This is a genomic window from Peribacillus sp. SRI_006 (assembly GCF_057586375.1).
On the sequence record NZ_JBYCZT010000006.1, the window covers coordinates 1 to 115075 of the forward strand.

Here is a 115075-nt window from a genome sequence, read left to right on the forward strand (position 1 = left end):
TTCTCTCAGAAGCGACCTCTATAATGTAACACATTCTGTCACGTTTCGTCAACAACTTTTTTAAAATCTTTTTTAACAACTTGTTAGCTGTTTAAGTTGCTGTCTTAGCGACAAGAAATAATATACCATGTACTAAAAATGTTTGCAATACGTTTTTTAAAACTTTTTTCAAAAAAAACATTTTCACCTATTTCCTTCTATATATTCTTTACATCATCACACCCCTCCCCTACATCCGGGCCATGCCCATGTTTTATGAATAAACGAAGCATATTTCCAAAGAAACACAAATAGTCATATATAGATATCTTTTTCCATGAGGTGAAGCAATGAATCTCCCATTAATCGGATTACTCATTTCCTACAGTATGGCCCTTTACTTATTCAGTACCGCTTTTTATGAAGCCATCAAGTTCAGCAGAGAAAAAGGCAAGGTGAATGGTACGACGTTTTTATTCAGCTTTACTTTCGCTTTGATTTTCACACGGATCACCTATTTGTTTCACCCATATTAGATAAAAGCAGTAAGTCGGGAGACTTACTGCTTTTATACGGAGACTTGCGCCTCTTTATGTTCCTTGCTTTTCTTTTCATCCTTTAAGAACATCATCAAACCACCCAATATGATGGTACCTCCAAGGACCTGCGTCCAGAGTATCGGTTCATCTAATATGAAGTAAGCCAGAATTGTCGCTCCCACCGGCTCAAGCAATATTCCCATCGAAAGCGTCGATGTGCTTAACCATTTTAGTGACCAATTGAATAAAGAATGTCCTAATAAAGTCGGGAAAATGGCAAGCAAAACGAAATAGATCCAATCGGAAGCAGGATAAGGCGCCAATGTCTCTCCCTTGAAGATCACATAAAAAAACAAGGCGACGGCGCTGATTGCATACACGACAAATGTATATGTTATAGAAGAGATGCGTTTTCGGACATTTTGACCAAACAGTAAATATCCGGTTACGAGCGCACATGCGACAAGCGAAAGAATATCTCCCCAAAGCGCCATGCCGCTGATTCTCAAATCACCCCAGCTAATGACAAGGCTGCCTGCTATCGCAATGATGCCGCTCAATATTGCCTTCACTGAAAATCTTTCTTTAAAAAACAGGTAGGCTCCGGCAAAAGCGAATAAAGGCTGGAGGGTTACAAGGACGGTTGAACTTGCGACCGATGTGTAATTAAGCGATTCAAACCATAAGATAAAATGAAAAGCCAAAAACACTCCTGCCGCAATCGAATACAGCCAATCCTTTTTTTCAATGAATTTAAGTTCATGACGGTATTTCACCATGAAAACCGGCAGCATAAGAAGGACGGTAAATAATAAACGGTAAAAGGCGATAACACCCGATGGAGCGGTCGCCAATTTAACAAGGATGGCCGAAAACGATACGGATGCCACGCCGATTGCCAACGCTACATAGGGATTCACTTTTGGCATTTGCACTTAGATTCCTCCTTTCAACGGAATTACGTTACATAGAACTCTATTCTACTATGTTAAAATTATTAGGGTAGTTTTTTTTGAAAAACGGGTATATGGCAACAGACGATTTTATTCTTCGATAATAATTCGGAAGTGGTGAAACAAAATGGAATGGACATTCGACCCTCAATCGGAACTGCAAATCCTAATCAAATTGGGGATTTCAGCTCTACTTGGACTAATTATTGGCCTAGAGCGAGAAATGAAACGAAAACCCGTTGGATTAAAAACAAGCCTGGTCATTTCAATCGTCAGCTGTTTATTAACGATCGTTTCCATGGAATCCGCTTATAAATTCCCGGGTAGCGAAGACGTTAATATCACAATGGACCCCTTGCGTCTTGCGGCCCAGATCGTTTCCGGCGTCGGTTTTATAGGTGCTGGCGTCATTCTCCGGCGTGACAACAACAGCATATCCGGTTTAACGACAGCCGCCATCATCTGGGGAGCGGCGGGAATAGGGATTGCCGTTGGAGCTGGTTTTTTTCTCGAGGCCATAGCCGGCGTCATCTTATTGATCATTAGTGTGGAATTGGTGCCTGCAATCGTCACCTGGCTCGGACCGATGAAGTTACGGCAAAAAGAAATCTATCTGCAGCTGGTCGTACAAAATAAAGATGACATTGCAATCGTACTGAAAAAAATCAAAGACGAAAAAATATTCATCAAGAATCTCAGAATCAAAGATGTGGCAAATGACAACCACCTTTTGACCCTTAAAGTTCTGGTCGATCACAAAGTCAGAACATCGGAAGTGTATTACACCGTCTCCAATCTTAAGGAAATTGCACGGGTGGAAATCGAAAATGTATAAAATTAAAGGCCGTTTGACTGCACTCAAACAGTTCATAAAAGGGGTTGGGAATTAAACATTCCGAACCCCTTTTGAAATTCTTCTTAACTTTCCTCCATACCTATACGAGTCCACTCCGTTAAACATTTTTGCCCCCTTGGCAAGTCCAGATGGGCATCAATGAATGGCTAAGTCTTGCCTGCTTAAACCAATCGAAACTTCCACATCCTCAGTTTTTATCTCCAGTATCAGAATCTAACACCTATATATGGACATTTACTATCCATCCATCGGTCAGGGAGGAAGTCTAGTGTTACGTGACTTCACTGTGGCCAAATCCATTATTCATCTAAGGGTCCACTCTATACATTTATTATAATTACAAAATGACCAAACCGATATCCTGCTCTATTCGTTTATATATAGTGAAAGGACGAACTCCTGCTTGACTTAAATATTTTAAAGGAAGGTGGTCAGGACAACCAGCATGATATTGACAGGGATATTAACCATTATCAAGAAAATAATTTCCCGAGGTGAGTGATGTTTAAAAAAATGAAGGTAAAAAGTATATGGATATCCTTACTATTTGTGTTTTTCATACCAAAAGTATTAGGTGCTTCTTCTATTGAAAGTAAAAGCCCAGAGTTGGCGACAGACTTCGACACCCACATCACCAACAATTCCCTTGCCGTAAGCCCGGATGAACAAATAGCGATTGTCTCGGATAGCCGTGAACAATCCATCCTGGTCTATGATCTTACCAAAGGCAAGTTGCGTAAAAAGATCGACGGCTTCGGTTCACCGAGAAACATCGTGTTTATTGATGGCGGCTCAGAGTTTATCGTCTCTGATAGTACTCTCGGTACGATTCGTTTTTACAGCTTAAAAAAACTCACCTTGAAAGATGAAGTTGTCGTTGGTCCAGGTGCATTCGGGACCGCTGTCAGTCCGGATGGCAAGACATTGTATGTGAACAATCAAGCACACAATTCCGTCACGATTGTGGATCTGGAAAAACGAAAACCGATTGACGTCATTACCGGTTTCGCCCAACCAAGGCAAGGCATTAAAGTCTCTTCGGACGGAAAATATATCTTTGTCACGAACTTTCAAGGAGATAAAGTGTCTATCGTTGATGCCGCCACAAAAAAAATCATTCGTGAAATAACAGGGTTCTCCAGTATTCGCGGAATCTCGATTACCACTGATGGAGTAACATTATATGCAGCCAACAGCGGACGCAACAGCATTTCCGCAGTGGATACGCTAGATGGTAATATAAAGGGTGAAATCAAAGTGGGACGCGAGCCATATGGCGCCGCTCTATCTCCTGATGATAAACTCCTTTTCGCAAGCAACAAAGCTGATCATACGATTGACGTGATCAATGTCGCTGATCACCGCGTAGTTAAGACAATCGGGGGGTTCAAAGAACCTAGGCAAGCAATCGTCTTTAGCCAGGATGGGGATCAGGCTTATGTATTAAACCGGGATCTCTCCATTGCACGTGTTGATGTTAAAACATACACCATCACGGATATAATTCAGGATAAGTAAAAAAATATAAACTTAAAATACTAGAATCTGATGAAGCACGTGATAAATGAAAATGAACCCAGAGATGGATTAACATGAAATCTTTTGCGGTAGGTCTTTTACATCCAATCGTATAAACAAAAAATCTGTAGCTACGTGATTCATCGCGTCTCTAGTCTGATCCGTTTGACTGTCCTCAAACGGATTTTTTATCATTTTTGCAAAAATCTCATATTTTATATTGACTTTTCACCAAAATCCGATACAATAATTATTGTACCTCAATTCGGGGCATTAGCTCAGCTGGGAGAGCGCTACGCTGGCAGCGTAGAGGTCAGCGGTTCGATCCCGCTATGCTCCATTTCCGAAAACCCTTGATATATCAAGGGTTTTTTCTTTTTGTCAATTTGTCCACCACTGCCCCCTAATATTTCTTCAATCACTGCGATAAAATTTTCATACTTTTTTTAAACGTAATGTATGAGCCTTTTCCTCTCTCATGGTCGGTAACTCAGATATAAAGAAAAAACCTACCCCCTTTTAAGGAAGCAGGCGCACAAATACATCGAAATAACTAATAGATTAACAAATTAACAATCCTTCAGGACACTAGATGCGATAAGCTGCCCTAGTCTTCGTATTCCCTCGATCATTTCTTTCTCATCGGCATAACTGAACGAGAGTCGGAGAAACTCAGTTCCATCGTTTTGATCCAAGAAAAAGTATTTCCCTGGAACATATGAAACACCATTAGCCAGAGCCTGTGATAATAACAGCGATGTATCCGCTCCTGGAATTCTCACCCATACAAAGTAACCGCCATCTGGAACATACCAGGAAACGGATTCTGGAAGGAATTGTTCCATCGAATGGATTAACGCAGTGCATTTAGAACGATACGTATTTTTTAAAAGGTCGAGCCGTTTCTCAAAATCGGTATTTTCTAAGTATACAGCCATTGAACTTTGAGCAAACGGATGGTCTAAATCTTTTTTAAACCATTCAAAAGCCTTGATGAATTCACTTTCTCCCGCTATCCATCCAATCCGCATTCCTGGCGCAACAACCTTGGATAATGACCCGACTTGGAAGACTCGCCCGCATTTATCAATAGATTTTATTGGTACCGGATTTTCATCGAAGGATAATTCCCCGTATGCATCATCCTCCAGAATGAGGAAATCATACTCGATGGAAAGCTCCAATAAATGCTCCCGGCGCTCATTTGTCATAGTCGTTCCAGTTGGATTTTGAAAAGTTGGGATTGTATATAAAAAACGCGGGAGGGTTTGACCTGTGCGTTTCCTTTCATCCAGCATTTCCTTTAATCGGCATGTTTGGAGTCCCTGTTCATCTATGGGTATACTAATAATCCGTTTCGTATAGTTTTGAAAAATCTCCAAAGCCTCCATGTAGGTGGGAGACTCTACTGCTACAACCGCTTTATCATCAAGAAGAACGCGGGCAATAAGATCAATCCCCTGGCAAGCTCCTGATGTAATCAAAAGCTGTTCTTCCAAAACGCAAATTCCACGCTCTGCCAACCTTTTCTGGATTTGCTTCTTTAGTCTTGGAATTCGCGGACTTCCGAGATAATGGAGCGGCAAATCCTGCTCCTCATCAAGAAGTCTGGCTACAGCTTCCTTAAGCTCCTCAGCAGGAACGAGAGCAGGATCAGGATAGCCTGAACTCAAGCGAATACAACCATCTGGCAGATCTGGCATCCATGCACCGGGCGGATCATTCTTAAGTGCCGCTTTAATGTTCTCAGAAAAAAAAGATTCAACATTCACTTCAACCAAACACCTTTCCTTCAATCAAATCTTGATTGATTCTCGCAATCTTTAAAGTTAGCTGCTTATTATAAGATACAAATCATAACCTACTATTAATTTTAAACGTTCTTCTGATGAGGGACAACAATCCCTCTCTTTATATTTTCCAAATTCCGGAGTCCCTCTTACACGTAAAAAATAAAGAAAGGCAGATCGTCCGCCTTTCTTCACTTTGTATTCAACTCATTCCATTTCTTTACCATACGTTTCGGTGCCGCACGTAAATAACCTTCTTGAATTAGAGAGGTCAATTCATCCCAGTCTTCCCTATCCGGATTTTGAATGGAAACCCAACCGTGACGTCCTATATATGGGGTTTTGAAATATTTCTCTTTCTGTAGCAATAATTCTTGAGTTTCTCGATCTGACTTGAATGACAAGCTGAATCCTTTCTCGCTTTCACCAGAAATCACGAAGGATTTTCCATTGATTTTAAAAGTATTGTGACCGAAACCATCAATATGTTCAACAGCTTCCGGCAGTGCAAGACAGATATTGCGTACATGATCAAGCACGGCTTCCGTGTATCGTGATTCCATGTTTTAATTCACCTATTATCCACTCTATTTTGCATTCGCATCGGGTTGATGAATTCCAAAAGTATTGCCTTCGGGATCGATATAGTATCCTTGCCAAGCCATTCCGGGCAGGGCAAATTTGGGCATTGCGAGCTTGCCGCCATTCTCGATAATTTTAGCTTCCGTTAAATCGTAGTTTTCCACGCCAATGGTACACGCAAATGCATTTAACGCTTGGCCTGTTTCCGGCGGAGCACTTTGGCGCTGCATCAAAGCACCATCGATGCCATGTTCATTCTCATTGCCAGTCACTGCTCCAAAGTAAGGCATCCCTGCATAATCACTCCAGTCTTGAAATGACCATCCGAACACCTCTCCATAAAACGCCTTTGCCCGTTCCATGTCATTCACATGAATTTCGAAATGAACTATTCTTCCCATGATTTCCTCCTAAGGTACATATGAATTAGCCATTCATTTACATTATTCAGTCTGTGTTCGCTGCCTATTTATTATTATAATTTAAATGGAAATAAATTCAAAGAAATTGAAGCTTCATCATACAACCAACCCGGGAACCGCTTTTCAACTTTGTATCCCAAACATTTGCGAAACTATGTGTATATTTTTGTGAAAGCTGGACGAGACTGCTAGTAAATCATTCTAGGAGGTTATCAAATGTTTAGATTCGGGAAGAGAAAGCCGCGAAGCAAGGTCGGTAAATTAATCGATAAGCACGGATATACCCAAGAGGAGTTTGTAAGTGCGTCAGGAATTTCACGCAATACGATAAGCAGAGTTTGCAGCGATCCAAGGTATGTGCCGTCAGCCGGGGTTTTAAAGAAAATCATGAAGGCGGTTCGAAGTATAGATGCAGGCGCAAAGGCAGATGACTACTTTGATTTGTAAACAAAAAGGCCTGGCTTATGGGCGGGCCTAAATGTATTTTTCAATTCTTGTTCATACACTCCTATCCATGCTCCCAAAACCCAAGCTTTCCTTTCGGAAATAACCTTCATTCCAACGGCCCCGGCTTTTCAAAGTTCAGCTGAGATTCAACATCCCCTGAATTAAAATCCCCCACTTCCATTAGGAGCGGGGGATTTTCTTCATTCTCGGCTGATATGTATTGAGGTTCTTTTGTCCCTTTTAGACAAACCCTGCAGGGATTTCTTTAAACAAGGGCTAGTTATCGATTAGGGACAAAAGGTTATGTATTCCGCTTGAGCTATTTTCGGCCGACCATTTTCTTTATGAACTGAACCACAGGTGACACGATGGATTCATTTACATTCGTAAGGGCATAACCGATCAGACCCAAAATTACCAGGGCCATTATTAATCCTACTATCAATCCCGATGTTTCTCTAAGTTCTTCAAGTACAGCATCCATTCATTATCCTCCCCGACTTGCCGATGCACTTATTTTTACGGTTTTTCACCGATTTCACGTCTGAAAGCTTCATTTATCGTTTTTTCTTAGAACATTGACCGATTCTGTTAAATAAGGTTCATTATAACGCATTGGATGATTATGGTCGAGTTGCCACTTTTAAACGCGTTCATATTAGTCCTAATCACTAATAAAGGCTTTACCTCTAGCGTTTCTCTTTAAGTCAAAAGATAAACCTTCATTAGAACTGCAGAAATGTAAACCTTTTCATTTGTCCAAAACCGACAAAGAAATGACAGAATTATTGTTTTTTAAGAACATTGAGAATATTGTCGAAAAACCTTAAGCTTAATTTAAGAAATACATCTTCTTAGGGGGTGCGCTTTATATGGAAGCCATTACAAGGGACTTTTTCTTATTTTTATCTAAGAATAACCTGCTTAATAATATTGCTAAAAAAAGCGGAGGAAATTTTGCTGCTGGAAAGATCATTGGGGGAACTGATTTCCAAAGTTCCATTAAATTCATTAAACAACTTAATAATAGCGGCTTGTCGGTTACAGTCGACCATCTTGGGGAATTCGTTGATTCCAAGGAAGTGACTCTGGAACGGACGGCAGAATGCATCGAAACCATCGAAATGATCAGCAGGGAAAAACTTGATTCACAGGTTTCTCTGAAAATGACTTCTTTGGGACTTGATATCGATCATAAACTAGTGATTGAAAATATGACGAAAATTCTTGATACAGCCGAAAAACATAAAGTCATGGTCACGATCGATATGGAAGATGAAGTTCGCTGTCAGGCAACAATCGATATCTTTAGACAGTTCAAAGAAAAATACAGCTGCATAAGTACTGTTCTACAAGCATATTTATTCCGCACAGAGAAGGATTTGGAGGACCTTGGCCAATATAAGCCATTCCTGCGTCTCGTAAAGGGTGCCTATAAGGAATCTCCAGAGGTGGCTTTTCCCGAGAAGAATGATGTCGACGAAAACTATAAAAAGTTGATTAAGCAAAGTCTTCTTAACGGAAATTATACGGCCATTGCCTCACATGATGACAAAATCATCGAATATACAAAAGAGCTGGCCAAGAAATATGACATCCCAAATACACAATTCGAATTCCAAATGCTTTATGGCATGAGGAACAAGACTCAATACGAACTGGTCAAGCAAGGTTACAAAATGCGCGTCTATGTACCATACGGTATGGATTGGTATGGATACTTCATGAGAAGGCTTGCAGAAAGGCCATCCAATATTGCCTTTGCCTTCAAAGGGATGGTCAGAAGCTAAATATACCTTCAACATTATTAATTGCTACAAAAAATCTATTAAAAGGTGTGATTATCAATGATTTCATATAAACACGAACCATTTGTTGATTTTACAAACGAGGAAAACAAAAAAGCATATCAGGAAGCACTTCAAACTGTTGAGGGCTACTTAGGGCAAGACTACCCTCTTTATATCGGAGCAGAGCAAGTGACGACTGATGAGAAAATCGTTTCATACAACCCTGCAGATAAGCAAGAGGTCATCGGCCGCGTATCGAAAGCGAATAGGGACCTTGCTGAAAAAGCCATGCAAGAAGCTGTTACCGCTTTTGAAAGCTGGAAAAAAGTGAAGCCGGAAATCCGCGCTGACGTTTTGTTCAAAGCAGCTGCCATCATTCGCAGACGCAAGCATGAATTCTCTGCGTTATTGACGAAAGAAGCGGGAAAACCTTGGAATGAGGCTGATGCTGATACAGCGGAAGCAATCGATTTCCTTGAATTCTATGCTCGTCAAATGCTGACTCTTAAAGATGGTGTGCCTGTTCAAAGCCGTCCGGGAGAATTCAACCGCTATGATTACATTCCATTAGGAGTAGGCATCATCATTTCTCCTTGGAACTTCCCATTTGCGATCATGGCAGGTACAGCTGTTGCCGCTATCGTTACCGGGAACACGATACTGTTGAAACCAGCTTCCACTACTCCTATCGTTGCTGCGAAATTCGTTGAAGTGATGCTTGAAGCAGGCCTTCCAGCAGGTGTGTTGAATTTCGTTCCAGGAAGCGGAGCAGAGGTCGGCGACTACCTTGTCGATCATCCTAAAACACGTTTCATTTCCTTCACAGGTTCACGTGATGTAGGTCTGCGCATTTACAAACGTGCTTCAGAAGTGAACGAAGGCCAAATTTGGCTGAAGCGTGTCATCGCTGAAATGGGTGGAAAAGATACAATCGTCGTCGACAAAGAGGCAGATCTTGAATTGGCTGCTCAATCGATCGTGAAATCTGCATTTGGCTTCTCTGGACAAAAATGTTCTGCTTGTTCCCGTGCTGTCATCGTTGAAGATGTATATGATCAAGTTTTGGCTCGCGCTGTTGAATTAACAAAACAGCTTACAGTTGGTAATCCTGTAGAAAATCATTTCATGGGACCGGTTATCGATCAAGCTGCTTTTGACAAAATCATGAGCTATATTGAAATCGGGAACGAAGAAGGACGCATTCTGACTGGAGGAGAAGGAGATAGCTCTACAGGCTACTTCGTTCAACCGACAATCGTTGCTGATGTCGATCCGCAAGGCCGCTTGATGCAAGAAGAAATCTTCGGGCCAGTCGTTGCCTTCACAAAAGCGAAGGACTTTAACGAGGCTCTTGAGATTGCCAATAACACTGAATATGGTTTGACTGGGGCTGTCATTACGACAAATCGCCTTAACATGGAAAAGGCACGCGAAGAATTCCATGTCGGGAACTTGTATTTCAACCGCGGCTGTACTGGTGCAATCGTAGGTTATCAGCCATTCGGCGGGTTCAACATGTCAGGAACTGATTCCAAGGCAGGCGGACCGGACTACTTGCAGCTTCATATGCAAGCCAAAACAACATCCGAAACATTCTGATAATGTTCCATAGAGCTATTTTGAAGATGATTTGAAATCCCTATGGTTTCCGTATCCTCCATTCTGGATATGGAAACCAAAATGAAGTTAAATGGAGGAAGTGACAAATAGGTTGCTTCCTCTTTTAAAACAAAAAATTATATATTTCATCACGAAGGGAGTCTTTTATGGATTACGCATTAATAATTTCGATCAGCATTTACATGGCTGGCATGCTTCTCATCGGTTACTTCGCATACAAGAGAACTTCCAATTTAAATGATTATATGCTGGGCGACCGGGGTCTTGGACCTGCTGTCACTGCATTAAGCGCCGGTGCCGCGGATATGAGCGGTTGGCTTTTAATGGGTATGCCTGGTGCCATGTTCGCAACAGGACTAAGTTCAATCTGGATTGTAATCGGTCTCACATTAGGAGCCTATATGAACTGGCTGTATGTTGCACCTAGATTGAGAACCTATACGGAAGTCGCCAATAACTCGATTACGATCCCCGCTTTCCTGGAAAATCGTTTTGGCGAGGGCTCACGGATCTTAAGACTCATTTCCGCTTTGGTTATCCTGATATTCTTTACCTTTTACGTTTCTTCCGGAATGGTATCAGGCGGAGTGTTATTCCAAAGTACATTTGGCCTTGATTACCATACAGGTTTATGGATCTTGACAGGCGTTGTTGTCGCCTATACTTTATTCGGCGGATTCCTGGCAGTAAGCTGGACGGACTTCGTACAAGGAATCATCATGGTCGTTGCCCTGGTTCTTGTACCGATAGTCACCCTTATCCATGTGGGCGGTTTCGGTCCTTCGATTGACACGCCACGTTCCATTGATCCAGCTCTATTGAACATTTTCACAGGTACAAGCTTTTTAGGCATCATCTCATTGTTTGCCTGGGGACTTGGCTACTTCGGACAGCCTCATATCATTGTCCGCTTTATGGCGATCAGTTCTGTTAAGGAAATAAAGAAAGCCCGTAATATCGGGATGAGCTGGATGATTTTCTCCAGTGTCGGTGCGATGTTGACTGGATTCATCGGAATCACGTATTATTCCCAGAACAACCTGAAGTTAGCTGATCCTGAAACGATTTTCATAGAGTTAGGGGAAATACTATTTCACCCATTCATTACTGGTTTCTTGATTTCAGCAATACTGGCAGCCGTCATGAGCACGATTTCTTCGCAGCTTCTGGTAACGGCAAGTTCTTTAACGGAGGATATTTACAAAACCTTCTTCCGTCGTTCCGCTTCAGATAAAGAACTTGTTTTCCTCGGTAGACTTTCCGTACTGATCATTTCAATCATCGCGCTTATTCTCTCTTGGGAGAAAAATGACACGATCCTTGGACTTGTCGGGTACGCGTGGGCTGGATTCGGATCTTCATTCGGTCCATTGGTCATACTGAGCCTCTGCTGGAAACGAATGACAAGATGGGGCGCTTTAGCCGGGATGATCGTTGGTGCCGCTACTGTAATTTTCTGGTCGATGGCAGGATTATCCGATACGCTTTATGAAATGATTCCTGGTTTTGGCGCAAGCTTGATTGCCATCATCCTGGTCAGTCTTCTAACAGCAAAACCATCAAAAGAAGTAGAAGCGAAATTCGAAGAATTCGAAAAAACTTTAAAACAAAAATAAAACCCCTAAAAGGAACGGTATTTTTTCATATACCGTTCCTTCTTTGTTCTTGCCCCTATACACATCATTAGTTTAAACGTATTATTAAACTAAGTTGTCATATACTTCAAAAAATTACAGGGGGCCATATATGTCATTAGAAAAAATTCTGACTCTCACAAACATCAACGATATAACGGATATGGTCAGCACTTATTTAAAAAAACCAGTCGTCATCGAAAATGACCAATTTTTATTGCTGGCATATAGTTCATATTATATCGAGCACTTCGACCAAGCCAATCGGCAAACCATCTTCACAAAGCATTGGCCGATTCCAATCCTGGAAAAATTCATGGATGAGGGCATTGTCGAACAGCTTAAAACAGTGGAGCATCCTTTTAGGGTGAAACAAATCGAGGAAATCGGGTTAAATCAAAGGGTCGTTGTGAGCGCCGTCCATAAAGGACAGGTCTTCGGGTTCATTTGGGTCCAAGAAACGGAAATGATGACTGATTCCGATTTGGAATTTTTACACGAGGTTTCCCATCATATCGGCAAGCTTCTTTATCAGAAAAAACAGATAAACATGAAAAAAGATGAAGAAAAAAATGAGTTTTATCAAAAGGTCATTGACGAAGTCTATCAAACGGAAAACCAAATAAAATGGGAAGCCGCCAATATGAGTCTTCTCATTCCGGAAACTTTCCTTATCAATGTCTTTACCATCGCTCAATCAGATGCGGAACATTTCGATGAATTAGCGGATACAGTCAGTCTGTTCGCCAATGCGCTGAATCATTTTACCCATGTATTCACAAACCAATTGAAGATCATCGTCCTGATTGGCAGCAACGGAAAAGGGAAAGACCTGCTTACCGATAGCGCCAATGATTTAACGAATACCGTTCTTTCCCAATTTACTGACAAAAAGGTATTCCCGGGAATCGGAAATGAGTACTCTTCGATTCTTCAATTAAGAAAATCCTATCTCGAAGCCCTGGAAGTGATCAACGCAGCCAAATTCATCGGTGAACCCGAACAGCTTCCCTTCCAATATAGAAAGCTTGGGATTTTCCGTTACCTCGAAATGATCTCCAACCATCATACTAAAACGAATTATATCAATACGGATTTAGAAATTCTTCAAAAGAAGGACCTGGAAAGCCAAACCAAACTCCTTCAAACACTGGAAATATATCTCTTGAACAATTGCCGGATCAAACCGACATCGGAACAGCTATACATTCATACCAACACATTGAAATATAGATTGAATCAAATAACCGATCTCACCTCAATCGATTTTGATGACTTTCATTCGAGAATGCAACTATACATCGATTTACAGCTTATAAAGCAGAGATCTTAAAGAGCGTCCCGTTTTTTAGTTCGGGCGATTCAATAAGCGAAGGAGAGAAGAAACGCGGCGAGGACTGCCAGTTTCTTCTCTCCTTATTCATGCTTTACCTATTTACTGGACTCACCTTATACGGAAACTTTAGGCGTTCCTGTAAGAATGAAATCCATGATTTCCTCTTTCGATAGTTGCCAAGACCAGAGTTTCAATGGTCCTACCACTTTGCGGAGTGCCCCCAACAAGAATTTCCCGGCTTATCGCTTGAACCAAGAACCATTCCGTCTTTATCCGTGATAAGTACATCATGAACGATACCTTCACTTGTTATGTTCACAATTTCTTGAGCTAATTTGGCTAACATATTATCCCCCCTGGTTATCGCAAAACCATGAAAAACCAGCTCGTAAATAACTTGAGCTGGTTTTTCATGTATCTTCTTCTATTAAATGAATTCAAGAGAGAGCATTTTCCCTCAAGAAACATTTTCCTTGTCGCCGGTGTACTCACGCTCCCAAAAATCGGCGTTTTTTATGCCTAAAGCTTTTGGATTGAAAACCGGATCGATTCCTGCTTTCTTTTGCTTTTCGTAATCCTTTAACGTAATGAGCGCCGGTTTAGCAAGGATTAAAATGGCAATGACATTGAGCCATACCATAATGCCTAAACCCGCATCCCCTAATGCCCAAGCCAGCTCTGCCGTACGCACGGATCCGTAAAAACTGGCCGCCAGGATGATGAGCTTCAGGGCGAACATAGCCGATTTACCATTCCGGTTGCGCATTAAATAGGCGATATTGGTTTCAGCGATATAATAGTAGGCCATGATCGTCGTAAAAGCGAAAAAGAAAAGGGCGATTGCAACAAAGCCAGCACCAAAACCTGGGATCACGCTATCAATTGCCGCTTGTGTATACCCTGGACCAGGTGTTACATCTCCCAAATTATTGACGATAAATGAACCATTTTCCGCTTGTGTATTATACATGCCTGTAAATAAAATCATGAAGGCCGTAGCGGAACAAACGAACAATGTGTCGATATAAACCGAGAATGCTTGAACAAGCCCCTGCTTTGCCGGATGTGATACTTCCGCCGCAGCCGCAGGATGAGCTCCTGTCCCTTGGCCGGCCTCATTCGAATAAACGCCGCGTTTCACTCCCCAAGCTATCGCCATGCCAATGATCCCCCCAAATGCGGAATCCAACCCGAAGGCACTTCTGAATATCAAAGAGATGACTCCTGGTAATTCTGTGATATTCATTAGAACGATGACAACAGATAGCAATATATAACCAAGGGCCATAAAAGGGACGATTAAGGTTGCAGCATTAGCTATCCGTTTTACACCGCCGAATATAATGAAGCCAAGTAAAAGGACAATGGCCAAACCAGTGAACACCGGTTTGATGCCGAATGCATTTTCCACCCCGGCAGCAATCGAATTGGATTGAACACCTGGCATAAGGATGGCCATGGCTATAAGGGCCGCAAATGCAAAAAGAACAGCAAACCACTTCACGCCCATTCCTTTTTCAATATAATAGGCTGGTCCCCCTCGATATTGACCGTCTTGTTTGACTTTATAAATTTGAGCTAAAGTGGATTCCACAAATGCACTGGCCGCTCCTATGAAGGCTATGGCCCACATCCAGAAAACGGCTCCGGGACCGCCAAAGGCGATAGCCGTGGCCACCCCTGCAATGTTACCTGTACCGACCCGACCTGAAAGGGCTATGGATAAGGCCTGGAATGAGGAAACCCCCGCTTCCGAACTTTTTCCTTGGAACATCAAAAGGACCATTTCCTTAATATGCCTCACTTGCAGGAAACGGGTCAAAATCGAGAATAATAAACCTACTCCCAATAAAATATAAATGACTGGCGAACTCCATAAAACTCCATTTAAAGACGTAATAAATTCAGACAATCAAGCTCCCCCTTTATAGTTTGAAAATTCTAACTTATCTTTTAATGATTATATTTCATCTTGATGGATTAAACAATAGTTTCCACGTAAGGAAACCTCACATAAACATTTTTATTTTTCCACTTGCAAATACCCCGATAATCACATTCCGAATACAAAAAAAACGCCAGCGATTCCACCGGCGTCATGTTTTTTGCATATGAATCAAGATACTTTAATCGCACCCAATATTTCCTGTTCCAATTGATTGGTTCTCTCCATTTTTGTTGATTCCGTCCATCCAAAATATCCAGCCATATAATCGATCACTGCATGTTTATGCGTTTGGACTAAATCGATATCGAATAACAGTGTCCCCGTCCTGCGGAAAAAGAAATCCACTGGGGTTGCGGCCATTTCATGATCAACTGCGTATTTCAGCTGTACGAACAATTTCTTTGGAAGACCGCTGTTCGCTCCTCCGTCTCCTTCGTTTTTGGCGATATCGAATAGTACAGGTGCGTTGGACCCGTACATGGCCAATATCTCTTTGGCGTCCTTTGCAGCGAGCCCTGAGTCAACTCCCATTTGAACATGTTGCTTGATATAATCGGAGAAGTTTCCTGATCCCCCGACATCCCCTCCGGAAATCGGCATGCCTTTCGTGCTGCTGGCTGGATAAGTTTTATTGGATTGCTGGGCTAGCTTCCCTGACAAAAGGTCGACCGTCGTTTTGGCCATTTTGCGATAACCGGTCAATTTCCCACCAGCAATCGTGATAAGGCCAGAATCGGACTCCCAGATTTCATCTTTCCTAGATATCTCAGAAGGATCTTTCCCTTCTTCAAGAATCAACGGCCTTACCCCAGCCCAGCTGGATTCGATATCATCATCCGTAATGTTCACTTCTGGAAACATATAATGTATGGACTTTAATAGATAGGCACGGTCTTCGGAAGTAACGGTCGGCACTGCAGGATCACCATCATAAAAAGTATCCGTAGTCCCTACATAAGCTTTACCTGCTCTCGGGATGGCAAAAATCATCCGGCCATCAGGCGTATCAAAATAAAGCGCCTGCTTCAACGGGAATCTCGATTGGTCGATGACCACGTGCACACCCTTGGATAACTTCAGCGTTTTCCCATTTTTCGATTGGTCCTTCTCACGAATGGAATCCACCCACGGACCTGCTGCATTAATAACTTTGTCTGCGTATATTTCATAAGCATCATCTGAAAGCAAATCGGCCACTTGGACTCCGTTCACCTTACCGTTTTCATATAACAATTTATCTACTTTTGTATAATTTATCGGTGTTGCACCTTTATCGACAGCCGCCTTCATGACTTCAATCGTAAGACGTGCATCATCTGTCCGATATTCAACATAGTAGCCTCCGCCCTTCAGTCCCTCTTTCTTAACGAGAGGCTCCCGTTTTAGTGTTTCATCCGCCGAAAGCATTTTCCTGCTTTCAGATTTTTTAACCCCTGCAAGGAAATCATAGACCCGAAGCCCAATCGAAGTACTGAATTTCCCGAAGGTGCCTCCTTTATGCATCGGTAACAGCATCCATTCCGGCGTGGTCACATGCGGTCCATTCTCATATACGATTTCTCGCTCTTTACCAACCTCGGCAACCATTTTTATTTCAAATTGCTTCAAATACCGCAATCCGCCATGAACAAGTTTTGTCGAGCGGCTTGAAGTACCAGCAGCAAAATCCTGCATTTCAACCAAAGCCACTTTCATCCCACGGGTCGTTGCATCCAGAGCGATCCCTGCACCGGTAATTCCCCCGCCAATGACAACCACATCAAATTTCTCTTTTTTCAGAGTTTCGACCGTTTCTTCCCGATATATATTTGAAAACCTCATGCCTGACTCCTCCTTTAAGTATTGCATTCTATTGTTTTTTGTATGAATTGGCGCTGTCCACTCGTGAATTCTGCACTTTTACTCATGAATTCGCGCGGTTTACTCGTGAATTCTCCACTTTTAATCGTGAATTCTACGTTTACTCGTGAATTCACACGATTTACTCGTGAATTCGCTCCATTTACTCGTGAATTTACACGGTTTACTCGTGAATTCTGCGTTTACTCGTGAATTCGGTCATTATATTCAATTGGTTCATTTGTACGCATAAGTTATATAGATATTAATAACCCTAATCTGCCGTTAAAAACAAAAAAAGAGACCATAAATGCACATTATCGAATTAACGATAACGCATTCATGGTCTCTCCTGTTCTCCGGCCGAGTTATTAACTTGATTTCATTATAGCATACTCCAGCTCATTTGAGAAAGAATTCATGTTGTTTTTTATTTAAATGCCATAGCGGCATGTACGGCTTTCTTCCAGCCTTCATATAATTTTTCACTTTCTTGCTCTTCCATGGATGGTTCAAAGGTTTTGTCCACCGCCCATTGCCGGGAGATTTCTTCTTGATCCTTCCAATACCCGACAGCAAGGCCGGCTAGGTATGCAGCACCTAATGCTGTAGTTTCGTTTATGGTCGGCCTCTCGACGGGCACACGTAATAAGTCGCCCTGGAATTGCATCAAGAAGTCATTCTTGACTGCCCCGCCATCCACTCTTAATGTTTGCAGCTCGATTCCTGAATCCGCCTCCATTGCATCAAGGACATCCTTCGTTTGATACGCAAGTGATTCAAGTGTGGCACGAATGAAATGTTCTTTTGATGTGCCGCGCGTCAAACCAAAAACGGCTCCCCGCACTTCGCTGTCCCAATATGGAGTTCCAAGTCCTACGAAAGCTGGTACCACATATACTCCATCCGTACTTTCCACCCGTTTTGCATAGTCCTCACTGTCCTTGGCATCATGCAGCATCCGCAGGCCATCGCGCAGCCATTGGATGGCGGAGCCAGCTACGAATATACTGCCTTCCAGTGCATATTCGACCTTCCCGTTCAAGCCCCAAGCAAGGGTCGTCAATAGTCCGTGTTCGGAGCTGACAGCCTTGGTTCCTGTATTCATGAGCATGAAACAGCCTGTTCCATACGTATTTTTAGCCATTCCTTCCTTAAAGCAGGCTTGGCCGAATAATGCTGCCTGCTGATCACCGGCTGCCCCGGCGATCGGAACCGATTGGCCGAAGAAATGATATTCGATCGTACGTGCATATTCCTCAGAGGAAGGCCTCACTTCCGGCAGCATCGACTTTGGTACAGTCAATATCTCAAGCAGTTCTTCATCCCATTTCAGTTCATGGATATTGTACATCAATGTCCGGGATGCATTGGAATAGTCCGTTACATGAGCCTTGCCTCCTGATAGCTTCCAGATCAGCCAAGTATCGATGGTACCGAATAACAGCTTGCCTTCATCCGCCTTTTGCCGTGCCCCTTCCACATTATCGAGGATCCACTTCACTTTCGTTCCGGAAAAATAGGCATCTATCAACAATCCCGTTTTATCCCGGAATAAATCATTAAGTCCCTTTTCCTTCAACTCATCACAGATTCCACTTGTTTGCCTGGACTGCCATACAATCGCATTATAGACAGGCGTACCTGTTTCCTTATCCCAAACGACTGCCGTTTCACGCTGGTTGGTGATCCCGATACCGGCAATTTGCTCTGGCTTTACACTGGATTCAGATAGTACACCGGCGATCACCGCCAGGATCGACCCCCAAATCTCATTGGCGTTATGCTCGACCCAGCCTGGTTTAGGGAAATGCTGTGTGAATTCCTTTTGGGAGGAATGGACGATTTCCCCCTTTTCATTAAATAAAATCGCCCTCGAACTTGTTGTTCCTTGATCTAATGATAAAATGTATTTTTCCATTGTGTATGCCCCTCCTTTTAATTAACTAGCGATATTTCTGCTATCCAATTCATGTGACTGTTTTTTACCAAAAGCATAGGCTACTATCAATAGTACCAGGCTTGCACCCATAACAGACCAAAATCCTGCCGTTATTTCCCCCATGAAGAATGCTTTATAACAAACGGCACCAAGTGAACCCCCTACAATCGGTCCAATGACCGGAATCCATGAATAGCCCCAGTTGGAATTTCCTTTACCAGGTATCGGCAGCAAAAAGTGAGCGATGCGCGGCCCCAGGTCGCGGGCCGGGTTAATGGCGTATCCTGTTGTTCCCCCAAGCGACATCCCGATCACGACAATCAATAACCCGACTGCGAATGGGTTTAGACCCTCTGTAAAATTATTGGCCCCTATAAATAATAGACCAAGAATAAGGATGAAAGTTCCAATCATCTCACTTAATAGATTTGAAAATGTGTGCGGGATTGCAGGTGAAGTCGCGAATACACCAAGCTTCGCCCCTGGATCATCCGTAGCTTTCCAGTGTGGCAAATAGTGCAGGAATACTAGAGTTGCGCCGAGTATCGCGCCAATCATCTGGGCAACGATGTAACCGGGCACATCACTCCATGGAAATTCTCCAATAATGGCAAAACCTACTGTGACCGCCGGGTTTAAATGCGCCCCGCTTATGGAACCCACTGCAAAAACACCCATGGTAACCGCCAATCCCCACGCAATCGTGATAACGATCCAGCCGGCATCTTTTGCATAAGAACCCTTTAAGGATGAACCTGCCCCAATACCTGCTCCGAATAAAACTAAAATCATCGTGCCTAACACTTCTCCCCAAAATGGAGTCATGATAAAACCCCTCCCCTGATAATTTTTTAAACCTTGCCAACAAATAAAAGGAGATCCACAGCAGAACCATCTTCATAAAAAAAATTATGAATAGATCTGTTGTGAATCTCCTAGTCTCCGTCACATATATTAACTTGTACTGTAAAATATACTAGGTTATGAAAACGCTGTCAATATTTTGTGAAAAATTAATCTATTATTCTGTAATTTTTTTCAATTTTTCCCTATTAGACGATATCCCATAATTCAGTTTTTGAAGTGGTGATTGACGAGGCTCCGGCATCAAGGGCATTCAGGACTTCATCCGAAGTACGTATGAGGCCGCCTGCAAAAATCGGTGTCTGCAATCGTTCCTTCACTTCTTTTATCATCCATGGCATGGCGCCCGGCAATACTTCGATATAATCCGGCTTGGTTTTCTGCACCAGCTTATAACTTTTCTCAAGCGCATGTGAGTCTATTAAAAAGATTCGCTGGATGGCAATGACCCCCTTTTGCTTCGCCTTCAATATAACGCTTGATTTAGTCGAAATCAGCCCATAGGGGTTATATTCCTGACAAATGAATTCTGTCGCGTACTCATCACTTCTTATGCCATGGATCAAATCGACATGATAAATCATTTTCTTATTATGCTGCTTTGCCATCATACTTACATTTTTCAATTGTGAGATATGCAAATCAAGAAACACACCTATTTCATAGGAACTTTCTAGAAATCTTTCAAAATCCTTCATGCTTGCTGAAGCAGGCAAAATCTTCTGATCCATCATCATCCTCCTCATTCCCAGAAAAACTCAAAACTTCAAGTCATTTAGTATATTTTAAAGAACTTGATTTATCAAACACATTTTTTCATGAACCATGTAACCTTAACACTATCATACCTTTCACACCCTTTATAGATTGCGGCAAAGGATATATGTAAAATATCCCCTTGAATCATAAAGAGAGTTTCATTTTCAATGCACCTTCGACGAGTTCATACGATTTAATTGTGCCAATTGGAATTTTTCTCACGATGCTCCAAGCATTAACATTCATTTTGATCGTTCTTTTTTCATATTCAAAAAATGGCGGTCTGTTAAATATCCTTTTGTTGATGAAATCCCTGTCAATTGGTTCCATTTCGACTAATTCAAATGAAATCGTTCTTTTTTCCACATGAATCGGTTTTAATGTAATCCGGAAAGCCACGTTTTTCTTAAACATCATTTTTTTCACTTCCATCGTTCCGGAAAGCACAATATGCTTTGGCGTAATTTCGACTTTAATATCCTGATCAGATGATTTCATTTTTATGATTCTCTCTATCATGGCTTCAGTTACCGTAATCGGTATGCCATTTTTGAATGGACTCATCCTTGCATTCCCTCCCCACTCAAAGCATATGCCGGATTCCCTGATGCCGTTAACATTCCAGCCCGGATTAATAAACGGTATATTCGAAATATTCCAGCTCTACCCCTTGACCTTCGTAAAAACTACCTGTATAGTCAAAGTTAATTTAATAGACAACTCTTATCCAGAGAGGTGGAGGGACTGGCCCTTTGATGCCTCAGCAACAGACTGATCTTGTACTGTGCTAATTCCAGAAGTGTAAAAACTTGAAGATAAGAAGAGTATATAGCTTTGTTGCCAACACCTCTTCTTATTTTTAAGAAGAGGTTTTTTATTTTGGCTGTTTTCACATACTTTGTTGCTATTTACCAGGTAGTGGGTTGTGGTTGATTTCCCCTCAAGATGCTCGCTTTCCGCGGGGCGGGCGGTGAGCCTCCTCGGCGTAAACGCCTGTGGGGTCTCACCTGTCCCGCTGCTCCCGCAGGAGTCTCGCACTTCCGCTCCAATCAACCTTAAATCGTTTCGTTTAAAAACAACAATCTTTACGAAAAGAGCCTATATTTTTAAAAGGAAAGAAGGAATCAACATGTCAATCACATTAACGAAAGCACCATTCAGGGCGGACCACGTCGGAAGTTTATTAAGACCGGAACGTTTACATATTGCCAGGAAGGACTTTAAGGAAGGTACCATTTCAGCTGAGAGGCTTCGTGAAATTGAAACTGAAGAAATCAATCGGATCGTCGATAAACAAATCGAAGTTGGTTTAGAGGCCGTTACGGACGGTGAATTCAGACGAACATGGTGGCACTTTGACTTCCTCGAACATTTAAATGGCATCGAGGGATATGTAACTGAAAAAGGCCTCACATTCGATGGTGTCGAAACAGAGAGATATAATGTTCGCAATACCGGGAAGGTTTCATTCAACCCTGAACATCCCTTCATTCGTGATTTCATTGAATTGAACAAAATCGTGAACGGACGTGCCGTTGCCAAGCAAACAATCCCCAGTCCGAATCAATTATTTGCTGCAGGCATTCATAATGAAGACGTCTACCCTGATATCGAAGACTATGCAAATGATATCATCAACGCCTATCAGCATGCTTTGAAAGCCTTTTATGAAGCAGGTGTGCGTTATCTTCAATTGGATGATGTATATATTGCCAGACTTTCAGCTCCGGATTTCCAGTTCAAAGATGGAAAATATACGAGGGAACAATTAATTGATCTTGCACTTCGGGTCATTAACGGAGCATTGGAAGGCAAACCAGAAGACCTTATCGTCACTACCCATCTATGTCGCGGAAACTACCAGTCGACATGGGCGTTTGAAGGAAGCTATGCCCGTATCGCCCCAACTTTATTGGCAAAAGAAAAAGTGGATGGATTCTTCTTGGAATATGATGATCAACGCTCAGGGGATTTCAAACCATTGGAATACATTCCAAATGGCGGTGCACGGGTCGTACTGGGTGCCGTCACTTCAAAAAATGGAGAAATCGAGGACAAGGAAGCTGTTAAGGCACGCATTAAAGAAGCATCGCACTTCGTTCCGCTCGAACAATTATGCTTAAGCCCTCAATGCGGCTTCGCCTCCACCCATCACGGCAACAAGCTAACCGAAGCACAGCAATGGGAAAAACTGAAATTCGTCGTTGATGTAGCGAAAGAAGTATGGGAATGATTATTTTACGGAGACTTTAAAACTTATTTACAGGATTCGAACAACCTAATCGGCAGCACTTATTAGGGATCCGATTAGGTCCTTGCAATAATACATTTCCATTCCTTTAATGGCTCTTTTGAATAACGGTATCAAGTTTTGATTTATGAAATTAACGATGAATGTTAAAACCATTTGACATATCGATAATTCTCGATATAATGAAATGTATGAAAACAATCGAGATATTTAAAGCATTATCCAATGAATCCAGGTTGCAAATCTTACAATGGCTCAAGGCGCCTGAACTCCACTTCACCCCTCATGAGGGAATAGACATGAAGGAAACCGGCGTTTGCGTAAGTCAGATTACGGAAAAATTAAACATGACCCAGTCCACGGCCTCTCAATACCTCTCGATGCTTCTTAGAGCAGGATTGATTAAAACGGAGCGGATAGGAAAGTTTACGTATTACAAACGAGATGAAGATGCAATCTCAAAAATTACTGATTTCTTGAAAGAAGAAGTATGAAAATGAACCTGATCCGTACCTTAGAGGGTTGGGTTCATTTCCCCCCCCTAACAGTTCGACATTTCGCGATATGTTTATTTTTTATCCATACATATTAACATATTCCGATATGTCTTTATATAAAATTGATAATCATTAATGAGGAGTGAATCTATTTTGCTTAATACATGGAAAATTTATATGTTGGCGATAATCAGTTTTTTAGTAGGAACATCCGAATTCATCATATCCGGGATTTTGGATAAGATTGCGGATTCTCTTGGAGTTACCCTTGCTGCCGCAGGACAGCTCATTACAATTTTCTCCCTTGTCTATGCAATCGGTACACCCATTCTAATGGCTTTGACAGCAAGTTTAGACAGACGAAAATTAATGTTGTATTCCCTTGGACTATTCATAGTGTCCAACCTGCTTGCCTTTCTATTACCAGGCTTTGGACCGTTTCTATTTGCACGCATAATCATGGCACTTGGTGCAGGATTGGTTGTAGTCACCGCTCTGAATATTGCCGCTAAGCTTGCTCCGCCAGATAAACAAGCAAGTTCTATTGCGACAGTTGTCATGGGGTTTACAGCTTCCCTTATCATTGGCGTACCCCTCGGAAGAATCATGACGGATGCATTCGGCTGGAAATCCGTCTTTGGCGGAATCGCCCTATTCGGCCTGATTGCCATGGTCGTTTTATTCTTTACCATTCCTGCTACCAAAGGGGATAAACCAGTACCACTTCTCCAGCAGCTGGCCCTTCTTAAAAAAAGGAAAGTTGCCCTTGGATTATCGATAACCTTCTTCTGGCTTGGCGGATACTCGATAGCTTATACCTATCTATCCCCTTACCTGCTATCCGTATCAGGGATAAGTGACTCTCTACTTAGCACGGCCTTGCTTATATTCGGTATCGCAAGCTTGATCGGATCAAAGTTTGGCGGATATAGTACGGATCGATGGGGTGTATCATTTACACTAATTGGCGGTATGGCGCTGCATATTGTGATGATCATCATGTTATCCATCGTTACGAATTCATTGATGGCCGTTTTGATAATCCTCACATTATGGTCGTTCGCAGCATGGTCATCAGGGCCGACACAGCAATATCATTTAGCGACCCTAGAGCCTGAATCATCAGGCGTCATGCTCGGACTGAATCAGTCAATGATGCAATTGGCCATGGCCGCCGGTGCTGGAATTGGCGGTGTCGTTGTAGAACAAGCATCCCTTGCTTCCATAACCTGGATCGGTGCAACAGGGGTTGCCATTGCCATGGTCATTGTTCTGGTCCTTTCAAGTTCATCATCAAGCAGTAAAATAGTACAGTCCATAAATTCCTAGACCGTTAGATAAACATTCATCATAAGGCTAGATTCTAGCCTTATGATAAACCCTAAAACTGAAAGCAAACAAAAAAAAGAACGGCCATCTGGACGTTCCCTTTTTACTTGCAGCTATCATCATCCTCCATTTTCTTCACGAATATATCATCCGTCACCCTATCTTCCAGCTTGTTCCTCAAGGCCAATTCCGCAGCCTTCCCATCACTGGGCGATCCGTCCGAGAAATACATCGGAAACAAGGAGAAAAACATAACGTAGAAAGAAAAATAGATGAATTGATACCAGATCACCGAGCTGTCCAGGATATTCTGATACACTAAGCTATATATGATCAGCATGCTGACTAAATTAAAGATAGCCCCCCCTAAATATATCAGCGTATTCGTCAATCGATTATCATGTTTCAATCCCTTGAACTCGCAAGTCCCATTCCAAAAATAATATTTCCTCACCTCTATGTTCCGAAAGGCGAAAAGTTTATTGCCACAACCGATCAAGATTTTCTTTTCTGATCCCCCAAAGAGCGTAACAAAGAAAATATGCCCGCTCAAATGTATCAGCGTAACGATCGGCATGATCAAAAAAAAGGAAAATAGAAATTTAATGATATCAGAGAGACCAAACATATTTAACTAACCCCCTCCTTACCAGGATGCTACTCTGATACCCTGCCCACACTGGTTATAACTAGTAAATTTTCACAGTGGTAATATGTTGCTTTCCACAAATGATAAGAGGATAATTGTTCTCCTTCCGCTTCACTTCGACCTTCGAACTTCGAACGATCATATCGACCCTCCCCCTGCTTTTTCCGGCATTCAAAAAAAACAGGCTATCACATTCCAAAAAAACTGGAAAAGCGATAGCCTTTACATCTTTATTTAGCGATTGGGGGTTCGAAGGATTTCTGCGTTGTTTTGTCCTGGCTCCAAGCCTGCATGTTTATATCCAGGGGTGAAAACCGATGTTTTGATCGGGCAGGCGATTTGCCTCTGGACATTCCCTTTTCCGTCAGGAACCTCGACGATCATTCCCCTCTCCTTCAATTGGGGATGCTCGGCCGCTTCGGTGAAAGTCAGCACTGGTTCTGCGCAGGCCTCGAATTCAGCGAATATCTCCTGCCATTCATGAAAATCTCTTTCGAGGAAAGCCAGCCGGACGGCCGTTTTAAACCTGATTCCGCTTTCTTCATCGCTTTTCATGCTCAGCTCATATAATTCGGGTGCACCGATCGCTTCACATAATGCTTTTCGAAAAGGGGGCTCAAGGCTGCCTACCGAAAAATAGCGTCCATCCTTCGTTTCGTAAAAGTCATAAAAAGACCCTCCGTTCAGCATCAGTTTTTCTGGTTCAAGTTCAAGGCCACCTTGTAAACTCAGAGGTGCGGATATGGCATTCAAGGCAAAACTGCAGTCGGTCATGCTGATGTCGATGGCTTGGCCGAATCCTGTTCTTTCCCTGTGAATGACTGCAGATAATATTCCGATGACAGCATGCAATGAGCCTCCGGCAAGATCTGCTATTTGGGTTCCGTTTTTTGCCGGACCGTCCTTTTTCGTACCGGAATAGCCTGATAAGCCTGCTATCGAAATATAATTGATATCATGTCCCGGCCGGTCTTTATAGGGACCAGTCTGGCCGTAGCCCGTGATGGAACAGTAAATCAGCTTCGGGTTGATCGATTTTAATGCCCCATACCCCAGTCCCAGACGTTCCATGACACCTGGACGGAATTGTTCAATGACGATATCGTATTCCGTCACTAGGTTTCTTACGGATTCGATAGACTCGGATTGTTTTAAATCCAGTGTGATCGACTTCTTCGATCTGTTAAGATATTGATTCACACCCCATGAATCCTTTGTCCCCGGCCTCTCCACCTTCAAAACATCCGCTCCTAAATCCGCTAGCATCAAAGTGGCAAATGGGCCTGGCAGTAACGTTGAAAAGTCCAATACTTTTAAATGAGTCAATAAGGTCATCAGCTGTGCACCTTCCCTTTCCCTTGAAAATAGTAAAAGCCTTCCAGTCGTTCCGTACATGCAATTTAGCCGAGTTTACGATTATCATATAACACCTCCCATAACATTTGTATAAATTTCCATTTATTAAAAATAAAAAGCCAGGAATCAGCTTCCTGGCTTTTGATAATGAGTCTATAGAAAACAAGTAAAAGCCGGACAATATAAAACATATTGTCCGGCTTCTTTTACTTAAAGCTTGTTCAGTCATATTTTTTGTCAAAGTCAAATTCGACTTCATCAAGTTTAACGAATTTAGTTTTTCTTATAAATTTATAGCCAAGCCATAGACCAAGGAAAAGCGGAATCCCCAAGTATGCAGCTACAACACTGCCCCAATCGATATGGTCTGAGAAAAAGGCTTGGATATTTTGGGACAGGATGACGATCATGCCGATTAAAATGGCAAAAATCGGTCCGATTGGGAACCATAATGCCTTATATGGCAGCTTCTCCAATGAATGGCCTTGAGCGATGAACGCTTTCCGGAAACGGTAATGGCTGATGGAAATGCCGAGCCAAAAGATGAATCCTGTAATTCCGATGGCATTCATTAACCAAATATACACTTTACCATCGCCGAATATGGAGGCTAAAAAGGCCAGCATGCCGATGGAGCATGTCAAAATCATGCCGGCAACCGGTACGCCGCGTTTATTGAGTTTTGCAAAAATACGCGGTGCTTGCCCATCCTTTGCCATTGAATATAGCATACGCGTTGATGCATATAGACTAGAGTTACCTGCAGATAATACCGCTGTTAAAATGACGGCATTCATAAGCGAAGCGGCAAAGGCGACTCCAGCTTTTTCAAAAATGAGCGTGAATGGACTTACCATGACGTTATCACCCTGCAAACTTGAGCTCGTATAAGGGATAAGCAGTCCAATTACGAAGATTGCCAATACGTAAAAGAGCAAGATCCTCCAGAAGACACTTTTAATGGCCTTCGGTATATTCCGTGCAGGATCTTCACTTTCCCCTGCAGCCACACCGACAATTTCGGTACCTTGAAAAGAAAAGCCAGCCGCTATGAAAACGATGAAGACACCCATGAACCCGCCCGGGAAAGGAGCTTCATCGACGGTGAAGTTTTTAAAGCCTACCGCTTCGCCGCCCATAATGCCGACGATCATTAGCAGCCCGACGATAATGAAAATAACGATGGCGGTTACTTTTATGAAGGAAAACCAGTATTCCCCTTCACCATATCCTTTAACGGATAAATAGTTCAATAGGAAAATGAGCACCAAGAATGATGAACTCCATAACAATGATGGACTATTCGGAAACCAGAATTTCATGATCATTGTCGAGGCTGCCAACTCTGCGGCTATCGTCATCGACCAATTGAACCAATACGTCCATCCCAAAGCAAAACCAAATGCCGGATCGACGAATTTCGATCCATAGGTACTGAAAGAGCCGCTTGTCGGCATAAAGGCTGCCAATTCCCCTAAGCTCGTCATCACGAAGTACACCATTGCCCCAACTAAGGCATAAGCAAGTAATGCCCCGCCTGGCCCAGCTGTATGAATGGCTGCACCGCTGCTGAGGAACAGCCCGGTACCAATAGCCCCGCCAATGGAAATCATCGTTAAATGGCGGGATTTCAAACCGCGCTTTAACCCTTGTTCTTCTTGCTTTGGAGGATGCAAGATGTCATTTTCTTGTTTTGGTATCATAATTTTTCATCCCTTTCTATATAAGCGCTTTCATATATGGGGAAATCATTTAATAAATTTTCCTATTTCATAGACTTTCAAATAGACCTAATTTACAATTCGAATTCCTTTTCTGAATATATGCAATTTTCATGCCAAAATTACAAAGCGCAATATTCAACAGATTATCCAAAAAAATGCCTTCAATAGACAAATTTCTTTGCACTTTACGCCATGGTTTTTTGCACATTATGCCATGGTTTTTTGCACATTTATTCATTTGGTTTAATTTAAATACATTCCAAATATTACTAAAAGAATATATCCAAAGAATATTTCTATTAAAATCCATTTTTCTCCATTTTATTCCTTTAAATGTCATATTTTTCGCGAGTTTTCTTCATTTGATAATAATTATGAAACGATGTAAAAATGAGGTATTCTCATGAAGGAGTTGAGTGTTATGAAAGGTAAGGTATTTTTAGGAACTGCACTATCAATTGGTCTATTATTTTCTGCTATTCCCCATCAAGAAGCTTTAGCGGCAAAAAATGTGTTAAGTGTTGAAAAGTACAATAAGCATAGGGATTCGCTAGAATACAAGTCTGGGAAGCTTACGGACCCCTCAAAGCAAACGGCAGAAGATATCATTCTTACCTTTTTTGACGAGAACAAAAAGTCTTACAAGCTAGAAAAGCAAAAGGCGAAGGACTCCTTCACGATCGAGAAAGAAAGCAAGGATGAACTGGGCAATACCGTCCTTAAATTGCAACAAACCTATAAAGGCGTACCAGTATGGAACTCCACACAAGCCGTATTGATTGACGCTAAAGGTGTATTGACCGTCGTGTCCGGTACGGTTGAAGCCAATCTAAACACGAAATTAGGGAAAAAGGCTAAAAAAGGCATCAGTAAATCCGAAGCTATCAAAATAGCTGAAGCGGATCTGGGGTTCACACCTGCCTACGAGCAATCACCTGAATCTGACCTGTATGTATACGCAAATGAAGGCAAGGCCGATTATGTATATAAAGTCAATTTGAAATTCTTAAGTCCGGAACCAGGAAATCATCATTATTTCATTTCAGTCAAAACGGGTAAAATCCTGAATAAATATAATACATTGGATGAAGTGACGGGGACCAACTCCGTCGGAACGGGCACTGGCGTCTTAAACAATACGGTGTCGCTGAACACTACCTTATCCAACGGTCAATACTACTTACAAGACAATACACGCGGTAAAGGCATCTACACGTATAACGCCAATAACCGTTCAAGATTGCCTGGTACACTCTTTTCCAACACAACAAATGCTTTTACTGCTTCTGCCGATAAAGCTGCGGTGGATGCCCATTATTATGCGGGTAAAACCTATGATTATTACAAATCCACATTTGGCCGGAACTCCTATGATGGTAATGGAACCATCCTGAAATCAACCGTCCATTATGGCTCAAGATACAATAATGCTTTTTGGGATGGCACCCAAATGGTTTACGGTGATGGAGATGGCACGACGTTCATCCCATTGTCCGGCGGGCTCGATGTCGTTGCGCATGAATTGACGCATGCCGTCACTTCCTCGGAATCGAACCTTACCTATCAATATGAATCCGGTGCTTTGAATGAAGCGATATCTGATATTTTTGGCACTGTCGTAGAATTTAAGAATCAAAGTGCCAAAGCCGATTATTTGGTCGGGGAAGATATTTACACACCTAACATTTCCGGTGATGCACTCCGCTCGATGGCTAATCCAACATTGAATGGGGACCCTGACCATTATTCGAACCGTTATACAGGAACGGGTGATAATGGCGGAGTCCACACGAACAGCGGAATCATTAATAAGGCAGCTTATTTAATCTCTGCAGGCGGAACCCACCATGGCGTGAGTGTATCCGGAATCGGCATCGATAAACTAGGAACCATCTTTTATCGGACAAACACGACATATTTAACTTCGTCGTCTACTTTTTCACAAGCCAGAGCGGCCGTCATACAATCGGCCTCTGATTTATACGGTTCAAGCAGTGCAGAAGTCACGGCTGTCAAAAATGCCTTTACTGCTGTCGGTGTGAATTAACAGATTTACCTATAAATCAAACACCTCCCTAGCTTCCCTGCTAGCGGAGGTGTTTTTATCTTATGAATCGGTCTACCTTCCGAGGATCATTTTGGCCGTTCGTTCCCTTTTTTTTTCGTCCTTCATGTGAAGAATTCCGTCCTACGGTACAGGCGGGGCCTCAATAAAAACAAACTGATTCTTTTACTAAAAATGATTAATTCCGTAAAATAGTTGCTTTTCTTCTTATTAACTGTCAAGCTTAGATGATCTGGACTATATTGAATAGAACAAGTAGGTGACGAACATGATTGAAGTTAAAACTTCCACACTCAGTGATGGCGAGTTCAATAGAGGCGTATTCGCAACACGAGATATTAAAAAAGGTGAGCTTTTGCATGAGGCACCAGTCATTGCATATCCGAACGAGGAGCATGTTTTCATTGAGAAGACATTGCTGGCTGATTATGCGTTTGAATATGGAATTAACCATACTGCCATGCTTTTAGGCTATGGCATGCTGTTTAATCATTCTTATACACCCAACGCTACGTATGACATAAACTTCAAGAATCATACGTTTGATTTCTTTGCTTACACCGACATAAAAGCAGGAGAAGAAATCCTGATTAATTATAATGGTGAAGTCGATAATGAGGATCCGCTTTGGTTCAATAAAGAAAATGACGGCGAAGATGAAGCTGAATGATCATTGATCCCTCATGAAAGCACTTGTACTTTTGAATGCCTGTCCATGGTCTTCGAAAGAAACGAGTGCTTTTCCTTTTACCGACATGATGAATTCACTAAACCATAAAAAAAGCCCCATTAAGATTAACTTAATGGAGATAGTTTTTTGAAGACGATTGAATAAAAATAAATTTGCTACACTCTTGCCGAATGACTGGTTAGCCGAAACCGCTTGCTTTGATTAGGCTTGGCAGACAATCGGGCGGAAGCAGCAGATTTGAGGGTTAGTAATATGATTTCCACTCCAGGCACTCGCTTTCCGCGGGCGGTCCGGGAACCTCCTCGGCGCCTTTGCGCCTGTGGGTCTCCCCTGGACTCGCTTTTCCCGCAGGAGTCTCGTACCTTCCGTTCCATTCAACTTTTCATTTAAAACTATTTTGTCTACAGTTTGACCCCATTAAGAATTACTAATGGGGTCAATTCACCTTAACGTACGGATGGGTTACTTGATTTTGTTTTGGTTATTGATTGGAATTGGCTCTTCACCTTATCAATGGTTTCTGGTGTGGCTAGGGATCTTATTTGACTCATGGTTTTTTCACGGGTTTTCTTATTGCGCATTAAAAATGCGGCTGCTCCTATCAGGACGGTTCCAAGCATTTTGTTTGATGGCATGTTCGTTTCCTCCTTCAAGTTAGTCCTATATAGTATTCCCTCTATCAGCTGATTTAAACAAAAGCACCTTTTTGAGAGAGCGGTTTCGCTTATTCATCCTCGCTCAGGCTTTCGATGAACTTTATGCTTTCGGGATTTTTCACGACTTTTTCAGCTTGATCAGGGTCAGCTTTCGTTTGCTTCATGTTGTTAAGTTTATATGTCAGCACTCTTTTTACTGACTCGTTAATTCTATCCATTGGAACTTCCCCTGCTTTTACTGATCGCAGTAAACCGTTATATACCTCAAGCTCATGGGAATATTCATGACAGACGAGTAATAAGTCAGCTCCTGCAAGGATTGCCTGCTTCCCCATCTCATCATAGGAGAAGTACTTGTTCACGGCTCCCATTTCCAAATCGTCGGTAACGACAAGTCCTTCATATTTGAGTTTCCCCCGAAGCAGGTCTTCTATGATGATTTTAGAAAGGCTTGCTGGTTTTTCTTTATCATAGGCTGGATATTTAATGTGGGTCACCATCACGAAAAACTTTTGGTTATCCATTTCACTTATGATTTGCTTGAAGGGATAGATATCCGAATTTTCCAGATCCAGTTGGTTGGCCTCCACGGATGAAGTTTCGACATGCGGATCGATTTCGCTGCGTCCGTTGCCGGGAAAGTGCTTCAATGCACCCGTTATCGATACATCATTCAAGCCTTGAATGGCTTTCTTCCCGTATTGATAGACCTTTTCCGGATCTTGCCCCAATGAACGTTTATCCGTTTTTGATAGATCAAGTACAGGGGCAAAATTAATGTTAATCCCCATGGAGCCCAGTTCTGTCCCATTCAACCTGGCCACCTTGTACATGTCCTCAATAGAGGCATTTTTCCCAAGATCCTGTTGCGCAGGGAGGGGCGATACCCTTTCCTTCATCCTGATGATGTCCCCGCCTTCCTGATCGATAGCCACCATCAACGGAAGCGAATGTGCACTTTGATTGGCCGTTTGCTGAAGCGAGTTGGATAACCGGGCCACTTGTTTAGGTGATTTCATATTGCGGTCAAAATAGATGACACCTCCTATATGTTTTTGTTCGATGAGCTCCGTAATTTCATCGCTCTTTTCAGTCCCCCTGAAACCGACCATCATAAGCTGTCCGATTTTTTCTTCAAGCGTCATTTTATTCAGCAATTTCTCTATTCTTTCATGATTATCCGCATCGTCGTCCTCCCCTTTTTCCGCTCTGGAATTGACATCCATATTCTGAATGAACACGGCTGAAAAAGCGAGGATTGCGATGAAAAGCAGGCCCATAAATATTTTTTTATTCCTCATGCTTTGACCTTCTGTCCTTTCTTGATTGCCCTTTTATATTTGTTGCACACTTCTTAATCATGTTCATAAAGTGACGATTCTATATCATCATTGCCGATTTTTTGCATAAACCATTAGCCGCGTATAATACTACATACATAGCCTAATTCAAAGGAGATGCACCCATGAACGGAATCTTGAAGAACATTGCCGGCACTTTCAGTCATGCAGTCGATTATGCAAAAGAAAAAATAACAGCCATTACAGGAACAACTTCTGTTACGATAGCGGAATTGAGTGAGCACATCATCAATCAGCCCGAAACAAAACTAATCAGGAAAGACCTTTTAGGGATACCTTTTTCTTTTTATCATTTACAAATAGAAGACGTTACGTACTATTTGGAAATGAAAAGCTCACAGGTTCTCCAGTTGGACGTTCAAGCGCATAATCATACGATTGTGTCTTACAGGTCTTATCGAGATAAATCCAGCTTGCCCACAGCCATCAGATTTCCTAAAACCCTTTTAGCCGAATGAAAAATAAAGGCTGTTTTCGCATACTTTGTTGCTATTTAACAAGTAGTGCGGTGTGGTTGATTTCCCCTCCAGATGCACGCTTTCCTTGGTGCGGGCGGTGAGCCTCCTCGGCGTAAACGCCTGTGGGGTCTCACCTGTCCCGCTAATCCCGCAGGAGTCTCGCACTTCCGCTCCAATCAACCTTAAATAGTTTCGTTTTAAAAACAACAATCTTTTCGAAAAGAGCCAAAATAAAAAAGCTGATATCCCCTGCATATGGGGTTATCAGCTTTTTTTCAAATCTTATAGGGAGAAAAAACGGTCTCTTTCACTTGAAATCCATTTCTCGGCATCTTCTTCATCCTTTTTAACCAAGCGGTTAACGAGGATATCATGCCAAATGTAATTTTCGAGAAAATTGATATGGATGGGATCATCCGTGTAGAACGCCGTTTCTCTCGTTTCGGGCGAAGGGCCGTAAATCGTCTCCTTGCCATCAATGGATAAGATGAACCATTTGTTTTCCCCGATAGTTTCCACATAGCTTGTTTGGCGATGTATATCTATACCTGATAATGGGTTTTCAACCTGAAATGCAATCCCCTTGAGCGTGCAATGCGCAGCGGCCCCTATTAGCTCTTGTTCAAGTTTTCCATACATCTCGTCCCATAGGGAAACCACCACCCTTTTCTCGGCTTTTTGAATCAAGGTACGGCAGAAGGATAGGATGTGCCCTTCACCTTTAAGCGTCATTACACGATTGTCGGACATCGGTTCGTTTTTCTCGAATTGCTTTAATGTATGGCTGATGGATTGATAGGTATTTTTCCATTTTGATTGAACCGATTCCAAAAAAACATCGACTGGCAGCGGTGAGTATTTTATCGAGTCATTGATTTCCTCTTTTAAGACGATTCCTTCTTCTTGCAGTCCATTTAATATTTCATAGATGCGGGCCCTTGGAATTCCTGACTCCTTGCTTACTTGATAGGCACTGGTTGGGCCTTGGCGAACCAAAGAAACATAAGCCTTTGCTTCATATTGACTAAACCCGAGAGACTGTAGTTTTTGAATGATATCTTGCATAGTACCTCCTAGTGCTTTGGTAAGTTATATGCCTATCATACCAAATCTCTTATCGAAATCTATTCGATTTCAAACGGTATGGCTCTAATATTCTTATTTACAGAATGGTTCTTATTAGTTACTATCTAAATAGTGACTAATATGAACGCATGGATTATGGCTCCAGCAAAACAAGCATTTCAGCCATAATGCCATCGATACGGAGGCTTCTTGGATGGAAGATATACAAATTTCGACACTTTTGCTGCTGATTTTTTTCGGATTTTTGGCAGCATTCATTGATTCCGTGGTCGGCGGCGGCGGCCTGATTTCGATACCCGCTTTATTATTTTCAGGACTTTCCCCGTCAGCAGCGATCGCTACGAATAAGTTAGCAAGTTCCATGGGGTCTTTAACAAGCACCATTGCTTTCATTCGCTCAGGTAAGGTTGATTTCAAATTGGTTTCAAAACTTTTCCCATTGATTTTCATAGGTTCCCTGCTAGGAGCCTGGGTTGTCAATTTCGTCTCGCCTGAATTATTAAAGCCAATGATCTTGGTTCTATTAATAGCTATTGCCATTTATACCTTTTTTAAAAAGGACTGGGGCCAGAAATCGACTTACCATACACTCACATGGCAAAAGGCTGCACTATTTGCGTTCGCTATATTTGCCATTGGTTTTTATGATGGCTTTTTAGGCGCTGGAACGGGATCCTTCATTTTGTTTGCCTTTTTAATGATTGGCTTTGATTTTTTGCACTCTGCAGGAAATGCCAAATTTTTGAACTTCGGAAGTAATTTGGCGGCACTGATCATGTTCATATTCCTTGATACCGTCAACTTTTCCTACGGAATTCCAATGGGAATCTCCATGATAGCAGGAGCGTTGGCCGGTTCTAAATTTGCCATTAAGAAAGGGGTGGCATATGTAAGAGTATTATTTATCATCGTGACCGTCATTTTGATCGTGAAAAATATAATGGATTACTTAATGGGCGGCTAATCTTATTAAAAAATAGACGACAGCACACTGTTCCCCGCACAGAATGTGACATATAGGAATTATTTGGGTATATGATAAGTAAAGACTATGTGGAAAGGTGTGATTGGATGATTGAAAAGTGGAATGGCGAAGAAATGGCAGATGTATCGGGGCAAACCATTGTGATTACTGGTGCAAATAGCGGGCTTGGCTTCGAAACGGCTTTTGCATTGGCCGCTAAGGGGGCAGAGATCATCCTTGCGGTCCGGAATGCTTCAAAGGGTGAAAAGGCGGTCGATAGAATCTTATCGGTCCATCCAAAGGCAAATGTACGTGTGATGGAGCTAGATTTAAGTGATTTGAGCAGCATTCGGCATTTTGCCGCTTCCTTTCAGGAAAACTATGAATCTCTCTCCGTCCTCATCAATAACGCAGGTGTGATGATTCCGCCCTACAGTAGGACGAAGGATGGCTTCGAGCTGCAATTCGGCTGCAATCACCTCGGTCATTTTGCTTTGACAGGCCTCCTTCTTCCGTGTATCCTTTCTACGCCAAAATCGCGCGTGGTCACCTTGAGCAGCTTGGCCGCCATCAATGGATATATAGACTTCGAAAATCTAAATGGTGAAAACGGTTATAAACCAATGAAATACTATGGGCAAAGCAAACTGGCCAATCTACTATTCGCCCGCGAATTACAAAATAAATTCAACCAGCATGGCGCAACCCCGATCAGTGTTGCCTGTCATCCGGGCCTTTCCCATACTAATCTCATGTCCCGCGGTTCCGGCAAACCCATAAATAGATTCGTGCACTTTCTTTCCAAAACCATCACCCAGCCGGCAAGTATGGGAGCATTGCCTACCCTTTATGCCGCAACGGAACCTTCATTGACAGGCGGGGAGTATATCGGACCCGATGGAAAGAAGGGCAGAAAAGGCTTTCCCAGAAAAGACGAGGTCATCGATACCTTATATAATGAAGAAACTTCGAAAAGATTATGGGATATTTCCGAAACCTTGACAGAGGTCAAATATCGTTTCACTGAAAGCATGACGCCAAAATGACTTTATATTTCCCTGTCTTCGCTCATGAACAGAGCAAAAAGAAAGAGGGAGCATAATGCCCCCTCTTTTCGCTTCCATCATTCAGCGTCAAAAACTTCGACTTTTTCCATTTTGTCGCCATTTTTCATAGCTTTGGCTGTTTCAAGTCCAGAAGTCACTTTACCGAATACTGTGTGAACACCGTTAAGATGCGGTTGTGGTTCATGCACGATAAAGAATTGGCTTGAGCCTGTGTCTTTTCCAGCATGTGCCATAGATAGGCTTCCTGCCTCATGTTTATGAGGGTTTCCTTCTGTTTCACATTTGATTTGTGTGCCGCTTCCGCCTGCGCCTGTACCTGTTGGATCTCCGCCTTGGCTTACGAAACCAGGGATTACACGGTGAAAGACTACGCCATTATAAAATCCTGTGTTTGCCAAGTTTTCGAAGTTAGCCACTGTGTTAGGTGCTTCGTTCGGGAAAAGATCGAATTCGATTTTTTCTCCATTTTCCATAAGTATGTATCCTTTTTTAGCCATGTTAAACATCTCCTTTAATATGAACTGAATCAAATCTAATAGTACCATTTTTAGTAGCAGAAAGAAAAGGAAGCGCTACTTATTTCGAATTGTATCATTATACATTCCCCTATTTTTTCTTTTATAATGGGATAGATTCATTATTATAAGGGGGAACGAACCATGATACAGCAATTTGATGCATTAGTCGTGAATAAGCAAGATGATCAATTCACCGTTAACATTCAGGAGCTATCACTTGATGATCTACCTCAAGGCGAAGTGCTCATCCGTGTTCATTATTCCGGTGTGAACTATAAAGATAGCCTTGCAGCCATTCCAAATGGAAACATTGTCAGCAGCTATCCGATCGTTCCGGGAATTGATATGGCTGGTGTTGTCGTTTCATCCGAGGATTCCCGCTTTAAAGAAGGAGACGAAGTCATTGCGACCTCCTATGGAATTGGCGTTTCCCAATCAGGGGGCTATAGTCAATTTGCCCGTGTTCCTGCAGAGTGGGTCGTCCCGCTTCCTGATGGCCTAACAATGAAAGAGGCGATGATCATCGGAACGGCCGGTTTCACTGCAGCACTATCGGTTCTGCGGCTGGAAGAAAATAACCTCACACCTGAGCAAGGGAGCGTTCTTGTCACTGGTGCAACTGGCGGGGTCGGCAGTTTTGCCGTCTCGATCCTTTCCAAACTTGGCTATTCCGTTGAGGCTAGTACAGGAAAGGAATCGGAACATGGATATTTGAAGGCAATCGGTGCGTCGACCATTGTATCGCGTGAAGATGTATATGATGGCAAGCTTCGGGCTCTGGGCAAACAGAAGTGGAGCGGGGCGGTAGATCCCGTCGGCGGTGAACCGTTAGCTTCGGTCCTTAGCCAAATCAAGTATGGCGGAGCTGTGGCGGTCAGCGGATTGACAGCTGGGACAAGCCTTCCTGCCACCGTCTTCCCATTCATCCTAAGAGGTGTTAATCTACTTGGGATTGATTCGGTCAATTGCCCGATGGATACAAGATTGAAAGTTTGGCATCGCCTTGCCACGGACTTTAAATTAGAAGATTTGGAACAGCTCGTTCAACAGGAAATTACACTTAAAGAATTGCCTGACGTCCTTCCTACCCTATTAAAAGGGGAAGCAAGAGGCAGGACGATCGTTAAACTATGAACCAAAAAGTGACGAGAGCATGGCTTCTCGTCACTTTTCATTGTGAACTTTCATAGATAGGGAGACTGATATCCACAATCGTCCCTTCTCCCACTTCGCTAGTGAAATGAATTTCCCCATTATGTTCATGGATGATTTTGGTGCTGACCATGAGCCCAAACCCTGTTCCTTTTTCAGATGTACTATAAAAAGGCTGCCCTAGATGCTTCATGCGTTCATTTGAGATTCCGCAGCCTTGATCAATGAACCGGATCATCGCAGAGTCACCTTCATGGTTTAACTGTATATGAAGTTTACCGCCATTCGGCATGGCTTCTATCGCATTATTGGCGACATTCGTGAATACTTGTTTTAACTGATTCGGTTCGCCAAAGACTGATGCCGTATCCGTAGTATATTCCTTGATGATTTCGACATCATTCAATATCGCTTGAAATTCGGCTAACGTAATCACACTGTCCAATATCTCGTTAAGCTGAATGAGTTCACAAACCTTCGCTTCAGGCTCTGCTAAACTTAAAAACTCATTGGCCAGGATTTCGATTTTTTCAACTTCACTGACCGTCATTTCAAGATAGTCCTTTTGCTCAGGGTCTTCCCTTAATAATTGCAAAAACCCTTTGACCGTAGTTAATGGATTTCTTATTTCATGTGCGATGCCTGCAGCCATCTGTCCTACCGCCGATAACATATTGGATTTACAGATCAGCTCTTCGGTCTTTTTACGCTCCGTAATATCCCTACAGAATACCTGAATGGCTGGTTGCCCTTTATAAATAATCGGAAGACCGAGTGTTTCTCCATAAAATTCTTGTCCGTCAAGCCGAATGAACTTTTGTTCCAGTAAACCAACCGCCTGATGATCGTCCCTCATGATTTCGATTCTTTTTTGTACACTTTCCCGGGACTCCAGGTGGACGAACTGAAAAACCGATTTACCGATAATATCTTCCACACTATCCATCCCAAGCATTTTTGCCCCCATGGGATTCATATACTCGATGATCCCATTGCGATGTACAAAAATCGCTTCAGGTGACACCTCCACTAAACTGCGATACCTTTGTTCACTTTCCTTCAAGGCAGCTTCAGCAAGTTTTTGATTCGTAATATCCCGATAAACGAAAACCAATGCGCACGGCTCATTTTCATTATCGCGGATATTAAACAGGGAGATGCTTACATCGATTAACTGGCCATCCTTCCTTAACCTGACCGTTTCAAAGCCTTTCTTTTGTACCCCAGCCTTAATTTGGTCATGCAATTCATTGACTGACTCCTTCAAGAAATCAGGAATAATTGGAAACGGCATGCCAATGAGCTCCTCATTCGTCCATCCGAAAAACTCTTCAAAAGCTGCATTCACCTGAAGGGTCTTTCCTTCCAGATCAACAATGGAAATGGCGTCCGGGTTGTTCTCCATGAAAGACTTGAATTTCTCGGTACTATCCTCCGGCTGTTCTCCCATTTGCCCTTGTCCATAATCAATAAGCCTTTTACTCATCAATTTTTTATTCCTTTCTTATCCGGAAATTTACAGTGTCAATTTTACAGTATCAGTAAATCATTTGCCAGTTTTATCATATGTTTTTTCCAAGTTAAGGATTGATGCACATAGAGGCCAAACCCCCATAAAGTTCAGCCATTTCCTTAAAATGTATTATAAATATTGGGACATTCTGTACCTGTTGGTTCATAAAAGCAATGGAGCTTGAAACGCCCAACAAGGGGCTGATTATACCAGGTTGCCGGGCAATCTCCCGGTGGCCTGAAGAACCATAGGCTAAATTTCGCAGGCCATAGCCTTCCGCCCTAAGCAATCTTGCCAATAAGGCATTATCGGCATCAGTCCTATGTCTTCGATATGGAAAAATACTCCGTTTATTAACAAAATCTTCATATGTAGTACACGTCCTATCAATAATACAACCCTATACTTAAGTAAGGCTGGATAGCACGCGTGGCTATCATGGTATTTGGCGAAGGCGGGGCCGATACTTTCCTTATACATATAAAAAAGGCGGCACACATTGTGCCGTCTTTTATCTTGTCATTCTTTCGCTTCAAATGCCGCTTCAAACGCCAATGATACCTTTTCGAATTCTTCATCCGATTCGATATCGAGCAGTTCACCTTCGCCTTCGACCCTGAAAAAGAAAATATCGATATCTTCATCCGTATCCTCTTCAATATCTTCAAGCAAGCCTACTGCAACATATTCCGTTCCTTCTACATCCAATGAACCTAAAACCTCAACTTCATGGCCTTCATCACTGTCATCAGTAAGAGTGAAAACTTCACCTTCACGAATTTTTCCCATACTACCTCTCCTCTCCTATCCATTAATAATGGAGTTGTTTCCATAGTATATCGACTATTCCATTTAGAAACAAATTTTTGCCCTGGAAAATGATGAATACATTTATTTCCAATAAAAGAATCTATCAAGAGATACTATGGAAGAAAAGTATTATCCCATAAGCCATTTATCATTTTTTCATTATTTACCAATAATTCCCCTTTATTAACATCATTTTAAAAATTATCTAAAAACGGCTATAAAAAAGTAATTTAATTCCGAATAATCTTATATATACTACTATTAGCAAGTTGCATACGGATTTAATGAAGGAGGAAGATTTCTTGGCTGTAAAAAGGGTCGATCACATTGGCGTTGTTGTAAAAGATCTTGAAAAATCCATCGCCTTTTATCAAGATGTGCTGGATTTGAAATTAAAGGAACGCATGACTCATACTAATGGAGTGATCGAACTGGCATTCCTCGGTTACGAAGAGTCGGACGAAACAGAAATAGAATTGATTCAGGGATATAGCGACACACTTCCCTCCGAAGCAACGATCCACCATTTTGCCATTACCGTGGATGATATCGAAGAAGAATATGCCCGGATCAAAAGCTTGGATAACACCGAACTGATTGATGAAGAGATTGTCACCCTTCCGAATGGTTATCGCTATTTCTACGTATATGGACCGGAAAAAGAGTGGATTGAATTTTTCCAAAGGTAAAAAACACCCTAAAAAGGCAGAGTCTTATAGACTTCTGCTTTTTTTTTATGTTCACTCTATTCTTCAAACAAAATTTACAGATAAAAATCCTTTCTTTACTTACATGAAGTAATTTCTTAATATACTGCATTTATCCTAAATGTAATCATATTTTTGGAGGTATCCATTTTGGGGAAAATGAGCAAAAAGGTAGCAGGAATTACTTTAGCGGGCGCGGTGGCCATATCATCACTTGGTATTTCAACAATGAAGGAAGATGTTCAGGCTAAAGACAAGAAAAAGGAACCAACCAACGTCATCATGATGGTGATGGATGGAACAAGCACAGGAGCAACAACCCTTTCAAGGTGGTATAAAGGCGATAATCTAGCCATGGACGAAATGCTGTCTGGCGGCATGCGTACATACTCGGCTGAATCGGCGATTACCGACTCAGCTCCTGCAGCAACAGCGCTTGCGACAGGAAATAAATCAAATGATAAATTTGTCGGTGTCCTGCCAACCATCGTTAATTCTCCAGGGCTCGATTCGGTTAATCCGAAAAATGCCCATAAACCAGTCGCTAACGTTTTGGAGGGTGCGAAACAAGCCGGAAAGGCTACTGGCATCATTTCTACATCTGAAATCCAGCATGCTACACCCGCAGGCTTCTCCGCTCACGTGACACATCGAAGCAATTATGGTGATATTGCGGAACAGCAGGTTTATCAGGGGATTGACGTCGTTTTGGGAGGCGGCAAAGAATCCCTTTTACCAGGTAAAACAAAAAATGCAAGAATGGATGGAGAAAACCTTTTGGAAGTGCTTGATGAAGACAAATATGATTTTGTTGAAACCCGTGACGAGCTGTTAAAATCCAAATCGAATAAAATTTGGGGAAGCTTTGCACCAAGCGCCCTGGCATATGATTTAGATCGTAAAACAACAAAGCCAAGTGAACCCACTTTAGCTGAAATGACCAATAAAGCCCTTAAAACCTTGAAAAAAGATAAAGATGGCTTCTTCTTATTTGTTGAAGGAAGCAAGATTGACTGGGCTGCTCACGGAAACGACACGATCGGAATGATTAGTGATACTTTAGCTTTTGATGATGCCGTGAACGAAGCCCTTACGTTTGCAAAAAATGACGGAAACACGATGGTCATTGCTGTAACGGACCATGGGAACAGCGGAATTACAATGGGTAACGGAAACACGAACTCCTCCTACCCGGAAACACCCGTATCAGCTTATATCGATCCATTAAAGAAAGCGAAAATGACTGTTGAAGGGGCCTTAAGTAAGCTAAAACCAGATCATTCCAATCTGAAAGAAGTTGCAGCACTGTATGGACTGGATAATCTGACTTCTGAAGAAACAGCAAAACTTACCTCTTCTAAAAATGTAGGTGCAGAAATGACAAAGCTGCTTGCTAACCGTGCCAACATTGGCTTTACAACTGGCGGGCATACAGGGGAAGACGTATTCCTGTATTCTTATGGCCCTTCAAAACCGACTGGATTAGTGGAGAATACAGACCTCGCTAAAAAAATGGCCGATTTCATGGGCTTTGATTTACAAAAACTATCGAACACACTATACATGAATGCTAAAGATTCCTTTGAGAAAAAAGGATATTCAACCCGCATTGATGTTACAGACCCGAATAACCCGGTTTTCGTAGCGAAAAAGGGGCAGCAAAAAGTGGAGTTGCCTGCAAATAAGAATATCGTTATCAGCAAGACTCCTAAATCCACTAAAGAAAAAGAAATTAATGTGATCACCGTTTACAACGGAAAAGACTTTTATATATCCGAACAAGCATTAAAGGCAGTCAAGTAAGCAAACACTTTTGAATGGGAAGGAGCCCTTGTTTTTAACAAGGGCTCCTCAGACTGTAAACAAATCAATTAAAGTCCCAGTTGATTTCAGAAATCCGCTCCCTTTCCGCCGACTGTCTGCCAAGCCTCCTCGGCGCAAGCTCCTGTGGGGTCTCGGCTAGCCAGTTTTTCGGCAGGAGTGTTGCAAATATTCTTCAATCTAATGAGGTTCCGTCCGTATTAACAAGCACTACACTGCCCTTTATTCGGACTCCATCCCCCTTTTGTCGCCAAACTGAGGGGCCCTTTTCTTATGAATTTAGAACTCCCCGCTTCACCAGCTTGACTTTTTGACACCCGGCAGTTGCCCTTTATGAGCAAGTTCCCTAAAAACGATACGTGACATGTTGAATTTGCGCATATATCCACGGGGCCTCCCCGTTACTCCACAACGATTGTGAACCCTTGTCGGCGAGGAATCACGAGGGAGTTTGGCCAATGCGGCATAATCCCCTTTCTCCTTCAATTCCTTTCTAAGTTCTGTATACTTTTCGACCATTGCCACCTGTTTTTGCGCTTTTATCACCTTGGATTTTTTTGCCATTTATATTCTCCTTTTTTTTAATCTTGATTGTATGAAAAATCTATAAACTATTCACAATTCGTTCCGCTGCCTGTCTTGCTCCCGATATATTCCTGGATATCGGTCCCATTTCAAGTTCCGCCAACGCACCCGTGACATATAAATCAGGTCCCCACTGCAACGACTGCGATACAATTGGATAACCACATTCCGCGCAGCGTAAATCATGCGATCGGATGACTGGCGTCAGCCAATCCTTCCCTCCTATTACATCCATTCTCTTCGGTAAAACATAATCATTACGATTTAAACCTTAAAATTACTTCGTTTCACGGTGAAGCGTGTGTTTCTTCAATCGCGGGCAGTACTTTTTCAATTCGATCCTGTCCGGATTATTCCGCTTGTTTTTCGTTGTAATATAATTTCGGTCCCCTGATTCTGTGCATGCTAACGTAATGTTTACTCTCATTTCTATTTCCTCCTAAAGTTTTTTAATGAACGATTTCCGTAAATGCAGGCAATCGATCTTCATAAAGAGACCAATCCTGCTGCATCTCCATTTCCGTCAATAAGCATTGATCTAATTCATTTTCGATTTCCTGTTGATTCATTTGAATGCCAATCATCACAAGCTCCGTCATCCTGTCACCGTATACTGCATTCCACCGTTCCGATAATTCAGGTGCTTCCTTTAAAATTTGGCGCTGTTCTTCCTCAGGGTAAGCTGCAATCCATTTACCGGCTGCTTGTAAAGTCAATGACGGTCCTGCCTGCGAAAGCAAGCCTGCCGTATCATTTCTCGATGCCAGCCAAAGGAATCCCTTCGACCTCACCACTTGTACGGGCCAGTTTTCCAACCACTCCATCAGCCGTTCGGGATGAAAGGGTATTCCCCTCCTGTAAACGAAGGAAGAAATCCCATACTCCAAGGTCTCCGGGATATGCTCTTCATTCAATTCCTTTATCCAGCCGGCTCCTTGGCTTGCCTCTTCAAAATCAAATAAATGTGTATTCAATACATCCTTTAGCGGCACCTTGGAATGGTTTGTTTCGATAATTCTCGCATCGGCATTCATTTTATGAAGAACCGCCTTCAATTCCGCAACGGCATCAGCATCCATCAGATCGATCTTATTTAACAGGATGACATTGGCGAACTCTATCTGATCTATTAATAGATCGACCACTTCCCTGCCATCCGCAGCATCAGTTGCCTGCATCCTGTCAATAAGCGTTTCTCCGGAAGTGAAGTCTTGCCAAAAATTATACCCATCAACAACGGTAACCATCGTATCAAGCCGGCAAGATTTCGATAAATCAATTCCCATGCTTTCATCAACATAACAGAAGGTTTGGGCTACAGGGACCGGTTCGCTTATCCCAGTCGATTCAATCACGATGTAATCAATGTCCCCTTGTTTCGCCAATCTCTCCACTTCAATCATCAAATCCTCACGAAGCGTACAGCAAATGCAGCCATTCTGCATTTCCACCAGTTTTTCATCCGTCCGGGTAAACCCTCCCTGTTTGACCAGCGAAGCATCAATATTGATTTCACTCATATCATTAACGATGACGGCAACCTTCAGATCATCCCTATTCTCAAGAATATGATTCAAAAGCGTCGTCTTTCCTGCTCCAAGGTATCCACTCAATACCGTAACCGGAATTTTCTTCATCTCCAACCCTTACCACTCCTTTACCTAATATCTTTGCTTCAAGTAAATCAAAATCATTACGATTTAAATGCCGAAGCAATCACCATATAAAGACACTCTCTAATAATAAAACGTAATCATTACTATTTGCAAGTTTTTTTAAAATTGCCTCCGAATACTTCTCATGAACCCATGTAATCACGCTTGCTCCGACACACCACGGATAAATGAAAGGGTCTGACATTAAACAATAAAATTAAATGGAAGCCCAATCACACATTACATCATGTGTAAGGAACCTCCATTGCAGTTTAATCATTTTAATGTACCTCTATATTTACAAACAGCTGATCATTAACAACGTTTCATTATCCAATACATTTTTCTTTTTCTTTGTTGCAAATCGAGAAAAAATTATTGGCCATTGTGCTTATTCCGCCATTTCCCACCCTGAAGATGTTACTGTCTTTTGTTCAAAAGTTTCAATCTCTCTCTGTTTCGCCAGCTTAGAAGCTTGTGATATGGACCACGTTAAATTCCCAAAGGCAATCACTGTCCCGATCGAGATAACCAACACCTTTTTACAAAGTATTTTCTTCAATAGCTTCCTCCTGAGAATGTATTGGAATACTCTAAATATAAACCAACATTGTTAACCTAACATGTAGCTGCTGTAAATGTACGAAATTATTTGGTGTACATATCCCTAAACACAAAAAAAGCTGAGTGCATATGCAGTCAGCTTTTCATAGGTGTTTCTTATTTATAAAACACTTTATCGACGTTGTATTTAGCATGAAGCTTGTTGATCATGTACGTTTCATAGATTTCACGTTCCATAGCGTCTTCGACTAAAAGAATGTCAATTTTCTTGACTTCATTACGGTGCTCTTTAATCGGAGAAACATTATCCTCGAAATGCTTCTTGACCCTTGGTCTTAATTTACGGGCTTTACCGACAAAAATCAGTTCATCATTCTCATTGTAAAACAAGATGATTCCGCCTTTATCACGGGGAATCAAATGAAAATCGATAAACCCGTAAATTTCAGGAATGACAGCTTCGTCTCCTTCTATAACTTGCTTTCTTTGTTTGATGCTTATATCCGCTGCAGGGATTTCAATTTTAATCATTACAATTCACGTCCTCTATTTGTATAAGGTGAAACTTTCAATCGACTCCAGTTTCACGCCAAGCTCATCACTTTAATCTCAAAGGTAAATGGTATCATAATTATGAGTGAAAAGCCATGAATGCCTTGCTTGGATTAAGATGATTCTAAATATAAAGAAGAAGACTCGCTGGGAGCCTCCTTCTTTGTCGGAAATATCCGTTACCACCTGTGAGCCTTTGCATTGCTTCTTAGTATAATGTTTGTTTGTGATTCTTGCGTGTGGCCATTAACTTGAGATTTTGAACGCTTAGGTCTTGTCCAATTATGGTGAAACTTTTGAGAATGTGGATCTAATTGATCTTTATAACTCATTCTGTGTCACCTCATCATTAGGATTTGGATATTCCGTTCAGTGATAGTAATCCCCATCACTTGTTCTAGTATTTTATTTTTCCAAGCCATTTATACATATTCTTTAAAAAGCGAATTCAGCTGACTTGCCTTTTGCAAGGACTTTCCCTTCGTCATCCACCGCATCACTTGACATGACGGATATGCCTTTTATGTTTCCATCATTTAGAATGAAACCAATGTTTCCGCTTTTTGAACCGTTTCCATCTATTTCACCAGTAAGTTCTTCCAAATAGATCTCATCTTCCCATGTCAGATGTTCTCCTCTGTCCGTTTCAAGGAAAGCAACTGGCGAAAACTTAATTTTTTTATCCGAATTGTTTTTGATTTCCACGTTCACTTTTACGAAATCGAAATCTTCATCATGCGTATAGCCGTGGAAGAAATCGATCATGCTGTAATCCGGAGTGGCATGCATCACTTTCATTTCTTTGATGTTAACCTCGATCGGGCCAACATTCAACGTTTCATTCACTTTTTTATAGGCCTTCAAGGTTAATTCACCTTTGGCATCGGAAACGTTCTGTCCGATCTGGTTCAAGTTTCTATCATCAGGAAGCTGCGGATTCGGAACATAGACATCCTTTTTTTCCAGTGGTCGTGCAATTTCCTCTGTTTTTTCTTTAGCTGTCGTTTCTTCTTCGTAAGCTGGTTGGGTATTAAGAGCACCAAATGCCGTTAATAACAGGGCACCGATCATCAGTCTGTTCATTGAATCCCTCCCTGAAGTCATTATTTCTTTAATAGCTCAAAAATGATTTTGGCTTGATCCGTGTTATCGACCTGCCCGGCAAAACGATCTTTATATGGCCCGTATGCGTAGACTGGAACATCTTCACCCGTATGTCCCCCAGTAGTCCAGGCAGTATTGGTCCGGTTATCGAATATGGCTTCGATGGCATTATCGACATTCGTCACATTTTTTGATTTGGCAGCTTCAGTTACCGTTTTGATTTCACCGTCAGTTAACTTCACTACGTTTTGGTTAATATATTGCTTTAGCGTCTTTTCGACATCAGCGCCTTTGACGATGGCATCCGCCATGAAGTCAGGAGTGCGTTTGGCTGACTTGATTGGCTCACCGTACCAGTTATATATTCCTTTTGCTCCGATCGAGAATCCTCCTGTAGAGTGATCCGCCGTAGCCACCACTAAGGTATGTTTGTCTTTCTTCGCAAATTCCATGGCCGCTTTGTATGCTTTTTCAAAGTCTTCCATTTCACTCATTGCACCTACGATATCATTATCATGTCCTGCCCAATCGACCTGGCTTCCCTCGACCATAAGGAAGAATCCATCTTTATCTTTATTCAAGCGCTGGATCGCCGAACTTGTCATGTCTGCCAAAGAAGGCGTTTCACTTGGGCGGTCTATCATTTTCGGAAGTCCTTCAGAAGCGAATAAACCAAGAACCTGCTCATTTTTGTCCTTTAGCATTTGATTTTTATCCGTCACATAACTGTAACCGTCTTTTTCGAAGGCTTTCGCCAAATTGACATCAGGCCGGACAAAATTGGACTTCCCTCCGCCCAATAGGACGTCAATTTTATGTTTGCCTTTGATTAATTCGTTATAATAATCGTCTGCGATTGAATTCATGTTTTTCCGATTTTCATCATGGGCGCCAAAAGATGCAGGCGTAGCATGAGTGATTTCCGAAGTGGCAACCAATCCCGTCACTTTTCCTTTTTCCTTTGCTGCTTCCAATACGGTTTTGACTTCGGATTTATCATTATCCACTGCAATGGCAGCGTTATAAGTCTTCACTCCTGCAGACATTGCCGTAGCGGCTGAAGCTGAATCCGTTATATTTTGTGCAGAGTCTTCTGGGTAAGTCATCTGCTGGCCAACCAAGTATTTATCAAACTCTGTCCGTTCTGCCACCTTCGTACCAGGATTATCTTTTAAATACCGGTAAGCGGAGGTATAGGAAACACCCATGCCGTCACCGATAAGGAAAATAACGTTCTTGATTTCCGGTTCTTTATTTGGGTTCCCCTTTGCCGAAACACGATCCGCACCGGACCATGATAAACTTCCAAATGCCAATGCAGAAACGAGCGTGATGGGTAAAACCTTTTTACTCCAATTGCGATTCAAATGAATGACCTCCCGTTAATGTTTTCTATTTAATTTAACTATAGGTGAAGAAAATGAACTCAATGTCAAGGCTATGTAAAAAAGTGACAGGATAATTGTTAAGACAAAGTAAAGACAGCATGTGGAATTGGTTATTCAGGGAAGTCATCAGTAGCTAGGGTATATTTACAGGCCATTGAACATCTTCAAATCGGATGATTGTTAGGAGTTTAATGTGCTATTAATGGAGAAAAAAAATGGCTGTTTTCACATACTTTGTTGCTATTTACCAGGTAGTGAGTTGTGGTTGATTTCCCCTCCAGATGCTCGCTTTCCGCGGGCGGAAAGCGAGTACCTGGAGTGAAGATCATGTTCCATTTGATTTAAGAAATCTGCTCCCTCTTGTCGACAAGCTGAAGCGCTCCATTCAAAGAGCGCTTTTTTCACTATTCTTTCTCTACAACTAAACATTCCAAAGCACGGGCCGCATTCACTCTCGCCACCTCGATGGAATCGGCAGACGACAGGGCGACCGCAACCCTTCTACCTGCCTTTGTAACAGGTTTTCCGAAAAGACGCACTTGTGTATCAGGTAAAGCCAAAGCCTGTTCAACACCGACTATTGAATATTCCGATAACTCATCTTGCGCTTTTAATGGACGGCTGGCACCTGGACTGATCAGCTTGATTTCCGGGATGGGGAATCCTAGAATCGCCCGAATATGAAGGGCAAACTCGGACAAATTCTGAGTCACCAATGTCACTAGCCCCGTATCGTGCGGACGTGGGGAAACTTCACTGAAATAAACTTTATCCCCTGAGAGGAACAGCTCTACCCCGAATAATCCATACCCGCCAAGTTCATCCGTAATGGCATGGGCAATTCTTTTCGCTTCCATTATTTGTGCTTCTGTCATATTATGCGGCTGCCAGGATTCAATATAATCCCCGCCCTGCTGAATGTGACCGATTGGAGCACAAAACATGGTACCATTTACGGCCCGGACAGTAAGCAGCGTGATTTCCGAATCAAAACGGATAAATTCTTCAATGATCACCCGTCCATTTTGAACCCGGCCGCCTTCCATCGCGATTTTCCAGCAATCCTCCAGGTCACCTTCCGTGCGGCACACACTTTGCCCTTTACCTGAAGAACTCATCAGCGGTTTGACGACATTGGGAAACCCAACTTCCTTGGCAGCTTGGACAAATTCTTCATAAGTGTTTGCGAATTTGTAGGCTGCTGTCGGAATCTCCAGAGTTTCAGAAGCCAGCCTCCTGATCCCTTCACGATCCATCGTCAATTTAGCGGCTCTTGCTGTCGGAATGACTTGAAAGCCTTCCTCTTCCAACTTGACTAATTCGGATGTGGCGATGGCTTCTATTTCCGGTACAATCAAATCGGGTTGTTCTTTCTCTACAACTCCCCTTAGTTGTTCCGCATCCAGCATATCGATCACATAACTGCGATGAGCGACTTGCATGGCAGGGGCATGTTCATAGCGGTCTACAGCAACGGTCTCCACACCAAGTCGCTGAGCTTCAAGTATGACCTCTTTCCCCAATTCACCTGAGCCCAATAATAAAATCTTTTTCGATTTATACATTCAGTCTCTCCTCCTTAATTCCTCAAAAACATTATATACGAACTATAAACGAATAAACATAAATATTTATTCGTATTTTCATTTAAAATCACACTGAAAACAGGAAATGAATAGATTTATTTCCCGTTATCAAATACCAACTTGACAAATAGGATTAATACACTTTATACTGCTTTTATATAAGGAATATATATAAGCTGACTAGTCTACTGGAGGCTCTCTATTCAACAGGAATAGGGGGTTTTTTCGTTTTTACAATGAGGGAGGAGTTTACTATGCAAAAGGAATTGCTAAGGACCATTTCCCCTGTCATGAATGAGAAGAAAAATGGGGGCTTAGAAGATATGGAGTACCTTAATCTTCCTGACAGACTATTTTTCCACTGGTGCCAGCAGAAATATCGACTTAATAAAGGGGTTTACAACACGATCGATCATTGGTTCTATGAATACGGCATTGTCCATATTCTTCACCGCCGGATCAACCTTTTAGCCTTTTTGGATTTCGCTTCTACCTCGGAACAGGAAGCCGGAAAGACAAAGTTCATTAAATTCGGCAATGGTGGCCTAAGGCAAAAGCTACAGGAATTCATTGCAGATTAACCTGAATCTTATAGGGCCCTTATCAGTAATATGACCATTCTCCACCTACTGGTAAGGGACACTTATACGAATGTCGAAATTTGCAGTACGATTATTTTTGAAAATGTAAGCGCTTTCTATTATAATGAAATTAGGTTGGATGGCATGCGTGGCCGTCACAGTATATGGCGTAGGTGGGGCCAATACTAGCGCTAAGGAAGGTTAACTTCTTTACCGTAAAACTATTAGATTTCCTTTTGGTAGGGGCTGCAATATAACCGAGGCATGGAAAATGTCCGTTCATTTCAAGCTAAAAAGCAATTTAATCATGCAATCGATAAGTAAAGCATAACTTTACTTATTTTTTGCAGCAGCCCTCATCGTTTCAAGTCTAATAGTTTATAAGACTAAGAAGCTCTACCCCATGGAAACGGAGTTGAGCTTTTTCATTTGGTCAAATTTCACATATATAACCCTGCCAAGAAAATCCCAAGCGACTTCTGATAAATCTCATCGAACTGTGATATGGGAAGGGGATTCGTTCCTTTGCCCAGCTCCACGGTAAACCCGGGCCTGCGCCAATCCTGAATGTACCAATCCTTATACCCTGCGTAACTACCGGCGGATTTGACAGGCTCATATCCACTGACCCTCGCAAACTCATTGACTATCGTTTCCGACTCGGGTGGTTCCAAACCTTCAAACCCCCAATAAATGACCTCTCCTTGGGTGTGGAAAGCAAGGACTTTGCCAAAATCACGTTTTTTTGTCAACTCTGACATAGCAATGGCCTCTGGCTGTGTAAGCGGCCCTTCCCCTGGATAATTTGCCGGACCTGGCTCCGTTACATTATTGCGAGCTTGCTCCAGTTCCCATTTGGCGGGAAATTGATCATTCAGATCCACCCCGTTAATATTGGCTTTCCAGCCAGAGAAGTCTTCGCTGCCATTATTCCATTCGATGAGCCGTCCTCTCAAAGACTCATCTGCAGGCGGTCCTTTCAAAACCAACTCCACTCCGTCCGGATTCACCATTGGAACGATCGACAGCATCGTCTGTTGATAAAAGGGAAACATATCTAGACCGCGGATGTCAGCCTGATTCGTGATTGCAAGTAAATAATCATTTAAAAAGGTCATGATCACAGGCGTCGTTATCCACTCATTCGCATGAAAGGAACCATTATAGTGAACTCGTTTGTTGCCATTTCCAATCAGAACTTCGGGGATATCCCTTTCAAGCACGGAGTCCCCGATGGGGGAGGTTTTTATAAATGGATAGATTGTTTTCAAACGTCTAACATCGGTCATCATCGTCTCATAAGCATATTCCCGATTACCTTGAATGAGCCTCCACGTAATCCTTAATGGCACGGAAATTGTCTGACCGACCTGCAAGGCATTCGGGTTGAGATTGGGATTAACTAAAAATAGGGCATCCAATGAAAGATTGCGTGACCTGGCAATTGCCCATAACGAATCACCTTGCTTTATGGTATAGCCGGTCGTCGTAAAGCCAGGTATTTTGATTTGTTGGCCAATCATAAGTGCAAGTGGATCAATCCCACTATTGGAATCAATGATAAGTTGGTAATTCACCTTGAATAATTGGCTATAATACCACAAGGAATCATTTTGCCGCACAAAAACGTCCATACTGCACCTCCTCTTACCCAAATGTATGCAGATTCGATTCAATTATTGCCAAAGCAAAAGTCACTCCTCAAAACGAATCAAGTTGGGGTTTTCATCCAGAATGCTTTGATATTGCTCAGTACTTCCATACGTACCATCAGGGTCTAATTCCCGATATCTTTTGAATTTCGCCAACCGATCTTCTTTTTTGACCCAGCCCAGATGCTTCAATCGTATGTCGGATAACTTGTGAGGCAATTCAAAGACATTTTCGGCAAATCTACCGCAATGCTGCGGCCTATCGTTCCATTTGCATTCAAACCCCTCCCGATATCTGACCAGGAACGGCCGGTAATACTGGTGAGCGCACCAGTGTTCATCCTCCCTGTAATGGGTTTCATTCCAAAAGTCATATAACCGGAAGCAATATACATCCACTTCTTGATCGCTTATCAGCTGCCTGACTTCCTCTTTGAACCTATTTTCAAACACTTCATCGGCGTCAAGATTTAAAATCCAGTCGGGATTTGACTTCACTGTCTCTGTCCATTGCATTTTACGAAGTTCAATTTCATTGGAGAACTTGGAGATGTCATTCCTGATGATACGCACCGGTATCCCTTTCAATACCTCTAAACAAACCTCTGCGGAATTGTCCGTGCTGCCGTCATCAATAATCACGGCTTCATCAATATAATCACGAATTTCCTCTAAAACCTTCCTTAGATAGCGCTCGCTTTCATTTTTCATGACCATGCTCAGCGTTAATTTAGGATGTGATGCTACCTTTGAACCTTCCCCCATATCCGTTCGATCAAGAAATTCCATCGCACCTTCCAAATCCGAATCCCTGTATATATGATAAGCGGGTAAGTGGGTATCAACATACATCGAAATCCCTAAAGCTGCTGCACGGATGCAAAAATGCCGGTCTTCACCCCAAAATGTCAGATTCTCGATTCTATTAAAATTCACCCCAGCTTTCAAAGCTTTTTGGCTGATGAGTGTACAGGCACCCAGTCCCCCAACTTTATGAACACCAGGTGTTCGCATCTGTCGGATGAACGATTGATAACGTGTGTTGATCTCCGAGTCCGTCAACGCCTGACCGCGTGATATCTCCCATTGGGTATATTCATCATATAACCATACTTGAGGCCGCTCTTCGGCATCAGGCTGCCATTTTGTCCAGAAGATATTAGAGGTGATATCCTTATTTGCAGATATAAGCTGGTTGATGGTCTGAGGATATAGCAGGAGGTCTGAATCGATTAGAAATAAATAATCATATTGTTCTTTGATCGCATGTTCGATTATCATATTTTTGAAATCCGCGACCTTCCATACCAAATTTTCATTCCAGTAATGGGTAGTGCCATTACACACATAAACATCGCTTTGATTGGATGCCAGTAATTTGACATTGTTCTGCTCCTGACTGAAATCTTCGAGCATCTGGCTTGATCGCTCATCTTCATTGTCGTCAATGAAGAAATAGGCAAGTTCCTTCCCCTCCGCATCCAACCGTTTGAGTGAAAGCAGGAACTTTTGTAAAATATGTGGTTTTTGGTAAATTGGACTGCCCACTAACACCCGAACCTTTTTACTGGTCATTAATACCACCCTTTACTGTTGATCTTAACTGGCCCCCAATTAATCTGACTGCAAAAATTCCCCTGAAGACATTTATAACTATATATTCTTAACGAACTTGTCGGATGTCATTTAAAAACGGCGTCCTGCGTAAACAAAAAAGGCATCCATTCATGAATGGATGCCTTTTGCATTTACTAGATTGGGAGAACCATATATTACACTTCCTGCGGTACTGATAAACCTAAACCTTCGGCTATGCGCGTTCCGTATTCCGGATCGGCTTTATAAAAATGACCGATTTGACGAAGCTTGATTTCCTCTAATTCCACAGGTTTCATTGCACCCACGATCGTGTCAACAAGGCGCGTTTTCTCTTCGGCACTCAATAGACGGTATAAGTCACCTGCTTGAGTGTAGTGATCATCACTATTATGACCAACTTGTGCAGCTTTCCCGGTCACCTCGAAAGGAGTGACTTTATTTTCCGTTGATTCGGCAGGGCCGCCAAAACTATTCGGCTCATAATAAACAGATCCCTTGCCATTGTCATCTGCACGCATGAAGCCATCACGCTGATAGTTGTTCGCTTCCACTTTCGGACGGTTAACCGGAAGCTGGTTATGGTTCGAGCCCACACGGTAACGGTGTGCATCTCCGTATGCGAATAGACGCCCTTGAAGCATCTTGTCCGGGGAAGCCTCAATTCCCGGTACGAATGTTCCCGGTGAGAATGTGGCTTGCTCTACTTCAGCAAAGTAGTTTTCAGGATTTCTGTTCAATTCCATACGACCAAGCTCAATCAGCGGATAATCCTTTTGAGACCATACCTTCGTCACATCGAATGGATCGAAACGGTATGTATCCGCATCTTCCAGAGGCATGATTTGAACATATAATTTCCAGGCAGGGAAGTCCCCTTTTTCAATGGCATTGAAAAGATCTTCCGTATGGTAATCAGGGTTTTCCCCTGCTAGTTTTGCAGCAAGATCAACATCTAGGTTTTTGATGCCCTGTTCTGTTTTGAAGTGGTATTTCACCCAAACGCCTTTTCCTTCTGCATTCACCCATTTAAATGTGTGGCTACCGAAACCATGTGTATGGCGAAGTGTAGCAGGAATGCCCCGATCGGACATCAGGATCGTCACTTGGTGCAGAGATTCCGGTGAATGTGACCAGAAATCCCAAACAGCCGTAGGATTTTTCAAATGTGTTTTAGGATCTCTCTTTTGTGTATGAATGAAGTCGGGGAATTTAATCGCATCGCGAATAAAGAATACTGGCGTATTATTTCCGACAATATCGTAGTTTCCTTCTTCGGTGTAGAATTTAACGGCAAATCCACGCGGATCACGGACTGTATCTGCAGAACCCAATTCACCTGCAACTGTGGAGAAACGGATAAAAAGATCTGTCTTCTTGCCCACACCATTGAAAAGTTTAGCTTTCGTGTACTGAGAAAGGTCGTTCGTTACTTCGAAAGTGCCGTATGCACCGGCACCCTTCGCATGAACCACACGTTCAGGGACACGTTCACGGTTGAAGTGGGCTAGCTTTTCCAATAAGTGTACATCTTGAATGAGCACAGGGCCGCGTTCGCCGGCAGTGATAGAGTTTTGATTGTCTCCAACTGGTGCTCCCCAGCTTGTAGTAAGGTTTTTCTTATTCGACATAATTGAACCACCTTTTCATTATTATTTATGTATATAATGATAAAGCTTCTCAGAAAAAAATCAATACTTATTTATAATAATTTTAATATAATAATCAATTCATTATTCATTCGTTGATGATATAACACCAAAAACATCCATAATATGGATAGTACAAAAGGTATAAACGCTGGAGGAACAGCCTATTCACATAATTCCATTCCTAATAATGGTATACGACCCTTATAGGCGATTTTCCTTCATGACGAGTGATTTTATCATTTCTCCTACCAATGGGATAGCAATCGAGAATGGTTGACGAATAATCATAGATACTTTGAACTACTTTACCTCTTTCCTTCTATTCATCTTATAACAAACCGAATTGTTCTCCTGTGACTTTGTTCACTTCATCAGACTTTATTTACAGAATGACGAATAGCCGGATGCATAGAAACTGAATTTTTCATTGTTTTTGTGAATCCTATCTTTCAACAGAGCCCTTCCTGAATCAGCTGAAACAAAAGGCCGTCCCCCTTATTTTGCTAGGGAATTTATAAACATACTGGTTTGTGTTCATATAGAAAATAAGATACTATTACGTTAAAATGACCGTCCAATAAGAGTAAGGGTGATATATATGAATGAGCGCAAACAAATGGTAGTTAAATATGCGCACCAATTATTTATTGAAAAGGGTTACCAAGCAACTTCCATTCAGGATATTTTAGATTATAGCGGCATTTCAAAAGGAACATTTTACAACTATTTTTCTTCTAAAAGCGAATTGCTTAAGGCAGTCTTCCTAACTTCGCAAGAAAAATTCGAAAAAGAGCGGAATGAATTGCTGATTGGGCAAAACCTTGCAGATATTGAAATATTCATCAAACAATCAGAATTACAAATGCACTCAAACAAAAACAACAAAATCTTTTTCTTATATGAAGAAGTAATGATTTCAAATGATAACGAACTTAAGAACTTCATAACACATGCTAAATTCCAGCATATCCATTGGTTATCAAAACGGTTTCTGGATATTTTCGGTGCTGATAAAAAACCTTATATTTTGGACTGTGCCATTCTTTACTCGGGAATGATGCATCAAACGATTCATTTTAATGCCTTGGCTAAAGAGCCCGAGTTCAACCCTACTGAAATTATCCGTTATTGTGTCGATAGGATTAAATCGATTTTCGAAGATGTCAGCAAGTCAAATGCACAGCTTTTGGAACCCGATCTCATCAAGCAATGGCTGCCTGAGTGCTTCCATAACCAGCAGGATTTTCATACAGCACTCCTGCACTCTGCAAATGACCTAAAAAAGATGATCTTGAGGCTTTGCCAAGATGATGAAGCGGAACGGGTTAAAAACTTAAAATTGATTCACTTTATCCAAGAGGAATTATTACAAAACGTTGAACCGCGAACCTTTCTTATTGAAAGTGCCCTTCTTTCCTTAAACACCAATCCCAAATTAAAAAACACTTTGGAATTAAGTGAATTCGAAAAGATCATTGCCAACAACTAAAGAGAACCTAATGAATCCCATTTTGTAGACAAATGGGGTTCGGAATGGCCTTATCACCAACCATAATTTCACAAAAAACCAAGTTATGCTTCATGGTTTTTTACTGTTTTATAAAATCCGCAACGGATTGAAGAAAACTAGCTGAAACGTTTGTAAAAAGAAACGTTGATTTCCACTGCAGGCACTCGCTTTCCGCGGACGGTCCGGGAGCCTCCTCGGCGTCGCCTGCGGGGTCTCCCTTGGCCACGCTTTTCCCGCAGGAGTCTCGTACCTTCCGTTCCAATCAACTTTGTTTTATTTAGATAGAACCCTTATGATTCAAGCTAGATAATATTTGTTTGCCGGCAGTCTTTTTTTTGTGGGTTTGTAAATGGGAACGTTAGTTGATTTCCACTACAGGCACTCGCTTTCCGCGGGCGGGCGGGAGCCTCCTCGGCGTCGCCTGCGGGGTCTCCCCTTGGCCACGCTTTTCCCGCAGGAGTCTCGTACCTTCCGTTCCAATCAACCGAAATGTTTTTTAAAATAAAAACTGCAGGCAGATATCTATTCGGAACCAAGTTTAAAACTAGTTTATCCTTTAAGTTTTTTTCACCTATAATCCTCATTGGATGGAAGAAAATTGCGACACTCCTGCCGAATAACTGGCTAGCCGAGACCCCACAGGCGCTTAGCCGAGGAGGTTTGGCAGACAGTCCGCGGAAAGGGAGCGGATTTCTGAAATCGACGGACCTTTTTAATGAAAAGACTGTAGCCAAACCGTGTTTTTAAAACAAGGCTTGCTTACCTTTATGGTTTACTTTTATATTGATGAAATCCTAAATTGGATGGAAGAAAATTGCGACACTCCTGCCGAATAACTGGCTAGCCGAGACCCCACAGGCACTCGCGCCGAGGAAGTTTGGCAGACGGTCGGCGGAAAGGGAGCGGATTTCTGAAATCGACTGGACCTTTTAAATGAAAAGACTGTAGTCGAACCGTCTTTTTAAAACAAGACTTGCTTACCGTCATGGTTTACTTTTATATTGATAAAACCTATATTGGATGGAAGAAATTTGCGACACTCCTGCCGAATAACTGGCTAGCCGAGACCCCACAGGCGCTTGCGCCGAGGAGGCTTGGCAGACGGTCGGCGGAAAGGGAGCGGATTTCTGAAATCGACGGACATTTTAAATAAAAAGCGTCTATTCCATTCTGGGAATGCTTATCGTATCCTCTTTTTTTTGTGACAATTCTGCAAACATATAACTGAAATTCATTAAATTTTAGTATAATGACTTGTAGAAAGTGTCTTCAGGAGGAGTTTTTCATGAACATAATCATGCGTTTTCTTATCAACGGGCTGGTATTGCTCGTTATTGACTGGCTTCTCGACTCCATCACGATCAAATCTTACGGAACTGCCTTGCTGGCGGTTTTTATATTATCGATCATGAACTTGCTGGTTAGACCCATTCTCCAACTTATCACATTGCCGATCACCATCCTGACGTTCGGGTTGTTTTCTTTCATTATCAATGCCTTCACATTCCAAATCACTTCCTATATTGTCAGTGGCTTTGTAATAGATTCTTTTTGGGGGGCTTTAATCGGATCATTGTTATTGAGTTTCATTCAAAGTCTTCTATTAAAACAGAGTAAAAAAAACCGTCAGTAGCATGCTGACGGTTTTTCGTGTCATTTCCATGACAGCCTTCGATATTTCCCGGGCTATTTCACTAAATTCCGCTAAGCATCACTAGCTGTTTTCTCTCATTTTTGACAATCCAGAAGGAAAAATCGGCTAATATCCATAACTTTACATATACATGCCCATTTCTCTGGAAATGGGTATGTATAGAATTATAGAGGAATCACATGTTCACAAAACATGAATCAAGATTTGCCCAGTCCATATTACTCGCGCTCGCTTTCTTTATTCCCTCTCTTTTCATTACTCCATCACTAGCAACGGCTGGCAATGATGAAACTAAACCAAGCTGTTCCTTATCTTTGGGACAGCTTTTTCACTTTTAAATGTCTAAATTTTTTGAAAAATCACATAATTATATTTTGTTTATATAGCATTATAAATAGTTTCGAATAATTATTATACGAGAAAAAACATGGGGTCACTCCCGTGGTAAGCGTTTTCATTTTTTGCTTTACATTCATCCTATTAAAATATATTATTTAGTTGTAATATTATGTGAAAAATCAATAAATAATATGTATTCTCCTCTACTAGTGATAAAATGCTAGATAGAGAAAATTAAACTCCAACATAGAAAAGGGGAAAATTATGCAAAACTCCAAAGAATCTCAACTACATAGAGGTTTGGAAGAAAGACATATCGCATTAATGTCTCTTGGCGCAGCCATTGGAGTCGGTTTATTTCTCGGCTCGGCATCTGCGATTAAATTAGCCGGTCCAGCAATCATCATTTCTTATGCCATTGGCGGACTTATGATCTATCTTATCATGCGTGCACTAGGTGAAATGGCAATAAAAAATCCAGTCGCAGGCTCCTTCAGCCGCTACGCAAGCGAATTTGTCGGTCCTCTTGCCGGATATATTACCGGATGGAATTACTGGTTCGTTTGGATCGCCACCTGTATGGCTGAAATTACGGCAGTCGGAATCTACATGCAATTTTGGTTCCCTGATACTCCGCAATGGGCTTGGGCGTTAGCCGCACTTGCCATCATGACAACGATTAACTTTCTTGCTGTAAAAGCTTACGGTGAATTGGAGTTTTGGTTCGCCCTCATTAAAATCGTAACGATCATCCTGATGATTGTCCTTGGCTTCGGAATGATCATCTTTGGTTTGGGGAACGGCGGAATCGCGGTCGGTTTCGGCAACCTTGTTGAAAATGGCGGATTTTTCCCTAATGGGATTTCTGGAGTCATCCTCTCGTTCCAAATGGTCATGTTCGCCTATTTGGGAATTGAAATGCTCGGTGTAACCGCAGGTGAAGTTAAAAACCCTGAAAAATCTTTAAAAAGAGCCATCGATACCGTTTTTTATCGGATTTTACTTTTTTACGTTTTAGCTCTGACGGTCATTTTATCAATCACCCCATGGGATGAAATGAATGGAGAAAACAGTCCATTCGTTATGATGTTTGATAAAATCGGTATACCAGGCGCAGCAGGAATCATTCAGTTTGTCGTACTGACAGCAGCCCTTTCATCTTGTAACAGCGGGATCTTCAGTACAGGAAGAATGTTATTCAACCTGGCACAGCAAGGTGAATCACCAAAAAGTTTCGAACGTACAACAAAGTCAGGCGTTCCTGGCGTTGCCATTATCGTTTCGGCTATCGTACTTCTTTTCGGCGTTTACCTTAACTACATGGAAGCCGATAAAGTTTTCACTTACGTCACAAGTGTCGCTACATTCGGCGCCCTCTGGACATGGGGAACGATACTTGTCACACAGATTATGTCTAGACGAAAAATGAGTCAGGGAGAAAAGCAAGGCTTATCTTACAAGATGCCTCTTTTCCCATTGACTTCTTATTTCACTTTAGCCTTTTTAGTATTCGTAATGATCGTACTCGGTTTTTCAGCAGATACAAGAATCGCTCTAATCGTTGGTCCGATTTGGATCTTACTGTTGGTAGTCCTGTATTATGTGACCGGCTTGCATAAACGGAAAAGATAAATGCCAGAGGGTGCCCAATCTAATTGGCACCCTCTATTTCATTCCTTCACCTTTTACCCCTTCTTTTGATCACCCAATGGACCACCGCACCAGCTCCGCCTAAAATAATGAGGATCGGCAAGTTTCCGATTATAAAAACAATGATTCCTGAACCCGCTTTAAGTAATAGATTCGCACTCGTTGCAAGTTGTTTCTTTGTCCTCTCCCATGTATTCAATTCCTTATTATCAATGCCCGGCACAACTATCCTGTCCTGTGATAACGTGATGGCGACCGTCGAATATGAGGTCTGGTTTTCAAGATACTTCATTTGCCCGGTCAGCTGCTCTATTTCTTCTTGCACCACGGCAAGATCGGATGATATTTTCAGCAAATCTTCCGTCTTCTCAGCATCCTTCATGAATGCAAGTAACCTTTCCTCCACTGCCCTCTTTGACTTCAATCTTGCTTTTAAATCCACATATTGCTCCGTTACATCCTGTCCTGTCACATTCCTTCCGACCACTTCTGAAGCCTCGCCCTCGCTATCGGTTAGAAAATCCTGAAAATGGGCTTCAGGGACCCGAACCGTGATCGTTCCTTCCACCAGTTCTTCATCTTCCCTGTATACATTGGACTCAACAACATATCCGCCATATTCAGCCACCTTATTCTCAATCTTCATTTGTGCTTTTTCAAGGTTCTTCACCTTCAACTCAAGCTGAGCTTGATGGATGACCTTTCTTTCATCCGTCATCCCTTCCTTTTCCGCTGCCTCTTCCTGCACCTTATTCCCGGAAATTGAAGCGTCCATTTTGCTGTCCGCCGTTTCATCCTGTGCTTTAGATGCTGAATCATCTTTTTCATTACTGCTGCATCCAGCAAGTAAAAGAAACAAACAGAACATAAGCATCATTGTTTTACGGTTCATCGGTATTCCCCCCTTTTCTTAATAGTACCGACGTAAAGTTTGGAGGAAAGTTACACTTCTTGATTAAAGGGGATGTTTTATTTTCAGGTGCGAAAGTAGAGGTATAAGAAATGAAGAAAGAAGAGGTCTGCATTGAACTACGGAAAATTGGCTAAGTGTGTATTGGTACCTGTCGTCGGAAGTTCACTTGTAGGGATATTCGCCACAAGGAATTCAAAAGAAATTTATGACAAACTCAAGAAACCTGCTTTTGCTCCTCCTTCCTGGACTTTCCCCGTTGCTTGGACCAGCCTTTATACGATTATGGGACTGCTGACCTTGATAACATTGACGGCATTCGAGTTTTATAAAATAGACCGTATATCAGGTTTAGCAATGATTCCCTATATAGCATGGGTCACCTTGCTATTTAGATTGAACTTTTCCATTTTCAGTAACTATTAATCACAAAAAAAAGCGGCCCTTCTATTAAGGAGCGCTCCCTTTAGAGTTTCACGAGTAAAAGTTGAAAACTCACGAGTAATTGCTCAATTTTCACGAGTAAACCCGCTAAACTCACGAGTAAATGTGCTATTTTCACGAGTAAACCTCAACTAATTATTGATATTCGTAATTCTGCCTTCAATTCCTGCCGTGATCTTTCCGCCTTTAAAGGTCTCTTTCACATAGTTAACGAATGCTTCCAGGTCTGCATGTCCAAACACACGCTCTTTTCCTTTCAGGACGGTATAGTTATCACCGCCGCTTGCCATGAAATCATTGACGGCCACCGTGTATGTTTCGGTATCCTTGATCGGTGTTCCGTCCGCTTTCTTCAATAAGGTGACACGCTCCGTGACAGGTTTACTGAAATCGGCTGTATAGCTCAGTCCAGAAATTTGCAAAGTTTTCGGAGATCCTTCCACGACCCATTGCTGTTGAAGCAGCGTTTTCACTTCCGCTCCAGTCAGTTCCAGCTTAACCAATACGTTTCCGAACGGCTGGATTTTCGCTAAATCTGAAAAAGTGACTTCCCCCTTTGGAATATCTGCACGGATTCCGCCTGGATTCATGAAGGCAAAATCGGAGTTCAAATCGGCCTTCATTGAATCGGCAATTAAATTTCCAAGGCCCGTTTCCTGCGTATAGGCATTGGTTCTTAAAATTTTCTCGTCCGTTGTCCCAAGCGGAGCTTTCAGCTCGGGGAACATGTCCAGGTAGTCGTTGATGAATTTCGTCGTCCCGGCATCCGGTGTGATGCCATCTTGTGTTACCGTTACAATCTCAGCTGACTTTTTGACAATATCCTTTGTGCTTGGATCGATTTCCAAATCCACATCTTCAAAAGCCGTTCCATAAGAGTAAGCTTGTACGATCAATTTATTATCGACATAGTTATTGACCTTTGCATGATTATCTCCAGCTAAGATCACATCCACTTCATCATCCACGGCATTGGCAAGATCAGCCACTTCGCCTGTGATGCCCCCTTCCTTTTCCGTGCCTGGGTCATGTGAGATGATCACGATCGATTTGACGCCTTTACCTTTCAACTCACTAACCGCCTTATTTACGGCAGGTGCCTGTTCTATGAATTCCACATTCTTAATGCCATCCGGACTTACTTTTTGAGGTGTGGCATTCGTGACTACACCTATGAACCCAATGTCAACCCCGCCGACATTTTTTATGACGTAAGGGTCCAAAATCGGTTTTTTCGTGTCTTTATATACGACATTGGCCACTACATATGGAAAGTTCAATTTATCGAATACCACATCGGATGTTGGCGACTTTCCGCCATTGATCTGAGCCATCAAGGTTTCTACCCCTTTGTCGAACTCATGGTTCCCGACAGTTCCGACATCGAATTTCATATCATTCAAAAACTGAAGCGTCGGTTTATCCTGGATCAAAGAAGAAACGGGTGCACTTGCCCCAACGGCATCCCCTGCCGAAAGTAAAAGTGTATTTTCAGGGTTTTCGGCTTTACGCTGCTTCAAGTGCGCGGCTAAATAATCGGCACGCCCTTGTTTGATGCCGCCAAAATCGGAGGTCGTATCAAGCTGGCCGTGAAGATCATTGATCCCGAGCAGTTGCACCTTAACGTTTTCTTTCCCCAAATTGTATTTGTAAATGCCAAAGCCTTTATCATCCTTTTTGCCTGTATAGGAAATCAGGCTGTCTTCCTTTAAATATTCCGCACCTTTTGGCGATGAGGTGAAAGTAACGTTCACCTTGCCTGAAATCGGGGCTATCGACCAGTTATTATCAGCGGTTGGATTGATCTCACCCTCTTGTGTGATGTAATCCATCAAGATTTGGCGATTTTCATCCGCAGAGTCAACCACATATTCGCTGCCCTTGACTCCCGGGAAGTTCCCCCCGCCCGAAGCACGGTAATTATTCGTCACGACGATGAAATCTTGATTCGGGTCCACTGGTTCACCATTATATTTCAAATCTGCAATCCTGCTTGAATCCGACACTTTTATCCCTTTTTCATCATAGCGCGGAGCCTTGGTGACATCGATTTGGTACGTGACACCGTCAATTACATCAAAATTATAAACGGCGAACTTTCCATTAAGCAGCTCCTGTTCCTCAGACTTGGCAGGATCGATCGTATTATATTTCCCGGCAGACATCTCAAGCCACTCTTTAACCACTGACCCTTTGATCTTGATTGCCTTCAAGGTATTATCGTATAAATATAAATCACCGGCGCTGCGGATGGTCAGTCCGCCTTCCTTGATTTCCGTGAATTCCTCTACGCCATTGCGACCCGCTTTGAATGGTGCTCCTACAGAGAGGATGGGCAAGTCTTTGTATTCAGGGCGGTTGCTTTGAATGTATTTTTCTACATACCATTTCTGTGCGCTCGTCACGACCTGTACGGAAGGATCGTCTTGCACAAGGGCGAAATAACTATGAATTGGAGCTGTAGTCGTTCCGATTGGCGTGTTAACATACTTGATCGTTCCTTCGTGATCCTTCTTCACGGCTTTGACGACAGCTGCATCTTCAGCCGCTTTTTTTCCTGTTATTTTGTCGTTGATTGCCCGTGTTGATGAATCGGAATTGACGACTTTCCATTTTCCCTTGATATTTTGGATATCAAGATCGATGATCCCGAGATGACTGCCGCCATATCCTGCTTGAACGGCTGGTACACCATTGATGGTACCCTTTTTATTATCCACGCCTTCAAGAACCTTTCCTTGGCTATCTTTGAATAGGCTGTCTAAAGAAGCCTCATCTTGTGCCGGGAAGACTTTATGCGTGTGGGAGAACGTGATGGCATCGATGCCGGATACCTTGCTTAATGAATAGATGACATCCTCGGTATTCTTGGTATCGCCATTAAACCCGGAATGTGTGAGGGCCACGATGACATCCGCGCCTTTTTTCTTCATTTCAGGTACATATTTTTTTGCGGTGGTGACGATTTCCTTTGTCATGACCTTCCCGTCTAGATTCGCTTTATCCCACTCCATGATTTGCGGAGGGGCAAATCCAATGTATCCTATTTTTACTGTTTTTTCCTTTCCATTGATGTCCTTCACTTTCTTCGTGACGATTTTATAAGGAGCATATTTATTTTTATCATTCTTTGGATTGTTGTCTTTATCCTTTTTATAAACATTGGCATTGACGTAAGGGAAGTTCGCATCGTTGATGGCCTCGTCCAAATAAGATAAACCATAATTGAATTCATGATTGCCAAATGTGGCCACATCATAATCAAGCAAGTTCATCGCTTTATAAACGGGATGAACTTCACCCTTTTTCAGAGGCGCTATTTTCGCTTTGTACGTACCAAGGGGAGTCCCTTGAATAAGGTCGCCGTTATCCACTAAAACGCTATTTTTCACTTCTTTTCGAGCCTGTTTGATTAAAGATGCGGTGCGGGAAAAGCCGACGGAGTCCGATATGGCATCCTTATAATAATCATAGCTCACCAGATTGGTGTGTATATCAGTCGTTTCCATGACCCTTAGTTCAAATGGTGCATCCGAAACGGAGGCTGCCAGGCTTTTGCCGAAGTCACTCGTATGGCCGTTATAATTGGAGACAACCGATACGTTAACCCAATAACCCGATTTGTACGAGTTGAAGTACGCCGAGAACTTTTGGGCCGATTTAATATCCGCCTCAACGGCTGATTGTGAAATGACCTTCGTCCCATTCATTAATTGAAAGACAACGGTTTCATTTCCTTTGTTCCCCTTTTTCGGTGTGACCGTTACAGTCGCTTTGGTGCCTTTTGAGTAATGAACAGTAGGAGCTGAAATGATAAATGGTTCAGTCGTGGCCGGTTTCTTTTTAGACTCTTTGGCGGATGCCTCCCCCGGTACGGTAAATGGCGCTGTAATTAAACTCACAGCAAGAATCGGTGCGAGCATCTTCTTAACTTGCAACTTGTACGACATACTTCACAACCCTTCTAGTTTTGTAAAATGCTAGAATAATATATCATGATTTTGTCGAATTATCGCCAAAATTTACCGTAATATTACGAATTTTGAATAAACGGTACTTTTTATCCATTCCCATCCAGAGTTCCTAGTTCGATATATCTTCAATCATATATATAAATCATCATAGAATCCCTTTGTATCCTTATGGAGAATGTCCCCTGATAGAGAAAGCTGGCCCATGAAAATGAACCAGCCTGCTAACATCGTATGGATTTCAAAGATCGTTCCTTACGCTCTTTTTTTCAGGGAAACCCTTTGAAAACGGCGAACCTATAAATCCCGATCTATTAAACTGGCGGATACCGGTTCAATGCCCATCTCCCTCGACCAGATGGACAGCTGGCCTATATGGTGAATTTCGTGCGCTATGAGATGGCGCAGTATCCTGCCTTTTTCATATGTCCCCTTCATCCAGGATGGCTGAACCATTCCATTCTCTTCTTCAATTGCATCCGAGTTCAAATAGTCCATGATCTCTGAGTGATATTGGTTAGATAAATCTTCCACTTTTCCGATCGTATCATAAGCGTCCAAATCGATTGCGACATCAGGCCTCCCTTGTATGGCCCTGATCCAGCTGCATTCGACATCGATAATATGGGCAAGTGTCCGCAATATATTGCCCATCCCTCCCGTACGCTGCCGTTTCAGCTCCTCATTCGGTAAGGATTGGCACCACTTGAACCATTCCCTTCTCACCTGCCAGTTATAATGGAATAATGTCAACATCCATCCCATCCCCCTAACACTCTTTGTCGTCAAATTCCCTTCAGCCTTTGTATTGATAATAATCCTGTCTTTGAATCGTTTTGAAGCCACAAGATTCATAGAGTCTTAACGCATGCTCATTAGTCGCCTCGACCTCGAGAAAAATATCATATCCCAGCTGGCATTGTTCGGCTACAACCTTTTTCAATGCCTTTCTTCCAAGTCCTTTTCCCTGGTATTTTGGCAAAATGGAAAATCCATAAATCCACGCTTCCCCGCCTGAGTGATCAACACGGATCTTACCGACTGCGCGGCCGCCCTTTTCAATCATCATGGTTTTCAGAGTATCCTCATATAGGATGCGCTGATAATAATCCTTCGCCTCTCGTTTCGTAAATCGGAAACATTGAATATCCAGCTGAATTTCCGTTTCCTCATCATCTCTCCGTGAAGGGCGAACGACTGCATCATCATAATCATCAAGCTCCGTTTCGGACCACTTCATTTGAAACTCTGAAAAAGCAAACTCACATGGGAGCTGTTTCAAAAATTCTGTCCCTGAGTGGGATTGAGCAGGTGAGTTCAAGAGAATCACCTTATAGTTGCGCTCCACGGCACTCCTTATCGCCTCTTCCAGCAGCTTAGTAAAAATGCCTTGCCTCCGGTAGTCGGGGTGCACCATCCCGCACATCTCCGCTTTGTTTCCAAAATCGTAAAGACCAAGAAAACCAACAAGCTTCAATCCATCATAGTGGAGAAAATCATTCTTATGAACACCATTTCGACTGCGAAGCGTTTCCCAATTCAGTTTTAACGTAAAACCTTCCCGTTCACATTCTTGCTGCAGGATCCGAATATCTTCCAGCTGTTCATTTTTCAAATTTGCCACCCCTTTTCCATATTATCAGTTTATTACCAAAAAATAAGAAAAGCAGCACCCTTTTACTTGGGTGCCGCATACTATTCAGAAGTTTATTGATGAATGTTGTTTTTTTAAAAGTATTTTCACTTTAATCCATAAAACTAAAATCCTACGAGGGGAGGATTTCCTATCTAATTCCATTGACGGATGAATTATAGCAGTAAAATGATTCCAAATGACGATTATTTTTTACCTATTTTGTGCTATATTCCAAATAATGGTTTATCATTATTTTATTTTAGGTTAAGGGAGGGATTTAACAAAAGCTTGAATCAGTTAGTACCCATTTCTTTATACCCGAATTCCGGACCCTTTTTAGTATAGAATCCGAAATTCGGTGTTTATCACCTGGCACTTACGTCCTGAGGTTATCGTTTTTTCGTTTTATGAGCGGACTTTTTTAAGTTCTCTACGTCCGTTGTCAGTTCTTTTAATTGTTTACCGAAGCGGAAGAGCAAAAACATAGAAACGACGAATGGATAGCCAAATTCGCTAACTAATGAAACCCACACACTAGCATCCTCAATCATCATCCTCTTCACCCCTTTTCTTTGTATCTGATATCTAAAGTGAAACTTGTCAAAAAAAATCAATCTAGCACTATTGATTTATGGAAAAAGGAACGAATGTTCCTATATAATTGATTTATTCCCCTTGTCCATCACTTTATTAATAAAAGGAGGGATAACAATGAACCAATTTACTTCTCATTTTTTTTCTCATTCATTGGAGTTTCTGCAGCAACAGTACTCATCTTTCTTTGCACAACCGATCATTCAATTATTCTTACAGAACCCAGAGCATTTAAAGATTTTCACTGAAACTCTTGATTCCCCTTCTTCCCACAACATTGATCATCTCAACGAGACTTTCAAAATTTTCTATTACCGGGCTAAAGTATACAAATACATGTGCTCCTTAATTTACTTTTTCTCTGTTGATTTTGATAAAAGGGCACGGAAGCAGCGGGAACGCTATCGAATGGTACTTGATGCGACACCAAGGGATACTGGCGGATTGATCGATCTAATCGGCACCTTGGACGTTCAACTTGAAAAGATGGGGGAAACGAATGAACTCGCTTCACACATAAGTGATGAAGAGATGATAAAAGCCTTGAAGAAGTTAACAGCCAAACAAAGCCTGGTATTGACCATGATCTTTTCCTACGGCCTATCCAACAAGGAAATTGCTGCCTATTTCCAGGAGTCGCCACAGAATATCTCAAGCATCCGTAAACAAGCTCTAAAAAAACTTCGAAAGCACTATATGGATGAGGTATATGTTAGAAAGGAGAAAAGCCATTGTGGATAAAAAACTGTCAAAAGAAGAATTGTTGGATCTCATAGACTCTTTGAATCCTAAAATAAAAAAATCGTTAAGAAACACGAACTATCAAGACCGGAATGATTTGGAGCAAGAAATTAAACTCAAGATCATTGAATCATATGAAAAAATCGCAGCAATCGAGGCCCCTAATTTTGAGGAGTTCCTTGCAGAATTCTTTACTAAGCAAAAACAATGAAAAAGTACCAAGTCCAGAGCAAGGATGCTGGACTTGGTACTTTTTTTCTGGATATCAGTATGAAGGTTTCAATGTCAGCTTATCCCCTTTTGGATCGTCCATTGTGGTTTTGTGATAAGTACCTTCTGCCCAATCATCAAGCTGATCGTGGTACCACTCACTTTTCACGTTACCTGATTGACCCGGTCCAACAAGGTGATATCCTTGTTTCATGTCGGCTAGGTCGATGACGAATCTCCAGGAGCCACCGTGATTAACGGTTCCATCATCTAAAAATGCCGCCGCCTGTACGGTGACACTGCTGCCGCCTACCGGAATGCCGCCGCCGCCGTTAAATAAATAATGTAACGGGGCGACACTTGATAGCGGGTGGTTAAACCTGACTTGATGATAGTCTCCCCATTCCCAATCAGCTATATCGTCACCTTGTGATTCTGCCAGTTCCGTTAACGTCACCTGTAACGACTTGGCAAGCACCTGCTCAAGTCCGCCTGCATCTTCAATCCAAGGGCCCGGCTTACCGTCCAGTGCCCGCCTTAGCAGTTCATCAATGGCCGAACGCCTTCCATTAAAAAGGTTGAGGGTTTCCTCCGGTATTTCTTCTTTAAGCAGGACATCCCCTATATTTCGCATCCAGACATTAAAAATCATAGGTGCCGCTTCATCAGCGGAATCGATATGATTCCATTTCTTCAGAATCGTCAGTGCCTGGGCTTCCTGTTTCCCAGATGGACCCTTCAATACCTCCACGAATCGAGGAACAAACTCCTTAGCTTGCAAATTCACTTTATCCATCTGCAGGCTTTGCATATCCTCGGCCGTAAGCTTTTTATTCTCCTTTAAAAACTCCTGTATCCTCATCTGGCGGTATGGCTGTGCCCAGTTATTGCTGATATGGTAAGGGTAATCATCCGAGATGACTTTATTATTCGCTGTCGAAATGAATCCCTCTTTTGGATTCACCGTTTTTGGAAGTTGATCAAAGGGAATATAGCCTTTCCACTCAAATTCATCCGTCCAGCCAGGTACTGGCAGCATACTATCACCTTTTTTCCGGATTGGGATTTTCCCATTCGCCTTATAGGCAATGGTCCCATCGGCTGAGGCAAAGACGAAATTCTGTGCCGGCGTTTCGAATTTCAAGAGGGCCTTTTCGAATTCTTTCCAGCTTCCCGCCTTATTCATATTCAGTACCGCTTCAAGCTCGGCCGATGGATCAAGTGCCGTCCACCTTAAGGCAAGCACGGTATCTTTTCCGCTTTTCCCGGCAAACTCGGAGACAACGGGTCCATGGCGGGTAACCGTCACTTGATAGTCAAGTGTTTTCCCATCCTTCACCTTGATGGGTTCGTCCAGGATTTCAGCTTTTTCCCATTTACCTTTGTAGGAGAATTCTTTCTCATTTTCCGGGTTTCTCCTCTCAATATACAGATCCTGAACATCCGGACCGGTATTGGTCACACCCCAAGCGACCTTTTCGTTATGACCTAGTATGATTCCCGGAATCCCGGCAAAAATAACACCGCTCACATTGACTGACGGGGCCTCCAAATGCATTTGATACCAAACCGACGGTGTAGCCAAACCCAAATGGGGATCATCCGCCAATAACGGCTGACCGGATTGCGTTTTCTTGCCTGAAACGACCCAGTTATTGCTGCCGTTGAATTCATAAGGAATAACGGCCCCTGCAAAACTTTTTTCAATATCCAGTTCTTCCTTGCTGATGATATATGGGGCGTTCTTTGGATAATCGGGAAATAAATCATATGCCTTTTCCTTGGGGAACGTTTGCAGCAAATACTGCCTAAACGCCTGATCTTCCCAGTTCCCGCCTAAATCAAAGGCCATATATTTACCTATGGTCAGCGAATCGACCGGTGTCCAAGGCTCCGGTTCGTATCCAAGCAGAGTGAACTCCGCCGGCCATTTTCCATTCTCCTTCAATTCATCGATATAAAGATTTACCCCCTCGGCAAACATATCCAAGGCTTCTTTTCCGTCACTTGAATATGCAGCATAAGAAGCTTCGGCCGCCCGCCTCAAACCAAGTGTGCGGAAATACTTATCATTTTTGACGGTTTTCTCACCAATCACTTCACTTAATCTACCTGACGCCTGACGCCTGCTTAAATCCATTTGAAATAAACGGTCCTGTGCTTGGATATATCCTTGGGCTAAATACAAATCATGTTCACTCGCTGCGTTGATATGCGGGACCCCACTTGAATCCCTCACCACCGTAACCGGTTTCAAAAGACCTGGAAGCGATATTTCCCCCTTTGTTTCCGGCAAGGATCTTGAAAGAAATACATTTGCGGCAATCAAGACAGAAAGCAAAAGTATGATCAGGATTCCAAAACTCCATAGCGCCCGCTTTCTCCACTTCCGTTTTGGCTTTTGCTGAGGTACGGCAACTTCCATCGATTCATCTTCCTCTCCCCTTAAAACTCTCTTTCTTTCTATTTTAGATATTCCGCGTTTAACTCCATCTTTCCTACCACCATCCCCACATTCTCTCTTTTTATTTCAAGAAGGAAGAAAGGTGCAAGTACGGATCATCCAGTGCAACGTCGAATTATTACACACAAAGTCGAATCAACTCGCTCAAGGTCGAATTTCCACCGTGAAATTGCTCCGATAATCAGTAAATCAAATGCAAAAACACCGATACAATGTATCGATGTGGCAGGAATGCTAGCTATTTGCAATAATGTATTCAATCACTTTATCTGCATCGTCTGTATAAAAGAGGGCTTTATCAAAGTCATGGGCCGCCTTCGTCTCGGCTTCCATATATTCAATCGAGGAAAGGAGACCAAAGATCCTCTTCCATTTATGAGTCTTCTCCAGAAGTTTTCTTTCCTTTTTTATATCCTCTGGTATGAATTCATTAATGATAAACCATGGGTCGGAAAATGAGGGGTCCCCAAAACGTTCTTTCAAGGCTCGCAATTTGTCCCGATCCCATTCCACCCTTACCAAGTCCGATATGACCGAGACATTTTGGACTGAGTCGAGGATGCGTTTGGATAAAACATCATATTCTTCATCCTCCAGCCCATTATCCGTCATGATTCCTACACAATACCATTTTTCGTAATGTTCAGGTTCTTCATTTTTCTTGAAAAACACTATTCAACCACCTTCCTTACACGCTTTACATGTCCTATTTAATTTAAATTAAAAACAACATGTCCGTCCACGCCCTTCACTATAACATGGAGAAATATCGATGGGCGATTAAATATGGGAGCAGCAGGAATGTTAGCCTGACATAGAAAAAAAGATACCCTAAAAAAAGGATACCTCCATCATACTGGCTGAAGAGCCAGCCCTCTTTGATTAAACAGATATTCCAGGGCCTGCCTGAACGATAGAAAGGCTTTTACCTGATTTGCAAGATCAAGTTTGACGATCTCTTTTACGACATCAGGGGTAAAACCGACAAACATCGTTTCCGTTCCCATCAAGGCCAATGCCCCCACTAATTGATCCAGCAGGGAGAGCATATTGCTTTCCTTCGTAAAGGTAATTCCCGAGAAATCCATGATCAATACTTCCGCATGCAGATCTGCACATTTTTGCAGCACCGTCGATTGCATCGACTCCATTCTCCAATCGTCAATGCGTCCGATCAACGGTAAGAGCAGCACATCCTTTAATACGGTCTGAACAATCGGCGTGGACAATTCTTCCATGACTTCTTGGTTTTCCTTTATCTTCTGCAAAGAATCGTTTGCCATTTTCGCCATTTCTTTATAATGATTCACGTAACTGATACTCACACAGTGTATGAACTGGTCCAGGATTACATCAATTATCGAGCTTGCCTTTAACAGAATTTCAATGGAGTAATATCGGTTGCTCACCTCTTCTTCAATGAAACTCCAGAAAAGGTTACGTATCGCTTGAGCTTCCTCAATATTCTTATCTAAAGGAATGCCCATATCCACGATGCGCTTACCTATTTCCATACCCGTTATTTTCATGCTTTCCATCGCTTGTGCCTTTCCATGAATCAAGGCATCTGCATGAATTTGAATAAGTTTTGACCGAACCTCTTTACCGGTTTCTAAATCATAGAGCGGTTCATCTTCTTCAAACAACTCGATATGCTCCACTAGGATATATTTAAATTTTTCAATTTTTTCGCCAATCATTCTTAATTCTTCCATATGGACCTCCCATACAGGGCTTTTATCATATTTTAGCAATAATCGAGGGGTGAAGGATATAAAATCCTTCTATTACCAATATGCTAATAGACGTTTACCCTTTTCTTGATAAGGGTATTATGATGTATGACTTGGAGGGATGAACATGAAAAAAGATCAACAAGACTTCGAATCTGAAAACATGAGCGATTTAGTTGAACTCATAAACAGTAAAAATAACAGCCGCAGAATCTTGGATGTACTTCGGCGTAATAAAAAGGATAAAAGTAAAGGCAAAGATAAAAAATGAAAAAGCCCAGTCCAAATTGGCCTGGGTTTTTTGAATGGGATAAAAATAAAAGAGCTGAGTTGTTTATTAGGCAAGCCCAGCTCTTTCGTCATTAAAAATCGAAAAGCCACTACCTTTTTCTCCGGATCTCCTCCACATGGTTCCCTTCAGTAGTTATATAGACTGTTTCATCAATTTTGTATGTTAAATAACGGTCACAATCAATTTCAAACGTTTTCCCATTGTCGAATTTCATTGCGCAATTGGATCCCTCTTCGGTTTCCGTCACATCAATGACTTCGTTCGTCTTAAAACCGACTGCCTTGCCATCGGAGAAATGCGGATAGTATTTTTCAACAATCTGCACCTTATGCAATCTGCCCGGACTTGTTAAGTATACAACGAATAATATAATTAAAACGGCTATTAACCCAATGAGAATTACTGCTTTTCGTTTCACTCTATCTAATACCCTCTTCTCTTATCAATCTATTATTCAATATCCATTTTCACTAGATTATATTCAGGATTCCGGAAAAACATGATAGAAAAGATCATTTTATTTAACGATTTTCACTTTTTCCACCATCATCGCACAAGCGGCAGCAAGGAGGATCAGAATGGATACAGCCGAGATGACCCCTCCCCAGCCGAACTTCATCAGGAATAAACCGCCTGATGCCCCAACTATACTTGATCCTGCATAGTAAAACAGGAGATATAATGCGGATGCTTGTGCCTTTTCACTCTTATCTGCCAAACTGCCGACCCAGCTGCTCGCAATGGAATGAGCTCCAAAAAAGCCAAATGTAAACAGGGCAAGCCCCATTATTTTCAGCAAAAGCGGGTCCAATAAAGTTAACAGGGCGCCCATCAGCATGATTGCGATTCCGGTAAGAAGTACAACACTCCGACCATATTGATCGGCAAGCTTCCCCATCCATGTTGAACTAAACGTCCCCACAAGATAGATTATGAATATGAAGCCAATCAATGTCTGTGATAAATGATATGGCGGTCCCATTAAAGGTATACCCACAAAGTTATAAACGGTAACGAACGAGCCCATTAATAGGAAGGCCATGACGAATAAGAGTACTAGTCTGTTATTCCTTAAGTTATTGATAAGGGAGGTTTTGATTCTCGATAATGAGACCCGTACGCGGACAGCATGCTGCGAAGGCGGTAGCATCCACCAAAAAGCCAGACTGATGATCAAACTTAAAGCTCCAAGGCTTCCAATCGCTATGTTCCATGAGAAATGGTCGGTCAGCACCCCGACAATCAGCCTGCCAGCCAATCCGCCGATACTCGAGCCGCTCACATAGATCCCCATCACATAGCCAAGGCTTTTCGGATGAAATTCTTCATTGATATAGGCCATCGCAATGGCCGGGAAACCTGCAAGCACCGCTCCTTGAATCGCCCGAATTGCGATCAGGATGTATAGATCATCCTGGATGAAGCTGACACATATGGATAACAATGCAGACAGAGTGAGCGCCGTCCCCATTATTTTTTTCCTATCGATATTTTCTGAGAAAAAAGAAACAAGCAATAAACAGAGTGCAAGCGTTCCAGTCGCGAAAGATAATGTAAGGCTTGCCATTGCAGGAGAGACTCCAAATTGCTTTGCGAAAACCGGAATGACCGGTTGGGTACTATACAGATCCGCAAACGTTACAAAGCTACCGAGAAATAAAGCCAAGATCGTTTTCCTGAATGATTTACCAGCAGGCTCGATATAATTCACTTTTGTTCAGACCCTTCACTATTTAACTTTCCCCCTATGTTAATACGAACTTCCCGAGTTGTCTATTTCACCACTTCTATCCAACGGGAAAATTTCATTCCAGCAACTAAAAAAACCTTCACTGCATGCAGTGAAGGTTTTTTCATTAATTTGAACGTTTACCATCCCGCTCGCTTTTCTTAAGGAGCCAGTACACTGGCATACCGATAATGAGGATGATCACTGAGTACAGGGCATTTAAAGGTGTTTGGATTAACGTGCTTAAAACGATGTATATTGCACCAGCAATCGCCACGATGGGGATGAATGGGTAAAACGGCACTTTATACGTTTTTGCATCCGGATCTTTTCTGCGTAAGATGAAGACCGCAAAGAAGGCTAATCCATAAAAACAGAAGACAGAGAAAACAGCCATATTGGTAAGTTTGTCAGGGTCTGTTGCAACCATCATGATGATTGCAATGAACACTTGCAATACCGTGGCATTTATAGGCGTTTTGAACTTGGGCGATATTTTTCCGATTTGTTTATGGCCTGGCATCATTTTATCAGTCGCCATCGCCAAGGTAATGCGCGGAAAGGTCAAAAGCTTTCCGTTCAAGCAACCGAAGATTGAAATCGCAATTCCGATCGATATCAATTTCCCGCCCAATTCACCGAATAGAAGCGTTGCTGCAACATTCGCTGCATTCGTACCATGGGCTATGACTCCCTCCGCCCCCAATACATGAAGCATGGCAAGATTCACACCCAAGTAAGCGACCATGACCACGACCAATCCCGTTATGATTGCCCGCGGCAACGTTTTCTGCGGGTTTTTCATTTCCCCTGCCATGAAGCCGACATTCATCCAGCCATCATACGCCCAGAGCGTTGCCAAAATCGCACCGGCCATACTGATTTTCATTGAACTTTCGCTATCGATATTGAATACAGGCATATCACCTTGTGCGATACCGAATACCGCTATGAAAATGATCGGGATCAATTTAGCAACGGTCGATAAGGTTTGGATGATACCGCCGTATTTTGTCCCCAGCAAGTTCATGCCTGCTATGAATACAATCGTAAGAATCCCTATCGCCAAAGAGTAGCTTGAAGCGATCTTAAATATTCCTGCAACTAATAACCCGAAGTATAAACTGAGTGCGCCCATGACTGCAGGTCCGTATACCAATGTCTGAACCCAGCCGCATAGGAATCCCCATGCTTTACCGTACACTTCTTCCATATAGACATATAAGCCGCCCGTTTTAGGAATCCGTGTACTCACTTCCGCAATCGTCAACCCGCTTGCAAGGGTAATCAGACCGCCTATCAGCCAAGCTAACAAGGCCATGGTTGAATTACCGCTCAATTCAAGCACGTCACCAGGTCTCATGAAAATACCAGAACCGATAACTGTACCAACTACAATAGATGTTCCAACCCAAAAGCCAATCGTTTTCTTCAATTGGTCATTTCTCATGTTGTCCTCCCCAGGTGTACACATGTACTTTATTTATACTAAAATTATATCATATAAATTATATGGAAATAGTTTATGTAATCATTTGAATATTCCGCAAAATACTCAAACACGTTGGTATCATTACGCTCAGGCAGTTTTATTTTATTTATATTTTTTTTACTAATTATGACTGAAACTGCACTGAAAACCGAATATTTTTTTATTATAAAAAGATTTATTGAGTTTTTACTCATTAATAACGAATTAAAAACTAAAAAACCAAATTATCATTCGTTATTGATTTCATGGGAATCCTGCTCATTTTCGGACGCACAAAAAACCACCCCGAATCAACGGGGTGGTTCCTCTCCTCTTTCAAGCTTCATTTCGTATTACCAAATAATGAATAGAAGCACAACCGCCAAGACGATCCGGTAAATGGCAAAAGGAGTCAATTTAACTTTATTGATTAAAATCAAGAAAAAGCGGATACAGAATAATGCAAAGATAAATGCACTGATGAAACCTGCAATAAAGAATGGCAGGACTTCAGGCGTGAAGCTATCCCAGTATTTCACGATTTTCAAGAGACTGGCACCAGCCATGATCGGCACTGCCATGATGAACGTGAAATCGGAAGCAGCCCGATAGCTCATCCCTAATAGCACACCGCCTGATATCGTTGAACCTGAACGGGAAAATCCCGGCCATAGTGACAAACATTGAATCAATCCTACACCTAAGGCTTGTTTATAAGTGATTTGGTCAACCGTCTCTGCAGTCAGCTTTGGACGGAATTTATCCGCAGCAATCATCAAAAATGCGCCTAGGAACAATCCGACGATAACCGTCTTCATCGTAAATAAATGATCATCAATATAATCTTCGAATAATAGACCTAAAACGCCCGCCGGCAACAATCCGACAATGATCTGCAATAGGTTAAGCTTTTGGCCGTTCCCAGCGGATGTGCCTTTCAGCTTCCTTAAACCAAGCAAGTCCATGAATCGCCCCCAGAAGAGCACCACAACGGCGAGTATCGAACCAAGCTGGATGACCACCTTAAAGGCATTAGCCACTTCACTCCCGAAAAGCTCTTTCGAATTCAGCCATAAATCATCGACGATAATCATATGCCCTGTTGACGATACAGGAGCAAACTCAGTTAATCCTTCTACAAGACCAAGGATAACTGCAACAAAAATTTCCCACATATTCATTTTATTCACCTCATATTTCGAACACCTATTTATGGAAATACCATATGTATTTTACTCGTTGTTTAAAATATTGTCTATTAAACATTGCTGAAACAATTCAAGCGTACATGTATGATAGGGTTCAAGATAAAGTTTAAAGGGGAAGTGATGATTTTGCAAAACATACTGATTTTCGCCCATAGAGGGTCCAAGGGGACGCATCCTGAAAATACCATGGCAGCCTTTCAAAAGGCGGCAGAAATCGGGGCCGAGGGGATTGAGTTCGATGTCCACCTCAGTTCTGACGGGGAATTGGTCATCATCCATGACGAAACACTTGATCGAACGACCACCCTTACTGGTTATGTAAAAGATCATTCGGCACAAAAACTGAAAACGGCTGATGCCGGGAGTAAATTTTCCAATGAATTCCTTGGGGAGCGGATTCCTTTTTTAATGGACGTTTTCGACTGGGCTAAGGGAAATGCTTTATTGATGAATGTCGAAATCAAGACGGATAAACTCGCTTATGAAGGAATCGAACAGAAGATCATTGATTCAATTCGTCAATATGGAATGGAAAACCGGGTGATCCTCTCTTCCTTCAACCATCAATCCATTGAAAAAGTGAAGATGCTTGCCCCAGATCTTGAACGGGCATTATTGTTCGAGGGACTTCCTGAAAACTTCGAAGAAATCTTACGTGATAAAAAGGAATCGGGTTTTCATCCAGATAAAAACAGCCTGACTCCAGCGGTTAAAGAAAAAGCGAAAAAACTCGGATATAAAATCCGGCCTTGGGTCGCCAATGATGAAGCCGACATCGTCAGGCTGGCAGAGTTGGGAGTCGACGTCATCATGACCGATTTCCCTGAAAGGACAATCAAGATTTTAAAAGCTTGGCAGTCACATGGCTGAACCATGCGAAAGAGAAGGAGCGTTGCTCCTTCTCTTTCAAATCCATATTTATTCAATTAATTAACGAGAGAAGTTTGAACCGCCTAGTTGTTGTTCAGCCATTTGAACCAAACGTTTTGTGATTTCCCCACCAACAGATCCGTTAGCGCGAGAAGTAGTGTCAGCACCTAGGTTTACACCAAATTCACTAGCGATTTCATTCTTCATTTGTTGTAGGGCTTGTTCTGCACCAGATACTAAAAGTTGATTGCTGTTATTGTTGTTTGCCATGTGTTTTTCACCTCCTACTAATATTAATTAGCATTTTAAGCTTAAATTATTATTGCCAATTTATTGAATTTTTTCGTTTACGTTTCTCCCAATCCTGAGCTCTTTATCATGAATTTCTTTTTATGCTCATAAACTGTTAGGAAACTTTCAGTAGGAGGGAAAAGAATTGCAAATACATGTGGTTAGGCCAGGCCAGACGTTATATGGCATCGCCCAGACGTACAGCGTAACCGTTGACAGGCTCGTTGAATCAAATAAGATCCCTAACCCAAATAATCTTGTTTCGGGGCAGGCCCTTGTCATTCCAATCGTCGGCAGTTATTATTTCGTTCAACCGGGTGATAGTCTTTATTCCATATCCCAAAGGGTTGATGTCCCTGTTCAAGAATTGGCAAATATAAATGGCATTTCCGAAAATCAAATCCTATCCGTTGGATACCGGCTTTATATTCCGGCACGGAGGAAAAGGACCGCCGAATTCAACGGCTATGTCGAGCCGAGGGGTACGACGGTTGCACCGGCCCTTGTGACGGCCGCCAGGGAAGCTGCGCCCTATTTAACCTACTTAGCCCCTTTCAGCTTCCAGGCGCTGCGAGACGGCTCCTTAAAGGAGCCATTACTCGATGGTTTCCCTGCCATCGCCAGGGAAAATAAAAATGTCCTGATGATGGTGATCACAAATCAGGAGAATGACCAATTCAGCGATGAGCTCGGGCGGATCATCTTAACGAATACTTCCGTTCAGAATAAGTTCCTGAACAATATCGTTACAACGGCAAAGAAATATGGTTTCCGGGATATCCACTTTGACTTTGAGTATTTACGGCCGGCCGACAGAGAAGCCTATAATCAATTTCTCCGAAAAGCCAGGGATCGCTTCAAGAAGGAAGGATGGTTCATTTCCACGGCACTGGCCCCTAAAACAAGTGCTGAGCAAAAAGGCCGATGGTATGAGGCGCATGACTATAAAGCACATGGTGAAATCGTCGACTTCGTCATCATCATGACATATGAATGGGGGTATAGCGGCGGACCGCCAATGGCAGTGTCACCTATCGGACCTGTTCGGGATGTCCTCGAATATGCCGTCACCGATATTCCTTCCAACAAGATCCTGATGGGGCAAAACCTATATGGCTATGATTGGACCCTGCCTTTTGTACAGGGATCCATTGCCAAGGCCGTAAGTCCGCAGCAGGCCATCCAAATTGCGGCGGACAATGATGTTTCAATCGAGTATGATGAAACCGCACAGGCCCCTCACTTCAATTATACCGATATTGAGGATAGGCAGCATGAGGTGTGGTTTGAAGATGCCAGATCGATTCAGGCAAAATTCGATTTACTCAAAGAATTGAACTTAAGGGGAATGAGTTATTGGAAGCTCGGCTTAGCCTTCCCCCAAAACTGGCTGCTCATCAGTGATAACTTCAACGTACGGAGAAGGGTTTAACAAAAGATTTAGGAATACCGAAGCTGAAATGGGCATATAATCAACCATCGAGCATGAAGTCCATTCAGGATACGTGACTCAGCACTAAAAGCCTTCCGACATCTTCCGGAGGGCTTTTATCATTTACCGTAATTTGATCAGGCAATATGCCGATATTCATCATTCAAAGTTTGTCTGTCCGGACCCTTATGAGCCATGCCTTTTTTGACCATACTATAAGGATCAGCTCAAAGGGTGTGAAAATAATGATTCGAATCGGTCCATACATGAGTACCGTTCCCAGATTTCCGCGTTTCATCAGATTGCTTTCCATCATCGCATTATTTTTACTTTCATTCGGGGTCTTGATCCACATTGTGGAGCCGAAGAGATTCCCCACCTTACTTGATGGCATCTGGTGGGCAATCGTGACGATGTCAACGGTCGGCTATGGAGACTTCACTCCCGTGACCAATCTTGGCAAAATCATTGGGATGGTCCTCATTTTGTCAGGGGCCGGCCTGATTACTTCTTATTTTGCGTACATCGCTAAAATTTCCATATCCAATGAACAGCAATTTCTAACAGGAAAGAAAGTATTCGGCGGCGGCGGACATATTATCATTGTGGGCTGGAATGGCCGTTCCAAGAGAATCATCCAAAACATCCATGATCGCAAGCACCATCAATCCATTGTCCTTATCGATGATACACTGCAAAAGCACCCGCTTCCACGAACGAATATCCACTTTATCCAAGGAAAAGCTACATTGGATTCCGTTTTGCAGAAAGCCAATATTAAACAAGCCATTCGCGTCCTTATTACGGCTGACCTTAAGCAGGACGAGCTGCAAACGGATATGTTCTCGATTTTAACGTTACTGGCCGTCAAAGGGCTGAATCCGCATGTGTATTGTCTTGTGGAAATATTGACGCATGAACAAAAGGAAAATGCATTACGGGCTGGGGCGGACGGTATAGTCGAAACGAATAAATTCGCGAGTGAATATATGCAGGATTGCTTATCGAAGGGGATCATAACGGAAGCCAGAGAACAAAATGAGCTGGATGGATTGAGCCTCAAACAGCTGCCCATCCAGGATGACTGGGCGGAATTGACGTTCAAACAGCTGAACGTTAAGCTATTCGATCAAAACATTTTATTGGTCGGCATCATTTCAGGAGGCAAGACCTTAATCAAGCCCCCCGGAGATGTAATCATCCATCGTGATGACACTCTAATCATCATTGATGATTAATGTAATAAAAGCTTTTCCAGATTACGGACAAGCGCTTTTCCTAAAGAGATATAGTTTTCCGGAAATTCGGCATCCGGATTTTCAGGCTCGGCAAACTGATTGAAGGAGGCGGAAAGGTTTCCGATATTTCCTTCATCGTCATTCCCGTCCTCGTACTTATGAGATAACAAAAACGGTTGTAAGAGTTCGACCATTACCCCGTCCTGATCGAGTGAACCATCAACAGCCTTGAAAGGGACCCGCAAGAATTGGTAGCCATCACTGTCATCAATCTTATAATCAAAAGACCCGTGGTCATAATCCCATCCTCCGCCTATCGCATATCCTTCCGGTTTTAACTTTGTCTCCAAATCGAACAACCCGAAAGTTTTCCCTTCCAACTGAGAAGAAATTTTAATCATTGTATAAAACCTCTTTCGCTAATTTTCTATTAGCTTAACCAAAGCGCCTAAAAAAAAACCTGGAATGACTCTATTGTCCCCTTGATCAGGCATAAAGGAAGATTGGCTTCCTCACTGATTTCCAAGCTTTCCTTACGCTTTTATTTCAGCTTCGTCGCTCCCTCCTCCTCCATTCGTAATTACTGGATCTTCTGCTGGTAGCGTCAGAAAAAATGCGGTTTTACAACGTTAAGCACAATTTTCCTGACGCTACCCATATATTACTTTGGCTCTTTGGCTCATTAAGTTTAACTATAGCATTGAACGAGACTTTAAATTCCCCACTTTTAACCTCAGAAATATGAACTAGGAACAGCACATAGAATAGGTATAGAAATATTGCGGCTAATGCTGGACATGGAGGGGATGTATTTATATGAGTACCAGAATGATCCGGCAACTGATAAGGTCAAGGCAACAGGAATTAGTCGAACTTGCTGCTTCATTTATTCGAATTCCATCTGAAAATCCATCGCCCGAGTTTAAGAAGCGGTCAGCAGAAATGGGACGCCATATTAGCCGATACCTAGCAGCAAAAGGGTTCTTGATTACCGAGCACCGCCGTAGCGAAAATGCGCTGGTTACCGTGGTCTGTGATGCTCCCTTAACCAGGGTACCTGGTCCACGGCTCCTATTTTGTGGACATACAGATGTCGTACCTGCAGGCGATTGTTCACATTGGACCTTCGATCCTTTCTCAGGAGAAGTTAGAGCAGGTATGCTTTTGGGTAGGGGAGCCTCCGATATGAAAGGAGGCTTGGCAGCACTGATTTTTGTGGCTGGACTACTTCACGAGTTCGCCCCCACTCTTAATTTGAAAGGTAGCCTAGGAGTTATTGCCTCTCCGGATGAAGAGACTGGCGGCATTGAGGTGGCCTCGCTCCTGGATCAAGGATTGATTAAGGGTGATGCTTGTCTGATTGGTGAACCAACGGACCGCTACCATCCGAATGCCGGTGAAAAGGGCAAGGCATGGATGCAGGTGATCATACCAGGTCAGACAGATCATGGCAGCCTACAACCGCTTTATGGAATCTCCGCCGTACGAAGAGGGGCAGCCGCGGTCGAAGCACTAACCAAGCTATGGGAGCTCAAGACAACGCCTCCGCCAGAGCCTTGTCAACTTTTGTACAATACTGAGTGGCTCCTATCTCAGAGTCTAGGAAATCCCTTACTGTCACAGTTACTTTATCGTCCCTCTTACAATCCAGGTATAATCCAGGGCGGAACAAATGTGAACGTCGTCTCAGACAAGTGTATCATTAAAGTGGATACCCGGGTTCCATTCGGTATGAAGCCCGAGTTTGTACTTGATATCGCTAGGAATCTTGTTAGTGCTGTAGCGCCAGGTGCGGTTGTAGAGCCAATGGTACCTTGTACTAACCCGAACTGGACCTTAGAGGATCGTCCAATTGTGAGGGCCATAGAACTGGGAATCCAGCGTGTCCTTGGAATGGAGGAACCCGTCTTCAGCGTACTTTTGCTTGGTTCAAGTGATGCCAGTCACTTCCGGCGCCATGGCATTGAAACTGTCCTTTACGGTCCTGGGCTGGAACACACTATCCATGGGTACGATGAGCGGGTTTCAGTGGAGAACTTAGTAGAATCTGCCGAGATATATGCTGAGACTGCAGTCAAGTATCTTAGGTCATTTTAAATCTATTTTCACTAAACTTTATGCAGGTGCAGGGTATACTGCACGCGCTACTGCTAATGTTCTCTTTCAAGGTGTATATGGTCGTGGTCATTGGTGGGGATATTTGTATACTCGTTGGTATTAAATTCTTTAGTTCAATGCTAAACTAAATATATTTATTGCGTGTTTTGATCAAACTTTGTTTCAAATTTACATGAAGACCAAAAGCTAAAAAAAGAGCCTGAGCAGAAAAACCGCTTCAGGCTTTTTTCTTTTTGGGAAAAGTGGGAATTCCTTTTTTCTCTGAATGAACTAGGATTTTTTTAAATAATTCTTTGCCTTCTTGTCAGGTTCACTTTTTGTATTATTAACATCTGACCTGTAGACAAACCAAGGGTTACAACAGCCCCTAATATGGGTCCTATGCAAGGAGTCCAACCAGCAGCATATCCTATCCCAATTAAAATAGAACCCATCTAACGGATAGGCGATTTTTAAAAGTTATTTTCTTATCCATCATTGTATTCATAAAAGAGATCGTAAATAAAATTGGCCTGCTATTTAATTTGTTAACTGATAATCCTGTAATATAAGATAAAAAAGCAGGATATAAGTGGCAAACAGCAAGGAGGGATAAAGGATAAAACCCCAGCACCAAAAGATATAAAAATATTTAAGTCTCCCAATATGATTTCCTCCAGTTTTGATTTTCTCTTGTTTTAGCATCTTACATCTTCTTCTTTCCATCCGGCAGGCTTCTTGCGGACCGGGGAACCGTTCTCAGTTTCTCTAGCTCCTTGATACTAATTCCCCCCCACTCTCATTTTCGATACCAGTATCGAATATGTTTATTCTTACCCTTTGGCGTTCAACCAAAAAAGGCAACAAGCCGGATGTTATTCCGGCTTGTTGCCTTTTATATTATAAGCGCTGTTCAAGCTCCGCTTTTTTCTTTTCATAACCCGGCTTGCCTAAAAGAGCAAACATGTTCACCTTATAGGCTTCCACTCCAGGCTGATCAAATGGATTTACACCCAGTAAGTAACCGCTCATTGCACAAGCTTTCTCGAAGAAATATACAAGGTAGCCAAAAGTATAAGCATCGAGCTGAGGAACCATTACGATCAGGTTGGGAACGCCACCGTCCGTATGGGCTAACAGCGTACCCTCAAATGCTTTATTATTCACGAATTGCACCGTTTCACCTGCTAGGTAATTAAGGCCGTCCAAGTCATTGGCCGCTTCTTCAATCACGATTTCATGACGGGCCTTATCGACTTTGATGACCGTTTCAAAAAGATCACGCCGTCCTTCCTGGACATACTGCCCTAATGAATGCAGGTCGGTCGAGAAGTTAGCCGATGAAGGGAATATCCCTTTTTGATCCTTTCCTTCACTTTCTCCAAATAACTGTTTCCACCACTCAGAGAAGTATTGAAGTCCAGGCTCATAGTTTATCAGCATTTCAATCGTTTTCCCTTTATTGTAAAGGATATTCCGAACCGCCGCATATTGGTATGCCTGATTCTCCCCTAGCTCGGAAGAACTGAAGTCGGCCCTGGCATGCTCGGCTCCCTCCATGATTTGATCGATATCCGCCCCGCTGACAGCAATCGGAAGCAGCCCTACAGCCGTTAAGACCGAGTAACGTCCGCCAACATCATCAGGAATGACGAAAGTTTGGAAACCTTCCTCCGTTGCTACCGTTTTTAATGCGCCCTTCTCTTTATCAGTCGTAGCATAAATGCGGCTCTTAGCTTCTTCAACGCCGTATTTTTGTTCAAGCAGTTTCCTGAAAATCCTGAAGGCCAGTGCAGGCTCCGTGGTCGTACCGGATTTAGAGATGACGTTGATCGAGAAATCCCTATTTTCCAATAGGTCCATCACGTCCTGCATATATGTAGAGCTTATATTATTACCGACAAATAAAATTTGCGGTGCTTTCCTTTTATCCGAAGGTAAAATGTTATAAAAACTATGTTGAAGCATCTCAACTGCTGCCCGTGCTCCCAGATATGATCCACCGATTCCGATAACCAGCAGCACTTCTGAATCTTCTTTTATTTTCGCGGCCGCTTTTTTGATTCTTGAGAATTCTTCTTTATCATAATTGGCGGGTAAATCAAGCCAGCCAAGATATTCATTGCCTGCCCCTGTCTGCTCATGCAGGGAATGGTGCGCCACTTTTACAGCATCCTGTAGATAGGTAATTTCATGCTCCCCGAAAAACGGCAGGGCTTTTGAATAATCGAAACGAATATGGGCCATTCAAATTCCTCCTTGAATTCTTTAGTTTCCCTTTCACTTTATCTGATGTAATTCTCATAATCAAGAAATCGATCAAGTAAATAACGAATTATGCATATAAAGCAATCTCCCACCTGGCAAGGAGGGAGATCGGATCATATCACTTGTTTATAAGGAAGCCCGTAAAATGGCAAGGACATCTTCACGGTTCAGGACTTTGAATCGTCCAAATTCCCCTCTGCTCATCGCTTTATCAGCCATGACTTCCAATTGTGAGTCATCGATGCCATAATCCGAAAGATTGGTCGGCGCCCCTAAGCTGCTCCAAAATGACCTAAGTCTTTCAATGCCTTCAAGGGCCGCTTCCTCATCCGTTTTACCTTCCGGATCTACATGGAAAACACGGACTGCAACTTGTTTAAAGCGTGCGACATTTTCATGGAGCACATGCTTCATCCAATTCGGGAATAAGATGGCCAATCCTCCTGCATGCGGGATGTCATAAACAGCTGAAACGGCATGTTCAATGTTATGCGTTGCCCAATCACCGCTGTAACCAACCCCAAGCGACCCATTCAAGGCTAGGTTTCCGGCATACAGGATAGTGGCCCGATGCTCATAATCCTCCAGGTCTTCCAATAGTTTAGGTGCCGTTTCAATCACCGTCGTTAACAGCGATTCACAAAAACGATCTTGCAGCGGTGCATGCGTTTCCGGGTGGAAGTACGTTTCGAATACATGTGACATCATATCGACCATTCCGTATACCGTCTGGTCTTTTGGTACTGAAAAAGTATTTTCAGGATCCAAAATGGAGAATTGCGGAAATACCAATGGACTTCCCCATCCATATTTCTCTTTCGTTTCCCAGTTTGTTATGACAGATCCGGAATTCGCCTCAGAGCCTGTTGCAGCCAAAGTCAGCACCGTTCCGAATGGAAGGGCCTCTTCGACTGGTGCCTTCTTAATGACAAGATCCCATGGATCACCCTCATATTTAGCACCTGCAACGATGGCCTTTGTAGCGTCTATAACGCTTCCCCCTCCAACCGCAAGGACAAAGTCGATCCCATGTTCTTTACAAAGGTCAACACCCTTCCGGACTGTTGAGATGCGTGGATTCGGTTCAACTCCGGAAAGTTCGTGCACCTCTGCATCGATCTCTTTCAAGGCATTGATCACTTTTTCATATAAGCCATTTTTCTTTATGCTTCCCCCGCCATATACAAGTAAAACTCTATCGCCATAGGCGGGAATTTCAGTTTTTAAGCTTTCAAGCTGACCTTTTCCGAAAATTATTTTTGTAGGATTTTTATATGTGAAATTCTCCAATGGTATCTCTCCTTTTATGCCACATTGACTCCGTTTTCGAATGAACGACAGGGCCAAGTGCTAGTTTTTCTTTTATTCATTATGACCAATGTTCCATTTAAATACAAAACATCCGCCCGTAACTTTTGAGTGGATGTATATTTACATGCTGAAAATGCATGATAAGTAAAGAACTTATTTTTTCAAAAAAAGGAGGCTGTACAATGAGTGGAATACAAAGAATTGCACTTGTTCTTACTATAATCGGGGCAATCAACTGGGGATTAATAGGGTTTTTCCAATTTGACTTGGTCGCTTCGATTTTCGGGGGGCAAGATGCTGGAATGGCCCGTATCGTTTATGGATTGGTTGGAATTGCCGGTCTCATTAATCTTGGTCTTCTCTTTAAACCAAGTCCTGAAATTTCCAGGGAGCCTGAAACCAAACCGACTCGCTGAGATCTTGATCATCAACAATGTTATGTTCTATAAAATAAAGCCGGACCATGGATAAACACATGACCGGCTTTATTTCATTCATGGCACCAGGACAAAAAAAACCGGCTGATCGAGGATCTGCCGGTTCTAAAAAATTATTTTTTGATTAAGTCTTCGCGTTGAGATTGTTCAATCCACTCTTGAAGTTTGTCTTTCAATGTGTTGAAACCTTCAGTAGATTCGATGTGAGATGTCGCTTTAACAGATGCTTGGCGTTTTTTCGGAGCTTTTTTCGGAGCTTCAGTACGCTCAGGAGCTTCTTCTGTAGCGCGGATCGATAAGCCGATTTTTCCAGCAGCTGAATCGATGGAAAGAACTTTAACTTTCACTTCATCGCCCACTTTTAAATGTTCGTTAATATCTTTAACGAAGCCGTGAGTGATTTCAGAAATATGAACTAAACCTTGAGTTGATTCATCTAAAGCAACAAATGCACCGTATGGTTGAATACCAGTAACTTTACCAGCAACTACCGCACCAATTTCGAATTTTTCAGACATGGTAACACTCCTATTTTATATATATTTTTTCGTCTTTTCACGCAATAAAAAATTATATCACATAATTGGAAAATAATCAAAGTTAAGTATACCATACTTTTTGGGATTTTACTCATTAAAAATGTTTGTTTTTTGGAAATAATAAATATTATAAGACCTTTGTATATAACTTAACCTAAAAATTTGCAAATAACCCCTATTTCCATTAAGATATTTACTCATTTTTCTAAAGATTGTAATATTAAACCTATCCAATTGCCCCTAATCATAGTAAGATGAGAAAATGTTTTAAAAAAATAATATACAGCTAGATATTCTTTACATCTAAAGGAGTTTTTCCATCATGTCAAAACAAGATCAATGGACTTCAAAACTTGGGTTCATCCTGGCAGCCGCGGGATCCGCTATTGGATTGGGCGCCATCTGGAAGCTCCCGTATATGACTGGGGAAAATGGCGGTGGGGTCTTTTTCCTGCTCTTCATTATATTCACCCTGCTTATCGGGGCACCGATATTAATAGCGGAATTCACGATTGGCCGCAATGCACAGAAAGATGCCATTAGCGCATATAAACATATCGCCCCTGGAAAGCCTTGGGCATTGATTGGATATGGCGGTGTCGTCGCTTCAATCATCCTTCTTTCCTTCTTCAGTGTTGTTGGAGGCTGGATCATCTCCTATTTAGCAAGGAGCTTTACAGGTTCCCTCTCAAACTTGACGCAAGAGGAATATGGGAACTTCTTCAATACGATAATCAGTAATCCTTATGAAACGGTCATCGCTCAGTTATTATTCATGGTCTTTACCATTTGGGTCGTGCAAGGCGGCGTTTCCAAGGGAATTGAAAAGGCTAATAAATATATGATGCCTTCATTGTTCATTCTTTTCATCATCCTTCTTATCCGATCCTTAACTCTGGATGGGGCAATGGAAGGTGTTAAATTCTTCTTGAAACCGGACTTTTCCGCATTAACAGGGGAAACGATCCTATTGGCACTCGGCCAATCCTTCTTTGCACTAAGTGTCGGTGTTTCCGTGATGGTAACCTACGCATCCTATTTAAGTAAAAAAGAAGATATTACAAAATCGGCCTTTTCGGTAGTTGGACTGAATATCTTCATTTCCTTGCTGGCAGGTTTGGTCATCTTCCCGGCTGTTTTCGCACTGGGTTTCAGTCCTTCAAGCGGGCCTGGACTGGTATTTGTCGTGTTGCCTGCCGTCTTCAATGAAATGGCGCTTGGCGGGATCTTCATGTTCATTTTCTTCATATTATTATTATTTGCCACCCTTACGACGGCATTCTCCATTCTCGAAATCGTCGTTGCAGCCATGATCAAGGGGGATTCCGCAAAACGGAAGAAGGCCTCTTGGATAGCTGGTATCACCGTTTTCCTGATTGGGATTCCTAGCGCATTGTCCTTTGGGGTGCTTTCGGATGTGAAGATTTTCAATTTATCCATATTCGATTTAGCTGATTATCTGACAAGCAATATCGCGCTGCCAGTCGGCGCCTTGTTCATATCCCTTTTCATCGGTTATCAAATGAAAAGGATCCAGGTACAAAAGGAGTTCGAAACTGGCGCTGATCCCGGCCGATCACTTTTTAAACTTTGGTACTTCCTGATTCGCTACATCGTGCCGATCATGATCATACTCGTATTCCTTAAGTCAACTAATCTCATTTAACATTCAAGGTGCCGTTTCGATATTTCTCGATGCGGCATTTTTTTCACAAAACCTACATATTCCGTTCCTCCACTTAAGTAATAATATGGTAAAATAATTACATAATAAAAATATATTTCCTGAAAAAGGAGTGTCTGACCATGTCAAATATCGCGAAGAATATCCGTCAATACCGAGAAGATCACAACCTAACTCAACAGGAACTGGCTTTGAAATTACGAATCGGCACAAAGAAAATCGAAAAGTATGAATCGGGTGAATCCGTTCCTGATACGCAAACCATTTTACGTCTTTCCACCGTTCTTGACATTCCGGCTTCAGAATTCCTGAAGGATGCCCAGATCGGTAACGCTGCTGGTATCGACGAGGACTTAAAAAAATTGATTGAAGAAATCGGAACCAAAAAAGCTGAGCTCATTCTAAGGACAGCCAAGGACTTTAGCGAAGAAAAAATTCTGAAAGTTATGCATACTTTATATAAAACACAAGCTTAATTCAAAAAATGGGTCGTAGTATGTGTATTTTTTTTCTGGGTACTGGATATACTATGATTAACACTTTCTATGTTAATCCATTAGATTAACTCTTTTTTCTAATTCCCCCTATGGAAAGGGATCCGGCTGCTAATGGCCGGATCCCTATTTTTTTGCTTTTATTGGCAATGATTCTTCATGAAACGTTCCATTCTTCTGAGCGCCTCCTGAAGCTGATCCATGGAGGATGCATAAGAACAGCGGATATGACCTTCACCGCTTTCCCCGAACACATCTCCCGGTACAACGGCAACAAGTTCTTCCGTCAGAAGTTTTTCAGCAAATTCCATCGAAGTCATCCCCGTTCTCTCGATTGATGGAAAAGCATAAAAAGCCCCGCCGGGATTATGGCAATCCAGCCCCATATCGTTAAATGATTTCACGATATAATTTCGTCTTCTCCGATAACTCCGACGCATTTCTTCCACATCCTGCATACCGTTCTTTAAAGCTTCCAATGCAGCATGCTGCGCAACGGTCGGCGCGCACATCATCGCATATTGGTGAAGCTTAAGCATCGCTTCGGAAATTTCCTTAGGTGCACAAACGAACCCAAGACGCCACCCTGTCATCGCAAACCCTTTCGAAAACCCATTGATGACAATCGTCCGCTCAAGCATGCCGTCAACGGCAGCAAAAGAAGTGAATTCCTCATCATAAGCAAGTTCGGCATAGATTTCATCGGAAATCACCAGCAAGTCATGCTTTTTAACGATGTCAGCAAGCATCACTAATTCTTCCTGCCCAAGCTGGGTTCCCGTCGGGTTATTCGGTGAACAAATTAAAACGGCCTTCGTTTTAGGCGTGATCGCCGCTTCGAGTTGTTGGGGAGTCAACTTAAAGTCTTCTTCCTTGGATGTTTGGACCGTGACCGGTATTCCCCCTGCCATGGTCACAAGCGGTGCATAGGCGACGAAACAAGGTTCGACGACAATGACTTCTTCACCTGGATTCAAGATGGTCCTCAGGGTAATATCGAGGGCCTGGCTTGCTCCGACCGTGACAATGATTTGATCATCCGGTCTATACGAAACATGGAACTGCTTCTCCATATACCGGCTGATTTCCGACCTTAATTCAAATAATCCGGCATTGGCCGTATATGAGGTATATCCTTCCTCCAGGGAGTTGATCGCCGCTTCCCTTACCGCCCAAGATGTAACGAAATCCGGTTCACCTACACCAAGCGAGACGACCCCTTCCAAATTGGCTGCCAAGTCGAAAAAGCGGCGGATGCCCGATGGCTTAAGCTCTGCAATCGTTTTTGAAACATAACTCGTTTTAATCATGGTGACACCACTATCCGCTTATCTTCTTCAGTTTGATCAAAAATGGTGCCATCATGCTTGTATTTTTTCATAATGAAGTGAGTCGTCGTAGAAATGACGGAATCCAGTGTCGAAAGTTTTTCCGAAACGAAGCTTGCCACTTCGTTCATCGAACGCCCTTCGACAATGACTGAAAGATCATAAGCCCCTGACATTAAATAAACGGACTCGACTTCCTTGAATTTGTAAATCCTTTTTGCAACATCATCGAAACCGACGCCGCGTTTTGGAGTGACCTTTACATCGATCATCGCTGTGACACCATGGTATTCATCCACTTTAGCCCAGTTAATGACTGTTAAGTAACGTACAATGACCCGCATATCTTCCAATTTCTTCAATGTTATTTCAATGTCCGAATCTGATTGATCGGTCATTTTAGCCAAATCCTTCAGATCAATCCGGCTGTTATTTTCAATGATTCTCAAGACTTCCAATTCCTCTTCATTCAAGTGCATTGGAAAACCCCCCTTTTGGAATTCACTAATTTAGCTGTGATGGTTTGGCTGGCAGATAGTCTCACGAATTACCTTATTAGACTTTTAAAAAAACCTATATGACAATATAATTTAATAAGTCCTATGCTGTCAGGATAAACTTACACTATTATATCAAAATTGGCTGGTGACCTGTTATAGTAATTGTCTTTTTTCATCGTTATTATTACAATTACTGTTATGCAACAGTATTATAGGACCTTTTTTGGAATATTCAGGGTAACATAGGTTTTTATCATGGAACAATAACGGAGGAGGAGCTTATATGGAAAGTCATACAATCAAAGGTCTCGAACGGGTAGGGAATATCGAAATCTATTTTGAATATGACCGAATCGATGATTCTCTCCCCACCCTTGTCCTGCTTCACGGATTTTTGTCATCGAGCTTCAGTTTCCGTAAATTAGCCCCCCATTTAATCAAGGAATACAATGTGATCTCCATAGACCTCCCGCCATTCGGGCAAAGCGGAAAAGATTATCGATATACATATTCATTCCGAAACATCGCTAAATCCGTCGTTATGTTCCTGGAGGGAAAAGGAATCAGGAAATTCAGTATCATCGGCCATTCCATGGGCGGGCAGATTTCCCTGCAGCTCATCAAGTCATATCCTGACCTTGTCGACCATGCCATTCTACTTGCCGGCTCAGGCTATCAGCCCGGCTATTCGGAAAAAATGAAGATGGTCAGTTACCTGCCTTTCTTTTCTTACGGGATAAAACGGTATCTGCAAAAATCAGGTATCGAAAAGAACTTGAAAAATGTCGTCCATGACCCGGCGATGATTGACGATGAAATGCGGCAGGGATATCTAGGGCCATTCATAAAGAAGCATGATATTTTCCGGGCATTGGGAAGGATGCTTCGAGATAAGGAAATCGATTTGCTGAAGGAGGACCTTAGTGATATACATACACCATGCCTGCTTATTTGGGGAAGACATGATCGAGTGGTGCCATTGAGTATCGGCGAAAGGCTCCATGAAGACCTGCCTAATTCCGAGCTTGTTGTCATTGAGGATTCCGGTCACCTTCTTCCAGAGGAGAAACCTGAAGAAGTGTATCAACTAATTAAGGGGTTTATTGGAGTAGCCACCCCAACGTAAATTCACGAGTAAATGGGCGAAATTCACGAGTAAATGCGCGAAACTCACGAGTAAATGGCTGTAATTCACTAGTAAATAGCCAAAACTCACGAGTATACTGCACAAACTCACGATTAAAAGCACAATTCACCAATAAATCGCCGAAACTCACGGGTAAATCACTGAAATTCACGAGTATACTGCACAAACCATCAGTTAACTGAACAAACTATGGGTATAGAGCAAAAAAACAACGTAAAAAAGGTGCCCCTGATTTCCGGGTACACCTTTTTCACCTTTATATCGAACAGCTGGCATCATTTTTTATGATGAGCAGCTTTCGTGCAACGTCCAGGCACTTTTCCATCTGAATGGATTCATCGAATGCGAACTCGTAAATGGATTTTATTTTTTCCGCCAGTTCCTTCGGATCATCTATATCCCGGATCGCTACGACCGTATCTGCAATTTCCGGCTCATATAGATCCCAACCTATCTTGAAAGGGTCCCATTCTTGTAAAACGGCAACCAACGCTAAATTCATTTGCTGTGTATCCATCTAATTTATCACCTGCTCAATATTTTCAAAGAACATGATATCATAGTATCATAACAACAGGCTTTTCGCGAAGACGACAAATTTTTATTCGGTGGTGGATATTTTGAATAAATCAATATTTGAAGAACAAATCAACAGGGAAAATTCAGGGTCAGCAAAATGGGATAAAAACTCCCTCACATCCTTATATGGGCGCGAGGATGTTCTGCCAATGTGGGTTGCCGATATGGACTTCCCATCTCCTGAGGGCATTCAAAAGGCATTGATGGAACGCTTGAATCATCCAATTTTCGGCTATACCGTCCCTTCTGAAACGGTTTTCACTGAAATTCAAAGCTGGCTTAAAGACCGGCACTCCTGGCAAATCGATAAGAAGTGGATTTCATTCAGCTCCGGCGTCGTTTCCGCAATCGGTACAACAATCCAGGCATTCACGAACCCGGGCGATAAAATACTGTTACAATCTCCCGTCTATACCCCATTTTTTGATATGATCAAAAATAATGACCGGGAAGTGGTCAACAGTCCCCTTATCATAGAAAAGGACCGCTTCGAGATTGATTTCAACGATTTTGAGGACAAGCTGAAAAGCGGAGTGAAACTATTCCTTTTTTGCAGTCCCCATAACCCTGGCGGACGCGTTTGGACAAAGGATGAACTCCTGCGGATCGGGGAGCTATGTGTAAAATATGATGTAGTCATCGTCAGTGATGAGATACATGCTGACTTATTCCATACAACATCCAAGCATTATCCGATCGGCTCCCTTTCAGGAAAATTAGCGAATAGGACCGTTACATTGATGGCGCCAAGCAAAACATTCAATATTGCCGGCCTTCAGGCTTCTTTCCTGATCACCAGTAGTGAAAGATTGCAGAAGAAACTGCAAATGGCGCAAACGAAACTGGCCTTCCATGGCCTTAACATCTTTGCCTTAACAGCAATGGAAGCCGCGTATCGGGAGGGCTTGGAATGGCTTGAAGACATGATTGGCTACATTGAGGAGAATATAAAAGTGGCTGAGGAATTCATTGCAGCCGAAATCCCTTCACTGCATGTCATGCATCCGGAAGCATCTTATCTTTTATGGATTGACTGCCGTGACCTTGGATTGACCGACAAGGAAATAAAGGATCGACTGATCCATCAAGGGAAGCTTGCATTGGAGCCTGGTTCTAAATACGGACCTGGCGGAGAAGGTTTCGTCCGAATGAATCTCGGTTGTTCTCGCAGCGTCCTGATGGATGGGCTAAACCGGTTGAAATTGGCTTTTACTTAAAAAAAGAACCAGGCTTAGAAATCCTGGTTCTTCTTTTTCAATCTTTTTCTTCATCCACATATGGATCATGCTCATATCGGGGCAAATCCCCAAACGGGGTTTGAATATTTTCTTCAAAAAGTTCTTCCTTCAATTCTTCATATTGGGAGTTCGGATAAACCGTTACCTCTTTACCGTATATATCCACACCAACGAAATTTTCATAATTTTCGACATAGCCGACATTTTCTTCGGACTCGACATACATATCTTCGTAATCGTTTGGATTTACGAAATCGGAAGGCGATTCAGATGTTCCATAACTGGCAACATCCTGCCAAGAATCTTCCGCATCGTACGCAACCGATTCATGCCGGTCATCATAATCAAACCTCCCAAATGGGGGTCCGAGCACTTCCTCTTCCACTGGCCGATTGTGCGAAGTTTCCTGTGAGAGGGTATGCTCGACACAATAAGTCGTAGTAGGGATCGCTTTCAAACGTTCAAGAGGTATTTCCTTTGAACAAACCTCGCATTTTCCATACCCACCTGCCTCGATGGCAGAAAGCGCTCGTTCAATATCCCTTATTTCATCCCGATCATGCTCGGAAAGGGCTAAATCCTTTTCCCGTTCATATAACTCGGTTCCTTCATCTCCCGGATGATTATCGTAACTCGATAACTCACCAGTCGAATCCTCCATGCTCCTTCTTAAATCGTAGTTGCCTGAATCATTTAATCGCTCTTCCAACTCTTGCTTCGTTTGCTGCAATTGCTGTTGAAATTCTTTTAGCTGCTGATTGGATAGCATGTGCAACATCCTTTCAAAATCGTTCTTCCCTCTAGTATTTCTCTCTTCCCGCCATTCCATAAAGGTACTTTTTACCTTAGGAATAAATTAATTCAGATAACAGAAGCTAACTTAGAAATATTCATTTTAAGGAGGGCTTCCATTTGTATTTCTATAAGGAAGACTTAATCAATATGATCGTTCCCGATAAGCCTGATCCAAATGCTGCAAAAGTGCTCCAGGAAACGCTTGGAGGGCAATTCGGTGAAATGCGGACGATGATGCAATATTCTTTCCAAAGCGCCAACTTCCGCGGCAAGGCTAAACAATATCGTGATTTAATTCGCGGAGTTTTCTTGGAGGAACTGAGCCACGTTGAACTTGTCCAATCTACCATCAATCAGCTGCTGAATGATGCTGGCGGGGATATGCCTGGAGATTCCGGTACCGATGGCGCCCCATTGGATGAAGTCATCAAAGGCGGCGCAAACCCCCACCATTTCATCATCGGTGCGAAAGCATCCCTGCCCGTCGATGCTGGCGGCAACCCTTGGAACGGATCATGGGTTTATGATCATGGTAATCTTGTGGCGAACCTTTTGAATAATGTCATGCTTGAATCTACGGGAGTCCTGCAAAAGTCCAGGATTTATGAAATGAGTTCCAATAAAACAATGCGCGAAACACTGGCATTTTTAATGGTTCGCGACAATTCCCACCAAAATGCATTTGCCAAGGCATTGGAGACGCTTGGGGTCGACTGGGGAAAAATCTTCCCTGTGCCTAATTATGATTTGAACAAATATCCTGAATGCCGCAAATATGTGGATTTAGGCTACCATAATGCCCAATTCAATTTCAGGATGGATGAAACACGGATCAGCCAGATCTTCCAAGGGGAGACACCGAGCCGAAATGGCGGAAACCTTGCTGTTACCGAGCCGCCAAAAGGATTCCCGGTCCCTGAAATGCCGGATATGCCAAATGAGCATAGCCCGGGATTGAGTGATTTGAATAATTAAAAAAGAAGGCGGACACATCGTTCTGTGTTCGCCTTCTTTTTTAATTATTGATATATTTCTCAAAAACAAAGCCAAAATCTTTCACATGGTACTTTTTCCGGCTTTCCATCAACCATTCGAAAGCGGCCGAATTAATTTCCTTGAAACTTGCCGCCATTTGGCTTCCATCAGTTCGAACCTGGTTCAAAGTGGAAGAAGCAAGGTTTACGCTTTGCTGGGCATATTGAAGGGCAAACTCATTCTCATGGCTAATTTCCGATATTTTCACGAGTGATTTGAACAAGTCCTTTAATTCTTCAATGAATTTCTTATGGACATCAATGGAGAAAGTCTTTGCACCGATCGAAAATTTAATTTCCGCATCCAAATCCACTGTCCCTGCGGTTTCAAGCGTGGCGTTGGAAATCGTATACTGGCTGTAGCTATATCTCGTAAGTGTTCGCTTTTTGCTGATCGCACTTGTGCCGTCCAAATGTATGAACGCTTGATTCGTGAAACAGTACTCATCGGTTTTCGATTTAATCAGGAAATAAATTTTTTCCCCATCTTCATGCATGATATAATCATCTGCATCCACCTTGTCATAATCTGCAGGACTAATCACACTTCCAATATCACTAAGACCAAGGGCATCAGCCGCCATTTTCTTAAACATAACCATTCCCCCTATCAATATCCAGGTGAATTTCACCTTATTATAAGCATTTCTCCAGTATGATCTCGTCTCGGATCGGAATTCCATCAAAACTATAGAATGGTATTTCCGGCTTGATTTTCCGTGATTCTTCCACGGCGTTTTTAACGATTTCCGAAATGACATAACCACGCTTTTGAAAAAACTTCAACGCCTGTAAATTATCGTTCGTTGTAATCGCTTTAATAGTATGGCAATTTTTTTCCTTGGCGATATTTTCCATCACATAAAGCAATGATGAGCCCACACCTTGATTTTCATGCTCACTGTTCAAAGAGATGATCTGACATACATGGTCGGATAATTTGTATGTTCCCAACCCTGTGATTTTTCCATTCTCGTCCATCACCCCAACACCCTCAAGTTCCGCATAATGAAACAAGCCTCTTGAAAAAACGACTTGAGTCGTCTCCCAGTGCTGAATGAAAAAATCCTTGACCGTATCTGCCGCAATCATTCTTTTAGCTACGATTTGCATAACCAATTACGCCCCCAAAATTTCTATCTCTATGCTTATAGTATAAAATGCTTATGCTGAGAAAGGAACATTTAATTCTTTACGACCTTCTAACAAAACATAATACCATTCATATTCAGATAATCAATATCAAAAAAAGGGGCTCGCGATGCAGGCATCTTCCGGGATCAGGAAATGGTATCATCCTTTATACGCTGGTTCCTTCTGGTGACCTCATCTTCGAATTGCTTCGTTTTCAATTCTTCCTTCTTTGAATATCTTATAATTGCCCTCATCGTAAAAACGGCCGCCACTAAAAAAATGAAGCAAGTTATACCAGCCGAGATATATTCAGTCTTGTCTTCCGGAAAGTAAAGAAACAAACCTAGTAAAGCATGATTGAGAAAGTCCATCCGTTACATCCTTCCTGATAGGGAATTAAACTGCATTCTCTCATTATATCAATTACCAGAACAATCCACTAGTGGGCCTAATCCACTAAAACATAAAAAACGAGAGGCACTGAGCCCCTCGCTTATCTTCTATTTAGGCTCTTCGTAAAGATTGTTGTTTTTAAAACGAAACTATTTAAGGTTGATTGGAGCGGAAGTGCGAGACTCCTGCGGAAGCAGCGGGATAGGTGAGACCCCACAGGCGTTTACGCCGAGGAGGCTCACCGCCCGCACCAAGGAAAGCGAGCATCTGGAGGGGAAATCAACCACAACTCACTACCTGGTAAATAGCAACAAAGTATGTGAAAACAGCCTTTATTTATAGAATGGTGATCCCTTTAATGACAACGTCAACTGCTGGCTTGTCTCCCGCAACTGTCTCTACGTTAGCAATCGTATCAACAACGTCCATGCCTTCGACCACTTGTCCAAAAACAGAGTGTTTATGATCCAGCCAAGGTGTGCCTCCTTGTTCCATATAAGCACTGATGATTTCTTCCGGATAACCGGCTTGCTTCATTTGCTCACCCATCCTGCTGTCCACATGTTGGGCTTGTACGACGAAGAATTGGCTGCCGTTTGTTCCCGGGCCTGCATTAGCCATGGAAAGAGCTCCGCGCAAATTGAATAATTGCATGGAAAACTCGTCCTCAAATGGAGCTCCCCAAATACTTTCTCCACCCATTCCAGTCCCTGTCGGATCTCCGCCTTGAAGCATGAAATCCTTGATGACACGGTGGAAGATGATTCCTTCGTAATAACCGTTTTCAGCATGTGTCAAGAAATTCTCCACTGTCTTTGGAGCCAGTTCAGGGAATAGTTTAATTTTAATATCGCCCATCGTCGTTTGCATGATGACCGCTTTTTCATTTTCCAAAATTTCACTTGTTAATTGCGGAAAGTTTGTCATTGTACATAACCTCTTTCTTTTTAAAATAAAATGGCATGAAACACCATTTTTCATCTTCATTTGTACACTTTACACGATTTTCAAAAAAAAAGCATCTTTACGAAATTGAACAAATTCGCTGTGAAAAATCGTTGTTCTTATGTATCATGAAGGAAGTTAAAAGAAAGGTGGTAGGGAAATGTCAGAACAGGATTTTAAAATCGGCGATAAGGTTACCGCCATATATAAAACTGGAAAATACATCGGGGAAGTCACCGATATCAGACCTGCTGCATATCTTGTTAGAGTGTTGGCTGTTTTGAAGCATCCCATGCAGGGAGATCTTCATAACCCGAAGCAAACGGAAGTGTCCATGTTCCATCAGCGGCGTGCTCTTGCATTCCGGGAACAAACCAATGTACCAAAGAATATGGTAAGGACTTTCGATGAGGAGATTCCGGAGTATAAGGAATCCTTAAGAGAAGCTGTTGATAAAATGAAAGGCACTTTAAGCGAAGCCCAAACAGAGTGGAATGATAAAAGCTTACAGTTGCTTGAAGATCTAGCGGCGGATTATTTCAAATAAAGCTTAAAAGCCAAATCAGTAGTATATGATTTGGCTTTTATAACGCTAAATGATTCAATACCTTTGATAAATCAATGCGGTCGCCAATTGTCGTCGGTTCATGATTTTTCATATAACTTTTATCTTTCTCCACTAACTTAAAGATATTATATGTCGTAATCGCATCATCCAGCGCCCTATGATGCTTGCCTGTCCCTTCTTTGCCATAGGCCTGTACAGCTTTCCAAAGTCCGGTTTGATTTTGATCCCCGAAAAAGCGTTTATACTCCAGGCATAGATCATTTTCCTTCCCTGAAAAAGGGAAATCCAATCCTGCCTTCTGACAATTCTGGCGAAGCACCTTCATGTCCATATTTCCCCAAGTAACAATCGTCGTCGGGTGCTGTTCATCTATTTTCTTCAATAACGCAACCAGCTCTTCAAATGAAATCCCCCGGTCCACCTGATCCTGGGTAATGTTCAAGAACTTCTTGCATCTTCCCGTTAAAACTGGAAATTTCAATGGGTTAACAAAAGATGAGAATTGTTCCTCAATGGTCTCATTAATGACGGTGACTAAACCAACCTCAATGATTTCCGGATAAAACCCCGTTGGATTGGCCTTTCCTTCCGGCATCGTAAATTCAAAATCTATGAATACATATTGCTGTTGTTCCTCCATTTTTATGACCCCCTTCATATTCCTGACATCAACATATAAACAAACATGGTTTTTTCTCACGAGATTATTATAACAGAAGATTTAGAAAGTTATTTCTTTGCCATTCGGATACCGCGCTCGCCGTCATTACCTAATTTACCCAAAACCCTTTATTGTCTACCTTTTTTGGATCACGATGGATGAATGAACCAAAAGTACCGTTTTTTTATTCCTTCATTCCAAGGACATACTAAAAATATATTAGTTAGGAAGTTGAACTATGCGCGCGTATCTTGGCTATATCACGATTTCCCTCTTAGTTCCCGTATTGATCCTTTTCATTTTCCTTTCCCATCAGGAGTGGTCCTTAGCGCAATCTCCCTATCATGTACTCGACGAGCGGATTCCTGTTGATTCGATAGAACTGGCTCAGATAGTTACATGAAGGCCGCAAATGGAAAGGTCATCAGTGAAATTTCCACTGGTGAGAAACGGACTTACTTAAAACTTGAAGACATCCCCCTTTTCCTGGAAAGTCTGTTCATCTTTACAGAGGACCAGAAATTTTATGATCATGCAGGAGTCGACCTTTCCGGCATAAGCAGGGCACTTCTTATCAATTCACAAAATAAAACAATCGAACAAGGCGGCAGTACCATTACCCAGCAACTGGCCAGGAATGTTTATCTATCACATGATAGGACATATAACCGAAAACTCAGCGATCTCATTTATGCCTATCAGATAGAGCGAAAAAAAATCAAAACCGGAAATCATGGAGTTTATTTGAATGCCATCTATTTCAGTAATGGAGCTTATGGAATCGAAGCTGCTTCCCAATATTATTTCAGTAGACCGGCTGGAGAGTTAACCAAGGCGGAACTTGCCTTCCTTGCCGCAATCCCTAATAATCCGGAATACTATAATCCCCTTGAACATTACGATGCGACGAAAAAGCGTCAGGAGAGAATGCTGGAACAAATGGTTGCCAATGGTGCTTTAGAACAGGCCGAGTATGAAAGTCTTAATTAAAAGTACGATTAAATTAGACTTGTCCATCCCGGTCGACTTATATCTCGATTACGTGACATATGTTCATCAGGAATCGAAAAACCTGGTGGCATCCTCCGAGGGTCTCTACAAATCTCTGCAAAGCACTGATGTCACTATACGTAAGAACGCGGAAGCCGAGTTGGATAAAAAGATCAAAAAGCTTTTGAATTCCGGTAACCATCCATACCGCACTCGATACTAAACTGCAAACACAATCAAAGACTGCTGTACAATCAAAAATCGGTGTCAATGATATCGAGGGAGCTTTAGTGGTTATACAGCATCATACGCACGAGCTTGTCTCTTTGATTGGGGGAAAAGATTATAAAAAAAATTCTTTCAATCGGGCATACCAAAGTTATAGGCAGCCAGGGTCGGCGATTAAGCCGCTTCTTGATTATGCTCCCTATTTAGAAGAAACGGATGCTGACATCAATCAGCTCGTTAGCGGAGCAAGCTATTGCAGCAATTGCATTTCCCCATAAATGGCAAAGGAGAGGCTGAATAACAGGATTGCAATGATTGGTAAATGGCTAAATAAATAGTTATTTTTCATGATTTATCCATAAGTGTGTCTTTTATCCTATAATATGCAAGATAAGCCACGATTTCACAATGAATACTCTGCTCATTCACCGTTGAAAAACTTTTTTTAATATATTTTTCAGGACGGTTCCCCCTCCTTTTCTACCTATATATAAAACATCATTCTAGTTGACCTTCACCGTTTTTAAAGCCATGCAAACCCTCATAAATTGCGTTATACTTTTAAGCGAGGCAAGCATTCGATAAAAAAATACATATTCAACGAAGATTTCCTAACGTCTAGGATTGCGTGAAAAAAGCATAATAAGACGACTGACTTCGTTTTTAAAAAAAGGGGGGAGTTTATGTCTTTACTTCATTGGGCGGTATTATCACCGTTTCTATTAGCACTTATTGTACCAATATTGTACAAACTATTTCGACAAATACATACAGGTTGGTTTGTATTGATTTTACCGATTCTCCTTTTCACCTATTTTTCAAGGTTCATTTCCTTGACCAAACAAGGGGATATCGTTATGGAAAGCGCAACATGGATTCCTTCTCTCGGAATAGATGTTGATTTCTATGTCGATGGACTAGGGCTTTTGTTTGCCTTGCTCATTACAGGTATTGGTTCACTCGTCGTTCTTTATTCAATTTTCTATTTATCGAAGGAGAAAGAAAAGCTTAACCAATTTTACGTCTTCCTTTTGCTTTTCATGGGGGCGATGCTTGGTGTCGTCCTTTCCGATAATCTAATAGTCCTTTATTCGTTTTGGGAATTCACGAGTTTATCATCTTTTTTATTGATAGGATATTGGAATGAGAGGGAGCGTTCACGTTACGGGGCGCAGAAATCGCTGCTGATCACTGTACTTGGAGGCTTAAGCATGCTTGGAGGCATCATTCTCCTTTCCATTATGGGGCACACATTCAGCATACGTGAATTGATTGCCCAAAGCGGGGAACTTATGGACCACTCGCTCTTCGTTCCTGCACTTTTGCTTGTGCTGCTTGGCGCGTTCACTAAATCCGCACAGTTCCCGTTCCATATTTGGCTTCCTGACGCGATGGAAGCCCCTACTCCGGTCAGTGCTTACCTTCATTCCGCCACAATGGTCAAGGCTGGCATTTATTTGGTTGCCCGATTAAGCCCTGTTTTTGCAGAATCAGGATTATGGTTCTGGCTCGTTTCGATCGCCGGATTGATCACCCTGTTCTGGGGCTCATTCTTTGCAATCAAGCAGACTGATTTGAAGGGGATTCTCGCTTTTTCCACCATCAGTCAGCTCGGATTGATCATGTCGCTTTTGGGGCTTGGAGCTGCGGCACTCCACTATGAAACGTTGGGGGAAAATATATACTTGGCAGCCACGGTTGCAGCAGTATTCCACTTGATTAATCATGCGACCTTTAAAGGGAGCCTATTCATGGTTGCAGGCATCATTGATCATGAAACCGGTACGCGTGATATCAGAAAGCTTGGCGGATTGATGCAGTTGATGCCGATCACTTTCACTGTCGCTGTGATAGGTGCTTTTTCAATGGCTGGACTTCCGCCCTTCAATGGTTTTTTGAGCAAGGAAATGTTCCTGGCCAGCATGGTGAATGTATTGCAATTGGATATCTTCAATATGGAGACATGGGGGGCCCTGTTCCCTGTGGTTGCATGGGTAGCCAGTGTATTCACTTTTATTTATAGCATGATTGTCGTGCTCAAACCCTTTACTGGCAAACTTCAGTTACAACTTTTGGAAAGGAAGCCCCACGAGGCACCGGCCGGGATGCTAATATCCCCGATCATCCTTGCTTCGTTGGTCATCATTTTCGGTATTTTTCCAAACTTGCTGTCTTCATCCATCATTAAACCTGCTGTAGCCGGCATACAGCCGAGCTTGGCGGGACCGGATTTCAAAGTCCATATCGCCTTCTGGCATGGATTCGAACCTGAAGTATGGATGACCATCGGCATCATAGCATTTGGAATTCTATTATACAAAACGCTTTCGAAGTGGCAGAAAGTCACTCAGTGGATTCCTGAACGCATCTCCCTGAATGCTTTGTATGATAACGTGGTAAGAGGGCTCGAACGTTCAGCTTCCTTCGTCATGAAAGTATTAATGACAGGTTCGATTCGGACGTATCTGCTTTCAATCTTCCTTTTCTTCATATTTTCCTTGGGCTTTACGCTCTATTGGAAGGATGCATTTAAATTGGATACAGGGAATTTTGCCCCGATCGGCATATATGAATTGGTATTAGCTGGAATCATCGTGATTGGCTCGGTCGCCATTCTATTTGCAAGATCCCGTTTAACTTCCATTATCATCTTAGGAGCCGTCGGTTATACGATTTCCCTATTTTTCGTTTTGCTGCGGGCACCGGATTTAGCCTTGACTCAACTAGTCATCGAAACGATTTCGGTATCGCTGTTTTTGCTCTGTTTCTTCCACCTCCCGTTAATGGCAAGCAGAAAGGAAGAACGGATGACGTTCAAGTTGAATAATGCCATGATATCCATTGGTATAGGAGTCATCGTCACATTGATCGCCTTATCGGCACATAGCAATAAACTGTTTGATTCCATATCCAGTTACTATCTTGAAAATGCTTATAAGGAGGCAGGCGGGAAAAACGTCGTAAATGTCATTCTCGTTGACTTCCGCGGACTTGATACGATGTTTGAAATCACTGTCCTTTCCATCGCTGCGCTCGGAATATTCGCGATGATCAAATTGCGTTTGACAGGGGGGAAAGATAAATCATGAAGCAAAATGACCTGATTCTCCAAACGGTTACGAAAGTCGCCGCCTTTGTTATCTTGCTGTTTGCGGTAGCCATCTTTTTAGGCGGGCATTATTCGCCAGGCGGCGGGTTTGTCGGCGGTTTAATGACTTCAGCCGCCATAGTCCTGCTGTTGCTCGCTTTCGACATTAAAACCGTCACCGGCATTTTGCCGATTGACTATAAGTTAATGATCGGTTCAGGCCTGTTCATATCAAGCCTGACCGTGGCCGGCGGGCTGGTGTTCGGGGTGCCCCTCATGACACATGTATATCAATATGTTGATTTACCGCTTCTTGGGCACATCTCGCTTCATACTGCGGTACTTTTTGATCTGGGTGTTTATCTTGTGGTTGTTGGTGTAACGATGACCATTATTCAAACGATAGGGGAGAGTGAATAATGGAACTTTTAATGGCCATTGTCATTGGAATACTATTTATGTGTGCGACCTATTTAATGCTTTCCAAAAGCATTTTAAGAATCATAATCGGTACCGGGCTGCTCAGTCACGGCGCCCACCTTTTGATTTTGACGATGGGCGGTTTGAAAGGCGGTTCCGTTCCATTGCTAAGTGATGAAGCTGCATCCTATGTCGATCCGCTTCCGCAAGCGCTTATCTTAACGGCGATCGTCATCAGTTTCGGAGTCACATCATTTCTGCTGGTACTTGCTTATCGGACCTACCAGGAACTCGGTACGGATGACATGGAAGAAATGAGAGGTACGGAAACGAATGAATAATCTTACTTTCATGCCTGTTTTATGGCCGCTTTTCACAGGCATCCTGCTCATATTCTTTGCAAAAAAAATCAAGCTGCAAAGAGGGATATCGCTTTTTTCCTCTCTTATCGGAATTGTAATTTCCTTTTACCTAGTGATTACGGTCCATAATCAAGGCATCTTGACTTTAGGCGTCGGCAGCTGGGATGCTCCATTCGGGATCGTGATCGTCGCAGATATGCTATCTTCGCTGCTCGTACTGACCACGAATATCATTGGATTTGCCATACTGCTTTATTCGTTTTACTCCATAGGGGAAGAACGGGAAAGTCATTATTACTATCCTGTATTCCAATTTTTGCTGATCGGGGTAAACGGTGCCTTCCTTACGGGGGATCTTTTCAATCTATTCGTATTCTTTGAAGTCATGCTGATGGCTTCCTACGTGCTGCTTGTACTCGGAGGTACGAAAATCCAGCTGAGGGAATCATTGAAGTATATCATCGTCAATGTACTATCCTCTTCCTTTTTCGTCATCATGGTGGCTTATCTTTATTCAGTTCTAGGAACATTGAACATGGCGGACATCAGTCAAAGGATAACGGAAGTCAACCAGCCTGGAATCATCTCGGTGATAGCGATTGGCTTTCTGATCGTCTTCGGTTTGAAGGGAGCCATTTTCCCGCTTTTCCAATGGCTGCCTGGTTCTTATTATGCTCCGCCCATTCCAGTGATGGCTCTATTCGGGGCATTGCTGACAAAGGTCGGGATTTATTCCATTTTCCGGACCTATACACTGATGTTTTATCATGACCAGGATTTCACCCATACATTCCTGGCGATACTGGCAATCTTGACCATCATCATCGGTGTCATTGGTGCGATAGCTTATTGGGATGTAAAAAAAATCATCATTTACAATATCATCATCGCCGTCGGGGTTATTCTATTCGGCATCTCCGTCATGAACGAACAGGCCTTATCAGGTTCCATTCTATATATCATTCATGACATGCTGATTAAGGCTGCACTCTTCCTGCTGGTAGGCATCATGATCAAAATCAGCGGATCGGATGATTTACGGGACATGGGCGGCTTGATCAAGCAATACCCGACCGTTGCATGGACCTTCTTCATAGCGGCCATATCATTGGCGGGAATCCCGCCGTTCAGCGGTTTTGCCGGCAAGCTCCTTATTCTTCAGGGAGCTGCAGAAAAAGGAGCCTACTTGGGAATGGCCGTTGTCTTAATTTCAAGCTTGATGGTCCTCTATTCCGTCATGAAAATATTCATGAATGGCTTTTGGGGAACTCCGAAAGCTGATTATGCTTTAGCTAATGGAAAGGTCAATAAAATGCTGGTTCCTGCAGTCCTCCTCGTCATCATTTCCGTTTTATTCGGAATAGGGACAGAATCGGTTTACCCATACATTACACAAGCTGTAGATTCATTAATGAATCCCGAAATCTATAACAAAGCGGTTTTAAAGGAGTAGTGCCTGATGTCATTCCAAATTTTACTGAATGTGTTCCTTGCGTTTATCTGGATGTTTTTGAAAAATGAGTTTAACGGGAGCACTTTTATCATCGGATATATATTGGGGCTCGGCATCATGTTCGTCTTCCGTCATTTTTTCAATGATCGCTTTTATTTGAAACGGGTGAATGCCGTCGTTCTATTGCTGCTCATATTCGCAAGGGAACTCATACTTTCCAACATAAGCGTCCTTAAGGCCGTGCTTAAACCAAGTCTGGATATGAAACCTGGCATATTCGCATTTGAAACCGTGCTGACCAAGGATTGGGAAATTACGATACTATCGAATTTAATTACACTTACACCAGGAACACTTGTCGTTGAAGTTTCGGAAGATAATCGGATTCTTTATATCCACGCGATGGATATTGCCGACAAGGAAGAGGCTGTGGACAGCATTAAAAATACATTTGAAAAAGCGATTATGGAGGTAGGCAAATAATGTTCGATCTAATGCTTAAAATCGCGTTGCTCGGTGTTTCGCTTTCCATGATTGGATTCTTATACCGTTTAATCAAAGGGCCTTCCGTGCCGGATCGGGTCATCGCACTCGATGCAATGGGAATCAATCTTATCGCAATCGTTGCACTTGCCTCCATTGTCATGGATACAAGCGCATATCTGGAAGCCATTCTTCTGCTCGGAATCCTATCTTTCATCGGAACGGTCGCTTTCGCCAAATTCCTTGAGAAAGGGGAGATAATCGAAGATGACCGCAATCGTTGAAATCCTATCGGCCCTATTTCTATTAATGGGAGTCTTTCTCTTTTTAGTCTCGGCTTTCGGCATCATCCGGCTGCCCGACGTCTATACAAGAAATCACGCTGCCTCAAAAAGCTCGACACTTGGAATCATGTTCATCCTGATCGGCACCTTGTTATATTTTTATTATAAACATAGCCATTTCGATTTCCGGGTTGTGCTCGCGATCATCTTCATCTTCATGACCAGTCCTGTTGCCGGACATTTAATCATGCGCTCGGCTTATCATACTGGCGTAAAAATGTGGGATCGGAGTGTCCAGGATGATTTAAAGAAACCCCGGTGATCCCTGCCATTGAAAAAGAGCTGCCCTGATTACAGGGGCAGCTCTTTTCTGTTTCAATCTATTAAAAATACCTCATCGCCCACTCTGATTTCACCTGTTTGCATGACCGAGGCATATACGCCAAAATGATTTTCCCTTTCCTTGACGACAGTTTTCAGCAGTGATGGATCTCTATGTGAATCGCTCGGATCGACAGTTATGATCATACAACGCTCACAATGCCTTTTGATCTCCAATTCCACTTCATTTCCAATTAGAATCCTTTTTCCGAACCATTGCTCTTCTAAAAAAGGCGTTTTGTTTACTAGAGATAGCACTAAATTTTGCCTGAATCTCCTGCCATCCAGTTCTTTTCCCCAAAGCTTTGTCAATTCGCCAATCGAGGCATCACTGACAAGCAGGATGTTTTCTTCTTCAATCGCACCTAACGGAATATGTGCAGGATGATAAACAGCTAGTTCTGCCTCCTGTTTCAACAACCGTTCCATTTCCTCCTGAAAGGCTTGCTCTCCCCATGTCAAAACGTTTCCTGATGGGGTCTTCACTTGGATTTCCGGATATTGGTCAAGTGCTTCCTCACCAGAAAAAGCAGCTTGATAACGGACCATTTCCGGGACTTGGGTTATCGTCAGGAACTTCCCATTTTTGCCTTTAAAGGCATGGCTGCGATCTCCATATAGTCCATAGTCCATCACCTTCGTTTTCTGTACCTGTTCACCAGTGAATGATTTTACAGGATGACGGGTGATTTCTTGTATATGACCCACCAGCATAGAAAAACCTCTTTTCATACAATAGTCTACTGCCATCTTATACGTAAACCGGATAGAATCATTGCGCCAAATTGCGATTGTTCTTTTGATTTACTTTGACTTCGGTAAGTCGATAACGGCCAATGTACAGCGTGAAATGCAGATAAGATGATCCTCTTCATCACGGATCTTCACGTCCCACACCATCGTCGTCTTCCCGCGATGGATGATGTTCCCCTCTGCGGTAACAACACCTGAACGGACGCCCCTAACATGATTGGCATTGATTTCAAGGCCGACGACAGCTTGTTTTGTACTATCCACCAGCATCATCCCTCCAAAGCTTGCAACGGATTCCGCAAGCGCAACGGACGCTCCCCCATGCAATAAACCATACGGCTGCCTAGTGCGTTCATCCACAGGCATCGTCGCAATGACTTTCCCCTCGCCCACTTCTTTCATTTCAATCCCAAGCGTGCCTATCAATGAATTTTCAATATTTCTCTCCATCCCATTACCCCCGACTCTCTTGTTTTTTTAGCAAAAAAATGAACCGTTATTCATATTAGTATACAAAAAAAGGATGACTCAAGTCTATCAAGTCATCCGTCAATAATGTAAATGTATTATTTGGAGAGGATTTCTTTTAATTCAAACCAGCTTGTCAGTCTTGGAATATCCAATTCCCTGTTATAGGAGTTATCCATTGCATACACTTTCGTTGGAATATCCAATAACGTTTCCAGCACTGCCGGTTTATCATCAAAATAATAATCCAATTCCAATTTGCGGATCGTATCAATTTTTTCATGATCCTTCATCCCGCAGTAAAAATGGTCATCCTTAACCGGAAAGCCGTTTTCGATCAGCCATTTTTTCGTCCGTTCACCATGCTCCGCTTTTCTGGCGGTGATGTAATAGATTTCGTGGCCATCGCGTTCAAGCTCCTGCAGCGTTTCCACTGCGCCCTCGAAGGCTGGACAGGATGAATAATACACTTCATCGGCCAGGCTGTTCCACATCTTGCCCCCAGCCTCTTTATCAAGCCCGAAAGCTTCATGGATCTCCAACGTCTTTAAAGCCCTGAATTTCGTTAACTCTATGTTCGTATTAAGCTTTTCATTATAAAGATGGAACGCGAACTCCCTCAAGTTAATAAGGGTATCGTCAATATCAAAACCGAATTTCATATCCTTCACTCCTATTCAAACATAAGCGGCAGCAAACTGTGATGCGAAGGACATCTCCTTGTCCACCTGAATGGCCTGTAATCTTTCAATCTCGGCTTTTCTTTTTGGCTCAGCCATTTTAAGTCCAAGGAAGCCAGTATCCCCCTGCAGGATGCATCCAGAAATAAGCTCGGCCAATATATCGGCATCCTTCATGGCACAATTGAGTCCGAACGCACCCGTAGGCGTCATCGTATGGGCTGCATCACCTAATAAAGCTACGCCATCCTTTGTCCACGTCTCACAATAGCTGCTGTAAACATCCAATAAAATGAAGTCCTGCCAAGAGCGGATATTTTCACATACAACCTTTTTTAATTCAGGAAAGGCAAGAAGCAAATCTTCAATGAATGGTTCAAAATGCTGTTTTCGCAAATGGGGAAAGGAACCATGCTCTATATTCCATCCAATTTGGATGAAACCTCCGGCCTGGGTGAAGAGGGCAACCTGGGAGCCATTGACCAATGCCATCTTGATCGAAGGCTTCCACCCCTCCGGAGCAGGAATTTTTGCCCACAGTAAATCATAGCCATGACCTTTAATCTCGACTGGTATTCCCGCTTTTTTTCGAACGATGGAAAACCTGCCGTCCGCTCCGATTATCAATGGACTTTGCACTTCTAGGTCATTTCCGTCATTAAGGGCCTTGACACCCGTAAAACGGCCCATTTCATTCTGCATCAAGCCGGTAACCCTCGTATTCATCATCAATTGAAAGGAGTCCAGCTTTTCGGCTTCATTCAATATGGCTTTAAGCAGGTGGTTTTGAGGGACATGGATCCCAACATGATCGACAGGCCATTCCGGGATAATGCTTTTGTATATTTGGCCGTCATGCCAATACTCAATTTGTTCCATCCTAAGCAAGCCAAGTTTTTCCACACCATTGAATAAACCGTGCTTTTTAAGAATGCCCTCTCCTTCATCATTCAAGAACTCGCCCCTGAATTCCCTTGAAACTTCAGAATGCCTTTCAAGCAAGACGACTGAAATGTCCTGCTTGGCCAATAGGTAAGCCAGCAGGGCACCTCCAGGACCTGAACCGACTATGCATACATCTGATTTAACCATCATGCCTCTTCACCTGTTGTCTATTTTTATTTAGGATAAGCCGTGATGCGTATATCCTCACCAAACGTTTTCACGCCAGAAAAGGAAACATCCATCGCTTCATCCATCGTATCCACATTCATGCCAGTATACGGTGTCAGTGAGTTTCTGCCGCCCAATAGTTTAGGGGCTATATAAATCAAGTATTTATCGATGAGCCCTTCCCTAAGGAATGAGGCATTCACTTCGCTTCCGCCTTCCAGCAAGACATCCGTAATCCCCTTTTTATACAGTTCTTCCATTAATGCCGTTAGATTCAGTCCCGTCTCATTTTTGGGGACGAAAATGAATTCGATCCCTTTTTCACGTAAAAGGTCCATTTTATCCGCAGGTGCATTTTCCTGCGTTACGATCAAGGTCTTCGCATCTGATACTTCTACAACTTTGGCATCCAATGGAACCCGTAATTCACTGTCTAAAATGATCCGGATCGGATTTTTCCCTCCGCCCTCCGGAAGTCTGGTCGTCAGTGATGGATCATCGGCCAACACAGTCCCGATACCAACTAGGATGGCATCCACCTCATCACGGAGCAAATGAACGGAATGACGTGACTCTTCCCCTGTTATCCACTTTGAATGGCCTGTGTGGGTTGCAAGTTTTCCATCGAGCGTCATCGCATACTTCGATATGACAAATGGACGATCCGTCAGCATATTGTGAATAAAACGCTCATTCAGCCTTTGAGCTTCCTTTTCCAGGACTCCGACTTCAACTTCAATGCCTGCATCCTTTATGATCGATATTCCTCTGCCGGCCACTTCCGGATTCGGATCTTGAGTCGCAACCACCACTCGCCGGACACCTGATTCCTTCACCAAATTTGCACAAGGAGGTGTCTTTCCATAATGGGAACAAGGCTCAAGAGTCACATAAAGCGTTGCACCTTCTGCATACTCACCCGCCATTTTAAAAGCATGTACTTCCGCATGCGGTTCACCCGCTTTACGGTGGATCCCTGTCCCGGCTATCACACCGTCTTTCACTATGACTGCCCCGACCACTGGATTTGGATTCGTCTTTCCTTTAGCACTGGCTGCCAAATCCAGTGCCAGCTTCATGTAATATTGATCATCATTCATTCTATAGCTCTCCTTTAAACAATCAAAGTTGGCTTCTTTGTGGGTATATGTCCAGACTTCTTGACCTTTGTATCAAGATAGAAACTATTATCTTCCGTCAAACCGCCCCATAACGGAATATGGTCCTTTGCCGCAAGTCCATGCTTCATGAGGGCATCCAGCTTTTTGGGGTTGTTCGTGATTAAAGTAACCGGATCCTTACGAAGTTCCCTCAACACGCGAATGGCTCCCTCGTAAGATCGCGTATCGTCTTCGAATCCTAAAGCCTCATTCGCCTCGACCGTGTCATAACCTTCCTGCTGTAGCAAATAGGCAAGAGATTTGGAAAACAGGCCAATCCCTCTTCCTTCATGATCCGCAAGGTAAAAAATGGCCCCGCACCCATGCTCGGCTATCATCTTCATCGATTGGTGGAGCTGGTAGCCGCAATCACAGCGTTTACTGCCGAAGATATCACCTGTGTGGCAGATGCTATGCATCCGGACAAGTGCTTCCTCCGACTTTTCAAAATCACCATAAACCAATACGGAGGATTGCTGTCCAAAAGCGAGGTTCGCTTCCGAAAGCGAATCAAGCACCGTATCCTTGTCATTATCCGCACCGTCAAGCTGAAGCCATGTATACCATTGGAAAACCGTTGAGAAATCTCCTTGTTCAACCGGCAGGTTCACAGGTCCCACAAGGCATATATCAGCTTTGCCGGGGGTTTGGATGATATTCATTTTATCTATTAAAAGGTCTTTTGTTTCCTGGGTTATTTTCATGTTAACATCACCTATTTTATAATTTATAGTGTGCCTTCTCCTTACTTTAGGTAAGTAAGTATATTACTATACACTATACCTGTCAATGAAGCAGTTTACAAATAATAGTGTGTCTTTGATCATAATTTTCAAGAAATTTTTTTGCAGAAAAAGGTCATTCACAAACCTCTATCATATCGGCTGGCTTTTATACATATTTTAACGTATAACGAAAACGTGTCTATAGACAGACCTAATGAAAGGAAGGAAACCTTTTGGAGGATTTCCCTTATTTTTTATATGACCCCATCCTATTTCCGCCTCACGCCAGGAATCGGACATTGCGTCCCTACTTGGCAACCAATCCAGATCTGCTAGTCAAATCGGCAAATACTTCGCAATCTTTGATGCTTGATGTAAAAAAAGTCATGGATACCATAGCCACATCTAAGCCTTTCTCGAACCGGTTGATGACTGCTGCCCAAGCATCGCAAAAAAATGTCGTGATCGATATGATCCGAAAGATAGGAATTAAGTACGAACCTGATATCACGTATAACCCCGATGGGATCCGTTTTGATT

General features: G+C 42.5%; 116 protein-coding genes, 1 tRNA gene, 4 pseudogenes and 1 riboswitch (1 of these 122 cut by a window edge). Of the genes and pseudogenes, 51 read left to right on the plus strand and 70 right to left on the minus strand.

Annotation, left to right across the window (positions count from 1 at the left end; genetic code table 11):
- The first annotated feature begins 329 nt into the window (after nucleotides 1-329).
- Nucleotides 330-515 carry a hypothetical protein gene (locus AC2YHV_RS09635; protein WP_034310479.1) on the plus strand — a complete coding sequence of 62 codons (186 nt, stop codon included), beginning with the start codon at nucleotides 330-332 and terminating at the stop codon, nucleotides 513-515.
- A 32-nt stretch (nucleotides 516-547) separates the two neighbouring features.
- Here the strand turns inward: AC2YHV_RS09635 and AC2YHV_RS09640 are convergent, their stop codons facing one another.
- Complete coding sequence (locus AC2YHV_RS09640) at nucleotides 548-1447, minus strand: DMT family transporter (RefSeq protein ID WP_487373216.1); 900 nt, start codon at nucleotides 1445-1447, stop codon at nucleotides 548-550.
- 151 nt (nucleotides 1448-1598) lie between these two features.
- Here AC2YHV_RS09640 and AC2YHV_RS09645 point away from each other — a divergent pair, with 151 nt between their 5' ends.
- The 3 genes from AC2YHV_RS09645 to AC2YHV_RS09655 all read left to right on the plus strand — a co-directional run bounded on the left by AC2YHV_RS09645 (nucleotide 1599) and on the right by AC2YHV_RS09655 (nucleotide 4185).
- Complete coding sequence (locus AC2YHV_RS09645; RefSeq protein ID WP_412993659.1) at nucleotides 1599-2306, plus strand: MgtC/SapB family protein; 708 nt, start codon at nucleotides 1599-1601, stop codon at nucleotides 2304-2306.
- Between the two features lie 522 nt (nucleotides 2307-2828).
- On the plus strand, nucleotides 2829-3845 hold the full coding sequence (locus AC2YHV_RS09650) for a beta-propeller fold lactonase family protein (protein WP_487373101.1): 1017 nt from the start codon (nucleotides 2829-2831) through the stop codon (nucleotides 3843-3845).
- A gap of 267 nt (nucleotides 3846-4112) precedes the next feature.
- A tRNA-Ala gene (locus tag AC2YHV_RS09655) sits at nucleotides 4113-4185 on the plus strand.
- Between the two features lie 229 nt (nucleotides 4186-4414).
- Here AC2YHV_RS09655 and AC2YHV_RS09660 read toward each other — a convergent pair.
- From AC2YHV_RS09660 to AC2YHV_RS09670, 3 genes are all read right to left on the minus strand, one after another.
- Nucleotides 4415-5617 (minus strand): aminotransferase-like domain-containing protein, encoded by a 1203-nt coding sequence (locus tag AC2YHV_RS09660; RefSeq protein WP_487373102.1) that lies wholly within the window; start codon nucleotides 5615-5617, stop codon nucleotides 4415-4417.
- Between the two features lie 209 nt (nucleotides 5618-5826).
- The gene (locus tag AC2YHV_RS09665) at nucleotides 5827-6198 is read right to left on the minus strand and encodes an MmcQ/YjbR family DNA-binding protein (RefSeq protein WP_063574829.1); all 372 of its coding nucleotides are present in this window, start codon (nucleotides 6196-6198) and stop codon (nucleotides 5827-5829) included.
- A gap of 24 nt (nucleotides 6199-6222) precedes the next feature.
- Nucleotides 6223-6618, minus strand: a complete 396-nt coding sequence (locus tag AC2YHV_RS09670) for a VOC family protein (protein WP_063574828.1) — start codon at nucleotides 6616-6618, stop codon at nucleotides 6223-6225.
- A gap of 237 nt (nucleotides 6619-6855) precedes the next feature.
- Here AC2YHV_RS09670 and AC2YHV_RS09675 point away from each other — a divergent pair, with 237 nt between their 5' ends.
- Nucleotides 6856-7086, plus strand: coding sequence for a helix-turn-helix domain-containing protein (locus AC2YHV_RS09675; RefSeq protein WP_034310472.1), 231 nt, complete (start codon nucleotides 6856-6858; stop codon nucleotides 7084-7086).
- Between the two features lie 319 nt (nucleotides 7087-7405).
- On the opposite strand, the gene AC2YHV_RS09680 is transcribed toward AC2YHV_RS09675, so the two are convergent.
- A complete protein-coding gene (locus AC2YHV_RS09680) occupies nucleotides 7406-7570 on the minus strand; it encodes a hypothetical protein (protein ID WP_156500233.1) in 165 nt (54 codons plus the stop codon).
- A 388-nt stretch (nucleotides 7571-7958) separates the two neighbouring features.
- On the opposite strand from AC2YHV_RS09680, the gene AC2YHV_RS09685 reads away from it, so the two are divergent.
- The 4 genes from AC2YHV_RS09685 (at nucleotide 7959) to AC2YHV_RS09700 (ending at nucleotide 13463) form a co-directional block, all read left to right on the plus strand.
- On the plus strand, nucleotides 7959-8876 hold the full coding sequence (locus AC2YHV_RS09685) for a proline dehydrogenase family protein (protein WP_057277972.1): 918 nt from the start codon (nucleotides 7959-7961) through the stop codon (nucleotides 8874-8876).
- Nucleotides 8877-8933: 57 nt separating this feature from the next.
- The gene (gene pruA, locus AC2YHV_RS09690) at nucleotides 8934-10475 is read left to right on the plus strand and encodes an L-glutamate gamma-semialdehyde dehydrogenase (RefSeq protein WP_034310468.1); all 1542 of its coding nucleotides are present in this window, start codon (nucleotides 8934-8936) and stop codon (nucleotides 10473-10475) included.
- 167 nt (nucleotides 10476-10642) lie between these two features.
- Nucleotides 10643-12112, plus strand: a complete 1470-nt coding sequence (gene putP, locus AC2YHV_RS09695) for a sodium/proline symporter PutP (RefSeq protein ID WP_214807683.1) — start codon at nucleotides 10643-10645, stop codon at nucleotides 12110-12112.
- 130 nt (nucleotides 12113-12242) lie between these two features.
- Nucleotides 12243-13463: a PucR family transcriptional regulator gene (locus tag AC2YHV_RS09700; RefSeq protein WP_487373103.1), complete on the plus strand. Its 1221-nt coding sequence runs from the start codon at nucleotides 12243-12245 to the stop codon at nucleotides 13461-13463.
- Between the two features lie 202 nt (nucleotides 13464-13665).
- Here AC2YHV_RS09700 and AC2YHV_RS09705 read toward each other — a convergent pair whose 3' ends face one another.
- The 8 genes from AC2YHV_RS09705 to AC2YHV_RS09740 form a co-directional block, all read right to left on the minus strand.
- Nucleotides 13666-13812 carry a sugar diacid recognition domain-containing protein gene (locus AC2YHV_RS09705; RefSeq protein WP_487373104.1) on the minus strand — a complete coding sequence of 49 codons (147 nt, stop codon included), beginning with the start codon at nucleotides 13810-13812 and terminating at the stop codon, nucleotides 13666-13668.
- Nucleotides 13813-13923: 111 nt separating this feature from the next.
- A complete protein-coding gene (locus tag AC2YHV_RS09710) occupies nucleotides 13924-15378 on the minus strand; it encodes an alanine/glycine:cation symporter family protein (protein WP_057277977.1) in 1455 nt (484 codons plus the stop codon).
- A gap of 204 nt (nucleotides 15379-15582) precedes the next feature.
- Nucleotides 15583-17235 carry a glycerol-3-phosphate dehydrogenase/oxidase gene (locus tag AC2YHV_RS09715; protein WP_487373105.1) on the minus strand — a complete coding sequence of 551 codons (1653 nt, stop codon included), beginning with the start codon at nucleotides 17233-17235 and terminating at the stop codon, nucleotides 15583-15585.
- 14 nt (nucleotides 17236-17249) lie between these two features.
- Nucleotides 17250-17390 (minus strand): hypothetical protein, encoded by a 141-nt coding sequence (locus AC2YHV_RS09720; protein WP_186442141.1) that lies wholly within the window; start codon nucleotides 17388-17390, stop codon nucleotides 17250-17252.
- 293 nt (nucleotides 17391-17683) lie between these two features.
- Nucleotides 17684-19174: a glycerol kinase GlpK gene (gene glpK / locus AC2YHV_RS09725; protein WP_487373106.1), complete on the minus strand. Its 1491-nt coding sequence runs from the start codon at nucleotides 19172-19174 to the stop codon at nucleotides 17684-17686.
- A gap of 21 nt (nucleotides 19175-19195) precedes the next feature.
- Entirely contained in the window at nucleotides 19196-20020 is an 825-nt protein-coding gene (locus AC2YHV_RS09730) for an MIP/aquaporin family protein (RefSeq protein ID WP_057277980.1), read from the minus strand.
- A 227-nt stretch (nucleotides 20021-20247) separates the two neighbouring features.
- On the minus strand, nucleotides 20248-20796 hold the full coding sequence (locus AC2YHV_RS09735) for a glycerol-3-phosphate responsive antiterminator (protein WP_063574821.1): 549 nt from the start codon (nucleotides 20794-20796) through the stop codon (nucleotides 20248-20250).
- Between the two features lie 166 nt (nucleotides 20797-20962).
- A complete protein-coding gene (locus tag AC2YHV_RS09740; protein WP_145506609.1) occupies nucleotides 20963-21382 on the minus strand; it encodes a hypothetical protein in 420 nt (139 codons plus the stop codon).
- 156 nt (nucleotides 21383-21538) lie between these two features.
- A riboswitch (SAM riboswitch) is annotated at nucleotides 21539-21640 on the plus strand.
- 307 nt (nucleotides 21641-21947) lie between these two features.
- Here AC2YHV_RS09740 and AC2YHV_RS09745 point away from each other — a divergent pair.
- The 3 genes from AC2YHV_RS09745 (at nucleotide 21948) to AC2YHV_RS09755 (ending at nucleotide 24895) form a co-directional block, all read left to right on the plus strand.
- The gene (locus AC2YHV_RS09745) at nucleotides 21948-23051 is read left to right on the plus strand and encodes a 5-methyltetrahydropteroyltriglutamate--homocysteine S-methyltransferase (RefSeq protein ID WP_268936127.1); all 1104 of its coding nucleotides are present in this window, start codon (nucleotides 21948-21950) and stop codon (nucleotides 23049-23051) included.
- 209 nt (nucleotides 23052-23260) lie between these two features.
- Nucleotides 23261-23563, plus strand: coding sequence for an ArsR/SmtB family transcription factor (locus AC2YHV_RS09750; RefSeq protein WP_057278291.1), 303 nt, complete (start codon nucleotides 23261-23263; stop codon nucleotides 23561-23563).
- 156 nt (nucleotides 23564-23719) lie between these two features.
- Nucleotides 23720-24895 (plus strand): MFS transporter, encoded by a 1176-nt coding sequence (locus AC2YHV_RS09755; RefSeq protein WP_487373107.1) that lies wholly within the window; start codon nucleotides 23720-23722, stop codon nucleotides 24893-24895.
- A 103-nt stretch (nucleotides 24896-24998) separates the two neighbouring features.
- Here the strand turns inward: AC2YHV_RS09755 and AC2YHV_RS09760 are convergent, their stop codons facing one another.
- From AC2YHV_RS09760 to AC2YHV_RS09770, 3 genes are all read right to left on the minus strand, one after another.
- The gene (locus tag AC2YHV_RS09760; protein ID WP_095679896.1) at nucleotides 24999-25523 is read right to left on the minus strand and encodes a hypothetical protein; all 525 of its coding nucleotides are present in this window, start codon (nucleotides 25521-25523) and stop codon (nucleotides 24999-25001) included.
- A gap of 255 nt (nucleotides 25524-25778) precedes the next feature.
- The gene (locus AC2YHV_RS09765; protein WP_487373108.1) at nucleotides 25779-26879 is read right to left on the minus strand and encodes a CaiB/BaiF CoA transferase family protein; all 1101 of its coding nucleotides are present in this window, start codon (nucleotides 26877-26879) and stop codon (nucleotides 25779-25781) included.
- A 242-nt stretch (nucleotides 26880-27121) separates the two neighbouring features.
- Entirely contained in the window at nucleotides 27122-28603 is a 1482-nt protein-coding gene (locus AC2YHV_RS09770; RefSeq protein ID WP_487373109.1) for an amino acid permease, read from the minus strand.
- Between the two features lie 442 nt (nucleotides 28604-29045).
- Here AC2YHV_RS09770 and AC2YHV_RS09775 point away from each other — a divergent pair, with 442 nt between their 5' ends.
- The gene (locus AC2YHV_RS09775) at nucleotides 29046-30671 is read left to right on the plus strand and encodes a M4 family metallopeptidase (protein ID WP_487373110.1); all 1626 of its coding nucleotides are present in this window, start codon (nucleotides 29046-29048) and stop codon (nucleotides 30669-30671) included.
- A gap of 286 nt (nucleotides 30672-30957) precedes the next feature.
- On the plus strand, nucleotides 30958-31359 hold the full coding sequence (locus AC2YHV_RS09780) for an SET domain-containing protein (protein WP_034310428.1): 402 nt from the start codon (nucleotides 30958-30960) through the stop codon (nucleotides 31357-31359).
- Between the two features lie 467 nt (nucleotides 31360-31826).
- Here AC2YHV_RS09780 and AC2YHV_RS09785 read toward each other — a convergent pair whose 3' ends face one another.
- Both AC2YHV_RS09785 and nagZ read right to left on the minus strand, forming a co-directional pair.
- Nucleotides 31827-32015, minus strand: a complete 189-nt coding sequence (locus tag AC2YHV_RS09785; protein ID WP_034310424.1) for a hypothetical protein — start codon at nucleotides 32013-32015, stop codon at nucleotides 31827-31829.
- 89 nt (nucleotides 32016-32104) lie between these two features.
- A complete protein-coding gene (gene nagZ, locus AC2YHV_RS09790) occupies nucleotides 32105-33337 on the minus strand; it encodes a beta-N-acetylhexosaminidase (protein WP_487373111.1) in 1233 nt (410 codons plus the stop codon).
- Between the two features lie 164 nt (nucleotides 33338-33501).
- Between nagZ and AC2YHV_RS09795 the strand changes: the two genes are divergently transcribed.
- The gene (locus AC2YHV_RS09795) at nucleotides 33502-33855 is read left to right on the plus strand and encodes a hypothetical protein (RefSeq protein WP_063574813.1); all 354 of its coding nucleotides are present in this window, start codon (nucleotides 33502-33504) and stop codon (nucleotides 33853-33855) included.
- A gap of 282 nt (nucleotides 33856-34137) precedes the next feature.
- Here the strand turns inward: AC2YHV_RS09795 and AC2YHV_RS09800 are convergent, their stop codons facing one another.
- Nucleotides 34138-34920, minus strand: a complete 783-nt coding sequence (locus AC2YHV_RS09800) for a TrmB family transcriptional regulator (protein WP_063574812.1) — start codon at nucleotides 34918-34920, stop codon at nucleotides 34138-34140.
- 214 nt (nucleotides 34921-35134) lie between these two features.
- Here AC2YHV_RS09800 and AC2YHV_RS09805 point away from each other — a divergent pair, with 214 nt between their 5' ends.
- Complete coding sequence (locus AC2YHV_RS09805; RefSeq protein ID WP_413004466.1) at nucleotides 35135-35905, plus strand: sulfite exporter TauE/SafE family protein; 771 nt, start codon at nucleotides 35135-35137, stop codon at nucleotides 35903-35905.
- A gap of 107 nt (nucleotides 35906-36012) precedes the next feature.
- The gene (locus tag AC2YHV_RS09810) at nucleotides 36013-36951 is read left to right on the plus strand and encodes an oxidoreductase (protein WP_487373112.1); all 939 of its coding nucleotides are present in this window, start codon (nucleotides 36013-36015) and stop codon (nucleotides 36949-36951) included.
- A 77-nt stretch (nucleotides 36952-37028) separates the two neighbouring features.
- Here the strand turns inward: AC2YHV_RS09810 and AC2YHV_RS09815 are convergent, their stop codons facing one another.
- The gene (locus AC2YHV_RS09815; protein ID WP_034310415.1) at nucleotides 37029-37469 is read right to left on the minus strand and encodes a peptidylprolyl isomerase; all 441 of its coding nucleotides are present in this window, start codon (nucleotides 37467-37469) and stop codon (nucleotides 37029-37031) included.
- Nucleotides 37470-37631: 162 nt separating this feature from the next.
- On the opposite strand from AC2YHV_RS09815, the gene AC2YHV_RS09820 reads away from it, so the two are divergent.
- Nucleotides 37632-38624 carry an NADPH:quinone oxidoreductase family protein gene (locus AC2YHV_RS09820; protein ID WP_430756606.1) on the plus strand — a complete coding sequence of 331 codons (993 nt, stop codon included), beginning with the start codon at nucleotides 37632-37634 and terminating at the stop codon, nucleotides 38622-38624.
- A gap of 37 nt (nucleotides 38625-38661) precedes the next feature.
- Here the strand turns inward: AC2YHV_RS09820 and AC2YHV_RS09825 are convergent, their stop codons facing one another.
- The 3 genes and pseudogenes from AC2YHV_RS09825 to AC2YHV_RS09835 form a co-directional block, all read right to left on the minus strand.
- The gene (locus AC2YHV_RS09825) at nucleotides 38662-40128 is read right to left on the minus strand and encodes a PAS domain-containing sensor histidine kinase (RefSeq protein ID WP_268565244.1); all 1467 of its coding nucleotides are present in this window, start codon (nucleotides 40126-40128) and stop codon (nucleotides 38662-38664) included.
- Nucleotides 40129-40274: 146 nt separating this feature from the next.
- Nucleotides 40275-40436 (minus strand): annotated as a pseudogene (locus AC2YHV_RS09830) (cell wall hydrolase); the annotation flags it as partial.
- 238 nt (nucleotides 40437-40674) lie between these two features.
- Nucleotides 40675-40944, minus strand: a complete 270-nt coding sequence (locus tag AC2YHV_RS09835; protein WP_034310405.1) for a DUF1292 domain-containing protein — start codon at nucleotides 40942-40944, stop codon at nucleotides 40675-40677.
- Between the two features lie 305 nt (nucleotides 40945-41249).
- On the opposite strand from AC2YHV_RS09835, the gene AC2YHV_RS09840 reads away from it, so the two are divergent.
- A complete protein-coding gene (locus AC2YHV_RS09840; RefSeq protein ID WP_054398933.1) occupies nucleotides 41250-41654 on the plus strand; it encodes a VOC family protein in 405 nt (134 codons plus the stop codon).
- A gap of 177 nt (nucleotides 41655-41831) precedes the next feature.
- Nucleotides 41832-43475 carry an alkaline phosphatase gene (locus tag AC2YHV_RS09845; RefSeq protein ID WP_487373217.1) on the plus strand — a complete coding sequence of 548 codons (1644 nt, stop codon included), beginning with the start codon at nucleotides 41832-41834 and terminating at the stop codon, nucleotides 43473-43475.
- A gap of 312 nt (nucleotides 43476-43787) precedes the next feature.
- Here AC2YHV_RS09845 and rpsN read toward each other — a convergent pair whose 3' ends face one another.
- The 10 genes and pseudogenes from rpsN to purT form a co-directional block, all read right to left on the minus strand.
- Nucleotides 43788-44057 (minus strand): 30S ribosomal protein S14, encoded by a 270-nt coding sequence (gene rpsN, locus AC2YHV_RS09850; RefSeq protein WP_487373113.1) that lies wholly within the window; start codon nucleotides 44055-44057, stop codon nucleotides 43788-43790.
- A gap of 40 nt (nucleotides 44058-44097) precedes the next feature.
- Nucleotides 44098-44298, minus strand: a pseudogene (locus tag AC2YHV_RS09855) (hypothetical protein); the annotation flags it as partial.
- A gap of 57 nt (nucleotides 44299-44355) precedes the next feature.
- Nucleotides 44356-44505 (minus strand): 50S ribosomal protein L33, encoded by a 150-nt coding sequence (rpmG, locus tag AC2YHV_RS09860; RefSeq protein ID WP_034310390.1) that lies wholly within the window; start codon nucleotides 44503-44505, stop codon nucleotides 44356-44358.
- Nucleotides 44506-44527: 22 nt separating this feature from the next.
- Entirely contained in the window at nucleotides 44528-45715 is a 1188-nt protein-coding gene (locus AC2YHV_RS09865; RefSeq protein WP_487373218.1) for a GTP-binding protein, read from the minus strand.
- A 409-nt stretch (nucleotides 45716-46124) separates the two neighbouring features.
- Nucleotides 46125-46295 (minus strand): hypothetical protein, encoded by a 171-nt coding sequence (locus AC2YHV_RS09870; RefSeq protein ID WP_400450258.1) that lies wholly within the window; start codon nucleotides 46293-46295, stop codon nucleotides 46125-46127.
- 158 nt (nucleotides 46296-46453) lie between these two features.
- Nucleotides 46454-46834, minus strand: a complete 381-nt coding sequence (locus AC2YHV_RS09875; RefSeq protein WP_170946990.1) for a nucleotide excision repair endonuclease — start codon at nucleotides 46832-46834, stop codon at nucleotides 46454-46456.
- Between the two features lie 194 nt (nucleotides 46835-47028).
- Complete coding sequence (locus tag AC2YHV_RS09880) at nucleotides 47029-47181, minus strand: YpzG family protein (RefSeq protein ID WP_072272311.1); 153 nt, start codon at nucleotides 47179-47181, stop codon at nucleotides 47029-47031.
- A 103-nt stretch (nucleotides 47182-47284) separates the two neighbouring features.
- The gene (locus AC2YHV_RS09885; RefSeq protein WP_487373114.1) at nucleotides 47285-47932 is read right to left on the minus strand and encodes a DUF4352 domain-containing protein; all 648 of its coding nucleotides are present in this window, start codon (nucleotides 47930-47932) and stop codon (nucleotides 47285-47287) included.
- 20 nt (nucleotides 47933-47952) lie between these two features.
- Nucleotides 47953-49320 carry an alkaline phosphatase gene (locus AC2YHV_RS09890; RefSeq protein WP_487373115.1) on the minus strand — a complete coding sequence of 456 codons (1368 nt, stop codon included), beginning with the start codon at nucleotides 49318-49320 and terminating at the stop codon, nucleotides 47953-47955.
- A 425-nt stretch (nucleotides 49321-49745) separates the two neighbouring features.
- Nucleotides 49746-50906, minus strand: a complete 1161-nt coding sequence (gene purT / locus AC2YHV_RS09895; protein ID WP_262870180.1) for a phosphoribosylglycinamide formyltransferase 2 — start codon at nucleotides 50904-50906, stop codon at nucleotides 49746-49748.
- Between the two features lie 275 nt (nucleotides 50907-51181).
- Between purT and AC2YHV_RS09900 the strand changes: the two genes are divergently transcribed.
- The gene (locus tag AC2YHV_RS09900; protein WP_222620010.1) at nucleotides 51182-51508 is read left to right on the plus strand and encodes a hypothetical protein; all 327 of its coding nucleotides are present in this window, start codon (nucleotides 51182-51184) and stop codon (nucleotides 51506-51508) included.
- A 440-nt stretch (nucleotides 51509-51948) separates the two neighbouring features.
- Here the strand turns inward: AC2YHV_RS09900 and AC2YHV_RS09905 are convergent, their stop codons facing one another.
- The 3 genes from AC2YHV_RS09905 to katA form a co-directional block, all read right to left on the minus strand.
- Nucleotides 51949-53142 (minus strand): M14 family metallopeptidase, encoded by a 1194-nt coding sequence (locus AC2YHV_RS09905; protein WP_191929948.1) that lies wholly within the window; start codon nucleotides 53140-53142, stop codon nucleotides 51949-51951.
- Between the two features lie 60 nt (nucleotides 53143-53202).
- Nucleotides 53203-54735 (minus strand): glycosyltransferase, encoded by a 1533-nt coding sequence (locus tag AC2YHV_RS09910; protein WP_487373116.1) that lies wholly within the window; start codon nucleotides 54733-54735, stop codon nucleotides 53203-53205.
- A gap of 197 nt (nucleotides 54736-54932) precedes the next feature.
- Entirely contained in the window at nucleotides 54933-56387 is a 1455-nt protein-coding gene (gene katA / locus AC2YHV_RS09915) for a catalase KatA (protein WP_034310374.1), read from the minus strand.
- A gap of 619 nt (nucleotides 56388-57006) precedes the next feature.
- On the opposite strand from katA, the gene AC2YHV_RS09920 reads away from it, so the two are divergent.
- From AC2YHV_RS09920 to AC2YHV_RS09930, 3 genes are all read left to right on the plus strand, one after another.
- On the plus strand, nucleotides 57007-57897 hold the full coding sequence (locus AC2YHV_RS09920) for a TetR/AcrR family transcriptional regulator (protein ID WP_057278002.1): 891 nt from the start codon (nucleotides 57007-57009) through the stop codon (nucleotides 57895-57897).
- Nucleotides 57898-59203: 1306 nt separating this feature from the next.
- Entirely contained in the window at nucleotides 59204-59551 is a 348-nt protein-coding gene (locus AC2YHV_RS09925; protein WP_057278003.1) for a phage holin family protein, read from the plus strand.
- A gap of 624 nt (nucleotides 59552-60175) precedes the next feature.
- Entirely contained in the window at nucleotides 60176-61543 is a 1368-nt protein-coding gene (locus tag AC2YHV_RS09930; RefSeq protein WP_057278004.1) for an amino acid permease, read from the plus strand.
- A gap of 46 nt (nucleotides 61544-61589) precedes the next feature.
- On the opposite strand, the gene AC2YHV_RS09935 is transcribed toward AC2YHV_RS09930, so the two are convergent.
- Complete coding sequence (locus tag AC2YHV_RS09935) at nucleotides 61590-62453, minus strand: DUF4349 domain-containing protein (RefSeq protein WP_487373117.1); 864 nt, start codon at nucleotides 62451-62453, stop codon at nucleotides 61590-61592.
- 132 nt (nucleotides 62454-62585) lie between these two features.
- Between AC2YHV_RS09935 and AC2YHV_RS09940 the strand changes: the two genes are divergently transcribed.
- Nucleotides 62586-62897 (plus strand): TspO/MBR family protein, encoded by a 312-nt coding sequence (locus AC2YHV_RS09940; protein WP_487373118.1) that lies wholly within the window; start codon nucleotides 62586-62588, stop codon nucleotides 62895-62897.
- A 149-nt stretch (nucleotides 62898-63046) separates the two neighbouring features.
- On the opposite strand, the gene AC2YHV_RS09945 is transcribed toward AC2YHV_RS09940, so the two are convergent.
- From AC2YHV_RS09945 to AC2YHV_RS09960, 4 genes are all read right to left on the minus strand, one after another.
- A complete protein-coding gene (locus AC2YHV_RS09945; protein ID WP_487373119.1) occupies nucleotides 63047-66865 on the minus strand; it encodes a bifunctional 2',3'-cyclic-nucleotide 2'-phosphodiesterase/3'-nucleotidase in 3819 nt (1272 codons plus the stop codon).
- A 318-nt stretch (nucleotides 66866-67183) separates the two neighbouring features.
- The gene (locus AC2YHV_RS09950; protein ID WP_487373120.1) at nucleotides 67184-67642 is read right to left on the minus strand and encodes a DinB family protein; all 459 of its coding nucleotides are present in this window, start codon (nucleotides 67640-67642) and stop codon (nucleotides 67184-67186) included.
- Between the two features lie 40 nt (nucleotides 67643-67682).
- A complete protein-coding gene (locus AC2YHV_RS09955; protein WP_487373121.1) occupies nucleotides 67683-68501 on the minus strand; it encodes a GNAT family N-acetyltransferase in 819 nt (272 codons plus the stop codon).
- Nucleotides 68502-68911: 410 nt separating this feature from the next.
- The gene (locus AC2YHV_RS09960; RefSeq protein WP_082609383.1) at nucleotides 68912-69076 is read right to left on the minus strand and encodes a YvrJ family protein; all 165 of its coding nucleotides are present in this window, start codon (nucleotides 69074-69076) and stop codon (nucleotides 68912-68914) included.
- A 157-nt stretch (nucleotides 69077-69233) separates the two neighbouring features.
- Here AC2YHV_RS09960 and AC2YHV_RS09965 point away from each other — a divergent pair, with 157 nt between their 5' ends.
- Both AC2YHV_RS09965 and AC2YHV_RS09970 read left to right on the plus strand, forming a co-directional pair.
- Nucleotides 69234-69857 (plus strand): sigma-70 family RNA polymerase sigma factor, encoded by a 624-nt coding sequence (locus AC2YHV_RS09965; protein WP_239859666.1) that lies wholly within the window; start codon nucleotides 69234-69236, stop codon nucleotides 69855-69857.
- Entirely contained in the window at nucleotides 69850-70068 is a 219-nt protein-coding gene (locus AC2YHV_RS09970; protein ID WP_487373122.1) for a hypothetical protein, read from the plus strand. The genes AC2YHV_RS09965 and AC2YHV_RS09970 overlap by 8 nt, the downstream gene beginning before the upstream one ends.
- A 54-nt stretch (nucleotides 70069-70122) precedes the next feature.
- Here AC2YHV_RS09970 and AC2YHV_RS09975 read toward each other — a convergent pair whose 3' ends face one another.
- From AC2YHV_RS09975 to AC2YHV_RS09985, 3 genes are all read right to left on the minus strand, one after another.
- Nucleotides 70123-72492, minus strand: a complete 2370-nt coding sequence (locus AC2YHV_RS09975; protein ID WP_487373123.1) for a penicillin acylase family protein — start codon at nucleotides 72490-72492, stop codon at nucleotides 70123-70125.
- A 273-nt stretch (nucleotides 72493-72765) separates the two neighbouring features.
- Nucleotides 72766-73203, minus strand: a complete 438-nt coding sequence (locus tag AC2YHV_RS09980; RefSeq protein ID WP_413004781.1) for a hypothetical protein — start codon at nucleotides 73201-73203, stop codon at nucleotides 72766-72768.
- Between the two features lie 179 nt (nucleotides 73204-73382).
- Nucleotides 73383-74246: an STAS domain-containing protein gene (locus AC2YHV_RS09985; protein ID WP_413004779.1), complete on the minus strand. Its 864-nt coding sequence runs from the start codon at nucleotides 74244-74246 to the stop codon at nucleotides 73383-73385.
- Nucleotides 74247-74391: 145 nt separating this feature from the next.
- On the opposite strand from AC2YHV_RS09985, the gene AC2YHV_RS09990 reads away from it, so the two are divergent.
- Nucleotides 74392-74535: a hypothetical protein gene (locus AC2YHV_RS09990; protein ID WP_158226130.1), complete on the plus strand. Its 144-nt coding sequence runs from the start codon at nucleotides 74392-74394 to the stop codon at nucleotides 74533-74535.
- A 109-nt stretch (nucleotides 74536-74644) separates the two neighbouring features.
- Here the strand turns inward: AC2YHV_RS09990 and AC2YHV_RS09995 are convergent, their stop codons facing one another.
- The 4 genes from AC2YHV_RS09995 to AC2YHV_RS10010 form a co-directional block, all read right to left on the minus strand.
- Entirely contained in the window at nucleotides 74645-74974 is a 330-nt protein-coding gene (locus AC2YHV_RS09995; protein WP_034310337.1) for a hypothetical protein, read from the minus strand.
- Nucleotides 74975-75073: 99 nt separating this feature from the next.
- Complete coding sequence (locus tag AC2YHV_RS10000; protein ID WP_487373124.1) at nucleotides 75074-76267, minus strand: MFS transporter; 1194 nt, start codon at nucleotides 76265-76267, stop codon at nucleotides 75074-75076.
- A 145-nt stretch (nucleotides 76268-76412) separates the two neighbouring features.
- A complete protein-coding gene (locus AC2YHV_RS10005; protein WP_063574788.1) occupies nucleotides 76413-77735 on the minus strand; it encodes an APC family permease in 1323 nt (440 codons plus the stop codon).
- 374 nt (nucleotides 77736-78109) lie between these two features.
- Complete coding sequence (locus tag AC2YHV_RS10010) at nucleotides 78110-78937, minus strand: undecaprenyl-diphosphate phosphatase (RefSeq protein ID WP_063574787.1); 828 nt, start codon at nucleotides 78935-78937, stop codon at nucleotides 78110-78112.
- Between the two features lie 147 nt (nucleotides 78938-79084).
- Here AC2YHV_RS10010 and AC2YHV_RS10015 point away from each other — a divergent pair, with 147 nt between their 5' ends.
- Complete coding sequence (locus AC2YHV_RS10015; protein WP_487373125.1) at nucleotides 79085-79834, plus strand: glycerophosphodiester phosphodiesterase; 750 nt, start codon at nucleotides 79085-79087, stop codon at nucleotides 79832-79834.
- 60 nt (nucleotides 79835-79894) lie between these two features.
- Here the strand turns inward: AC2YHV_RS10015 and AC2YHV_RS10020 are convergent, their stop codons facing one another.
- Nucleotides 79895-80104 carry an alpha/beta-type small acid-soluble spore protein gene (locus AC2YHV_RS10020; RefSeq protein WP_034310322.1) on the minus strand — a complete coding sequence of 70 codons (210 nt, stop codon included), beginning with the start codon at nucleotides 80102-80104 and terminating at the stop codon, nucleotides 79895-79897.
- A 166-nt stretch (nucleotides 80105-80270) separates the two neighbouring features.
- Between AC2YHV_RS10020 and AC2YHV_RS10025 the strand changes: the two genes are divergently transcribed.
- Nucleotides 80271-81557 carry a glycoside hydrolase family 18 protein gene (locus AC2YHV_RS10025; protein ID WP_487373126.1) on the plus strand — a complete coding sequence of 429 codons (1287 nt, stop codon included), beginning with the start codon at nucleotides 80271-80273 and terminating at the stop codon, nucleotides 81555-81557.
- 245 nt (nucleotides 81558-81802) lie between these two features.
- Nucleotides 81803-82795 carry a potassium channel family protein gene (locus AC2YHV_RS10030; protein WP_176548590.1) on the plus strand — a complete coding sequence of 331 codons (993 nt, stop codon included), beginning with the start codon at nucleotides 81803-81805 and terminating at the stop codon, nucleotides 82793-82795.
- On the opposite strand, the gene AC2YHV_RS10035 is transcribed toward AC2YHV_RS10030, so the two are convergent.
- Nucleotides 82792-83196, minus strand: coding sequence for a YugN-like family protein (locus AC2YHV_RS10035; protein WP_057278022.1), 405 nt, complete (start codon nucleotides 83194-83196; stop codon nucleotides 82792-82794). The genes AC2YHV_RS10030 and AC2YHV_RS10035 overlap by 4 nt on opposite strands.
- Before the next feature lie 415 nt (nucleotides 83197-83611).
- Between AC2YHV_RS10035 and AC2YHV_RS10040 the strand changes: the two genes are divergently transcribed.
- Nucleotides 83612-84892, plus strand: a complete 1281-nt coding sequence (locus tag AC2YHV_RS10040; RefSeq protein WP_487373127.1) for a M20 family metallopeptidase — start codon at nucleotides 83612-83614, stop codon at nucleotides 84890-84892.
- Between the two features lie 368 nt (nucleotides 84893-85260).
- Here AC2YHV_RS10040 and AC2YHV_RS10045 read toward each other — a convergent pair.
- The 4 genes and pseudogenes from AC2YHV_RS10045 to AC2YHV_RS10060 all read right to left on the minus strand — a co-directional run.
- A pseudogene (locus tag AC2YHV_RS10045) lies at nucleotides 85261-85376 on the minus strand (cytochrome c biogenesis protein CcdA); the annotation flags it as partial.
- Between the two features lie 68 nt (nucleotides 85377-85444).
- Nucleotides 85445-85557 (minus strand): annotated as a pseudogene (locus AC2YHV_RS10050) (cytochrome c biogenesis protein CcdA); the annotation flags it as partial.
- A 235-nt stretch (nucleotides 85558-85792) separates the two neighbouring features.
- Nucleotides 85793-87139, minus strand: a complete 1347-nt coding sequence (locus AC2YHV_RS10055; protein ID WP_487373128.1) for a glucose-6-phosphate isomerase — start codon at nucleotides 87137-87139, stop codon at nucleotides 85793-85795.
- A 147-nt stretch (nucleotides 87140-87286) separates the two neighbouring features.
- Nucleotides 87287-88450 carry an iron-containing alcohol dehydrogenase gene (locus AC2YHV_RS10060; RefSeq protein WP_487373129.1) on the minus strand — a complete coding sequence of 388 codons (1164 nt, stop codon included), beginning with the start codon at nucleotides 88448-88450 and terminating at the stop codon, nucleotides 87287-87289.
- A gap of 203 nt (nucleotides 88451-88653) precedes the next feature.
- Between AC2YHV_RS10060 and AC2YHV_RS10065 the strand changes: the two genes are divergently transcribed.
- The gene (locus AC2YHV_RS10065) at nucleotides 88654-88887 is read left to right on the plus strand and encodes a DUF378 domain-containing protein (RefSeq protein ID WP_034310308.1); all 234 of its coding nucleotides are present in this window, start codon (nucleotides 88654-88656) and stop codon (nucleotides 88885-88887) included.
- Nucleotides 88888-89021: 134 nt separating this feature from the next.
- On the opposite strand, the gene yugI is transcribed toward AC2YHV_RS10065, so the two are convergent.
- Entirely contained in the window at nucleotides 89022-89426 is a 405-nt protein-coding gene (gene yugI / locus AC2YHV_RS10070; protein WP_034310304.1) for a S1 domain-containing post-transcriptional regulator GSP13, read from the minus strand.
- 343 nt (nucleotides 89427-89769) lie between these two features.
- Here yugI and AC2YHV_RS10075 point away from each other — a divergent pair, with 343 nt between their 5' ends.
- Together AC2YHV_RS10075 and AC2YHV_RS10080 are read left to right on the plus strand one after the other, a co-directional pair.
- Nucleotides 89770-91113 (plus strand): sodium-dependent transporter, encoded by a 1344-nt coding sequence (locus tag AC2YHV_RS10075; RefSeq protein WP_487373130.1) that lies wholly within the window; start codon nucleotides 89770-89772, stop codon nucleotides 91111-91113.
- 140 nt (nucleotides 91114-91253) lie between these two features.
- Entirely contained in the window at nucleotides 91254-91607 is a 354-nt protein-coding gene (locus AC2YHV_RS10080; protein WP_487373131.1) for a helix-turn-helix domain-containing protein, read from the plus strand.
- 158 nt (nucleotides 91608-91765) lie between these two features.
- Here the strand turns inward: AC2YHV_RS10080 and AC2YHV_RS10085 are convergent, their stop codons facing one another.
- Nucleotides 91766-92935 carry an aminotransferase gene (locus AC2YHV_RS10085; RefSeq protein WP_487373132.1) on the minus strand — a complete coding sequence of 390 codons (1170 nt, stop codon included), beginning with the start codon at nucleotides 92933-92935 and terminating at the stop codon, nucleotides 91766-91768.
- Nucleotides 92932-93432: an Lrp/AsnC family transcriptional regulator gene (locus AC2YHV_RS10090; protein WP_034310292.1), complete on the minus strand. Its 501-nt coding sequence runs from the start codon at nucleotides 93430-93432 to the stop codon at nucleotides 92932-92934. The genes AC2YHV_RS10085 and AC2YHV_RS10090 overlap by 4 nt, the downstream gene beginning before the upstream one ends.
- Before the next feature lie 304 nt (nucleotides 93433-93736).
- On the opposite strand from AC2YHV_RS10090, the gene AC2YHV_RS10095 reads away from it, so the two are divergent.
- Nucleotides 93737-94579 carry an alpha/beta fold hydrolase gene (locus AC2YHV_RS10095; protein WP_487373133.1) on the plus strand — a complete coding sequence of 281 codons (843 nt, stop codon included), beginning with the start codon at nucleotides 93737-93739 and terminating at the stop codon, nucleotides 94577-94579.
- Nucleotides 94580-94856: 277 nt separating this feature from the next.
- Here the strand turns inward: AC2YHV_RS10095 and AC2YHV_RS10100 are convergent, their stop codons facing one another.
- Nucleotides 94857-95117 (minus strand): DUF1871 family protein, encoded by a 261-nt coding sequence (locus AC2YHV_RS10100; protein ID WP_048882924.1) that lies wholly within the window; start codon nucleotides 95115-95117, stop codon nucleotides 94857-94859.
- 94 nt (nucleotides 95118-95211) lie between these two features.
- Here AC2YHV_RS10100 and AC2YHV_RS10105 point away from each other — a divergent pair, with 94 nt between their 5' ends.
- Nucleotides 95212-96396 carry a MalY/PatB family protein gene (locus AC2YHV_RS10105; protein ID WP_487373219.1) on the plus strand — a complete coding sequence of 395 codons (1185 nt, stop codon included), beginning with the start codon at nucleotides 95212-95214 and terminating at the stop codon, nucleotides 96394-96396.
- A 37-nt stretch (nucleotides 96397-96433) separates the two neighbouring features.
- Here AC2YHV_RS10105 and AC2YHV_RS10110 read toward each other — a convergent pair whose 3' ends face one another.
- Nucleotides 96434-97186, minus strand: coding sequence for a TraR/DksA C4-type zinc finger protein (locus AC2YHV_RS10110; protein ID WP_487373134.1), 753 nt, complete (start codon nucleotides 97184-97186; stop codon nucleotides 96434-96436).
- Between the two features lie 143 nt (nucleotides 97187-97329).
- Here AC2YHV_RS10110 and AC2YHV_RS10115 point away from each other — a divergent pair, with 143 nt between their 5' ends.
- The gene (locus AC2YHV_RS10115) at nucleotides 97330-98187 is read left to right on the plus strand and encodes a manganese catalase family protein (protein WP_487373135.1); all 858 of its coding nucleotides are present in this window, start codon (nucleotides 97330-97332) and stop codon (nucleotides 98185-98187) included.
- 40 nt (nucleotides 98188-98227) lie between these two features.
- Here the strand turns inward: AC2YHV_RS10115 and AC2YHV_RS10120 are convergent, their stop codons facing one another.
- The 4 genes from AC2YHV_RS10120 to AC2YHV_RS10135 all read right to left on the minus strand — a co-directional run bounded on the left by AC2YHV_RS10120 (nucleotide 98228) and on the right by AC2YHV_RS10135 (nucleotide 100700).
- Complete coding sequence (locus AC2YHV_RS10120; RefSeq protein ID WP_487373136.1) at nucleotides 98228-98842, minus strand: PH domain-containing protein; 615 nt, start codon at nucleotides 98840-98842, stop codon at nucleotides 98228-98230.
- A gap of 40 nt (nucleotides 98843-98882) precedes the next feature.
- Complete coding sequence (locus tag AC2YHV_RS10125; protein ID WP_034310275.1) at nucleotides 98883-99359, minus strand: GNAT family N-acetyltransferase; 477 nt, start codon at nucleotides 99357-99359, stop codon at nucleotides 98883-98885.
- A gap of 167 nt (nucleotides 99360-99526) precedes the next feature.
- Nucleotides 99527-99751, minus strand: a complete 225-nt coding sequence (locus tag AC2YHV_RS10130; protein WP_034310272.1) for a hypothetical protein — start codon at nucleotides 99749-99751, stop codon at nucleotides 99527-99529.
- Nucleotides 99752-100109: 358 nt separating this feature from the next.
- Nucleotides 100110-100700: a peptidylprolyl isomerase gene (locus AC2YHV_RS10135; RefSeq protein ID WP_098185566.1), complete on the minus strand. Its 591-nt coding sequence runs from the start codon at nucleotides 100698-100700 to the stop codon at nucleotides 100110-100112.
- Nucleotides 100701-100878: 178 nt separating this feature from the next.
- Here AC2YHV_RS10135 and kapB point away from each other — a divergent pair, with 178 nt between their 5' ends.
- Nucleotides 100879-101265 (plus strand): kinase-associated lipoprotein KapB, encoded by a 387-nt coding sequence (kapB, locus tag AC2YHV_RS10140; protein WP_057278031.1) that lies wholly within the window; start codon nucleotides 100879-100881, stop codon nucleotides 101263-101265.
- A gap of 37 nt (nucleotides 101266-101302) precedes the next feature.
- Here kapB and kapD read toward each other — a convergent pair whose 3' ends face one another.
- Entirely contained in the window at nucleotides 101303-101926 is a 624-nt protein-coding gene (kapD, locus tag AC2YHV_RS10145) for a 3'-5' exonuclease KapD (RefSeq protein WP_034310264.1), read from the minus strand.
- A 259-nt stretch (nucleotides 101927-102185) separates the two neighbouring features.
- On the opposite strand from kapD, the gene AC2YHV_RS10150 reads away from it, so the two are divergent.
- The 11 genes from AC2YHV_RS10150 to mnhG all read left to right on the plus strand — a co-directional run bounded on the left by AC2YHV_RS10150 (nucleotide 102186) and on the right by mnhG (nucleotide 109577).
- Nucleotides 102186-102350: a hypothetical protein gene (locus tag AC2YHV_RS10150; protein WP_170956511.1), complete on the plus strand. Its 165-nt coding sequence runs from the start codon at nucleotides 102186-102188 to the stop codon at nucleotides 102348-102350.
- Nucleotides 102347-102937 carry a transglycosylase domain-containing protein gene (locus AC2YHV_RS10155; protein ID WP_487373137.1) on the plus strand — a complete coding sequence of 197 codons (591 nt, stop codon included), beginning with the start codon at nucleotides 102347-102349 and terminating at the stop codon, nucleotides 102935-102937. The genes AC2YHV_RS10150 and AC2YHV_RS10155 overlap by 4 nt, the downstream gene beginning before the upstream one ends.
- A complete protein-coding gene (locus AC2YHV_RS10160) occupies nucleotides 102921-103160 on the plus strand; it encodes a hypothetical protein (protein WP_487373138.1) in 240 nt (79 codons plus the stop codon). Before AC2YHV_RS10155 ends, AC2YHV_RS10160 begins: the two co-directional genes overlap by 17 nt.
- Nucleotides 103161-103227: 67 nt before the next feature.
- Nucleotides 103228-103443: a hypothetical protein gene (locus AC2YHV_RS10165; RefSeq protein WP_487373139.1), complete on the plus strand. Its 216-nt coding sequence runs from the start codon at nucleotides 103228-103230 to the stop codon at nucleotides 103441-103443.
- 405 nt (nucleotides 103444-103848) lie between these two features.
- Entirely contained in the window at nucleotides 103849-106254 is a 2406-nt protein-coding gene (locus AC2YHV_RS10170) for a Na+/H+ antiporter subunit A (RefSeq protein ID WP_487373140.1), read from the plus strand.
- A complete protein-coding gene (locus AC2YHV_RS10175) occupies nucleotides 106251-106673 on the plus strand; it encodes a Na(+)/H(+) antiporter subunit B (RefSeq protein ID WP_034310256.1) in 423 nt (140 codons plus the stop codon). The genes AC2YHV_RS10170 and AC2YHV_RS10175 overlap by 4 nt, the downstream gene beginning before the upstream one ends.
- Nucleotides 106673-107014: a Na(+)/H(+) antiporter subunit C gene (locus AC2YHV_RS10180; protein WP_054398868.1), complete on the plus strand. Its 342-nt coding sequence runs from the start codon at nucleotides 106673-106675 to the stop codon at nucleotides 107012-107014. Before AC2YHV_RS10175 ends, AC2YHV_RS10180 begins: the two co-directional genes overlap by 1 nt.
- Nucleotides 107007-108488: a Na+/H+ antiporter subunit D gene (locus AC2YHV_RS10185; protein WP_328144708.1), complete on the plus strand. Its 1482-nt coding sequence runs from the start codon at nucleotides 107007-107009 to the stop codon at nucleotides 108486-108488. The genes AC2YHV_RS10180 and AC2YHV_RS10185 overlap by 8 nt, the downstream gene beginning before the upstream one ends.
- A gap of 6 nt (nucleotides 108489-108494) precedes the next feature.
- The gene (locus AC2YHV_RS10190) at nucleotides 108495-108971 is read left to right on the plus strand and encodes a Na+/H+ antiporter subunit E (RefSeq protein WP_057278036.1); all 477 of its coding nucleotides are present in this window, start codon (nucleotides 108495-108497) and stop codon (nucleotides 108969-108971) included.
- 11 nt (nucleotides 108972-108982) lie between these two features.
- Nucleotides 108983-109255, plus strand: a complete 273-nt coding sequence (locus AC2YHV_RS10195; RefSeq protein ID WP_370023645.1) for a Na(+)/H(+) antiporter subunit F1 — start codon at nucleotides 108983-108985, stop codon at nucleotides 109253-109255.
- Nucleotides 109239-109577 carry a monovalent cation/H(+) antiporter subunit G gene (gene mnhG / locus AC2YHV_RS10200; protein ID WP_487373141.1) on the plus strand — a complete coding sequence of 113 codons (339 nt, stop codon included), beginning with the start codon at nucleotides 109239-109241 and terminating at the stop codon, nucleotides 109575-109577. Before AC2YHV_RS10195 ends, mnhG begins: the two co-directional genes overlap by 17 nt.
- A gap of 53 nt (nucleotides 109578-109630) precedes the next feature.
- Here the strand turns inward: mnhG and AC2YHV_RS10205 are convergent, their stop codons facing one another.
- The 6 genes from AC2YHV_RS10205 to AC2YHV_RS10230 form a co-directional block, all read right to left on the minus strand.
- Complete coding sequence (locus AC2YHV_RS10205) at nucleotides 109631-110350, minus strand: MOSC domain-containing protein (protein WP_487373142.1); 720 nt, start codon at nucleotides 110348-110350, stop codon at nucleotides 109631-109633.
- 90 nt (nucleotides 110351-110440) lie between these two features.
- A complete protein-coding gene (locus AC2YHV_RS10210) occupies nucleotides 110441-110839 on the minus strand; it encodes a hotdog fold thioesterase (protein ID WP_034310237.1) in 399 nt (132 codons plus the stop codon).
- Between the two features lie 116 nt (nucleotides 110840-110955).
- Nucleotides 110956-111519: a 5' nucleotidase, NT5C type gene (locus AC2YHV_RS10215; protein WP_034310235.1), complete on the minus strand. Its 564-nt coding sequence runs from the start codon at nucleotides 111517-111519 to the stop codon at nucleotides 110956-110958.
- Nucleotides 111520-111534: 15 nt separating this feature from the next.
- Nucleotides 111535-112632: an FAD-dependent monooxygenase gene (locus AC2YHV_RS10220; RefSeq protein WP_487373143.1), complete on the minus strand. Its 1098-nt coding sequence runs from the start codon at nucleotides 112630-112632 to the stop codon at nucleotides 111535-111537.
- 23 nt (nucleotides 112633-112655) lie between these two features.
- Nucleotides 112656-113750 (minus strand): bifunctional diaminohydroxyphosphoribosylaminopyrimidine deaminase/5-amino-6-(5-phosphoribosylamino)uracil reductase RibD, encoded by a 1095-nt coding sequence (gene ribD / locus AC2YHV_RS10225; RefSeq protein ID WP_145506554.1) that lies wholly within the window; start codon nucleotides 113748-113750, stop codon nucleotides 112656-112658.
- A gap of 14 nt (nucleotides 113751-113764) precedes the next feature.
- Nucleotides 113765-114514: a GTP cyclohydrolase II gene (locus AC2YHV_RS10230; RefSeq protein WP_487373144.1), complete on the minus strand. Its 750-nt coding sequence runs from the start codon at nucleotides 114512-114514 to the stop codon at nucleotides 113765-113767.
- A 254-nt stretch (nucleotides 114515-114768) separates the two neighbouring features.
- Between AC2YHV_RS10230 and AC2YHV_RS10235 the strand changes: the two genes are divergently transcribed.
- On the plus strand, nucleotides 114769-115075 hold the 5' portion of the coding sequence (locus AC2YHV_RS10235; protein WP_487373145.1) for a YuzC family spore coat inner layer protein. Its footprint extends 65 nt past the window's final position; 307 of the gene's 372 nt are visible here — the first part of the coding sequence; its start codon is at nucleotides 114769-114771; its stop codon lies off the right edge, out of view.

Bases quoted from the DNA above. Each gene is read 5' to 3' on its own strand.
- AC2YHV_RS09635 (WP_034310479.1), top strand. From the start codon at position 330: ATGAATCTCCCATTAATCGGATTACTCATTTCCTACAGTATGGCCCTT.
- AC2YHV_RS09640 (WP_487373216.1), bottom strand. From the start codon at position 1,447: ATGCCAAAAGTGAATCCCTATGTAGCGTTGGCAATCGGCGTGGCATCC.
- AC2YHV_RS09645 (WP_412993659.1), top strand. From the start codon at position 1,599: ATGGAATGGACATTCGACCCTCAATCGGAACTGCAAATCCTAATCAAA.
- AC2YHV_RS09650 (WP_487373101.1), top strand. From the start codon at position 2,829: ATGTTTAAAAAAATGAAGGTAAAAAGTATATGGATATCCTTACTATTT.
- AC2YHV_RS09665 (WP_063574829.1), bottom strand. From the start codon at position 6,198: ATGGAATCACGATACACGGAAGCCGTGCTTGATCATGTACGCAATATC.
- AC2YHV_RS09670 (WP_063574828.1), bottom strand. From the start codon at position 6,618: ATGGGAAGAATAGTTCATTTCGAAATTCATGTGAATGACATGGAACGG.
- AC2YHV_RS09675 (WP_034310472.1), top strand. From the start codon at position 6,856: ATGTTTAGATTCGGGAAGAGAAAGCCGCGAAGCAAGGTCGGTAAATTA.
- AC2YHV_RS09680 (WP_156500233.1), bottom strand. From the start codon at position 7,570: ATGGATGCTGTACTTGAAGAACTTAGAGAAACATCGGGATTGATAGTA.
- AC2YHV_RS09685 (WP_057277972.1), top strand. From the start codon at position 7,959: ATGGAAGCCATTACAAGGGACTTTTTCTTATTTTTATCTAAGAATAAC.
- pruA (WP_034310468.1), top strand. From the start codon at position 8,934: ATGATTTCATATAAACACGAACCATTTGTTGATTTTACAAACGAGGAA.
- putP (WP_214807683.1), top strand. From the start codon at position 10,643: ATGGATTACGCATTAATAATTTCGATCAGCATTTACATGGCTGGCATG.
- AC2YHV_RS09700 (WP_487373103.1), top strand. From the start codon at position 12,243: ATGTCATTAGAAAAAATTCTGACTCTCACAAACATCAACGATATAACG.
- AC2YHV_RS09705 (WP_487373104.1), bottom strand. From the start codon at position 13,812: ATGTTAGCCAAATTAGCTCAAGAAATTGTGAACATAACAAGTGAAGGT.
- AC2YHV_RS09715 (WP_487373105.1), bottom strand. From the start codon at position 17,235: ATGAGGTTTTCAAATATATATCGGGAAGAAACGGTCGAAACTCTGAAA.
- glpK (WP_487373106.1), bottom strand. From the start codon at position 19,174: ATGGAAAAATACATTTTATCATTAGATCAAGGAACAACAAGTTCGAGG.
- AC2YHV_RS09730 (WP_057277980.1), bottom strand. From the start codon at position 20,020: ATGACTCCATTTTGGGGAGAAGTGTTAGGCACGATGATTTTAGTTTTA.
- AC2YHV_RS09735 (WP_063574821.1), bottom strand. From the start codon at position 20,796: ATGATGATGGATCAGAAGATTTTGCCTGCTTCAGCAAGCATGAAGGAT.
- AC2YHV_RS09740 (WP_145506609.1), bottom strand. From the start codon at position 21,382: ATGAGTCCATTCAAAAATGGCATACCGATTACGGTAACTGAAGCCATG.
- AC2YHV_RS09745 (WP_268936127.1), top strand. From the start codon at position 21,948: ATGTCAATCACATTAACGAAAGCACCATTCAGGGCGGACCACGTCGGA.
- AC2YHV_RS09750 (WP_057278291.1), top strand. From the start codon at position 23,261: ATGAAAACAATCGAGATATTTAAAGCATTATCCAATGAATCCAGGTTG.
- AC2YHV_RS09760 (WP_095679896.1), bottom strand. From the start codon at position 25,523: ATGTTTGGTCTCTCTGATATCATTAAATTTCTATTTTCCTTTTTTTTG.
- AC2YHV_RS09765 (WP_487373108.1), bottom strand. From the start codon at position 26,879: ATGACCTTATTGACTCATTTAAAAGTATTGGACTTTTCAACGTTACTG.
- AC2YHV_RS09770 (WP_487373109.1), bottom strand. From the start codon at position 28,603: ATGATACCAAAACAAGAAAATGACATCTTGCATCCTCCAAAGCAAGAA.
- AC2YHV_RS09775 (WP_487373110.1), top strand. From the start codon at position 29,046: ATGAAAGGTAAGGTATTTTTAGGAACTGCACTATCAATTGGTCTATTA.
- AC2YHV_RS09780 (WP_034310428.1), top strand. From the start codon at position 30,958: ATGATTGAAGTTAAAACTTCCACACTCAGTGATGGCGAGTTCAATAGA.
- AC2YHV_RS09785 (WP_034310424.1), bottom strand. From the start codon at position 32,015: ATGCCATCAAACAAAATGCTTGGAACCGTCCTGATAGGAGCAGCCGCA.
- nagZ (WP_487373111.1), bottom strand. From the start codon at position 33,337: ATGAGGAATAAAAAAATATTTATGGGCCTGCTTTTCATCGCAATCCTC.
- AC2YHV_RS09795 (WP_063574813.1), top strand. From the start codon at position 33,502: ATGAACGGAATCTTGAAGAACATTGCCGGCACTTTCAGTCATGCAGTC.
- AC2YHV_RS09800 (WP_063574812.1), bottom strand. From the start codon at position 34,920: ATGCAAGATATCATTCAAAAACTACAGTCTCTCGGGTTTAGTCAATAT.
- AC2YHV_RS09805 (WP_413004466.1), top strand. From the start codon at position 35,135: ATGGAAGATATACAAATTTCGACACTTTTGCTGCTGATTTTTTTCGGA.
- AC2YHV_RS09810 (WP_487373112.1), top strand. From the start codon at position 36,013: ATGATTGAAAAGTGGAATGGCGAAGAAATGGCAGATGTATCGGGGCAA.
- AC2YHV_RS09815 (WP_034310415.1), bottom strand. From the start codon at position 37,469: ATGGCTAAAAAAGGATACATACTTATGGAAAATGGAGAAAAAATCGAA.
- AC2YHV_RS09820 (WP_430756606.1), top strand. From the start codon at position 37,632: ATGATACAGCAATTTGATGCATTAGTCGTGAATAAGCAAGATGATCAA.
- AC2YHV_RS09825 (WP_268565244.1), bottom strand. From the start codon at position 40,128: ATGAGTAAAAGGCTTATTGATTATGGACAAGGGCAAATGGGAGAACAG.
- AC2YHV_RS09835 (WP_034310405.1), bottom strand. From the start codon at position 40,944: ATGGGAAAAATTCGTGAAGGTGAAGTTTTCACTCTTACTGATGACAGT.
- AC2YHV_RS09840 (WP_054398933.1), top strand. From the start codon at position 41,250: ATGAAGGAGGAAGATTTCTTGGCTGTAAAAAGGGTCGATCACATTGGC.
- AC2YHV_RS09845 (WP_487373217.1), top strand. From the start codon at position 41,832: ATGAGCAAAAAGGTAGCAGGAATTACTTTAGCGGGCGCGGTGGCCATA.
- rpsN (WP_487373113.1), bottom strand. From the start codon at position 44,057: ATGGCAAAAAAATCCAAGGTGATAAAAGCGCAAAAACAGGTGGCAATG.
- rpmG (WP_034310390.1), bottom strand. From the start codon at position 44,505: ATGAGAGTAAACATTACGTTAGCATGCACAGAATCAGGGGACCGAAAT.
- AC2YHV_RS09865 (WP_487373218.1), bottom strand. From the start codon at position 45,715: ATGAAGAAAATTCCGGTTACGGTATTGAGTGGATACCTTGGAGCAGGA.
- AC2YHV_RS09880 (WP_072272311.1), bottom strand. From the start codon at position 47,181: ATGAGTTATAAAGATCAATTAGATCCACATTCTCAAAAGTTTCACCAT.
- AC2YHV_RS09885 (WP_487373114.1), bottom strand. From the start codon at position 47,932: ATGAACAGACTGATGATCGGTGCCCTGTTATTAACGGCATTTGGTGCT.
- purT (WP_262870180.1), bottom strand. From the start codon at position 50,906: ATGTATAAATCGAAAAAGATTTTATTATTGGGCTCAGGTGAATTGGGG.
- AC2YHV_RS09900 (WP_222620010.1), top strand. From the start codon at position 51,182: ATGCAAAAGGAATTGCTAAGGACCATTTCCCCTGTCATGAATGAGAAG.
- AC2YHV_RS09905 (WP_191929948.1), bottom strand. From the start codon at position 53,142: ATGGACGTTTTTGTGCGGCAAAATGATTCCTTGTGGTATTATAGCCAA.
- AC2YHV_RS09910 (WP_487373116.1), bottom strand. From the start codon at position 54,735: ATGACCAGTAAAAAGGTTCGGGTGTTAGTGGGCAGTCCAATTTACCAA.
- katA (WP_034310374.1), bottom strand. From the start codon at position 56,387: ATGTCGAATAAGAAAAACCTTACTACAAGCTGGGGAGCACCAGTTGGA.
- AC2YHV_RS09920 (WP_057278002.1), top strand. From the start codon at position 57,007: ATGAATGAGCGCAAACAAATGGTAGTTAAATATGCGCACCAATTATTT.
- AC2YHV_RS09925 (WP_057278003.1), top strand. From the start codon at position 59,204: ATGAACATAATCATGCGTTTTCTTATCAACGGGCTGGTATTGCTCGTT.
- AC2YHV_RS09930 (WP_057278004.1), top strand. From the start codon at position 60,176: ATGCAAAACTCCAAAGAATCTCAACTACATAGAGGTTTGGAAGAAAGA.
- AC2YHV_RS09935 (WP_487373117.1), bottom strand. From the start codon at position 62,453: ATGAACCGTAAAACAATGATGCTTATGTTCTGTTTGTTTCTTTTACTT.
- AC2YHV_RS09945 (WP_487373119.1), bottom strand. From the start codon at position 66,865: ATGTCGTACAAGTTGCAAGTTAAGAAGATGCTCGCACCGATTCTTGCT.
- AC2YHV_RS09950 (WP_487373120.1), bottom strand. From the start codon at position 67,642: ATGTTGACATTATTCCATTATAACTGGCAGGTGAGAAGGGAATGGTTC.
- AC2YHV_RS09960 (WP_082609383.1), bottom strand. From the start codon at position 69,076: ATGATGATTGAGGATGCTAGTGTGTGGGTTTCATTAGTTAGCGAATTT.
- AC2YHV_RS09965 (WP_239859666.1), top strand. From the start codon at position 69,234: ATGAACCAATTTACTTCTCATTTTTTTTCTCATTCATTGGAGTTTCTG.
- AC2YHV_RS09975 (WP_487373123.1), bottom strand. From the start codon at position 72,492: ATGGAAGTTGCCGTACCTCAGCAAAAGCCAAAACGGAAGTGGAGAAAG.
- AC2YHV_RS09985 (WP_413004779.1), bottom strand. From the start codon at position 74,246: ATGGAAGAATTAAGAATGATTGGCGAAAAAATTGAAAAATTTAAATAT.
- AC2YHV_RS09990 (WP_158226130.1), top strand. From the start codon at position 74,392: ATGAAAAAAGATCAACAAGACTTCGAATCTGAAAACATGAGCGATTTA.
- AC2YHV_RS10005 (WP_063574788.1), bottom strand. From the start codon at position 77,735: ATGAGAAATGACCAATTGAAGAAAACGATTGGCTTTTGGGTTGGAACA.
- AC2YHV_RS10010 (WP_063574787.1), bottom strand. From the start codon at position 78,937: ATGAATATGTGGGAAATTTTTGTTGCAGTTATCCTTGGTCTTGTAGAA.
- AC2YHV_RS10015 (WP_487373125.1), top strand. From the start codon at position 79,085: ATGATTTTGCAAAACATACTGATTTTCGCCCATAGAGGGTCCAAGGGG.
- AC2YHV_RS10020 (WP_034310322.1), bottom strand. From the start codon at position 80,104: ATGGCAAACAACAATAACAGCAATCAACTTTTAGTATCTGGTGCAGAA.
- AC2YHV_RS10030 (WP_176548590.1), top strand. From the start codon at position 81,803: ATGATTCGAATCGGTCCATACATGAGTACCGTTCCCAGATTTCCGCGT.
- AC2YHV_RS10035 (WP_057278022.1), bottom strand. From the start codon at position 83,196: ATGATTAAAATTTCTTCTCAGTTGGAAGGGAAAACTTTCGGGTTGTTC.
- AC2YHV_RS10040 (WP_487373127.1), top strand. From the start codon at position 83,612: ATGAGTACCAGAATGATCCGGCAACTGATAAGGTCAAGGCAACAGGAA.
- AC2YHV_RS10055 (WP_487373128.1), bottom strand. From the start codon at position 87,139: ATGGCCCATATTCGTTTCGATTATTCAAAAGCCCTGCCGTTTTTCGGG.
- AC2YHV_RS10065 (WP_034310308.1), top strand. From the start codon at position 88,654: ATGAGTGGAATACAAAGAATTGCACTTGTTCTTACTATAATCGGGGCA.
- yugI (WP_034310304.1), bottom strand. From the start codon at position 89,426: ATGTCTGAAAAATTCGAAATTGGTGCGGTAGTTGCTGGTAAAGTTACT.
- AC2YHV_RS10075 (WP_487373130.1), top strand. From the start codon at position 89,770: ATGTCAAAACAAGATCAATGGACTTCAAAACTTGGGTTCATCCTGGCA.
- AC2YHV_RS10080 (WP_487373131.1), top strand. From the start codon at position 91,254: ATGTCAAATATCGCGAAGAATATCCGTCAATACCGAGAAGATCACAAC.
- AC2YHV_RS10085 (WP_487373132.1), bottom strand. From the start codon at position 92,935: ATGATTAAAACGAGTTATGTTTCAAAAACGATTGCAGAGCTTAAGCCA.
- AC2YHV_RS10090 (WP_034310292.1), bottom strand. From the start codon at position 93,432: ATGCACTTGAATGAAGAGGAATTGGAAGTCTTGAGAATCATTGAAAAT.
- AC2YHV_RS10095 (WP_487373133.1), top strand. From the start codon at position 93,737: ATGGAAAGTCATACAATCAAAGGTCTCGAACGGGTAGGGAATATCGAA.
- AC2YHV_RS10100 (WP_048882924.1), bottom strand. From the start codon at position 95,117: ATGGATACACAGCAAATGAATTTAGCGTTGGTTGCCGTTTTACAAGAA.
- AC2YHV_RS10110 (WP_487373134.1), bottom strand. From the start codon at position 97,186: ATGCTATCCAATCAGCAGCTAAAAGAATTTCAACAGCAATTGCAGCAA.
- AC2YHV_RS10120 (WP_487373136.1), bottom strand. From the start codon at position 98,842: ATGTTTAAGAAAATGGCGGCTGATGCCCTTGGTCTTAGTGATATTGGA.
- AC2YHV_RS10125 (WP_034310275.1), bottom strand. From the start codon at position 99,359: ATGCAAATCGTAGCTAAAAGAATGATTGCGGCAGATACGGTCAAGGAT.
- AC2YHV_RS10130 (WP_034310272.1), bottom strand. From the start codon at position 99,751: ATGGACTTTCTCAATCATGCTTTACTAGGTTTGTTTCTTTACTTTCCG.
- AC2YHV_RS10135 (WP_098185566.1), bottom strand. From the start codon at position 100,700: ATGACAAACTTTCCGCAATTAACAAGTGAAATTTTGGAAAATGAAAAA.
- kapB (WP_057278031.1), top strand. From the start codon at position 100,879: ATGTCAGAACAGGATTTTAAAATCGGCGATAAGGTTACCGCCATATAT.
- kapD (WP_034310264.1), bottom strand. From the start codon at position 101,926: ATGGAGGAACAACAGCAATATGTATTCATAGATTTTGAATTTACGATG.
- AC2YHV_RS10150 (WP_170956511.1), top strand. From the start codon at position 102,186: ATGCGCGCGTATCTTGGCTATATCACGATTTCCCTCTTAGTTCCCGTA.
- AC2YHV_RS10155 (WP_487373137.1), top strand. From the start codon at position 102,347: ATGAAGGCCGCAAATGGAAAGGTCATCAGTGAAATTTCCACTGGTGAG.
- AC2YHV_RS10160 (WP_487373138.1), top strand. From the start codon at position 102,921: ATGAAAGTCTTAATTAAAAGTACGATTAAATTAGACTTGTCCATCCCG.
- AC2YHV_RS10170 (WP_487373140.1), top strand. From the start codon at position 103,849: ATGTCTTTACTTCATTGGGCGGTATTATCACCGTTTCTATTAGCACTT.
- AC2YHV_RS10175 (WP_034310256.1), top strand. From the start codon at position 106,251: ATGAAGCAAAATGACCTGATTCTCCAAACGGTTACGAAAGTCGCCGCC.
- AC2YHV_RS10180 (WP_054398868.1), top strand. From the start codon at position 106,673: ATGGAACTTTTAATGGCCATTGTCATTGGAATACTATTTATGTGTGCG.
- AC2YHV_RS10185 (WP_328144708.1), top strand. From the start codon at position 107,007: ATGAATAATCTTACTTTCATGCCTGTTTTATGGCCGCTTTTCACAGGC.
- AC2YHV_RS10190 (WP_057278036.1), top strand. From the start codon at position 108,495: ATGTCATTCCAAATTTTACTGAATGTGTTCCTTGCGTTTATCTGGATG.
- AC2YHV_RS10195 (WP_370023645.1), top strand. From the start codon at position 108,983: ATGCTTAAAATCGCGTTGCTCGGTGTTTCGCTTTCCATGATTGGATTC.
- mnhG (WP_487373141.1), top strand. From the start codon at position 109,239: ATGACCGCAATCGTTGAAATCCTATCGGCCCTATTTCTATTAATGGGA.
- AC2YHV_RS10205 (WP_487373142.1), bottom strand. From the start codon at position 110,350: ATGCTGGTGGGTCATATACAAGAAATCACCCGTCATCCTGTAAAATCA.
- AC2YHV_RS10210 (WP_034310237.1), bottom strand. From the start codon at position 110,839: ATGGAGAGAAATATTGAAAATTCATTGATAGGCACGCTTGGGATTGAA.
- AC2YHV_RS10215 (WP_034310235.1), bottom strand. From the start codon at position 111,519: ATGAAATTCGGTTTTGATATTGACGATACCCTTATTAACTTGAGGGAG.
- AC2YHV_RS10220 (WP_487373143.1), bottom strand. From the start codon at position 112,632: ATGATGGTTAAATCAGATGTATGCATAGTCGGTTCAGGTCCTGGAGGT.
- ribD (WP_145506554.1), bottom strand. From the start codon at position 113,750: ATGAATGATGATCAATATTACATGAAGCTGGCACTGGATTTGGCAGCC.
- AC2YHV_RS10230 (WP_487373144.1), bottom strand. From the start codon at position 114,514: ATGAAAATAACCCAGGAAACAAAAGACCTTTTAATAGATAAAATGAAT.